This is a genomic window from Aureimonas sp. Leaf324 (assembly GCF_001423245.1).
Lineage (GTDB): Bacteria > Pseudomonadota > Alphaproteobacteria > Rhizobiales > Rhizobiaceae > Aureimonas.
This window is the reverse complement of record NZ_LMOH01000023.1, coordinates 1-112227: the sequence shown is the minus strand read 5'-3', so window position 1 is coordinate 112227 and position 112227 is coordinate 1. Positions and strand designations below refer to the sequence as shown.

The following is a 112227-nucleotide window of genomic DNA, read 5'->3' as shown; positions in this document are numbered from 1 at the left end:
ACGCGATCTCGGTCTGGAACGCGCCGGACGGCGAGACCTACGACGTCCTCGTGCGCCTGCCGGAAGCGGGACGCGAGCGCGCGGGGCAACTCGGCGAGTTGCGCGTCGCTTCCAGCCGGCAGGACGCGAACGGCCGGCCGATCCTCGTCTCGCTCGATCAGGTGGCCGATGTCGTCGACAGCGTGGCGCCCTCGTCGATCAACCGGCGCGACCTGTCGCGCGAAGTGCGTATCTCGGCCAATGTCGAGGGACGCGCGCTCGGCGAGGTGGTGGCTGACCTCCAGCGCGAGATCGCGGGCCTGACGCTGGCGCCGGGATACCGCGTCACCTTCGGCGGCGAGGCCGAGAACATGGCCGAGAGCTTCGGATACGCCATCCAGGCTTTGGGGCTCGCGGTGATCTTCATCTACCTGATCCTCGCCTCGCAGTTCGGCTCCTTCCTCCAGCCGCTGGCGATCATGACCTCGCTGCCCCTGTCTCTGATCGGCGTCCTTCTCGGTCTGCTCGCGACGGGGTCGACCCTCAACATGTTCTCGATCATCGGCTTCATCATGCTGATGGGCCTCGTGACCAAGAACGCGATTCTCCTGGTCGACTATTCCAATCAGGCGCGCGCCCGCGGTCTGTCGCTGCGCGACAGCCTCGCCGAGGCGGGGCAGGTGCGCCTGCGCCCGATCGTGATGACGACGCTCGCCATGATCTTCGGCATGATGCCGCTCGCGCTCGGGCTCGGCGAGGGCGGCGAGCAGCGCGCGCCGATGGCCCATGCGGTGATCGGCGGGCTCCTGTCGTCCACCGTCCTCACGCTGATCTTCGTACCGGTGGCGCTGACCTATCTCGACGGGTTGGCGCGGCGCCTGCGACCGTTCCTGCCGCGCTCGGCCGACGATGCCCATCGGAAAGAAGCGCCCCATCCTGCCGAATAGGCGGGGCGGGGCCGGACGTTCCGCGCAAAGGGGCGATCGCGCAACGGAATGATCTTGTGCTTTCCGGTCTCTGCCGTTGAGATGGCGGGATCGGGAGCGGCGCTCCCATCGCGGTCCGCCGGGGCGGACGACAGGAGACGCGCATGATCCGCAACGCATCGATCGCCATCGCCGCCCTCTCGCTGGGCCTCGGCGCCGCCGGGGTGGCACAGGCCGCCGATCCCGCCTCCTGCAAGACCGTGCGCATGTCCGATCCCGGCTGGAGCGACATCACGTCGACCAACGCGCTCGCAGGCGTCGTCCTGAAGGGCCTCGGCTACGACCAGAAGGTCGAGACGCTGGGCGTGCCGGTCGGCTATCAGGCGCTCGCCAACAAGCAGACCGACGTCTTTCTCGGCAACTGGATGCCCGCCCAGACGAAGTTCCGCCAGCAGCTGGAGGTGGACGGCACCGCCGAGGAGCTGACGCGCAACCTAACCGGCGCCAAGTTCACCCTCGCCGTGCCGAACTACGTCGCCGAGGCCGGCGTCAAGGACGTGAAGGATCTGGCGACCAACGCCGACAAGTTCGGCAAGGAAATCTACGGCATCGAGCCGGGCGCGCCGGCCAATATCAACATCCAGTCGATGATCGATGCCCCGAACTACGGGCTCGCGGGCTGGAAGCTGGTGGATTCGAGCGAGCAGGGGATGCTGTCGCAGGTGCAGCGCGCCGAACGGTCCAAGAACTGGGTCGTCTTCCTCGGCTGGGCGCCGCACCCGATGAACAACATGGGCATCACCTACCTGTCGGGCGCCGACGAGTTCTTCGGCCCGAACTTCGGCGGCGCCGAGGTCTTCACGCTGGCCCGCGCCGGCTACAAGACCGAATGCCCGAACGCGGCCAAGCTCTTCGGCCAGATGGTCTTCACGGTCGAGCAGGAGAACCAGATCATGGCAGCGCTCGCCGACGGCACTGATCCGGCCAAGGCCGCCAAGGACTGGCTGAAGGCGAACCCCGGCGTTCTCGACGGCTGGCTCGCGGGCGTCGAGACGCTCGACGGTCAGCCGGGCCTTGCCGCCGTGAAGGCGAGCGTCGAGGGCTGACGCCGCATCCGGCTTGACGGATCGGGGCTGTCGCGGTCAATGCCGCGGCAGCCCCTGCATCCTTCTGGCGAGCGCGACATGCTTCAGAGCCGGCCCAACTTCCTCATCGTCATGGTGGACCAGCTCAACGGCACGCTGTTTCCCGACGGCCCGGCGCGCTTCCTCCATGCGCCCAACCTCAAGGCGCTGGCGGCCCGTTCGGCGCGCTTCGTCAACACCTATACCGCGAGCCCGCTCTGCGCGCCGGCGCGCGCCTCGTTCATGAGCGGGCAGCTGCCCTCGAAGACGCGCGTCTACGACAACGCCGCCGAGTTCGCCTCCGACATTCCGACCTTCGCCCACTACCTGCGGCGCGCCGGCTACCGCACCACGCTGTCGGGCAAGATGCACTTCGTCGGGCCGGACCAGCTCCACGGCTTCGAGGAGCGGCTGACGACCGACGTCTATCCCGCCGACTTCGGCTGGACGCCGGACTATCGCAAGCCCGGCGAGCGCATCGACTGGTGGTACCACAACCTCGGCTCCGTCACGCATGCCGGCGTCGCCGAGATCACCAACCAGCTGGAATACGACGACGAGGTCGCCCACCATGCCGCGGCCCGGCTCTACGACCTGTCGCGGCGCAACGACGACCGGCCCTTCTGCCTCACGGTCTCCTTCACCCATCCGCACGACCCCTACGTCGCGCGCCGCCGGTTCTTCGATCTCTACCGCAACTCGCCGGCGCTCCTCCCGGCGGTCGAGCGGATCGAGTTCGCCGACCAGGATCCGCATTCGCAGCGCCTGATGATGGCCTGCAACGACCACGAGTACCGCATCGCGGACGACATGATCGCCCGCTCGCGGCAGGCCTATTTCGCCAATATCAGCTATATTGACGAGAAGGTCGGCGAGCTCGTCGACATCCTCGAGCGCACGCGCATGCTGGAGGACACGATCATCCTCTTCGTGTCCGACCACGGCGACATGCTCGGCGAGCGCGGGCTCTGGTTCAAGATGAACTTCTTCGAGGGCTCGGCCCGCGTGCCGCTGATGATCTCGGCGCCCGGCCTGCCGCCCGGCCCCTACACGCAGCCGGTCTCGACCCTCGACGTCCTGCCGACGCTGGCGGAGCTTGCCGGGATCGACCTGTCGGACGGCGCGGAATGGCTCGACGGCATCTCGCTGATGGACACGGCGCGGCGGGGGGAACGGGCCCGATCGGTGCCGATGGAGTACGCCGCCGAAGGCTCGATCGCGCCGATGGTGGCGATCCGGCGCGGCCGGTGGAAGTTCACGCGCTCGGCGGCCGATCCCGACCAGCTCTTCGACCTCGCGGACGATCCGTCCGAGCTTCGCGACCTCGCCGCGGACCCCGACCATGCTGAGATGCTCGCTGCCTTCGACGCCGAGGCGACTCGCCTTTGGAACCTGCGCGCCTTCGACCGCGACGTGCGCCAGAGCCAGGCCCGGCGCCTCGTCACCTACGAGGCGCTGCGCAACGGCGCCTACTACCCGTGGGACTTCCAGCCGCTCCAGAAAGCGTCCGAGCGCTACATGCGCAACCACATGGACCTCAACATTCTGGAGGACTCGCAGCGCTTTCCGCGGGGCGAGTGAGCGCACGAGGTGCGTGTGGAAGACGGAAAACGAAGGCGTGATAAGGCTTTGCACTGTCATGGAACCATCGTAAGTTCGACATGCGACTGTTGGTTCGCGCCGCTAGGAGGGCGGTGACGGACCGTGGCCATCAAGGCCCGGCGCTGGGAGCCTATCGCGATGACCAAGACGACCGCCGCCGCTGCGACCCTCGTGGCCGCCCTTTTCGCCTCGACCGCCACCATGGCGCAGACCGAGATCCAGTGGTGGCACGCCATGTCGGGCGCCAACAACGACGTGGTCGAGCAGCTCGCCAAGGAGTTCAACGAGAAGCAGTCGGACTACAAGATCACGCCGGTCTTCAAGGGCACGTACCCGGAGACGCTGAACGCCGGCATCGCCGCGTTCCGCGCCCGCCAGGCCCCCGCCATCATCCAGATCTTCGACGCCGGCACCGGCGTCATGATGGGTGCCGAGGGCGCGATCAAGCCTGTGGCCGAGGTGCTCGGCCAGAGTTTCGACAAGTCGAAGTACCTGCCGGGCATCGTGTCCTACTATTCCAAGCCCGACGGGACGATGCTGAGCTTCCCGTACAACTCGTCCTCGCCGATCATGTATTACAACAAGGACGCCTTCCAGAAGGCGGGCCTCGACGTCGACAACCCGCCCAAGACCTGGCCGGAGGTGTTCGACGCCGCGAAGAAGATCAAGGCGTCGGGCGCCGCCCCATGCGGCTTCACCTCGACCTGGCTGACCTGGATCCAGACCGAGAACTTCGCCGCCTGGAACAACGTGCCCTACGGCACCAACGAGAACGGTCTCGCCGCCCTCGACGTGAAGCTTGAGGTGGATGCCCCGATCTTCGTCGAGCATTTCCAGGCGATCGCCGACCTCGCAAAGGACGGCACGTTCCGCTACGGCGGCCGCACGTCGGAGGCCAAGCAACTGTTCCTGTCGGGCGAGTGCGCGATGCTGACCGAATCGTCCGGCGGCCTCGGCGACGTCGTGAAGTCCGGCATGAACTACGGCACCGGACAGCTTCCCTACGACCCGAAGGGCAACGGCGCGCCGCAGAACACGATTCCGGGCGGCGCCAGCCTCTGGGTCTTCGGCGGCAAGTCCGACGAGGAATACAAGGGTGTCGCCGCCTTCTTCGAGTTCCTGTCGCAGACCGACATCCAGTCGCGCCTGCATCAGGTCTCCGGTTACCTCCCGGTGACGCTTGCCGCCTACGAGGCAACGAAGGCGTCCGGCTTCTACGAGAAGAACCCGGCCCGCGAGATTCCGATCCAGCAGATGATGGGCAAGACCCCGACCGAGAACTCCAAGGGCGTGCGTCTGCCGAACCTGCCGCAGGTGCGCGACATCATGAACGAGGAGTTCGAGGCGATGCTCAACGGCAGCCAGGACGCCAAGACGGCGCTCGGCAAGATTGTCGAGCGCGGCAACGCGGCGATCGCGCAGGCCGCCGGCCAGTAAGCGGCCGCATCGCCGACCCTCACCCTCAAGGCGCCTCGCCGTTCGCGGCGGGGCGCGCTCATGTCATGCTCGGGGCGGCCGTTTGAACACCCGCGTCACCTTTCCCAACAAGCTTCTGCCCTACCTGCTGCTCGCGCCGCAGGTTCTGGTGACGCTCGTCTTCTTCTACTGGCCGGGGGCGCAGGCGCTCTACCAGTCCGTCCTGCGCGAGGACGCGTTCGGCCTGAAGACCGAGTTCGTCGGCCTTGCCAACTTCCGGCAGGTGCTGAGCGATCCCGGCTATCTCCACGCGCTGAAGACGACCGTGTTCTTCAGCCTGTCGACCGCGGTGCTGGCGATGGGTCTCGCGCTGCTGCTCGCGACGTCGGCCGAGAAGGTGCTGCGCGGCAAGGCGTTCTACCGCACGCTTCTGATCTGGCCCTATGCGGTCGCGCCCGCGATCGCCGGCATGCTCTGGCTCTTCATGTTCAACCCGACGATGGGCACCTTCGCCTACATGCTGCGCGCGGCGGGCTACGGCTGGGACCCGCTCCTGAAGGGCGAGCAGGCGATGGGACTGGTGATCGTCGCCGCGGCCTGGAAGCAGATCTCCTACAACTTCCTGTTCTTCGTCGCCGCCCTCCAATCGATCCCGCGCTCGCTCATCGAGGCGGCGGCGATCGACGGGGCGAGGGGGCCGAAGCGCTTCTGGACCATCGTCTTCCCGCTGATCGCGCCGACGACCTTCTTCCTCCTCGTCGTCAACACCGTCTACGCCTTCTTCGACACGTTCGGCATCATCGATTCGGTGACGGGGGGCGGTCCGGCCAAGGCGACGGAGACGCTCGTCTACAAGGTCTACACGGACGGCTTCGTGAACCTCAATCTCGGCGCCTCGGCCGCGCAGTCGGTGATCCTGATGGCGATCGTCGTGGCGCTCACCGCCTTCCAGTTCCGCTTCGTTGAGCGGCGCGTGCATTACGGGTAAGGCGATGATCGAGAACCGCCCCTTCGCCACCGCGCTCGCGCACTGCGTCCTGATCGTCGGCGTCCTGATCGTCGCCTTCCCGATCTATTATACGTTCGTCGCCTCGACGCTGTCGGTGCCCGAGATCCTGCGCCCGCCGCTGCCGCTTTTGCCGGGAGACCGGTTCGCCGAGAACTACGGCGAGGCGCTCTTCGGCGGCGTCGGGCGGATCGGCGGCGTCGGCGTGTGGACGCTGCTCTTCAATACGTTCGTGATGGCCATGGGCATCGCGCTCGGCAAGATCGTGATCTCGCTCCTGTCGGCCTTCGCGATCGTGTTCTTCCGCTTTCCCTTCCGGATGGCCTTCTTCTGGCTGATCTTCATGACGCTGATGCTGCCCGTCGAGGTGCGCATCCTGCCGACCTACAAGGTGATGGTGGATCTCGGTCTGATCGACACCTATGCCGGCCTCATCCTGCCGCTGGTCGCTTCCGCGACGGCGACGCTGCTCTTCCGCCAGTTCTTCCTGACCATTCCGGGGGAACTGGTCGAGGCGGCGCGCGTCGACGCGGCGGGGCCGATGCGTTTCTTCAAGGACATCCTCCTGCCCCTGTCGAAGACCAACATCGCGGCGCTCTTCGTCATCCTCTTCATCTACGGCTGGACGCAGTATCTCTGGCCGCTCCTCGTCACCAACGACAACTCCATGAACACGATCGTCATCGGCCTGAGGAAGATGATCTCCTTCGCCGACGCCGACACGCCCTGGAATCTCGTCATGGTGACGGCGATCCTCGCCATCGTGCCGCCCGTCCTCGTGGTGGTGCTGATGCAGCGCTGGTTCGTCAAAGGTCTCGTGGAATCGGAAAAGTAATGGCCTCGATTACGCTCCAAGACGTCCGCAAGACCTATCCGAACGGGCAGGAGGCGGTGAAGGGCATCTCGCTCGACATCGCCGACGGCGAGTTCGTGGTCCTGGTCGGCCCGTCCGGCTGCGGCAAGTCCACGCTCCTGCGCATGGTGGCGGGGCTGGAGACGATCACCGGCGGCGAGGTGCGGATCGGCGACCGGCGGGTCAACGATCTCGAACCGGCCGATCGCGACATCGCGATGGTCTTCCAGAACTACGCGCTCTACCCGCATATGAGCGTGCGCCAGAACCTTGCCTACGGCCTGAAGAACCGGAAGATGCCGGCCACCGAGATCGAGCGGCGCATCGGCGATGCGGCGCGCGCGCTGGAGATCGAGACCTATCTCGACCGCAAGCCAGGCCAACTGTCTGGCGGCCAGCGCCAGCGTGTCGCCATGGGGCGTGCGATCGTGCGCGAGCCCGCCGCCTTCCTCTTCGACGAGCCGCTGTCCAACCTCGACGCCAAGCTGCGCGTCTCCATGCGCGCCGAGATCCGACGCCTGCAGAAGCGGCTGCGCACGACCAGCCTCTACGTCACCCACGACCAGCTCGAGGCGATGACGCTGGCGGACCGGCTGGTGGTGCTGAACGGGGGTCAGGTCGAGCAGGTCGGCACGCCGATCGAGGTCTACGAGCGGCCGGCCTCCTTGTTCGTCGCAAGCTTCATCGGCTCGCCGGCCATGAACCTCGTGCCGCTCGCCGAGGCGCTGAAGATCGAGGGCATGGACCGGGCGTTGGGGGCCGCGCCGGGCAGGACCGAAGTGCTCGGCATCCGGCCAGAGCATGTCGCGATCGTGGAGGGTCCGGGCGACGGTCGCCCCTTCGCCGACGTCACGCTCAGCGCCATCGAGCGGGTCGGGGCGGAAACCTACCTCTACGGCGCATTGCCGGCGGGCGGTCCCGACATCGCGCTGCGCACCGCCGGGCATGTGCGCAAGGATCTCGGCGAGACGGTGCGGATCGGCTTCGATCCGGCGGCCCTCCACCGCTTCTCCGCCGAGACGGGACGACGCGTTGCCTAACATCTGGGCAGCGGCTGCGGATTCTTTGAACTTGCCGCATTCGTCCTATTCCCATATGTAAGGGCCATCGCCGCTTGCGGGAGAGACCGGCCGAAAGGCCGGCGCCGAAGGAGCAACCGCCCCGGAAACTCTCAGGCAAAAGGACCGCGCGGCGCAAACCATATCCGGAGAGTGACGGCCGATTTCGGTCGTCCGCCGAAGGAGAAAGCGGACGTGGGAATGCTTCCCCGCCGTGAAACTCTCAGGCCAGTGACGGAGGGGCACGAAGGCAACCCGCAACAGTGCGGGGAAAGGACCTGTCGTGACCTCAGTGGCCGTCATCGGCGCCGGCATCACCGGCATCACCACCGCATACAAGCTCCTCTCGCAGGGCCTCGACGTGACGGTCTTCGACCGGAACGCCTACTCGGCCATGGAGACCTCGTTCGCCAACGGCGGCCAGCTCTCGGCCTCGAACGCCGAGGTCTGGAACTCGCCGTCGACCTTCATCAAGGGCATCAAGTGGATGCTCAAGAAGGACGCGCCGCTTCTCGTCCATCCTGCGCCGACCTGGCACAAGCTGTCCTGGATGGCCGAGTTCGTGCTGGCCGCGCGCTCCTACGAGGAGAACACCGTCGCGACCGTGAAGCTCGCGATCGCCGCCCGGCAGCATCTCATCGAGATGGCCGAGCGTGAGGGCTTCGAGTTCGACCTCGTCAAGCGCGGCATCCTGCATGTCTATGAATCGAAGTCCGAGTTCGAGCACGCCGCGCGCGTCAGCCAGCTCTACGCCAAGGGCGGTCTCGAGCGGCGGACCCTGACCGACGCCGAGATCCATGCGATCGAGCCGGCGCTCGCCGGCACGTTCCACGGCGGCTTCTTCACCGAGTCGGACTTCACGGGCGACATCCACAAGTACACGCGCGGCCTTGCCGACGCCGTGGTGCGTCGTGGCGGCAAGATCCGCTACGAGGCGGACGTGACGCGGCTTTCGACGCGCACGGAGGGCGGCGCTGCCGTCTTCTCGCGCACCGTCGGCCACGAGGGCGAGCCGGTCCGCGAGGACTTCGACGCCGTGGTCGTGTGCGCCGGCGTCGCCAGCCGCCGCTTCGCCAGCCAGCTCGGCGACCGCGTGAACGTCTACCCGGTCAAGGGCTACTCGATCACCGTGAACCTCACCGACGAGGCGAGCCGCGAGGGAGCGCCCTACGTGTCGCTCCTCGACGACAAGGCGAAGATCGTGACGAGCCGGCTCGGCGCGGACCGGCTGCGCATCGCGGGCACGGCGGAGTTCGCGGGCGAGAACCGCGACATCCGTATGGACCGCATCAAGCCGCTGGTCGACTGGTGCCGCCATCGCTTCCCCGGCGTCTCGACCGCCTCGGTCGTGCCCTGGGCGGGCCTGCGTCCGATGATGCCGGACATGATGCCCCGCGTCGGCCGCGGTAAGGCGAAGGGCGTCTACTACAACACCGGCCACGGCCATCTCGGCTGGACGCTGTCGGCGATCACCGCCGACACGATCGCGGCCGAAGTCGCGGGCGACTACGCGGCCGCCGGCGTCTCCGTACGGCCTGAGCTGAAGCCGGTGCCCGCCGTGCGCGCCGAAGCCGAGCGCCTGACCGAAGCGGCCTGACGCTGGACGACTGACATAAGGGGCCGGTCTCCCACGGGGGACCGGCCCCTTTTTCGTTTCAGGCGAGAGCCGTCTCGAACCCGCCGCCCGACAGGCTCATTTGGACGATGCGCAGTGCGTCGGCCGGCGCGGTCGCGGGCCACCGAGCCGCGAGGAACTGCGTGCGCGGCAGCCGCTTGATGTTGACCGCATCGCTCTGGTTGCCGCCCAGCACATAAAGACCTGTATCGTCCTCCCCGGCGTAGAAGCCGACATGGCCCTTGCCGCTGGCGCGGCTTTCCCGCCAGAAGACGAGGATGCTCCCGAGCCCCGGCCGACAGTCGGAGCCGAACCGCGCCCAGTTGCGGGCGCCGAGCGGATGGGCCGGCAGCACCTCGTCCGGAAGCGTGGCGCCGATGCAGTGGGCAACGAAGAGACCGCACCAGGGAATGTCGTCGCCTCGGTAGGGAATGCCGAGCCGCGCCGCCCAGTCCTCGATCACCGGGTTGCTGCCGCGTCCGGCGACCTCGCGCGTGCCCATCAGGCGGCGGGCCTCATCCATCCAGGGGAGGTGGCCAGGGGAGAGCGGTGCCTCGGATCCGAACAGCCGCGCTCGTGTCTGCGGTCCGGCGATCCCGTCCACGGCCAGCATCTGGTCCGTCTGGAACGCGCGGATGGCTGCGATCGTGCGCCGACCCCAGATCCCGTCCGCCGGTCCCGGCTCGTAGCCGCGCTCGATCAGTCGAACCTGGATGCGCATTGTGAGGTCGTTCATGCCGCTGGCCCTTCGCCGGAGTTGGCGGACCGCCGTCGTCCGCTCGTCGTCGGGCATTCTCCCTGCAACCATGGCGAGTGGGGGCTCGGCGGGGGAAATGATGGCCGGCTAAGGGCGATCACGGGTGCAGATCACGGGTAGGCATGCCTGTCGTTTCCCCTATCTTGGGGCTCATGAACCTGCCGCCGCCGCTCGATCCTGCTCGCCACGCGCTCTTTCTCGATTTCGACGGGACGCTGGTTGAACTCGTCGACCGTCCGGAGGATGTGCACATTCCGCCTCACGCGGTGGACAGGCTTGCCGCGATCCAAATCGGTTGCGATGGGGCCTTCGCGCTTCTCAGCGGTCGCCGGATCGCCGATCTCGACCATTTCCTGTCGCCCATGCGCTTCGTCGCCGCCGGCGTGCATGGTCTCGAGCGGCGCGAGGATCCACGAGGCGAGGTCGTGCCTCTGGCGGGCCCGGCGGGTCTCGATGCGATCCGCCTCGTCCTGTCGATCGGCGTCACCGAGGAGCCGCGCCTGCGGCTGGAGGACAAGGGAACCGGGCTGGTGATCCACTACCGCGGCTTTCCCGATCTGGCGCCGGCGGCGCGCGAATTGGTCACCCGCGCCGTACAGGACGAGCCGGGCTTCTCCGTCATGGAGGGCGACAATATCGTCGAGGTGCACCTCGCCGGCATGGACAAGGGCAAGGCGCTCGCCGCCTTCATGACCCACGAGCCGTTCGTCGGGCGCGTGCCGATTTATATCGGCGACGACACAACGGACGAATTCGGCTTTGCGGCCGTGAAGGCGCTGGACGGCATTTCCATCAAGGTGGGTGACGGCCCGAGCGAGGCGGATTTCCGGCTTGCCTGCGTCGATTCCGTCCATCGCTGGCTCGGGGTGGAGCCGGTGTCGGGCGAAGGCAGCATGAAAGAGGCATCGTAGGGATGGCAGGGGACAATCATCGTCTGGTGGTCGTATCCAACCGGGTCGGCCCGCTCAGCGACGAGGGCAAGGCCGGGGGGCTCGCGGTGGGGCTGGCCGATGCGCTCCAACGCCGGGGCGGCCTCTGGTTCGGCTGGAGCGGCGAGATCACGGAAGCAGGCTCGCACAGCGAGCTTCGCGTCGAGGAGCACGGCCACACGGCGCTGAAGACGATCGACCTGTCGGAGGAGGAGATCGAGGGGTTCTACTTCGGCTATGCCAATCGCTCGCTCTGGCCGCTGCTGCACTACCGGCTCGACATCGCCGCCTTCGATCGCGAGTCGGAGCGTGTCTATCGCGCGGTCAACCAGCGGTTCGCCGAGCGGCTGAAGCCGCTGCTCGAAACCGACGATCTCGTCTGGGTCCACGACTACCACTTCTTCTTCCTCGGCCAGGACCTGCGCAAGGCCGGCTACGACGGCCGCCTCGGCTTCTTTCTCCACATTCCCTTCTGCCCGCCGGACATGATGACCGCGCTTCCCGCAAGCCAGGACCTCGTGCGCGCGATGCTCGCCTACGACGTGATCGGCTTCCAGACCGACAACGACCGGCGCAACTTCGTCGACTTCTGCGTTCAGGAGTTCGGCGCCGAGGACCTCGACGGCGATCGCGTGCGCACCTCGGACGGGCGCATCGTGCGCGCCTCCGCGTTTCCGATCGGCATCGACGCCGAGGGCTTTGCCGAGTTCGCCGTCTCCGACGAGGCGCGCGAGCATCAGGCGATGGTCGAGAGCATTTCCCACGGTCGTCACCAGATCGTCGGTGTCGACCGGATGGATTATTCGAAAGGCATTGTGGAGCGCTTCCGCGGCTTCGAGTTGCTTCTGGAGGACAATCCCGATCTGCGCGGCCAGACCCAGTTCCTGCAGGTCGCGCCCGTCTCGCGCGGCGAGGTCGAGGCCTATGCCGACCTGCGGGTCGAACTGGAAGGGCTCGCCGGCAACATCAACGGCCGCTTCGCGACGCTCGACTGGAACCCGATCCAGATCCTCGTCAACGGCTTCACGCGCCGGGCGCTCGCGGGCATCTATCGCGCCGCGCAGATCTGCATGGTGACGCCGCTGCGCGACGGCATGAACCTTGTCGCCAAGGAGTTCGTGGCGGCGCAGGACCGGGCCAATCCCGGCGTGCTCATCCTGTCGCGCTTCGCCGGGGCCCGGGCCGAACTGCCCGAGGCGCTGATCGTCAATCCCTATTCGCCCGACGATCTCGTGCGGGCCCTGAAGCAGGCGCTGACCATGCCGCTCGAGGAGCGCCAGCGCCGGCACGAGGCGATGCGGGCGCGGGTCTTCTCTAACACCGCCCACAACTGGTGCGAGACGTTCCTCGCCGTCCTCGATGCCCCGGCCGAGCGCAACCTTCAACCGCCGTCCTGGTGGGAACGCTTCCGTGCGGGAATGGCTGGGAACTGGTAGCAAATCGATTGAATGGCGGGTTCCGGGCGGCGGGCGCATCGGCTAAACCACCTTCAGCCTCACTCGTCGACGCAAGGACCGGACCGCTCATGACCCAGAAGACCCATGTCCTGATGGACATTCTGACGCGCCAGCCGGTGATGCCGGTGGTCGCGGTCGACAGCGCGGCCGACGGCGTCAAGCTCGCTCGCGCCCTGGCCGCCGGCGGCCTGCCCGGTATCGAGGTGACCCTGCGCACGCCCGCGGCCCTCGACGCCATCAAGGTGATCTCGGCCGAGGTGCCCGAAGCGCTGTGCGGTGCCGGCACGATCCTGACGCCGCGCCAATTCGATCAGGCGGTGGAAGCGGGCGCCCGCTTCATCGTCTCGCCGGGCACGACGCACGAGGTGCTGGATGTCGCGAAGACCTCCGACGTCCCGCTTCTTCCAGGCGCCGCGACGCCGAGCGAGCTGATGGCGATGATCGAGGAGGGCTACGAGATCCTGAAGTTCTTCCCGGCCGAGCAGCTTGGCGGTATCCCCTATCTCAAGGCGCTGGCGCCGGTGTTCCAGGGCATCCGCTTCTGCCCGACGGGCGGCGTCAGCCCGAAGAACGTCGGCGAGTACCTCGCGCTGCCGAACGTCGTCTGCGTCGGCGGCTCGTGGGTCGCGCCGAAGGACTTCGTGTCGGCCGGTCGCTTCGACGAGATCACCGCGCTCGCCCGCGAGGCGGCCGGCCTCGCCCGCTCCTGAGACGATCGGCGCGGCGGCGGGCGTCTGGCCGCCGCGCCCCGCTGTTCCATCTTCCGCAGGACCTTTGACCCCCGGTCCTGCGATTGTTCTTGCCCTCCCTTCCCAGACTGCTTCTCATCCTGTCGCTGGCCGTCGTCCTGTCGGGCTGCTCGGGCGCCGCGTTTCTCAACTCCGTCACCAGCCGCGCCGGCTACGAGACCGTCCGCAACCTTCGCTACATGCCGGGTGATCGCGGGACGTTCGACCTCTACGTCCCGAACGGGGCGGGGCCGGAGACGCCGATCGTCGTGTTCGTCTACGGCGGAAGCTGGGACTCCGGCTCCAAGGCGATCTACCCCTTCGTCGGCCAGTCGCTGGCGTCCGCCGGCTATATCGTCGCGATCCCCGACTATCGCGTCTATCCCGACGTCGTCTTTCCCGGTTTCGTGGAGGATGGCGCGCGCGCCGTCGCGGCGGTCCGGAAGCTCGGCGAGACCGGCGGCGCGGGCGTGGCGGCGGGGCCGCATCCCCTGTTCCTGATGGGCCATTCCGCCGGCGCGCAGATCGCGGCGCTTCTCGCCTACGACAAACGAGATCTTGCCCGCACTGGGGGCGGTCCGATCGCGGGGTTCATCGGGCTGTCCGGCCCTTACGACTTCCTCCCCCTGAAGGAAGAGCGATACAAGCGCATCTTCCCGCCGGCGCTGCGCGAGGCGAGCCAGCCCGTCAACTTTGCCGCGCGCGGCGACCCGCCGACCTTTCTCGCGCACGGCGGCAAGGATACGACCGTCGAGCCCGAGAACATGCGCTCGCTCGCGCGCAAGCTGCGGGGGGGCGGCGTGCCGGTGTCGGAAAATCTCTACCCCGATCTCGACCACATCGGGACCGTCAGCTCGTTCGCCACAGCGCTGCCGCTCGGCGACCGCCAGCTGCGGACGGATGTCCTCCAGTTCCTGAAGGAGCACGCGCGATGAGCACGCACGACCTGTCGCACTGGGAGCCGCGCGAACTGCCCGGACAGTCCGCCATGGCCGGGGAGCACGTCCGGGTCGAGCCGATGCACGACGCGCGCCGCTTCGCCGAGCTTCACGAGGTGTTCGAGGGGCACGACAGGCTGTGGGACTACCTCGCCTACGGACCGTTCGAGACGGCCGAGGCCTTCGGGCGCTTTGCCAACGCCAACTATCTCGGCAGCGATCCGATGTTCCACGCGATCGTGCCCGCGTCGTCCAACCGGGCGGAAGGGGTCGCCGCGCTGATGCGCATCGATCCGGCCAACGGCGTCATCGAGATCGGGCACATCTGCCTGTCGCCCGGCCTGCAGCAGACGCGCGCGGCAACGCAGGCCTTTGCGCTCCTGTTCTCGCGCGTGTTCGACGAGCTCGGCTACCGCCGGCTGGAATGGAAATGCAACGACCAGAACATGCCCTCGAAGCGCGCGGCGGCCCGGCTCGGGTTCACGTTCGAGGGTGTCTTCCGCCAGCACATGGTCACCAAAGGCCGGAACCGGGACACGGCGTGGTTCTCGATCGTCGATGCCGAGTGGCCGAAGGTGAAGGCCGGCTTCGACGCGTGGCTTCAGCCGGAGAACTTCGATGCGAGGGGCCGGCAACGCCGCTCGCTGTCCCAGCTTCGGCCGTAAGGCGAGGCGCCCGTCAGCTGCGGGCGGGAACGATCGTGATCAGCGCGTTGGACGGGTAGATCGACTCGTAGAGCACGCCGTCGCCGGGAATGAATTCCAGCACGGTCTCGCCGCCGCCGTCCGCCATGATCAGTGAGCCGTCGCCGGTAGTCTTCCAGTAGGCGACACGGGCCAGTTCGGGCGAGGCGGCGCAGTCCGGGCCGATCGGGGCGCGGCGGAAGCCGGCAGCGGCGTCGGCCGGGCCGGCGATCTTGCAGGTCGCCCCGTTGCGCAGGTCGATGAGGCGCACGGCCGCCGCCGGCTGCGGGCCGGCCGGTGCGATCGATCCGGTGATCTCGGTGGAGGGGCGCATCAGCGACACCAGGCTCTCGGCGTTCGCATCCGAGCGAGCGGGAAGGTTGGCGAGGATCGTACCGACGAAGCCGACGCCAAGCGCCACGGCTGCAAATCTCATGACCAATCTCCGAATGCGCCGCGTTGCCGAGCGGCACCGAACCCTTGAACGGCCTGCGGCTCCCGGAAAACGAAGGCTTCCGAATGGGCGGAGGGGCAGGCTGACAGAGGGCGAGTATCGCATCGTTAGCCTTACCCGAAGGTTAACGACCGCCAGGGCCTCAGAACGTCGTCTCCAGCCGGATCTGCAGCGAGCGCGTGTCGCCGTCGCCGCCGAAACGGGAGCGGTGTTCGAGGCGCGCGGTCCAGTGCGGCGCGAGTTCGGCCTCGATCTCGGGCGCGATCGTCAGCTCCTGGCTGACGCGGCGACCGAGCGGTCGCGCGCGGGCGATGTCCTGACGCATCTCCAGCCGAAGGGCCGGCGCGATCGTCGCGCCTTGGCGGCGGATGACGCGGCTGGTCTTGACCCCCGTGACGGCCGAGGTGCGGCTCGCCAGGAGCGCACCCGACCAGGCGCCGTCCCTCGGCAGGGCCCGCACGACCGCGCTCTCCATGCGGGCGTAGGGCGACAGGGTCAGCGGACCCACCGCGAAGCGCGAGCCGTAGGTCGCGGTCGCGAACCCCGCCTCGCCCGATGCGATCGGTTGGCCGGCGCCGGTCGCCGAGGTCCGGAGCGGCCCGGCGCCCGCCGTCAGGTCGAGATAGCTGTCCGGCGTCGGCGCGAAGGTGCCGTAGGTCGATAGCGTCGGAAGGTCGAGACTGCCGGCGCCGTCGATGGAGGCGCGGTTGAGGCCGAGCGCCGCGCCGGCCGTCGCGCGGACGGAGAGCGACACGTCGAGGCCCGTCGCGATGTCGGCCCGCGAGCGGCGCGCCGCGATCATGCCGTCCGCTTCGCGACCGAACTCGACGACGCCGCTGCCCCAGACGTCGCCGCTGCCGTCGCTGGTCAGCCGCCGGCTGACCTCGAGTTCGCTGGACGGCGTGGGACGTCCGTCGAAGTCGTTGTCCCAGAACAGCGTCGGCAGGTCGGGCTGCGGAGCATCGAGAAACGGGTCGAGCGTCCGGTCGACCTGGGTCCGGTCGATGCGAAAATCGAGATCGAGTCCCGACATGGCCGTGATGCCGGGATCGCGCACGGCTTCCACCCGCGCGTTGAGGCGTGCGGCTGCGGCAAGCGCGAGGTCGCTGGCGCTGCGAAGGCTGTCTTCGAGCGTCGCGGCCCGAGTCTCGGGCACGGCGACAAGAAAAAGGGCGGCGAGCGCTGCGAGCGTAAGCCCGCGACGCTTTCGTGGCCGGAGAACGGGCATGAACCGTATCCCCCAAGATGATGCTGATGCGAATGATCGCAGTGCAGCATAGTCCGGGGCTGGATCATGCGAAAGGGAGATAAGCCTCCCTTGCGATCACGAAGTCTTGGCGCGCGTCAGTCCGGCCTCGACGCTCTCGGGAACCGGCGTCGGCAGCGGCTCGCCTGCAAACCAGGCGGATAGGTTGTCGGCCACGAGATCGCCCATGGCGCGCCGGGTGTCACGCGAGGCCGAGGCGACGTGCGGCAGGACGACCGCGTTGGGAAGGGCCAGAAGCTCGGCCGGGATGCGCGGCTCGTCGGCGAAGACATCGAGCCCGGCACGCGCGATCGTGCCGTCCTTCAGTGCGGCGATCAGCGCCGGTTCGTCGACGGTAGAGCCGCGTCCGATGTTGATGAAGATGCCGTCGGGCCCGAGCGCGCACAGGACCTCGGCATTGACGGCCTTGTCGGTCGAGGCGCCGCCGGGTGCGGCGACGATCAGGATGTCGACGGCCTTGGCCAGACCCGTGAGCGTGTCGTGATAGGCGTAGGAGACATCGCTCCGCTTCGAGCGGTTATGGTAGGCGACCGAGAGGCCGAAGGCTTCGAGGCGCCGGGCGATGGCAAGCCCGATGCGACCGAGGCCCATGATGCCGACCGTCTTGCCGCGCAGGCTGAAGCGCGTCAGCGGATAGGGGCCCTTGGCCTCCCAGTGGCCGGCACGCGCATGGGCTTCGGCCTGTCCGAGCTCGCGCACCGTCATCAGGAGGAGACCGAGCGTCGTGTCGGCCACCTCCTCCGTCAGGACATCGGGCGTGTTGGTGACGGCGATGCCCTTCGAAGCCGCATAGGCGGCGTCGACGCCATCGTAGCCGACCCCGAAATGGCCGATGATCTCGAGGTTGGGCAGGCCGTCGATCGCCTCGTTCGGGATATGCCCGGCGACCGCCACCGCCCGGATCGCGCCGCGCTCGGCCTCGGGCAGTTCGGCGAGGTCGCGCTTCTCGAGTTTGCGAACGGTGAAGCGGCGCTCCAGTTCGGCGACGCCGTCGGCGTTGAAGGGGCCGAACACGAGGACGGTGGCGTCGTTGGGCTGGGGCACGCGGGCGCTCGCTTTTTGTCAGACGATGGGAAGAGGGGAGTCGGAGCGCACGAGGCTGGATCGGCGCACGCGCAACTCCGGACGGATGAGTTCGAGGCGCTCCTCGGCCGGCGCGCCGTTGAGGCGCGCGAGCAGTGCGCCGGCCGCGCGGTGGCCGACCTCGGCTTGGCCGTTGGCGACCGTGGTCAGCGGCGGCATGGCGATCGCCGCCTCGTCGATGTCGTCGTAGCCGCAGACGGCGATGTCGATGCCCGGCCGCACCCCGGCGCGCGACAGGCCGTACATCAGCCCGAGCGCCACGAGGTCGGAGAAGCAGACCACGGCGCGCGGCGAGCCCGGCAGGGCGAGAAATTCGGCGGCCGCGTCGAAGCCCTGGTGGCGCGAACGGGGCCCCTTGATCCACCAGTCCGGCCGGTACGCGATGCCGGCCTCTTCCAGCGCGTCGCGGTAGCCTTGCGCGCGGTCGCGGCCCGTCGAGGTTTGGTCCGTGCCGCCGACGAGCGCGATGCTGCGGTGGCCTTCCTCGATCAGGTGACGCACGACGAGCGACATGCCGTAGGCGTCGTCGCCGCGGAACGAGGCGACGCCCGACCCCTCGACGGTTCGCGCGATGAGCGCGACCGGCAGGTCGTTGTCCTCGGCAAGGCGGATGTCGGAAGCGGGCGTCCCGATGGCGGGCGACATGATCAGCCCGTCGGCGCCGAGCTGCAGCATCGTGTCGAGGAACGAGCGCTGCTTCGACAGGTCGTCGTAGTGGTTGCACAGAACGAAGGTCTGGCGCTGGCGGTCGAGTTCGTCCTCCACCGCCTTCAGGATTTCACCGTAGAACGGGTTCATGATGTCGTGGACGCAGACGCCGACGATCCCGGACTTCGACGTGCGCAGGCTCGCGGCGCGGCGGTTGTAGATGTAGCCGGAGGTGCGGGCCTCTTCCTTGATGCGCTCGCGTGTGACCTCGGCGACGAGCGGACTGTCGCGCAGCGCGAGCGAGACGGTCGCCGTGGACAGGCCGAGCCGCTCCGCGATCGTCGACAGTTTGACCTTCTGCGCCACCTAGTCCCGTTCCATTCCCACGCGAGAACACCAATCGTTCGGGTGTAAGGACTGGCCTTGTCCGACGCAACCGGAGGCGGTCAATCCTCGGCCTCTTCCAGAGGATTGGCGGCGCCGTCCGCGGTGAAATTGCGCTCGATGCGCTTCAGCATCTTGCGCAGGCGCCGTGCGTCCTTCGCCTTCACGCCCTTCAGCGCGCGCTTCTCGACCGCCGCGCGAGCCGCCTTCACCTCGGCGACGAGCCCCAGCCCCTTGTCGGTGAGGTGGACGAAGCTCTGCCGCGCATCGAGCCGCGAGGGTCGGCGCTCGACGATCCCTTGCGCGGACAGGCGCGTCATCGTCTTGGTCACGGTCGGCGGGCGCACCTGAAGCCGGTCGGCCAGGTCGCGCAAGGAAATGCCGTCCTTCTCCTCGGCGATCGCGATCAGCACCGCGTCCTGACCGGGGTAGAGCCCGCGCTCGCTCAAAGAGTGAGACAGCGCGTTGCGCACGGCGCGCGCCGTCAGCGTCAACTGGACGCTCACCACCGCCTGCCTGTTCTTCTTGCGCTCGCCCATGCCTCACCGTCGAAATTGTCGATGCGAAGGATGACCGGGCGACCCCGACTTGTCCACGCCGCGCCCTTTCGTCGTTTCCCTCCGGGCTCTACAAGCCTCTCACCCCCGAGAGAGGCCATAATGACACCGCTGGCGCACCGATTCGAAGAGCTGACGAGCGCTGAGCTTCGCGCGGCGAGGGATCGGCTCGGGCGGGCGGTCGCTGTCCTGCCGGTGGCCGCCGTCGAGCAGCACGGGGCACACCTGCCGCTCGGCACCGATTCGATCATCGCCGACGCGATGGTCGCGAAAGCCATTGGGACGCTGCCGGGCGATCTCGAGGCCGTGTTCCTGCCGGTGCTGCGGGTCGGCGCCTCGGACGAGCACCTTGCCTTTCCCGGCACCCTGTCGCTCGGATGGCGCACGGCGACCGAGACCATCGTCCGCCTCGGCGAGGGTGTGGCGAACGCGGGCTTCCGGCGCCTTGCCATCGTTTCCTCGCACGGCGGCAACACGCAGGCTGTGGAGGCGGCAGCCCTCGACCTCCGGCAGCGACGAGGGCTCCTCGTCGCCAGCGCCTCGTGGAACCGCTTCGGCCTGCCGACGGGGCTTCTCGCCGACGAGGAGATCGCGATCGGCATTCACGGCGGGGCGGTGGAGACCGCACTGATGCTGGCGATTCGCCCCGATCTCGTTCGCACCGCCGACATCGCCGACCAGCCCTCGCTGCAGACCCGCCTCCTGGCAGAGCGCCGGCACCTTCGCGCCCACGGCCGCCTCGGCTTCGCCTGGGCGGCGGAAGACCTCAATCCCGTCGGCACGGTTGGGAACGCGACGCTCGGGACCGCCGCGATGGGCCAGGCGATCCTCGACCACCAGTCCGCGCGCTTCGTCGAGTTCCTGGCCGACATCGCCGCCGTGGATTGGCCGCCAGCCCCCGTGCAAAACGGATAGGACGGGCCTATATCGGGCGCTCCAGACAAGGAGGCATCCCGATGTCCGACACGTCCCGCCCGACCGAGGGCCAGATTCCCGTCACCGTTCTCACCGGCTATCTCGGCTCCGGCAAGACGACGCTCCTGAACCGTATCCTCACCGAGGACCACGGCAAGCGCTACGCCGTGATCGTCAACGAGTTTGGCGAGATCGGCATCGACAACGACCTCATCGTCGAGACCGACGAAGAGATCTACGAGATGAACAACGGCTGCATCTGCTGCACCGTGCGCGGCGATCTCGTGCGCGTCGTCGAGAACCTGACGAAGCGCACCGGCCGCTTCGACGCGATCATCGTCGAGACGACGGGCCTTGCCGACCCGGTGCCCGTCGCGCAGACCTTCTTCATGGATGACGACGTGCGCTCGAAGACGCGCCTCGACGCCGTGGTGGCGCTGGTGGACGCCAAGCATATCGGCCTGCGCCTGAAGGACTCTCGCGAGGCGGAAGACCAGATCGCCTTCGCCGACGTCGTGCTTCTCAACAAGACCGACCTCGTGTCGGCCGAGGAACTCGCCCGCGTCGAGGCGACGGTGCGCGCGATCAATCCGTCGGCCGTGATCCATCGCACCGAGCGCTCCGCGATCCGGCTCGACCGGGTGCTCGGGCAGGGCGCCTTCGACCTCAGCCGCGTGCTCGACCAGGACCCGCACTTCCTCGAGGAAGCCGCGCACGCCCACGACGACCACGTCTGCGGCCCGGATTGCGACCACGATCATCATGGTCACGATCATCACGCCCATGACCATGACCATCACGGGCACGACCACCACGGGCACGATCACGGGCATCATCACCACGGCGAGGTCGCACCGATCCACGACGTGACGGTGACGTCGATTTCGCTCCGCGGCGGCGAGCTCGACCAGAACCGCTTTTTCCCCTGGATCCAGAACCTGACGCAGACCGAAGGGCCGAACATCCTTCGCCTCAAGGGCATCATCGCCTTCAAGGGCGACCCGGACCGTTACGTCATCCAGGGCGTCCACATGATCATCGAGGGCGACCACCAGCGTCCGTGGCGCGAGGGCGAGGCACGCGAGAGCCGCCTTGTCTTCATCGGCCGCGAGCTCGACGCCCGGCGGCTGGAGGAGGAGTTCCGCTCCTGCGCGGCCAAGACCCGCGAGGCCACGCCCGCCTGATGCCGCAGATTGCCCCTTACGCGTTCGACGGCCACGTCGAGGCGGCCGCCTTCCTGAAGGACGAGCCGGTCTTCGCCCTGTCGGACGGCACGATCCGCTTTCCCGCCGGCGGCGAGACCGCAATCGAGGCGCACAAGGGCGGGCTCCTGGCCGCCCGCCTCGACCCGTTCGCGCCGCGGCTCCTGTCGGGCGGCGAGGACGGGCGCGTCGTCGAGACGACGCCCGATCGCCGGTCCGCCGAGATCGCCTCGGCGGGCCGCAAGTGGATCTCATCGGTGGCCGGCGGCCCGGGCGGCGTGGTGGGTTATGCGGTCGGGCGAACGGCCTACGTGAAGGGCACCAAGGGCGACGTGCGCGAGTTCGCGCACGCGCGCACGGTCGAGGACGTGGCCTTCGCGCCCAAGGGTCTGCGGCTCGCGACGGCGCGTTACGACGGCGCGTCGCTGTTCTTCGCCGGCACCGACGCCAAGGCGCAGGAACTCGACTGGAAGGGCGCCCATACCGGCGTCACCTTCTCGCCGGACGGGCGCTTCCTCGTCACCATCATGCAGGAAAACGCCCTGCACGGCTGGCGCCTCGACGACGGCAAGCACATGCGCATGACCGGCTATCCCGGCAAGGTGAAGAGCCTGTCCTGGTCGGCCAAGGGCAAGTTCCTCGCGACCTCGGGCGCACCGGCCGCGATCCTCTGGCCGTTCACCGGCAAGGACGGGCCGATGGGCAAGGCACCGCTCGAGCTCGGCACGCGCGGCGACACCACGGTGGTCGCCGTCGCCTGCCATCCGTCCGACGACGTCGTCGCGATCGGCTACGCCGACGGCATGATCCTCGCGGTGCGATTCTCCGACGCCAAGGAGGCGCTTCTGCGCCGGGGCGGCTCGGGCGCCGCCCGCACGCTCGCCTGGGACGCGAAGGGACGCTTTCTCGCCTTCGGGACCGAGAACGGCGAGGCCGGCGTGATCGACATCGCCGGCTGACGCCGCTCAGGCGTCGCTGAGCGTCGAGGGAAGCACGCTGTCGTCGAGGTCGATCTGGAGATCGGCCTCGATCAGGCAGACGAGGCCCGTCGGATGGTAGGTCATCGTGACCTCGCCGGCGAACTCGGCCGCCAGCGACTGCTCGATCAGGCGGGAGCCGAACCCCTTGCGATCGGGCGCCGTCACAGGCGGCCCGTCGACCTCCCGCCATTCCAGCCTCAGGCTCCGGCAGCCTTCGCCCGGGCCGACGCGCCACGCGATGCGAACCCGCCCCGTGTCGTTGGAGAGCGCGCCGTATTTCGCCGCGTTGGTCGCGAGTTCGTGGAGGGCCAGCGCGAGGGCGAGGCTCTGGCGTGCGGTCAACCGGATGTCCGGTCCGTCCCAGGAAATGCGCTCGTCCTCGCCGCCATGCGTCGCCAGCGCCTGCGAGACGATCGCCTCGATCGGCGCGCTGGTCCAGCTCGTCTGGGTCAGGATGTCGTGCGCGTGGCTGAGTGCGAGCAGGCGGGCGGAAAAGGCCGTCAGCCCTTCCTGCGCGCTCGAAGCACGTCGCAGCGTCTGGTTGGCGAGCGCGTTGACCATGGCGAGCGTGTTCTTCACGCGGTGTTGCAGTTCGCGCGTCAGGAGCGTCTGGCGTTCCTCGGCTTCCTTGGCCTCGGTGACGTCGCGCACCGCGCAGACGATGCGCACGGCCTTGCCGTCCTCGTGAACGCAGCGGCCGCTCGCATGAACGATCCGCGTGGCCCCGTGGTCGTGACCGATCGTGCGCAGGAGACAGTCGAATCTCGGATCGCCGTCCGAGGTCATCGTCTGCCGGACGGTCGCCTCCACCCGGTCCCGGTCGTCCGGATGGATGCGGGGACGGAACGTGCCGGAATAGCTCACCGGCTCGTCGGGCCCGATCCCGAACACGATCCGGCAGCGGGCGTCGCAGACCATCGTTCCGGTCTCGAGATCGTAGTCGAAGGTGCCCATCTCGGCCGCTTCGTGCGCCAGCCGGAGACGTGCCTCGGTTTCGATCAGCGAGCGTTCGGCCTGCCGGCGGCGCGCGAAGGTCCAGGCCCGGTTCAGCACCTCGCGGATGAAGCCGATCTCGTCGCCGGTCCACCGACGCGGTGCAGAGTGGTGGAGATACAGGATGACCTGCAGCCGGTCGCCTTCGCGCACCGTGAGGTTGATCATCGACAGCGAGCCGATCGCCTCCCAGGAGGCGGCTCCATCGGCCGTGATCGGATCGAGGCTGACGTCCTCGACCACCGTCATGCCCTGTCGAAGCGCGTCGACGAGCCGGCTGCCGAAGTCGGCGATCCGCTTGCGGCCGGCCAGCGGAACGACGCCTGGGAGCGTCCATTCGCCGACGATCGTGGCAAAGGTCTCGGTGGGGTCCACCGTGGCGTAGCCGACGCGCGTGATCTCCAGGGTTTCACCCAGAAGCTGGAGCGCCTTCAGCGTGTAGTCGATCGCCTCGCCGAACCCGCCCTCGTCGCCGAGCCGAAGCAGCGCGTCCTGGCGGCGCTCGCGCATCTTGTCGTGGGTGATGTCGACGACGGCGCCGGGGAAGCGGACGGGGCGGCCGGCGTCGCTGAGGAAACAGCGACCGCGCGCGTGGACCCAGCGGACTGCGCCGTCTCGTCGGACCGTCCGGTATTCGGACTCGAACACGCCGCCCGTGGCCACGGTGTCGCGGATCAGCTCTCCGACGCGCGTCCGATCGTCGGCATGGATGCCGTGAAGATAGGCCGAAAGGGGCAGGCCCGATGCCGCCGCTGCCTCGTCCACCCCGTAGAGCGAGGCGAAGCGGGCGTCGGCGTAGATGATGTCCTCGGGGATCATCCAGTCCCAGGTGCCGATCAGGGCGGAGGCGTCGAGCGCGAACTGGAGCCGCTCGCGACTGGCCGCAAGTTCGAGGCGCGAGCGCTCCTCCTCGGTCCGGTCGCGCAGGATCTTCAGGAAACCGGTCGGCACACCGTCGGCACCGCGCATCGGCACCAGTTCGCCGCGCGCGAAGAACTTCGTGCCGTCGGCGCGCTGCAGCCAGCGGTCGTCCTTGGCGCGACCGTCGCGGATGGCCGTCGCCATCTCCCGTGCGAGCGCATCGCTCGCCTGGTCCTGCGGCAGGAAGATATGGTTGGCAGACTGGCCGGCGACCTCTTCCCCCGTCCAGCCGAAGATCATGGTCGCCGCCGCATTCCAGGCGACGATCCGCCCGGCCGTGTCCGTGGCGATCAGGGCGGAGTCGGAAACCCCGCCGAGCAGCGTTTCGTAGACGGCTATGGATAAGGGTGTTTTACGGTCCGCGCTGTCAGCGAGCGCTCCGCAGGACCGGAGGCGCTCGTTCTCGCGCGTCAGTTCCGCAATTCTGTCTTGGGCAGCGGCCAGTCGGCTCGCTGCATCCCCCGTCATTACCAGTTCCAAGCCATGCCATCGTGGAAGGCCGCCGGGCGCGTCGGCTCGGCGGCGGTGTGGTCCCCCGCATCACGTGAAGCATGTTCGCGCGTCGGGGGCAAAGCCAAAGGTTGGTCAGGGAACAAGAACCGGGAGCCTTACGACTCCCGGCTTGTCAGGCAGCCGCCGCGCACGAAACGAGGCGGCCGGTCGGCACGATCGCACCGCGAGCGCCCGACAGCGCCCCGTCGCGCAGCTCCAGCCCGAGCAGGCGGTGGCGCTCGAAGGGGCCGGGCATGGCGAGTTCGGCCGCCCGGTCGGCCGCAAAGCCGAAGCGCTCGTAGAAGGGGGCGTCGCCGACGAGCACGATCGCGCCGTGCCCACGCCAGCGGCTTTCGGCGATCGCACGACGCATCAGCGCGGAGCCGATGCCGAGACCTTCGCAGCGGGCGGACACCGCCAGCGGTCCGAGAAGCAGCGCGGCCACGTCCGCGCCGTTGCGCGACCCGGCCGAGACGTTCCACAGACGCACGGTGCCGAGCAGTTCGCCATCGTCCGATTCAGCGACCAGCGACAGGCCTTCGGCGGGCAGGCGGTCGCGACGGATCGCCTCCGACGACTTGCGGCGGCGGTTCGCGCCCATGGCGGCATCGAGAAGCGCCTCGCGCGCGGTCTCGTCGGCGGCGGTCTCGGCGCGCAGGGAGAAAGCGGGCTGCAGGAAGGGCAGGTCGGCGAAGATTTGAGAGCGCGCGAACATCGGCGTTCATCCTCCGGGGCAGGGGACGAGCGAAAGCGCGACGCCCGTCCGGGCGCCGGCGACGAAGCCTTCCGGCGCTCGCGCGCCGGCAGGGATGTTCAGAAGGAGGCGGGCGGGCGGCCCGTCAGATGACGTAGGAGCGAAGCGGCTCGAACCCGTTGAACGCGACGGCCGAGTAGGTCGTCGTGTACGCGCCGGTGCCCTCGATCAGGACCTCGTCACCCACCGTCAGCGAGATCGGCAGCGGGTAGGGGGTCTTCTCATAGAGCACGTCGGCCGAGTCGCAGGTGGGCCCGGCAATGACGCAGGGCTCCATGCGGTCGTCGTCGCGCGCCGTCACGATCGGGTAGCGGATCGCCTCGTCCATCGTCTCGGCGAGGCCGCCGAACTTGCCGATGTCGAGGTAGACCCAGCGGTTCTTGTCCTCGACAGACTTCTTCGAGACCAGCACGACCTCGGCCTTGATGACGCCCGCGTCGCCGACCATGCCGCGGCCCGGCTCGATGATCGTCTCCGGGATCTGGTTGCCGAAGTGACGTCGGAGCGCGGCGAAGATCGAGCGGCCGTAGGCCTGCGCCGACGGCACGTCCTTGAGGTAGCGCGTCGGGAAGCCGCCGCCCATGTTGACGAGCGTCAGCACGATGCCCCGTTCGGCTAGCTGGCCGAACACCATCGCCGCGTCGGCCAGCGCCTTGTCCCAGGCTTCGGTATCGCACTGCTGCGAGCCGACGTGGAACGAGACGCCGGTCGCGACGAGGCCGAGGTCGCGGGCATGGGTCAGGACGTCGATCGCCATCGCCGGGACGCAGCCGAACTTGCGCGACAGCGGCCACTCGGCACCTTCGCCGTCGGTGAGGACGCGGCAGAAGACGCGCGCGCCGGGCGCCGCGCGGGCGACCTTCTCGACCTCTTCGACGCAATCGACCGCAAAGAGCGAGACGCCGAGCGCATGGGCGGCCGCGACGTCGCGCTCCTTCTTGATGGTGTTGCCGAAGGAGATGCGGTTCGGCGTGGCACCGGCGTCGAGCGCCATCTCGATCTCGGCGACCGAGGCGCAATCGAAGGACGAGCCGAGCGACGCCAGGAGACGCAGGATCTCCGGCGCGGGATTGGCCTTCACGGCATAGAAGATGGAGCTGTCCGGCAGCGCCTTGCGGAACGCGCGGAAATTGTCCTCGACGATGTCGAGGTCGACGACGAGGCAGGGGCCGGCGGGGCGGCGGGTGGCGATGAAGTCGAGAATGCGCTGCGTAGCCATCGGAAGCTCCGGTTAACCATGAGGTTGACGAGGAGCGCACACATTCGTTCCCACATGCAGCCGGTGGAGACCCCGCACGTGAAGCGAACGCGAAACGCGACATATGCAGACCCGACGACGGGGTAAGCCGCCAAAGGATCCGGTAAAGTCTGCCGTGGATTGGAGAGCTACGCTCGCCGCACTTCAGGCAAGGATGGTGTGCCTCTGCAGTATTCCTGGCTATGGAGACCAGGAGAGACCAGAAAGGCCCTCACCGTCGTTGCTTCAAGGCGTCCACGATTTCGCCAGCAGCGAAACCGACCTGGAGACGAACTCCAGTGACCGACCCGGTGATCTTCGCATTCGAAGGTCCGGGGGACGCCCACAGGCACGTGCGACATTGGGCAAGGCGGGATATAGAAACGGCAGTTGTCATACGCAACAGAAAAAACGACCCTGACCGCGCATTTTGGAATCGGACTGGACTCGGCGCCATGATGTCGTCAGACGGCAACACCGGTCAGCTTCGCACACGAGAGATATGCCGATGGACACCCTGACCCGAATGCGCGCCTTCCTGGCCGTCGTCGAGAACGAAGGCTTCTCGGCCGCCGCGCGCAAGACCGGTCGCTCCAAGGCACTCCTGTCGAAATACGTGCGCGAGCTGGAGGACGAGCTCGGCGTTCTCCTGATCAACCGCACGACGCGGCAGGTGGCGCTGACGGCGGCCGGCGAGGTCTACGTGTCGCGCGCCTCGGCGATCCTCGCCGACCTCGAAACCCTGAACGACGAGGCGCGCGAGGCGACCGGCGAGGCCAAGGGCACCCTGCGCGTCACCGCCGCGCGTACCTTCGGCGACGCCGAGCTCGGCCTCAGCCTCGTCGAGTTCTCGGCGGCCCATCCCGACATCTCGCTCGACCTTCATCTCAACGACAGCTTCGTCAATCTTCTGGAGGAGAACTTCGACGTCGCGATCCGTATGACGCGCCTGACCGATTCGGCGATGATCGCGCGCCGGCTCGGCTCGCTCGACTTCACCATCTGCGCGACGCCCGAATTCCTCGCCCAGCACGGCACGCCGACCCATCCGAGCCAGATCTCGCGCATGCCGGCCGTGATCGATTCCAACGCCAAGATCCTCTACAACTGGACCTTCCGCGATCCCGCGACGGGTGACCCGATCCCGATCAGCGTGTCGGGGCGCTTCTCGGCCAATTCTCCCTATACGGTGCGCGCGGCGACGCTCGCCGGGCTCGGCATCGCGATGTTGCCGGAGTTCGTGGCGCGGCCCGAGATCGAGGTCGGCCGCCTCGTCAGCGTTCTCGACGAGTACGTTCCGAAAGACGCCGGCATCTATGCCGTGTTCCCGCATCGCCGCCACCTTCCGGCGAGAACGCGCGTCTTCGTTGACTTCTTGGCAACCTGGTTCCGCAAGAATAATCCGGGCCGGGACATGAGCGCCGCCGCCTGAGGCGCCGGGGCCCGGCATCCCATTGAAATGCCGAGGTTCCGCATGCGCCCGATCACCAAGCTCCTCGCCGCCGTCCTCATCCTCGGTGCCGGCTCGGCCGCCCATGCCGGCGTGAAGGCGCGCGAGACCGTGTTCCTTGGCGACTACGAACCCGGCACGATCGTGGTGATGACCGGCGCGCGCCAGCTCTTCCTGGTGACCGGCGAGGATACGGCACTGCAATACGACATCGCCGTCGGCAAGCCGAGCGAGCAGTGGTTCGGCACGAGCTGGGTCTCGAAGAAGCGCCTCGATCCGACCTGGGTGCCGACGCCCTCGATGCGCGAGAAGAAGCCGACCCTGCCGGCCTCGATGGGGCCGGGGCCGAGCAACCCGCTTGGCAAGCGCGCCATGAACCTCGGCTGGGGCACCTATCGCATCCACGGCACCAACTCGCCGAACTCGATCGGATCAGCCGCCTCGGCCGGCTGCTTCCGCATGCGCAACGACGACGTGATGGACCTCTTCGAGCGTGTGCATGTCGGGGCGCAGGTCGTCGTCCTGCGCTGAAGGGGCATCGGCGCCTTCCCCACTTTCGCCTTGAATTCGTCGTCCCTCCGCCGGGGCATCGAAGCGGGGACGAACATGCGTCGACCAATCATCCTGGCCGGGACGGGCGCCGCCCTCCTGGCCGCGACCTGCGGCGCGGCCTCGGCCCATCCGCATGTCTTCGCCGACTCGCGCATGGAGATCGTCGGAACCAGCGACGGGATGCTCTCCTCGGTGCGCAACATCTGGCGCTTCGACGAGCTGTTCTCCTCCAGCGTCGTCGTCGACTTCGACAAGAACGGCAACGGCACGCTGGACGACGACGAGGTGCAGGCCGTCGCCGAGACCGTGCGCCAGTCGATCGCCGAATGGGACTTCTACACCTTCGTCAGCATCGGCAACCGCGACCTCAAGCTGAAGCCGCCGGAAAGCATCCGCGGGCTGTTCGAGAAGGGGCAGCTGCTTCTATTCTTCGAGATGAAGCCGGAGGAGGCTGTCGACCTGAAGGCGCAGCCGGTCACCTTCTCGGTCTACGACGAATCCTATTTCGTCGCATTCGACTTCGCCAACGAGACCGCCTTCCAGCTTCTCGACCTGCCCAAGACCTGCACCAAGAGCTACACGCGCCCCGATCCGGACGAGGACGCCAGCGACTGGATGAACTCGGTGTCGATGCTGAAACCCGGCCAGTCGATCCCGGAGGACGGCGTCAACTTCTCCCAGCTTCTCGCGACCCGCGTGGACGTCTCATGCAAGGCCGGCTGACGCGCACGTCGCTGGCGCTGGCGGTGGTTTTGGTCGCCGCCGCGACGGCCCACGCCCAGTCCTCGCTCGGCATCGGCAATGCCGAGGTCACCGCCGCACCGAGCGGACCCTTCGCCGGCGTCTTCCTGGAGATCCTCGCCGTCCAGCGGCAGTTCTTCGTCGATCTGCGACAGGCGCTGGTGGCGCTGCGAGACGGGCAGGGGGGCTTCCTCTGGCTGGCGGGCCTGTCCTTCGCCTACGGCGTCTTCCATGCGGCAGGACCGGGGCACGGCAAGGCGGTGCTGTCGTCCTACATGCTCGCCAACGAGGTGGCGCTGCGACGCGGCGTCGTCCTGTCCTTCGCCGCCGCGCTGGTGCAGGCGCTGTCGGCCTGCGTCGTGGTCGCGCTCGGCTGGTTCGTGCTGCGCGGCAGCGGCCTGTCGATGACCGATCTCGCCTTCGGGCTCGAGCTTGGCTCGTATGCGATGATCGCGCTCGTCGGCGCCTGGCTCTTCGCGCGCAAAGGCTGGCCGCTTCTGCGGCGGGCAATGGGCGCAGTGCGGGTCGTCAGCCCGCAGCCGTCCGGCGCACTCGCCTTCGCCGGCCGCGGCACCTTCACCGGCACGGGCGGTTCCTCTCCCGGCCTCGCGCTTCGCGCATCCGGCGGCTACGGCGCCGATATCTGCGACGACCCGGCCGGCGACGCCTGCGACTGCGGACGGCCGCATATCCTCGACCCGAAGCTTCTCGACGGTCCGGCGTTCTCCTGGCGCACGGCGCTCGCCACCGTCGTCGCGATCGGCCTGCGCCCTTGTTCGGGCGCGATCGTCGTCCTGACCTTCGCCCTGATGAACGGGCTCTACGGCGCCGGTGGGCTTTCGGTCCTTGCGATGGCGCTCGGCACGGCGATCACCGTATCGCTGATCGCCGCGCTCGCCGTCTCGGGCAAGGGGCTGGCGCTGCTTGCGGGCCGCACGGGCGGCTGGGGGCGAAGCCTCCGCACGGTGCTGGAACTCGGCGGTGCCGGCCTCCTCGTCGCCGTCGGCCTCGGGCTGCTCGTCGCCTCGCTGCCGGGCTAGCGCGTCCGACGGTACTGACGGGCGGCCTCGCCGAACGCCTGGAAGATCGCGCGCGAGGCGGGATCGCTCGCGGCCCAGTATTCCGGGTGCCACTGCAGCCCGAGCGCGAAGCCGCCCGCACCCGTCACCGACACGGCCTCGACCGTGCCGTCCGGCGCGCGCGCCTCGACCGTCAGCCCGTCGGCGAGACGGTCGATCGCCTGCCGGTGGAGCGAGTTGACCTCGACGGTGTCGGTCCCCACGATCGCGGCAAGACGGCCGCCGGGCTCGACCGCGACCGGATGGCGCAGCGCGAAGCGCGCGTCCTGTTCCGGGTGGGTCGGCGCGCGATGATCCATCCGCCCTTCGGTTTCCTGGATTTCCGTCGCGAGCGATCCGCCCAGCGCGACGTTGAGTTCCTGATGGCCGCGGCAGATCGCCAGGAGCGGGATCTCGCGGGCGATCGCGCGGCGGATCATCGTCTCGGTGAGGCGGTCGCGAGCGGGATCGAAGGGCTCATGTGCAGGCGTCGGCTCGACGCCGTAGCGGCTCGGATGGACGTTCGACGCCGACCCGGTGACGAGAACGCCGTCGACGCGGTCGAGCACGACATCCACCGCCGCCTCGTCGGCGAGCGCCGGCACGATGACGGGAACGCCGCCGGCCGTCGCCATGATGGCGGCGAGATAGGTCGAGGGCGCGGCATGCCACTCGTAGTTCTCGAAGCGCCTGGTATCGGCGGGCACGGCGATCAGGGTGGCGCTGTCTGGCACGGCGGGAGGTCCCTTGCGACTCGCGTTCGTTCGAATCGCGCCTCCATCCGATCGCGCGACCGCAAGGCCCGGTCAAGCACGGAGGCGTTTAACAATGGTTATCGCCTAACGCCCGCCAGTCCGGGTGCGTGGGTCGGGCTCCGTCCGGGGCCGGGCCCGTTGCTTCCAGAAGGAATTTCCATGACGCCCGTCCTGTCGATCGGCTCGCTCAAGACCTCCGGTTCCACCACCGTTGCCCTGACGCTCGCAGGCGTCGCCGCCGCCGCCGACATTCCGGTCGTGCTGGTGGATGCGGGCCGCGACAAGGACCTCGTGGACTGGGCCGCCAAGTTCGGCCGCCCATCGCTCTGCACCGTCGAGGTGGCCGACGACGAGATCACGCTGGAGCGCATCGTGCGCGCCGCCCGCCGCCGCGGCGACCTCGCCCTGATCGACGCGGGCGACAACGCCGAGATGATCCGTGCCGGCGCCCGCCTGTCGGATCGTGCGCTGATCCCCGTCCGCTTCTCGCCGCTTTCGGCCTACGCGGCGCTCGCCACCGACCGTCTGCTCGCCACGGAGGCTGACAAGGGTCGGCGCGGGCGAGACTGGGCCTTCGTGGCCAGCGCCGTCACCACCATTCCGAGCCGCGTCGCGCGCACCATCGAGGGTATGATCGAGCGCTCGCCGACGGCCCGCCTCGAGGTCGGCCTCGTCCAGCGCGCGGCCTACGAGGCGCCGTTCCTGCATGGCGGCACGCTCTTCACGCTCGGCGAGGACGTCGCGCCGGGTATCGAGCGCGCCCGCGCGGAAGCCGCGACCATCGCCTACGAGATCGGCATCCTCGGCCACGACGTCGACGCGACGACCGTGATCCGCGAGCGCGGCTCGTTCGAAGTCGCCGCCGCGGCAGCCTGATCCCACGCGCATTCCTCTTCGAGACGGCCTCGGCGATCGTCGTCCGGGGCCGTTTCGCGTCCGGCCCGGTGACGAGGCGGGCGGCCGGAGCTACATCGTTCGGCATGAGCGAACCAGCGACGAAAGCAGCGAGGCCGACCCGGCCGGTGACCCGGGAATGGCTGTTCCGCGCGGCCAGCCATTATCTGGAGCGCTACGCCTCGACGGAGGCCAACCTTCGGCGCGTCCTCCAGCGCAAGGTGATGCGTCGCGCCCAGGCGTGCGGCGAAGAACCGTCGGCGTTCGAGGCGCTGGTCGACGAGACCGTGACAAAGTTCGTGGAACTGAAGCTCCTCGACGACCGGAGCTATGCGGAGGCGAAGCTCGCCTCCCTGCGCCGACGCGGCACGTCGCTTCGCCAGAGTGCGGCCAAGCTCGCGATCAAGGGCGTCGACCGCGAGACGGTCGCGAGCGTCATGGCGGGCGACGAGACCGACGAGGCGGACGCGGCCCGGCGGCTGGCCCAGCGTCGCCGCCTCGGTCCCCACCGGCTGCGCGAGCGCGCCGAGCGGCGCGACCGGGACGTCGCCGCGCTGATGCGTGCCGGCTTTTCCTATTCCCATGCGGCGGCGGCCATCGACGGCGAAGCCGATAGCCACGACTGAACCAGGAACCCCGGCCTCCGTCGCCCGTTGGTGGACCGAACACCAACAGGGCGGACAGCACTTTTCGGAGCCTCGAGGCTTCGACGAAGGCCTGTCCGCATTCGGAAGAGGTCATTCCTTCATGCCCAGCATTCGCGACGCCAAGATCGCCATTCTCGCCACCGACGGCTTCGAGCAGTCCGAACTCATGCAACCGCTGGAGAAGCTCCGCGCAGCCGGCGCCACTGTCCACGTCGTCTCGCTGAAGGACGGCGAGATCAAGGGCTGGGACGAGACCGACTGGGGCCAGAGCGTGCCGGTCGACAAGGTTCTCAGCCAGGTTTCCGTCAACGACTACGACGCGCTCGTGCTGCCGGGCGGCCAGATCAACCCGGACAAGCTGCGCGCCGAGGAGAGTGTCGTCTCGTTCGTGCGCGACTTCTACAACTCCAAGAAGACGCTCGCCGCCATCTGCCACGCGCCGTGGCTGCTGATCGAGGCCGGCATCGTCAAGGATCGCGACGTCACCTCGTTCAAGTCGATCAAGACCGACGTCGTGAATGCCGGCGGCCGCTGGCACGACGAAGAGGTCGTGACCGATCAGGCGCTCATCACCTCGCGCAACCCGAACGATCTTCCGGCTTTCATCGCCAAGATCATCGAGGAGGTCGAGGAAGGCCGTCACGAGAAGCGCCAGGCCGCCTGAGCGGCCGGTCGACCAAGAAAACGCGAGACGGGGCGCCGATGCGCCCCGTTTTCGTATCCGGCGTTGCGCGGCGGCGATTGTCAGCCCGCCGGCTTCCCGTATAACAGCCAGGAAAACGCCGTGGCGGAGAGGAAAGAGCGTATGGCCGAGGATCATGGCTACGAGTGGAAGGGCACCACGATGGACTACGCCGAGCATGATCGGACCTACATGGGGTTCCTCGGGCTGGTGAAGTACGGCTCGATCGCGATCGTCGCGATCCTGCTCGCCATGCTGGTCGGCCTCATCATGAATGCCGGCGTCATCATGAGCGTGCTCGCGGGCGGGGTCTTCTTCTTCCTTGCCAGCTTCCTCCTGGGCGGCTCGACCGAGGTCAAGCACGACCGGCCCGACCTGAAGACGCATCACTGACCAGCACCCGACTGAAACGAAAAAGGCCCGCACACGGTGCGGGCCTTTTTCGTTGGGGAAACCGTCAGGGCTTGTAGATGACGGCCACCGGCTGCGCCTCGTCGAGCGTCAGCCGTGCGACACCGACGGTCGCGTTGACGCCCTCCTGGATCTGCAGGCTGGTCGGCTGCAGCGTGAAGCCGCGGTCGGGGCCGCCGATCAGCGACTTAGCCCCGACGCCGACCGCGAACGAGGCGTCGATGCTGGTACCATAGTAGCGGCCGGCCAGCGACTCCGGCTGTCCGCGCTCGAAGCTCGCCGCGAGCACCGACCACATCATCAGCGTGCGCCCGGTGATACCGAGGTCGACGCCGTAGGTGTCGAGCGTCCCGACATAGGTCTCGGTGGCGCGCGTGCGGCCGAAGGGGGTGTAGTTGCACAGGACCGTCTCGCTGGACGAGACGATCTGGTTCAAGGTGCCGTTGCTCTTGCACACGAGGGTTCCGACCTTGACGCCCGCCTCTGCGGCGGACGGAAGGGCAGCGGCGGACGCGAGGGCAAGGGCGGCAAGGATGGTCTTCTTCATGGCATGTCACTCGGCTCGAAACTCTGTTCGGGCCGTTAACCTTTTGCCAAGCCGTTGGTTTCGCGGCGCTCCCGCCCGACCGCTTCACGAAACGTGACGCGCTGAAACCTCAGGCGCCGGCCGAGCCCCGCGTGCGCGCCACGCCGTCCTTGGCTGGCTGGTAATTCGGGTCGAGCGACGCGGCATGGGCGAACGAGCGGTAGGCCTTGGCCTTGTCGCCGCGCGCCTCGAGGACGAGGCCCTGCGTCGCCCAGAACTCGGCACGCTTGCCGTCGAGCTGGATCGCGCGGTTGATGTCGTCCGCGGCGTCTTCGACATTGTTGAGCGCGAGATACGACACGGCGCGGCCGGAATAGGGCTCGGGCGCGTTGGCGTCCATCGAGATCGCCGTCGCGAAATCCTCGATCGCCTGCCGGTGCTGTCCGTCGAGCTGATAGAGAAGGCCGCGGTTGTGATAGGCGCGCGGGTCCGTGGTGTTCAGGTCGATGGCGCGCTGGAAGTCGCCGAGCGCCTCGCGGTTGCGGCCGGCCTGCCGGTAGATGTTGCCCCGGCCGATATAGGCGGAATCGTAGTTTGGGTTGATCTTGAGCGCCTGGTTGTAGTCGGCGACGGCTTCCGCGTTCTGGTTCGTCTGCCGCAGCACCAGCGCCCGATTGGCGTAGGCCTGATAGAAATTCGGATCGAGCTGGATCGCGGTGGTGAAGTCCTCGATCGCGCGCTTGTTGTCGCCCGAGCGCCCGTAGGCGATGCCGCGCACGTTGTAAGCTTCCGGATTGCGCGGATTGGCGTTCACGGCGGCCGTCAGCGACGACAGGTTCTCGGCGGAGCCCTGCGCCTGATCGAGGCTGATGGCCTGCAGCGTCGGGCCGCTCTGGCAGCCGGCGAGCGCCAGCAGCACGGCTCCGCCGAGAAGCGGGAGGAGGCGGCTGCGACGCTGGTCGAGGTGGAGCGAGGTCACGCGGCGAAGGTCCTTCACAAATGTCGGTTCGGCAGGGCGGATGCCCACGACGCAGCCGTCAAAAAGAGGGCGGAACGACGACGACGCCAGCCAAACGGGCCGGCGCGGCAGGATAAGTCTTCCGGTGATGCGGCAATGCCACGGCGACGGGCGGTTTGTGAAGCGCTTTCAGGCGCTTCCCGTGCTTTCGGCCAGCTTGGCGCCAGCGTCGGGCGGCTCGCTCGTGAGAAGCTGCGCCAGCGTATGGGCGATGGCGCGCGCGGCAAGGATCGGGTCGAGCTCGTCACGCGCGGCGGCGTTGTCGCCTTGATCGGGGACGGAGCGCGGCAGCGAGGCGTTCCGCTCGAAGAAGGCCGGCACCGAGACTTCGGCGACGGCCGCCCTGCAGCGCAGGAGCTCGCGGCGAAGGCCCTCCGCATTCGCGACCGGCCCGATCGAGGCGGCGGCGAGGCGGTGGGCCCAGTGGGCGATCACCGCAAAGCGCAGGCGCCCGATGCGCACCGAACGCTGGCGCGCGCCCGATGGCCAAGTCCGACCGAGCGGCCGGCTGGCGACGAGGATGGCGGCGTGCCGGCGGTCGAGCGCGCGCGAGACGGCGTAGATCCGCCATTCCGAACCGTGGCCGTCGAGCCGCTCCTCGATCGCCTGCAGCAGCCGGTCGAGATCGGTGAGAAAGGCGGTGACGGCGCGCCCGGCCGCGTCGCTCGTGCGCTGCGGGAAAATCAGGAACGAGACGAGGATGCCCGACGCCGTGCCGATCAGGGTCTCCTCCAGTCTGAGGACCAGGAGTTCCGGCGAGAAATTGCCGAGAAGGCCGTAGACCAGCGACAGTGTCACGGTCAGGAAGAAGGTCATCGTCCCGTAGGAGACCTGCAGGAAGAAGAACGCGAGGAAGGTAAAGAGGACGCATAGGGCCAGGCTTGGGCCGAACTGCCCGTGCATCAGAGTGGCCAGCACCATGCCCGCGGCGATCCCCACCGCGGTTCCGCCCGCGCGGTTCAAGCCCCGCAGCGCCGTGTCGCCGCGCGACTGGACGTTGGTGAAGACGAGAAACGCCGTCAGCACCGCCCAGAACCAGCGATCGACCGAGAGCCACATGCCGCCCGCCATGGCGAGGGCACAGGCGAGCGTCACTTGGATCGCAAGCCGCGTCGGCTCGTCCTGCCAGATCGACGCGGCCGTCGTGGGGGTCGAGGCCGCCGGTGAAGCCGCAGCGGACGTGAGATCCGCTTCGGTGAGGGCAGCCGATGCCTTGCGAAGCCGGCGGCGAAGCCCCGCCAGCCGGCGAAGACTGATTGAGAGATGCTGCCGGGCTTTGTCACTGTTGCCGGCCGGCTCCAGCGCTTGCCCCAGAACGCTCTCCAGCGCGAGATTGAGGTCGAAGAGTTCGATCGCCAGGGGCGCGGCGCCGGGCAGGGACGTGCCGCGCTGCGGCTCGTCCGGCAGAAGGGTCTCCACGACGCCCAAGGCGTCGCGAACGCCGCGATGGGCGGCGCGCACCCGCCGCTCCCGCCGCGCCGTCCAGCCGAGGCGGGCGGCTTCGCCGACGAGGGCCGCGACGCGGCCGACGCGATGGTCGACCCCGGCGAGCGCCCGCCGGAGGTCGGCGAGCGGGCGATCCGGGACTAGGATCTCGCGCACCAGATGCGCCGCCGCGCCGGTGACGAGGATCGCCAGGAGGATGCCCGGCAGGTCGGTCGGCGACGGGCGGAAGTAGGCGCCCCCGAAGCTCGCCATGAAGGCGAACATACCGACGGCGGTCCAGCGCTGGCCCCAGCGGCGCATGAAGACGGCGGTGAAGGCGGCGACCAGGAACAGGCCGTCGACGACGCGCGGGTGCGGCTGAAGCAGCGCGCACAGCGCCAGCATGGCAAAACCCGCGGCGCCGGCGAGAAGGCGCGTGTGCAGGCGACCCGACGCCGACGTCTCGCGGATCGCGACGACGCCCTGGATGGCGAAAAGAAGGCCGGCGGAAAAGGCGGCGGGTGGAAGAGCGACGCCGAGGGCATAAATCAGCATCAAGGCACCCAGAACCAGAAGTCCTGTCAGCGTCACGCGGGAGGCCAGACGGAGCCGGACGAAACCTGGGTCGGACGCCATCAATCGACCGGCGAGATCGCCGAGCGCGAGCCCGGCGGCGCGGGGCGTTGAGGATAATCGATCGCGCGAGACGTGAATCACGCCATCCTCACTGGAAAACCAATCCGCCGCTCCATTTTAGGTTCTGACCACCGGTCTTGAGCCGGAAGGGACATCACACCGCCGCAATCGAAGCGGTCGAGTCATAGGTGGAGTAATCAACATGGTCGATGTCGTCGATCGCAGTGCATATGCAGCGGCGCCCCTGAAGCGCATCTCGTGGGGCGCCATCGTCGCCGGCACGATCCTCGCGCTGGTGTTTCAGGTGATGCTGGCCCTTCTGGGGCTGGGCATCGGCCTGGCGACCATCGATCCGCAGAGCGGTGATACCCCGGCTCTCACGACCTTCGGTTCGGCCAGCGGCATCTGGGCGGTACTGACCGTTCTCATCGCCACCTTCCTCGGCGCGTTCGCCGCGGCCCGCTTCGCCGGCAGCGCCTCCAAGCGCGACGCGGCGCTGCACGGCGTCACCACCTGGGCGACCGCGACCCTCGTCGCCGTCTACCTCCTGACCAGCGGCGCTTCGGCGCTCGTGACCAGTGCCTTCGGCGCGCTCGGCTCGACCGTCTCCTCGCTCGGCTCGGCCGTCTCGTCGGTGATCCCGAACTCGATCGACTCGCTCCCGCCGGAGCTCCAGCAGCAGGCTCGCCAGCTTCTGCAGCGCGGCGAGAACCAGGCCCAGCAGGCCGCCGGCCAGGCGCAGGACCAGGCCCAGCAGGCCGCCGACCAGGCTCGCCAGGCGACCGGCCAGCAGGATCTGACGGCCGCTGCCGCGGAGATCTTCAAGGGTCTCGGCCAGGACGCGACGCCGCAGCAGCGCAGCGCCGCCGTGCAGGTCATTTCGCAGCAGGCCGGCATCAGCCAGGCCGAGGCCGAGCAGCGCCTGAACCAGTTCCAGCAGCAGTACGACCAGGCCGTCGCCCAGGCGCGCCAGGCCGCCGGCGAGGCTGCCAAGGCCGCTTCGGGCGCCGCGTTCGGTGCCTTCGTCGGCCTGCTCCTTGGCCTGATCGCCGGTGCGGTCGGCGGCATCGTGGGCCGCGCCAAGCGCACGGTCGGCTACTACCGCGACTGATCCGGGACGCATTCCCGATAGAAGGAGGGAGGGGCTTGCCCCTCCCTTTTTTCGTTGATCGACCATTGAGGACTTAAATCGTTTCGCACCTGCAAGAAATGCCGCGTCCTGTTGGATCCCGCCGTTAAGCAACTTCGGATCGTTCGCGGCGCGTGATCTCATTTGAACCGATTTTAATGTGCCGACGACTTGCTCGGCCACTTTACGTCGGCGTTCGTGATCCGCAGAAGAGCATCGACACCGGCCTCGTCGGTGGTTCGTGATCCGATAAAGGGCAGGCAAGCCGATGCTGAGAACCGATACCGTCCGCAAGATCCTCTCGTGGTACGAAGGCGAGACGCCGGGGCTGAAGACCAACTTGTCGCGCCTCCTGATGCACGGACGCCTCGCTGGCACCGGACGGCTGGTGATCCTACCGGTCGACCAGGGTTTCGAGCACGGTCCGGCGCGCAGCTTCGCCCCGAACCCGATCGCCTACGATCCGCACTACCTCTACAATCTCGCGATCGAGTCGGGTGTGTCGGGCTACGCTGCGCCGCTCGGCCTTCTCGAGCAGGGCGCGGACACGTTCGCCGGCGAGGTGCCGCTGATCCTCAAGCTCAACAGCGGCAACTCGCTCGTCAACAAGCAGGACCAGGCGCTGACCGGAACCGTCGAGGACGCGTTGCGCCTCGGCTGCGTCGGCGTCGGCTTCACGATCTATCCGGGCGCCGACGACTCGTACGACATGATGGAGGAACTGCGCGAGATCACGCTGCAGGCGAAATCGCGCGGCCTCATGACGGTGGTCTGGTCCTATCCGCGCGGCGGCAAGGTCACCAAGGAGGGCGAGACCGGCCTCGACATCATCGCCTACGCCGCCCACATGGCCGCACTCCTCGGCGCCACGATCATCAAGGTCAAGCTGCCGACGGATCACGTCGATCTTGCCGACGCCAAGAGCACCTACGAGAAGAACGACATCGCCCGCTCGACGGGCGCGGACCGCGTGCGCCACATCATGCAGGCGTCCTTCGCCGGCAAGCGCATCGTGGTCTTCTCCGGCGGCGCGGCCAAGAACACGAGCGAGCTTCTCGACGAGGTGCGGGCCATCCGCGAGGGCGGCGGCAACGGGTCGATCATCGGCCGCAACTCGTTCCAGCGGTCGAAGGAAGACGCGCTGAAGCTGCTCGGCGAGGTCATGGATCTCTACGCCTGAATCGGCCTGTCCGGACCGCCCCGTTCGCCGGGGCGCGTCCGGGAGGGGCGGCACGATGTCGTCAAAGACCGGCACCTGCAAGTGGCCTAGCGTCGATTCGACCAAAGGTTGAGTCGACGCCGGCGATTCGCGGCATCCGCGCGATTCGCCGGAAAGGCAAGGAAACGTCAGGACTTGTGGCGGCTTTGCGGCTTCGGAATGGCGACGACAAGGCTCGCTCGGGTGCCCTGACGGACGCTTCGACGTGCCGGGTTTTCCAAGCCGGATTTTTCGACCGGATCACTTGTCGACGCCGATTGAGACGGGCCGTGATGCAGTGCGGCAACACCGTTGCAAAGCGTTGTTTTCATTGCGCTTTCTGAGGCGCCTCCGAGGGGGGCGATTAAGCTTGCCTTAACGTTGCCGACCTATTCCTCGCGGCGAACGTCATCGGCACCGGTCGGGCTCTGTTGCCCACCTGCCACATGGCGGTCGGGAACGCCCCCGGTGCCATTGCCTCGGCAGGGGTACGGACCCTAAATCGGCTCAAGCCCGGAAAAAACCGGGTCCCGCCTTCCGGATCAAAAGTCCGTTGCAAACAACGTCGCCACGGCGACACTGGAGTATCACCATGAAGCGTTTCGCCCTTCTCCTGGTCTCGACCGCCTTCGTCACCCCGGCTCTCGCTGCCGACGTCGTCTATGAGGAGCCCGCTGCTCCGGCCGTCGTCGAAGTGGCCCCGGCCTATTCCTGGACCGGCTTCTACGTCGGTGGCCAGGCTGGCGTGGCTTTCAACACCGAGGCCGACGAGGTCCGCTACAACCCGAACACCGGCGTCGTCCAGACGACGGCCTTCTCGGGCGGCTCGAACGACAGCGACGAGGCTGCGTTCATCGGCGGCGTGCACGTCGGCTACGATTACCAGATCAACAACTTCATCATCGGTGCGGTCGCCGACATCAACTACATCGACGCGACGGCTGACTCGACCTACACGCTCGGCACCGACGTGTTCGGCATCTCGTCGGACATCAACTTCGTCGGCACCGTCCGCGCGAAGGCCGGTATCGCGGCTGACCGCTTCGCCGTCTACGCCACGGGCGGTCTCGCCTACGCCGACACCGAGACGAAGTTCTTCGCTCCGGGCACGCTGACGGGCAACCTCGCCGGCTTCACGCCGACGGTCGACTCGAACTCGGATGACGTCGGCTACGCCGTCGGCGCCGGCGTCGACTACCTCGTCACGCCGAACCTCTCGCTCGGCCTCGAGTACCTCTACACCGACCTTGGCACGACCGACACGACGGTCACCTACGTCAACGCTGCTGGCGTCCAGGCTCCGTTCACGGCGACCTCGAACGACGACCTCGACTTCCACACCGTGTGGGCCAAGGCTTCGTTCCGCTTCAACTAAGAAGCGGACATCCGGGGAGCGGAAATGCTCCTCGGTCGGTCTGAACGGAAAACCCGTCGTCCTCGCGGACGGCGGGTTTTTCTTTGACCTCGACTGCCGTAGCTGCAGATAAACTCCGGCGGCCACATCCGGCCTACGCGATCTTTGAGATCGGGCGGACTTGGATGCGGCCATGAAAAAAGGCGACGGTCCGGAACCATCGCCTTGGCTTGCGTCGAAAAGGTGAGGATCAGGCCAGCGGCGGCAGGCCGAGATCGGCCCGGCGCGGCAAGTCGGCGCCGCGCCGCGAGCAGGTGAGGGCGGCCGCGCGCACCGAGAAGGTGAGGAGTTCGGAGAGGTCGTCCTGCGAGAGGTTGGCGACACCCTCTGCAGAAAGCCTTCCGCTCTCGAAGAGCCGGGCCAGCAGCGTCGCCTGGAACGTGTCGCCGGCCCCCACCGTGTCAGCGACGGTGACGGACAGGCCGGGCGCCGTGCAACGGACACCTCCCCGCGTCATCGCCATCGCGCCCTTGTCGCCGAGCGTGACGATCGCAAGCGACGCACCGGCCTCCAGCCAGCCGGCGAGGACATCCTCCGGTTTGCGGCCGGGATAGACCTGCTCCAGATCCTCCTCGCTCGCCTTCACCATCGTGGCGAAGGGGATCGTCGCGCCGATGCGCGAGCGCCAGACGTCGAGGTCGGGCACCACCGAGGCGCGGATATTCGGATCGTAGGAGATGAACCGGCGCCCGTGTTCCTGCGCGGCGAGCTTGGCCAGAGCGCTCGCGGTCGGTTCGGCGACCGTCGAGTAGGAGCCGGCCAGATGGATCGCCACGAGATCATCGGGCAGCGACGTCGGGATCTCGCCTGGATCGATCGAACGGTCGGCGGTGCCCTCGATGTAGAAATCGTAACGCGGCGTGCCGCCCTGCGACAGCGAGACCATCGCGAGCGTCGTGTTGCGGTCCGTGTCGATCAGAAGACGCCGGTCGATGGCTTCGCGGTCCATGAACGCCTTGATCCGCTGTCCGAAGAGATCGCTGGAGACCTTCGAGAAGAAAGCCGAGCGGTGGCCGAGACGAGCGAGGCCCAGCGCGACGTTCAGCGCCGAGCCGCCGATGCGCCCGTTCAGCGCGATGTGGGAGACGTCGGCCGCCTCGCTGTCGGCGAAGAGGTCGAACAGGTTATCGCCGCAACTCAGGAACATGGCCGTCTCTCCCAAACGGGGCGATCGCTTCCGCCCTTCCATCCTCGGCTAGCAAAAAACGGGAGGGCAGGGAATGCGCTGCCCCTGCTCCTCAGCCGGTGATCGACAGGCTGCCGAAGCCCGGCACCTTCAGGAGCCCGCGGAACGGATCGATCCCGGCCACGAGGCCGAGGAACTGGAGTTCGAAGCCGCTCCTCGTGCCGATCGCGAACCCGGCATAGCCGAAGAGCGAAGCCCGCAATTCATGTGCCCCCGCATCCAGGGATACGAGGCGTCCGTCGACCGGATAGTCGCGCCCGACGGCCGCGGGCGGCAGGACGGCGCCGAGGTCGGGCACCGAGCGCATGACGTGCGCCACGAAGCTGTTGGAGTTGGGGCCCGGAAAGATGCGGTAGCCGCCGCTCGCGGCGAAGGGATAGGCGTCGATGGCGGCGCGGATCTTCGGGATGGCGCGCTCGGCGGCCGCGCCCTCCAATTGCGCCACGATGCGCGGCACGTTGGAATACCAGCGCCCGTCGGCCGGATAGCCGTTGCGGCGGATCGGCGATCCCCATCCGACCTTGTCGAACCGCTCGTAGCGCGCAGCCCCCTGAGGCTTCAGGACGATCCAGGAGTGTTCGGACAAGGCGCCTTTCAGCCCGCCCGTTCGCGCCGCCATGATGTAGACGGCCGCCGTCTCGCCGGCGCCCGCCGCGGGCAGCACGGCGGCCGACGTCCAGTTGGCCTCACGCCACGAGGCGGGATGCTCGCCGAGCTTCCAGACGAGCAGCGATAGCGCCGCCGGCAGGAGAAAGACGAGAACGAGGCCGAGGAAGGCGGCGCGCAGCAAGGCCATCGAGGTTCCTGTGACGGCAGGGAGGGGGCGTGGTAGGGCTCCCACCCACGGATGAGGACGTGGCGAGGAGCCTTGCAGCCATGACGACGGATATCGTGATCGAGACGACGCGCGGCAATGCCGTGGAAAGCCGGCACAGGGTGCGGGGGGTCGTATGCGACGCCTCGGGCACGCCCGTCCTCGCCTTCGGCGACATCGACCAGCCCGTCTTTCCGCGATCGGCGATCAAGGTCTTCCAGGCCATTCCGCTGATCGAGACGGGCGCGGCCGATGCGCTCGGGCTCGACACGGGCGACCTGTCGCTCGCCTGCGCCTCGCATTCCGGCGAACCGGGCCATGTGGCGCGTGCGGCCTCGGTCCTCGCCAAGGCGGGCCTCTCCGAGCACCATCTCGAATGCGGCTGCCATTGGCCGTTCGACCAGCCGGTGGCGCTGGCGCTCGCCCGCGCCGGCGGGGAGCCCGGGCAGCTCCACAACAACTGCTCTGGCAAGCACGCGGGCTTCCTCTGCACCGCCATCCACGAGCGCGAGGACCCCGCGGGCTATGTGGGCGCCGACCACGCGGTCCAGCGCCGTGTGCGCGAGGTGCTGGCTGATCTCACCGAGACGCGCCCCGGCGAAGACCAGCCGGCCGGCATCGACGGCTGCGCGATCCCGACCTATGCCGCGCCGCTCCGCGGGTTCGCCAGGGGCTTCGCCCGTCTCACGGCCGGGCATGGTGTCGACGGGGCCCGCGCGGCGGCGGGGCAGCGGCTGATGGCGGCCTGCATGGCGGAGCCGTGGTTCATGGCCGGCACGCGGCGCGCCTGCGTGGCGCTGATGGAAGCCGCGCCCGGCCGGGTCTTTGCCAAGACGGGTGCCGAGGGCGTGTTCTGCGGCGCCGTGCCGGAGTTGGGGCTCGGCTTCGCGTTGAAGGTCGACGACGGGGCGACGCGCGCGTCGGAAGCGGCCGTCGCGGCCGTGCTGGCGCGGGTGTTCCGCACCCAAGACGGCGCGCTGGCCGAGCGCTACGCCGCGCTGTCGCACACGACCTTGCGCAACTGGCAGGGAACCAAGGTCGGCGAGGTCCGGGCCGTCGACGCCTAGACCGGCGTCGCGGGCTGGTGCCGCGAACGGCGCTTCGGCGCGGGTGCGGAGGGAGCGCTTGCCGTCGCCGGAGAGGTCGGGCGCAGGCGCAGGCGCAGCATACCGCCCGGTGTCTTTTCGAGATCGAAGAGGCCGGATTCGCGCACGAGATCGCTCAGCTTCTTGTGGCCGTAGGTGCGCGGGTCGAAGTCGGAGAAGCGGTTGAGGAGCCGCTGCCCGAACTGGCCGAGCGCCACCCAGCCGTCGTCGGTCTCGATCTGGTCCATCACCTGCCGCAGCATCGGCTCGACGCTGGCCGCCCGCTCGATCGCGGGCGCGGCCGCCGCCGCGTCGGCGCGCAGGTTCTCGGTGTAGACGAAGCGCCGGCAGGCCTGGCGGAAGCTTTCCGGCGTCTTCTGCTCGCCGAACCCGTAGACGTCGATGCCGTGCTCGCGGATGCGCGCGGCCAGCCGCGTGAAGTCGCTGTCCGACGAGACGAGGCAGAACCCGTCGAAGCGCCCGGAATGCAGGAGATCCATCGCGTCGATGACGAGCGCGATGTCGGAGGCGTTCTTGCCCGTCACGTAGGCGAACTGCTGGTGCGGAATGATCGCGTGCTTCGACAGGACCTCGGTCCAGCCGCGCGAGCGCGAGGAGGAGAAGTCGCCGTAGATGCGGCGCACGCTCGCCTCGCCGATGGTTGCGATCTCCTCGAACAGGCCGTCGGCGATCTGCGCCGAGGCGTTGTCCGCGTCGATCAGGACGGCGAGCCGGGCCGGACGGTCCTCACGCATGGGCGAAACCTCCCTCAGAGCCACTTCTTGTAGCGGAAGAACAGGAGCGGGAAGACGGCGGTCAGCACCATCAGGACGATGGCGAGCGGATAGCCGAAGGTCCAGTTAAGCTCCGGCATGTGGACGAAGTTCATGCCGTAGATCGAGGCGACCAGCGTCGGCGGCATGAAGCCGACGGCGGCGACCGAGAAAATCTTGATGATGGCGTTCTGCTCGATCGAGATCATGCCGACCGTGGTGTCGAGGAGGAACGTCGTCTTGTTCGACAGGAAGGACACGAAGTCGTTCAGCGAATGGATGTCTCGCGCCATCGCCTTCACGCGCATCTTCAGTTCCTTCTGCGGCTTGCGCCGATCGAGCACGAACTGAAGGAAGGGCAGGAGGCGGTCGAGGGTAGCCAAACTTTCCCGCGTGCGCGAGGCGAGGTCTCCCGCCGCGCCGAGCCGCTGCAGAAGCTCCTTGAAGTCCGAGGTCGCGGTCGGCGTGTTGTCGCTCGACGAGCGGAAGATGTCCGTGCCGATGCGGTCGAGATCGGCGGCGATCGATTCCAGAAGGTCGGCCATGCGGTCGATGACCGTCTCGAGAAGGCCGATCGCGATCGAATCGGCGGTCGGTCCCCGCATGCGCGAGGGCTTGGGCGGAGCGGGCGGCGGTCCGTAGAGCAGCGTCGGGGGGAAGGACGCGTTGCCGCCGTCGCTGCTCTCGCCGCGGCACAGCTTGTTCGAATAGATCTGGAACGAGCGCGGATCGGTGTAGCGCAGCGTGATGACTCGCTGCCCGACGAGGATGAAGGTGACGGGCCCGAAGTCGGGGCGCCCCTCGTCCAGCCCGTAGACCAGCGAGGCGGTCATGAAATCCCCGCCGTCCTCGGAATACAGGCGGCTCGACACCTCGATCTCGCGCATCTCCTCGCGCGTCGGAACCTCGATCCCGCACAGGCTCTCGATCGCGTCCTCTTCCTCGCGCGTTGGATTGCGCAGGTCGATCCACACGGCCTCCGGCGGGAGTTCGTCGGGGGTGATGCGCGCGTGGCGTCGAACCTGCGAACCAAAGACCGTGTAGGCGTCGATCATGGGCCGATGTCCTCACTCGAACGAACGCGCAGCGACCGGCGGGCCAGGCTGCATCGCTTGGCCGGGAGCCAAAGCCCGGTCCGTGCCGAAAGGCAAGTCCGGGCTTCAAGACATTTTGCCGGAGGCCGGTCTTTCAGGGCCCGACCGATCGTCTCAGACGAAGGGCGCGAGCGCCGGGACTGACTGGATGGCCTGGTTCACCGTGTCCTCGCCCGCCGTCGACTTCGAATAGGCGACGAGTTCTTCGGCGGCGGAGCGGATCTGGCCCATGTCGAGGCCGAGGCCCATCAGCTTGGCGCCGAGCGCCATGATGCCGCCCGAGTAGTCCGTCTCGCCGACGGCGGCCATGGCGTCGGCGGCGCCCGGCGTTTCGGAAATCATCTTCGCCACCGCCGGATCCGAGCTTTCGGACTGCATGTAGGACAGGATGTGGCCGACCGCCGTCTTGGCGGTGTCGGCATCCGTTTCGGCCGAGGCAGCGATGCGGTCCCAGAGTTCGGTCATGTCGGTTCCATTTCCCGTTCGTCCGCCGCTGGCCGGCGAAGCGGGCGGAAGATGGCAAGTCTGCCGTCCCGGCGCAATCGGCCGCGAGCGACCTCGTGGAATCGACGGGGGGCGGGGCAAAGCGGTATCGTGGCGCCGTTGGGATGGCTTGGGAGCCGAATCATGCTCGAAGACGGCCGCATTCTCCTCGGCGGGATCAGCACGGGCGCCGAGCCGAAGCCGGAATATCTGGAACTGCGCTATGCCAATCGCCACGGCCTCGTGACGGGGGCGACGGGCACCGGCAAGACGGTGACGCTGCAGGTCCTGGCGGAAGGGTTTTCCGAGGCCGGCGTGCCGGTCTTCTGCGCCGACATCAAGGGCGACCTGTCGGGCCTGTCGGAGCGCGGCGAGCCGAAGGAGGTCTTCGCCAAGCGGGCGGCCGAGATCGGTCTCGATCCCTGGTACAACGACTTCTATCCGGCGATCTTTTGGGACCTCTTCGGGCGCAAGGGTCATCCGGTGCGCACCACGGTGTCGGAGATGGGCCCGCTCCTCCTGTCGCGCCTGATGGACCTGTCGGAAGCGCAGGAGGGAGCCCTTAACATCGCCTTCCGCATCGCGGACGAGGACGGCCTGCTGCTTCTCGACCTGAAGGATCTTCAGGCGATGCTGGCGCATATCCTCGACCGCGCCGACGAGATCACGCGGCTCTACGGCAACGTGTCGAAGAGCACGATCGGCGCGATCCAGCGCCAGCTTCTGGTTCTGGAGACGCAAGGGGGCGACCGCTTCTTCGGCGAGCCGGCGCTTTCGATCGACGACATCATGCGGTGCGACCGGGAAGGGCGCGGCGTCGTCAGCGTGCTGGCCGCGGACGAGCTGATGCGCAGCCCGCGCCTCTACGCGACGTTCCTCCTGTGGCTCTTGTCGGAGCTCTTCGAGGAGTTGCCGGAGGCGGGCGACCTCGACAAGCCGAAGCTCGTGTTCTTCTTCGACGAGGCGCATCTTCTCTTCGACGACGCGCCGAAGGCGCTGGTCGATCGCATCGAGCAGGTGGTGCGCCTCATCCGCTCCAAGGGCGTCGGCGTCTTCTTCGTCACCCAGAACCCGCTCGACCTGCCGGAGAAGGTGCTCGCCCAGCTCGGCAACCGCATCCAGCATGCGCTGCGCGCCTACAGCCCGCGAGAGCAGAAGGCGGTGCGCACCGCGGCCGAGACGTTCCGGGCGAACCCGGCCTTCGACAGCGCCACCGCCATCACCGAACTCGGCACCGGCGAGGCGCTGGTCTCCGTGCTGGGGGAGGGCGGCGCGCCGAGCATGGTCGAACGGGTGAAGATCCGCCCGCCCGCCGGCCGTGTTGGCCCGATTACCGACGCCGAGCGGGCCGAGCTCATGCGCATGAGCCCGGTCGCGGGACGCTACGACACGGCCGTCGATCGCGAATCCGCCTACGAACTCCTGACGGGACGCGCCGAGGCCGAACTCCAGCGGCAGGAGACCGCGCGCGCAGAAGCCGAAGCCGCCGTCCAGCGCCAGCGCGACACCGGCCGGGCTCGGGCGGAGGCGGCGGCGCGGCGCTCGACCGAGCCCCGCGCGCCGTGGGGAGAGCCGAGCGAAGACGTCTACGAGGACGAGCCCGTGCCGCGGGAGCGTCCGGCCTCGCGCGCGGCTCCTCGTGCAGCGGCTCCGCGGGCCGGCTATCAGCGCCAGACCGTCGCCGAGACGGTGATGAAGCAGGTGGGCCGCACAGTGGCGTCCACCGTCACCACCGCGATCGTGCGCGGCATCCTCGGCTCCTTCAAGCGGGGGCGCTGACCACCGGCCTCGCAACTCCGCCTGCCGATCTCCATGTCAGGGGAAACGCGAACAGGAGTTGCGACGCATGAAATCCGGCCCGGCCGCCTTCGTCCTCTGGCTCTGCTGCCTCATCGGCATCTGCGGGTTGCACCGCTTCTATCTCGGGCGTCCGTTGACGGGCCTTCTCTGGCTGTTCACCTTCGGGCTTCTCGGCATCGGCCAGCTGATCGACCTGTTCCTCCTGCCCTCGATGGTGCGGCAGGAGAATCTGGAGCGGCGGCTGGACCGGATGGAAGCCCGCCCGGTCCTTCGCTGACCGCGGCCGGTCAGGCCTTCACGGCCGCCGGATCCCATCCGGCGGCTTCGAGCCGCGCGCGTTCGGGCGCGGGATCGCTGAGCATGAGAGCATGGAGGGCCGGCGTCCGGTCTCCCTTGCCGAGCCCCAGCGCCGCCAGCACTTTGCCTTCTTTGATGTAGAAGGCGGTGTAGGAGTTTTCAGCGAGCGAGCCTTCGACGTGCACCTCGTCGAAATCCTCGGCGTGGCCGAGATAGCTGAGACGCCCGTGCTGGGCCGACCAGAAATAGGGAATGCCCCGGAACGGCGAGGCATCGCCGAGCATCGCCCCGGCGGCGTGGCGTCCATGCTGCTCGGCGACCCGCCAGTGTTCGATCCGCGCCGTGTCGCCCGTCGCCGCCAGCGGGAAGGCCGCGATGTCGCCCCCGGCGTGCAGGCCGTCTGCGGCTTTCAGCGTCGCGTCCACCTTGATGCCCTTGCCGTCGCGATCCACGCCCGACACGAGCTCGGAGCGGGGCGCTGCGCCGAGGGCGGCGATCACGAGATCCGCCTCGACGGTCGAGCCGTCCTTCAACTTCACCGCCGACACCTTGCCGTCTTGCGTCTCCAGCGCCGCAAGCTCGGCCCCCGCGCGCACGTCGATGCCCTTGGCGCGGTGCGTCGCCAGAAGCTGGCGCGCGACCGCGTCGCCGAACTGCTTGGCGAAAGGCAGTTCGCTGCGCGAGATCACCGTCACCGATCGCTCGTCGCCAACGAGACTGGCGGCCGCCTCCATGCCGATGAAGCCGGAGCCGACGATCACGATGCGCTTGGCACCGGCCAGTTTCTCCTTGAGCGTCCTTGCGTCGTCGTGGCTGCGCAGCGACACGACGTTGGCGGCCTCGGCGCCTTCGAGCTTCAGCGGCACGGCGTCGCTGCCGGGCGCGGCGAAGCACTGGTCGTAGTCCAGCGTCTCGCCTCCGGTGAGGTGCAGGCGCTTGGCGCCAGCGTCGATCCGCTCGACTGCCGTCTCCACCAGCTCGACGCCGAGAGCCTTCAGCTTGTCGGCCGGGTAGAGCGCCAGCGCCTCGTCGGTCTTCTTGCCCTGCAGATAGGTCTTCGACAGGTCGGTGCGGTCGTAGGGCGGCTCTCGCTCCGGCACGAACATCACGATCCGGCCGTCGAATCCGCGATGGACGAGTTCCTCGGCGCAGGCAAGGCCCGCCGCGCCGCCGCCGACGATCGCGAAGACCCGATCGCTTCCGGCCTTGCGGTCGCCCGGCTCCACTTCGGGACGATGGGGCTTGGCACCGTCCGGCACCTCGACCATCACGCGCCCATTCTCGACGCTGGCCGAAAAGCGCGACAGGCATCCCTTGCCCGGCGGCTCGTGATGATCGCCGGTTTCGAGGTCGAAGATCGCATGATGCCAGGGGCAGATTACGCGATTGCCGACGCGCTTGCCGTTCTTCAGCGGCGCGCCCTTGTGCGTGCAGGTGGCGCCGGTCGCCAGAACCCGGTCCCCGTCGCGCGCCAGGAGGATCTTGAGATCGCCGACGCTGACTTCCGTCAGCCCGTCGGACGGCAGGTCGGCGAGGGCGAGAACGTCGTGGCGCATGAGGCGGCTCCCGTCTGGAATGGTTCCACCTAACAAGATGCCGGCCCGCGCGTTCCCGGCCTTGGACAGTTTGGCACCCCGCACGCGCTGTTCGGTCGCGCCGCCGGTCTATATGAACGGCAGGCATCCCCGATGCGCGAAAGGCATTCCCGACATGACCGATCAACCGCGCGCGCCGCGTCTCGAACCCTGGAAAGTCGGCCTGCGCGGCCGCTGCCCGCGCTGCGGCGAGGGCCATCTGTTCGACGGCTTCCTGACGCTCGCCAAGGGCTGCGAGCGTTGCGGCCTCGATTATTCCTTCGCCGATCCGGCCGATGGTCCGGCCTTCTTCGTCGTCTGCTTCGGCTGCGTGCCGGCGGTGCTCTTCGCTGTGTGGCTGGAGATCGCGTTCGAGCCGTCGGTCTGGGTCCACATCTTCGTGTCCCTGCCGTTCCTGCTCCTCACCTGCATCCTGCCGCTGCGGCCGCTGAAGGGCTGGTTGGTGGCGAGCCAGTACTACCACAAGGCGGAGGAGGGACGCCTCGTCGTACCGCCCACACGGACGGGCGGCGACGTCTGACCCAAACGAGGCTGCCAGGCCCTTGGGTTTTCGTGAGTTCCAGCCTTCAACGCGGCCCCCGGCCTTTGTAGGCTGCCGTCCGATGCTCCGGCGTGGGTCGCGCCGTCGAGGGGGAGACGACGCATGAAGAAGCTGATCAACGAGCCACTGGCGGTGGTCGACGAGATGCTGGAGGGGCTCTGCCTCGCCCATCCCGGTCTTGCTCTCCTCGAAGGCGAGCGCGTGCTCGTCCGCGCCGACCTCGCCGCCTTTCGCGATTGTGGGCATGTCGCGCTCGTCTCGGGCGGCGGGTCCGGACACGAGCCGGCCCATGCCGGCTATGTCGGCGAGGGACTTCTCACCGCGGCCGTGTGCGGCGACGTCTTCACCTCGCCCTCGACCGACGCGGTGCTGGCCGCGATCCGCGCGGTGGGCGGGGCGGCGGGTGTCCTCCTGATCGTCAAGAACTACACGGGCGACCGGCTCAACTTCGGCCTTGCGGCGGAGATCGCGCGCGGCGAGGGCATTCCGGTCGAAATGGTCGTCGTCGCCGACGACGTGGCGCTCGCGGCCAGCACGGAGACCGCCGGGCGGCGCGGCATCGCGGGCACCGTGCTCGTCCACAAGGTTGCCGGCGCGCGGGCCGCCGAGGGCGCGACGCTTGCCGAGGTGACGGCGGCGGCCGAGAAGGCGATCGCCGGGCTCGGCAGCATGGGCGTCGCCCTGTCGGCCTGCACCGTGCCGGCCGCCGGCAAGCCGGGCTTCGAACTCGGCGAGCGCGAGGTCGAGCTCGGGCTCGGCATTCACGGGGAAGCCGGCGTGCGGCGCGAACTGCTGCGCCCTTCGCGCGAGCTCACCGCGACCCTGGTGGAGCGGATCGTCGCCGAACTCTCGCTCGGCCGCGACACGCCGGTCGCGCTTCTCGTCAACAATCTCGGCGCGACGCCGGTGATGGAAATGCAGATCGTCGCGCGCGATGCCGTCGCGGCGGCGCGGTCCCACGGTCTCGTCATCGAGCGGCTGTGGACCGGGACGTTCCTGACCGCGCTCGACATGGCGGGCTGTTCCGTCTCGCTCCTGCGGGCCGACCCCGACACGCTGCGGCTCCTCGATGCGCCGGCCGCGGCGCCCGCATGGCCGGGACGCGGGGCGGGACCGCTGGGTCGGGAGGGACCGATTGTGGTCGCCTCGCCCCGGCGCGAGGGGCAAGACCTGCGGCCGGGCGACGGCGCTCGGACGGTCGCGATCCTCACGCGCGCGGCGGAGCGGCTGATCGCCGAAGAGGGGCGGCTGACGGCCCTCGATCAGACGGTCGGCGACGGCGACCTCGGCCTCAACCTGGCGCGCGGCGCCGAGGTCGCGATGGCCGAGGCGACCGGCTGGACCGGCGCGGACGCCGCCTCCATCCTGCGCGCCCTGTCCGGCAGCCTTCGCCGCTCGGTCGGCGGCACGTCCGGTGCGCTCTACGCGGCGGGCTTGTTGCGCGCCGCGCGCGCCCTCGACGGCATTGCCGCGCCGACGTCGACGGATTGGGCCGAGGCCTTTCGCGAGGGCACCGATGCGGTCGCGACGCTCGGCGACGCGAAGCCCGGCGACCGGACGATGCTCGATGCGCTGCTGCCCGCGGCCGACGCGCTCTCCCGCGGCGGACTGGCGGCCGCGGTAGAGGCGGCCCGGGCCGGCGCGGCGGCGACCGCGGCCATGGCGCCGCGGCGCGGCCGGTCGAGCTATCTCGGCGACCGGGCAGTGGGCGTGCCGGACCCCGGCGCGGAGGCCGTCGTCGTCTGGCTCGCGGCCATCCGCCACGAAATGGCGGCTGATTAAAATCAGCGCCTGAACCGTCATGCTTCCGTTATGGGGCGTCGGCTATAGGAGCCCTGCAACACTGCACAGGCAGGGCGGCGCCCGACGTCCCATCCGTCCCGCGCCGCGCCTGCCGCCCAGTGTCCGCCGCGCCTGCGTGGTCTGCTAGTGAAGCTGCGATGGCTTCAGGCCGATGATGTCGAGCGCGACGGAGCAGGCTTCCAGGAACGCGGCGCGATCGAGGTCTGGGTGGTTCTCGAAGAAGCGGCGCGCGATCGCGCTGCCGTCGTCTTCCTCCTCGACCAGCCGCAGGATCGTGATGATGGGATCGACCTCTTCCATCGCCGCCGTTTCTTGTAAGGTTTTGGGCCAACGAGCCCGATGGCCCATCCTCCATGGCGAAATACGGAAGGAGGGCGCGTTCGGGAAGGGTTTTGCGTCAATCCGCGCGTCGCTCCCTCACATTCGTGCGAAAATCGGCCCAGGCATCCGCCGCTTCCAGCACCGTCCGGCGCGCGGCGTCGATGTAGCGGCCAGCCGAGGCGAAGCCGTGGATCTGGTCGCTGAGGCGGCGCACGGCGAGCGGCACGCCCGCCCTGCGCAGCCGCTCGGCATAGGCCGCCCCCTCGTCGTGGAGGATGTCCTGTCCCGCAAGCGCCACGAAGGCCGGGGGCGCGCCGTCGAGGCGATCGGCGCGCAGGGGCGAGACGCGCCAGTCGGCGATGTCTGCTTCGCTGCGTACATACTGGTCGCGGAACCAGCGCATCGTCCGGCGTGTCAGGCCGTAGCCTTCGGCGAACCGACGATAGCTGTCGGCCGTCTGGCCGGCGTCCGTGTTGGGATAGAGAAGGAGTTGCGCCTCCAGCGGCGGCACGGTGCCGTTTCGTGACTGGATCGCCAGCACCGCCGCGAGGTTGCCGCCGGCGCTGTCCCCGGCAACGGCGATATGTGCGGCATTGATGCCGAGCGCCGGGGCCTCCGCGACCATGTGGGACAGGACGGCACCGGCATCCTCGATCGCGGCGGGAAAGCGGTGTTCGGGCGCCAGCCGGTAATCCGGGCAGACGACGACGCAGCGGGCGGCATTGGCGAACCAGCGGCAGATGTCGTCGTGGGAGTCGAGGTCGCCGATCACCCAGCCGCCGCCGTGGAGGTAGAGAAGCGCCGGTGCTCCCTCCGCCGGCGCGCCGATGCCGCGGTGGATGCAGACCGGGATCGGGCCACCCGCGCCCTCGATCGCGGCGTCGCGGGTCTCGGCAACGGGTTCGAGATCGCCCCGCAGCGCGAGGTAGGACTTGCGGTAGGCGCGTCGCGCGGCCTCGGGCGTGCCATCCTCGAACGGGGGAGACGGGGACCGGGCTCCGAGCGCCAGAACCTCGGCGGCCTGCGGATCGAGCGTCATGCCGGGTCGCCCGAGAGGAGGGCTGTGGCCTCGGCGTCGCCGAGCGCCGCGGGCCGCTCGAGCCTCCCTTCGATGCCGATCGGCTGGCCGGTGTCGGCCGCGGTGAGGATCGCCTCCATGACCTCGAGGACGTGGAGGGCGAGGCGACCGGAGGCGCGCGCGGGGCGTCCCTCCGTGATGGAACGCACGAGATCGGCGACGCCCAGCATGCGGTAGTTGGCGATGCGCGGTTCGTCGAACGGCCAGTTGATTGCGCCGAAGGGCTCCGGCTCGCTCGGGTGCTCCCGCCACGGTTCGCCGCGCGCCGAGAGCGACACGTCGCCCCCGAACGTATCGGGGTCGGGCAGGCGGATCGAACCCTCCGTGCCGTGCAGTTCGATCGGATGGTTGGAGTGGCGGAAGACGTCCCACGAGGCGCCGAAGGTGACCGCCGCGCCGCTCCGGAATTCCAGGAGCGACAGGAGGCTCGTCGGCGTGGCGACGGGAAAGCGCGTGCCGTGGAAGGGCCCTTCGGCGGTGATCTCGCGCATCTCCTGACCCGTGCGCGCGACGGCGGAGACGCGCGCCACGGGCCCAAGGAGATTGACCAGCATCGTTAGGTAGTAGGGGCCCATGTCGAGCACCGGGCCGCCGCCCGGCTGGTAGTAGAACTGCGGATTGGGATGCCAGTGCTCCATGCCGCGCCCCATCATGAAGGCGGTGCCGATCACCGGCTTGCCGATGGCACCGGCGTCGATCAGCGCGCGCGCCCGGCGGCCCGCCGCGCCGAGGAACGTGTCGGGCGCCGAGCCGAGCGAGAGGCCCCGCCGCTCGGCCTCTTCGACCAGCGCGCGGCCCTCGCGCAGCGTCACGCCGAGCGGCTTTTCGGTGAAGACGTGCTTGCCGGCCCCGAGCGCCGCCTCCGTCACCTCGCGATGGGCGGCGGGAATGGTGAGGTTCAGCACGAGCTGGACATCGGGCTCGGCGAGGAGCGCCTCGACGCTCATCGCCCGCATGCCGTAATCGGCCGCGCGGCGCTCCGCCATCTCGGGCACACGGTCGGCGCAGGCGACAAGCGCCACATCGCCGAAGAGCCGCGCGTTGCGCAGGTAGGTCGCGGCGATGTTGCCGCAGCCGATGATGCCGATCCCCATGCGGGCCATGATGCTGCTCTTCGAAATCAGTGCGTGGCGCGGTCGTAGCGGTCGAGCACCGCCTCGATGCCGGTGAGGAGAAGGGCCCGAGGTTCAGGCGTGACCCGTCCCGCCGCAACGCTCTCGGCCAGGCGTCCGAGATGTTGGCCGACGAGCGGAAGGGGGATCGCGCAACCGTCGAGCCGCGTCATCAGGCGATCGACAGCCCCTTGCGCGGCGGCGTCCGGCCAATAGTAGCGGATGCGGTCGCTGAGCGAGAAATGGCGCTGGACCGCCACCTCCGCCTCCGAGCCGTGGCAGTATTTCCGCCAGTTGTCGGGCTTCTCCAGCATCAGGGCCTCCATCGCATCGCGCAGCGACGGCTCATCCGGCGCGGGTGCCAGGATGTCGGCGATGTGCGAAAGGCCGTAGAGCGTCTCGCGCAGCGCGAAGGTAAGCCACGGGCCCACTTTCAGGATCGAGAAGCCGTCTCCCACCAGTCGGCGCAACGCGTCGTCCGGCTGGTAGTCGGTGGAATGGGCCTCGAACACGAGACGCGGCTCCTCCGCGAGGAAGCCCTTGAGGTCGGCGGCTGCTTCCGGCCGGTAGACCACGATGTCCTCGTGGCCGAACTCGACCCCCGGCTGCACGACCACCGCGATGACACGGGCGAAGGCGTCGTCGAGCGCGAGCGCGGCAAAGGCCTTCGCGTGGACGTCGACCGTATGGCGGACGGCCTCCCGGCCGGTGACGGCGAGGTGGTCGAGCGCTTCGGTCGCCCCGCCGGGAACAGGAACCTCGGTGCCGATCACATAGACCGGCGGGACGAGGCCGCCTCTGGCGACGGCGCCCTCCGCCCGTGCCGCGAGCCGGGCGGCGCGTTCGGCGACCGTCTCGTCGTCGAGGGCGGCCGGCTCGCCAGCGCATCCCATCGAGGCGTCGAGATGGAGCTTGGCGAAGCCTGCGGCGGCGAACCCTTCGATCATCGTCTCGGCCTTGGCCATCGCTTCATGCGGATCCAAATGCTTCCAGGGATTGGGGCCGAGATGGTCGCCGCCGAGCACCAGTCGCTCGAGCGGAAAGCCGACCATCGCGGCGATCCGTTCCACGAAGCGGCGGAAGTCGGCCGGCGTCATGCCGGTGTAGCCGCCGTCCTGGTTCACCTGATTGCAGGTCGCCTCGATCAGGACGTCGCGGTCACGGGCGAGACCATGTCGCAGCGCCGCTTCGATCACCAGCGGGTGGGCGGAACAGACCGAGGTGACGCCGGCGTGTTCGCCCGCTTGAAACCGTCGCGGCAGGGCGCGCAGCCGGTCGATGGCGCTCATGCCGCCACTCCCGTCTGCGAGGCGATGAACGCGTCGATCTCGGAGCGGAAGCGCGTGCCTTCCATCGGCCCCTTGCGTGTGACGGCGAGGGCGCCGCAGGCGTTGGCGAGGCGAAGGGCCTCCGCCGGGCTCTCGCTGCGCAGCCAGGCGCAGACGAATCCGGCGCCGAAGCAGTCGCCGGCGCCCGTCGGATCGACCTCCTCGACGCGGAAGGCCGGCACCGCGGTGCGCCCGCGTGCGTCGTAGAGGACGGCCCCGTCGCCGCCCTTCTTGAGGACGACGGCGGACCGGCCGGCGGCCAGGAGTTCCGCGACCGCGCCCTCCTCGTCCTGTGCCGAAGTGAAAAGGAAGAGCTCGGTGCCGCTCGGCAGGAAGACGTCGCACCGCTCGGCCACCCATTCGAGGGCCTCGCGCATGGCGCCGACCAGAAGCTCGGGCCGGATGTTGGGATCGAAGGAGACCGTGCCGCCCCGCGCCTTGATGCACTCGACGGCTGCCTTGGTGACGGTGATCGCGCCGTCCGAGAACAGCGAGGAGCCCATGACGTGGATGTGGTCGGCGCGGCCGACCAGCGCCTCGGCCGCCCCGGTCATCGCCATCAGGCCGCAGGCGCTGTCCTTGATGTTGAACACGAAGGCGCGGCTCCCGTCCGCCGCGTAGCGCACGAAGGCGCTGCCGGTGGCGGCGCCGGGATGCACCGCGACGGCGGAGACGTCGACGCCACTGGCTGCCAGGCGTTCAAGATTGAGAGTGCCGAAATCGTCGGCGCCGAGCGAGGAGATCATGCCGCAGGGCTGGCCGAGCCGGCCGACCTGATCGATGAAAATCGCAGGCGCGCCGGACGGGAAGGGGCCGATGAGCGGGCCGGGCTCCAGAAACGTCTGCCCGATCCGCGTCGCCATGATCTCGACGACGATTTCCCCGGCGGTCACCACCGTCTTCATGCCAAGCCCTCCCCAAGGCGGACGCGGGATCAGTGCTCCCATCGCGCCCATCATCAAGCTGCGCTCGGCGGGAAGGGCGGTCAATCGAAAACTTTACGCGCGTAAAGTTTCGTGGTCACGATGCGCTTGTATCGGCCCGACACGGAGACACGCCATTCCCCTTCCGCCCCGCCACCGCACGATGGAGGACTTCGCGAAAGCCTGCGGCCTGTCGCGGCCGACGCTGGCGAAGTTCTTCGACGACCCGGCGAGCGTGCGTCCCGCGACGCGCCGGCGCATCGAGGCGGCGCTGGCCCAGTCGGACTACCGGCCGAACCCCTTCGCGCGCAATCTGAACCGTCGGCGAGCCCGCACTATCGGGATCGTGGTGCCGACCGTCGCCGACCCGTTCTACGCGGCGCTCGTCGCGCTTCTGGAAGAGCACTGCCGATCGGCGGGCTTCTGGCCGCTCGTCCTGTCGTCGCGCGGCGAGGCGGAGGGCGAGGCGCTGGCACTCCAAACGCTTCTCGACCAGCGGGTCTCAGGCGCCTTGATCGCGTCCTGCGGAGCGGACGCGCTGACAGAGCCGGCGCGGGCGCTCGGCGAGCGGATGCCTCTCGTCTTCCTCGACAGCGCGGCGGGATCGGTGGGCGGCTTCGTCGGCAACGACAACGGGCAGAGCGTCGCCGCGCTGGTGGATTATCTGGCGCGGGGCGGCGAGGCGCCCGCCTATCTCGACATGCCGGACGTGAACGCGAGCGCCCGCGAGCGCCGGACCCGCTATCTCTCGCGCATGGCCGAACTCGGCCTCGTGCCGCAACGGATCACGCCGCCCGGCAACGGCTGGGACTTCGAGCGCCTCGGTTTCGAGGCGATGGAGCGAATCCTCGAGGCAGGGCCGCCGCCCTTTCGCAGCCTCCTGTGCGCCAACGACCGGCTGGCGCTGGGAGCCCTGGCCTCAGCCTTCGCGCGCGGCGTGGCGATCGGCCGAGCACCCGGTGCGCTGCGGATCGCCGGGCACGACGACCATCCGCTCAGCCGCTACGCCTGCCCGGCGCTGACCACGATGGCGCAGGACGTAGAGGCCCACGCCGAACTCGCGACCCGGATGCTGCTGGATGCCCTGCGCGACGGCTCCGAGGTGGCGACGCGCACACTTCTGCCGGCGCGGCTGACGGTGCGCGCGTCGGCCTGACGGTCAGTCGCCCGTCAGGGGGACGACGGTGAGCTCCGTGCCGCTGGCGCGCAGGCTGGAGGCGATGTCGGCGTCGACGCCTTGGTCGGTGATGACCTCCGAGATCTGCGACAGCTGGGCGAAGGTGCAGAAGGCGGGCGCCTGGAACTTGGTGCTGTCGACGAGCAGGATCGTGCGCCGCGCCGAGCGGATCATCGCCCGCTTGATCGAGGCGATCTCCATCGAGGCGTCGGTGAGGATCTGCCCGGTCACGGCATAGGCACCGGTAAAGCAGACGTCGGCATGGATCGTCTCGAAGAACGGCTCGCCCGGCTGGCCGGTCAGAAGGTCTCCGCCGGGCCGCAGCGTGCCGCCGGTAACGATCACCCGCCATTCCGGCACGCTGGAGCCGATCCGCGCGATCTCGATGTTGTTGGTGACGACGGTGAGGGGCAAGCGGCGGAGGGCCGTCGCCCGCACCACCTCGATCACGGTGGAGCTGGAATCGAAGATCACGCTCTCGCCGCCCTTGAGGCGCGTCGCCGCCTCCTGGCCGATCGCCGCCTTCTGCCGGTGCTGGTAGTGGGCGTTCAGCGCCGGCTCGCGCTCAAACGTAGCGCGCAAGGGCGGGACGAGCAGCGCCCCGCCATGCGTGCGTTCGAGATAGCCGCCCTCGGTCAGCTGTTCGAGGTCGCGGCGGATCGTGGACTGCGAGCCACCGATCGCCTCGGTGAGTTCGCCGATCGAGGCCGTCCCGTTGACCTTCAGGTAGTCGAGGATCATCGCGCGCCGCTTGGCGGGAATGATCTCGACGCGTTTGGTGGGGGCGTCCATGGGGGATCCTATGAGGGTCTTCGCGATGCGCCCCCGCCGTGCTGCAGTGCGAGGTGGATTGTGGTTACCAAATGGTATAGCCGCAATCCACCGTCACGATCGATCCCGTCATCGCGCTCGACGCGTCCGTGGCGAGGAACAGGATCGCGGAGGCGATCTCGTCGGCCCGGGCCGGGCGGTTCATCGGGGTCGACGCCATCCAGGTCGGCATCAGCGCGTCGTCGGTGAAGCCGCCGCGCGACATGGCGGTATCGACATAGGTCGGCGCCACCGAATTGACGCGAACGCCGCGCGGCGCCCATTCGCCCGCGAGCGAGCGCGTCATATGGTGCACGCCGGCCTTCGCGGCGTTATAATGCACCTGCCGCTGCGGCTTGTTGGAGATGAGGCCCGACATCGAGCCGACCGTGACGATCGAACCCCGCCCGCGCTCCAGCATGGCGCGGCCGAACTCGCGGCACGACCAGTAGCAGCCGTTGAGGTCGACATCGACGACCTTGTGCCAGACCTCGTCGGTCATGCTTTCGCCCGGCGTGTCCGGCCAGGCGATGCCGGCGTTGGCGATGAGGATGTCGATGCCGCCGTGCCGTTCGTTGGCCTCTGCCGCGGCGCGGGCGACGGCCTTGGAATCGGTCACGTCGAGCGTGACGACATCGACCTCCCAGCCCTTCTCCGCGAGGTCCGCGCGCCCCGCCTCCAGCACCGCCGGGTCCCGGTCGGAGATGACGACGCGGGCGCCGTGTTCCAGAAGCGCCTCGGCGGTGCACAGGCCGATGCCGCGCCCGCCGCCGGTGATGAAGGCGGCGCGGCCGGAGAGGTCGGATTTTTCGCGGTACATGGTACTGTCCTGATGTCGCGCGGTCAGGCGCGTTGGCGGATCCGCTGGCGCCCGGCGCTGCCGGCCGAGCCGAGAACGAGGAGGCAACCGGCGGTGAACGTGTCGCCGAGCCCGAGGGTCGTCGCGGGCGCGGCATGATAGGGGCTCGGCGCGGCGACCAAGGTCCACCCGTCGCCGAGCGCCCCGTCGTCGACGGGTGGGCGATGGAACGTGGCGCCGTCCGCGACGCTCATGGGCACGGCGGGCTGTCCGGCCATCGACCGCGTGCTCGCGACGAGGCAACCGGCCATCAGCGCCTCGCGCTCGACATCGGCGTCGCGCCGCGTGACGGTCAGCGCCCAATGATCGGCGTGGACGCAGACACGGTCCAGGTCCAGGCGCTCACCGAGCGCCCGCATGGTCTCAGCCAGGTCGGCGTCGGCGACGCCAGGCGCGAGGTCGCGCATTTCCGAGTGGCTCATGCCGAGCGAGGTCACGGCACCCCGCGCGCCGTCCAACACGCGATCGCGCAAGGCGGCGTCCTCAAAGGTGCTCATCTCGAGATGCACGGTGGAGAGACCCGCGTCGAGCCAGCGCCGTGTCAGCGAAAACACGCGGGCGAGTTCGTCGTCGAGTTCGGCCGGTGGCACGCAGTTGAAGCCCGCGACGAGGCCGGTTCCGGCCTCCGGTGCCAGATGCGGCGTCAGGCCCTCGAAGGCCGCGTCCTTCTCAAGGCCCGGATCGCCGAAGCGCACGATGATGCGCGACGAGCGGTTGGGCACGCAGTCGCCGACGGCGCGCCCCGCCGTGTATTCGAAGATGTAGATGTCGGGCCGCCGGGCGCCGCGCGGCTGGACGGACCGCGCCCGCACCGTGCGCTCGCCCTCGGCCAGCAGCAGGTTCCCGGGCAGGCGCGCGAGCATGTGGGCGCTGCGGTCCGACAGGTTGACGATCGCGGGGGCGCCGAGCGTCGTCAGCACCCATCCGGCCTGCGGGCCGACGCCGCCGAGAGCGTAGCGGGCCGGCACGTGGTCGGCGAGCCATGCCGGTCCGGCGGTCCACTCGACGCGCACCTCGCCGCCGACGCCGCGCGCAACGCGATCCTTCAGCATGGAAGCGAAGGCGGCGGCTCCCGGATCGTCGGCGGTCCAGAGGGCCGCCGCATCAGACAGATCGATCCGGGCATCGACGCAGGCGCTCATGCCGCAGAGCGTCAGCGGGGCGCTGCGCGCCATGGCCGGCAGGCGGCGCACCAGACCGTCATAGGCCGCGTGCCAGTGCGCTTCGCCGTCGTCCATGAGCTTCCTCCGCGAGATCACGTCAATTCGCGTCAGGAACATGCGGAACCGAGGCTGGGTCAACCATAAAACGTCATTGTCGTGCAGCATCCCGTGCTGCGGTTGCGAGCGCGCGACGTACCGATCGGGATTGAAGACGTCGCGGAGAGGCCGGGTATGCTAATGCCGAGACCGTGAGTGCCGACGTCGTCTATGGCAGGGAGCGTTTGGAAGAAAAAGATTTCCGATGAAACAGTTTGGAGTTATACCTGGCTGTGTCGCTCGCTCGGTCCGGGAACCGGGCGCGCATTCCATCAACGATCCGAGGATGACCGCCGTGCTCCGGTTGGACCAGAAGCTTCAGAACATTCGCGCCGGGCGCTACAGCCGGTCGGATTTCATCATCGCCGACGCCAAGGACAGCGACATGGGATCGGGTGTCGGCGGCACCGGCTTCCTGCGCAATCCGGACGGAACGCAGGGTCGCCGCCGCACGCGCCAGGAATTTCTCGATGCGATCGAGGCGATCGTCCGCCAGGATGTCGTCGACATCATGCTGGTGTCGGTCTCCAACCTCGACGAACTGCATGAGCGGGGGGCGTTCGACGGCAGTGCCGTGAAGCCCGCGATCCGCGCGAACGAGACGACTGATTGCTGGGGCGGCATGCGCCACCAGCGCTACACGCAGGCCCCGTCGCTGCCGTTCCGCACGGCCGAACTGTCGCGCGTGCGCTACGGTTCGGCGTTCCCGCAGCCGGGCGCGCCGGTGAAGGGCACCGATCTTGGGCTCTACTCGGTGACCTTCAACAACGATCTCGCCGCCGACATCGAGTCGCTGGAGGCGTTCGCCGAGTTCCGGCGCGAGGCCGCGGCCAACGAGTTCAAGTACTTCTATGAGGTCTTCAACCCGAACGTGCCGCTCGACCTCGATCGCGACGCGCTCGGCGAATACATGAACGACTGCATCCTGCGGTCTCTGGCGGGCGTCTCGAAGGCCGACCGACCGGAGTTCCTGAAGATCGTCTACAACGGTCCGAAGGCGCTCGAGGAACTCGCGAGCTTCGATTCGACGCTGGTCGTCGGCGTGCTCGGCGGCGGTGCCGGCACCGCGCGCGATACGTTCGAACTCGTCGCGCAGGCCGAGAAGTACGGCGCGCGCGTCGCCCTGTTCGGCCGCAAGATCAATCTCGCCGAAGATCCGCTGGCGATGGTGTCGATGATGCGTCAGGTCGCCGACGGTGCGCTGACGCCGGACGAGGCCGTGCGCGCCTATCACGGTGAACTCCAGAAGGGCGGCCTTCAGGCGGCCCGCTCGCTCGAGGACGACCGCACCGTCACCGAGGCGAACCTCAAGCCGGCCGCGACGCTTCGCGCCGCCTGACGTTCGCCTTCGCGCGCCGCCGATCTCCCCGGCGGCGCGCGTCCTGTCGCAGAGCCCGTCCGAAACGTTCGAAACGTCCGCCGGGTCGGCTCGACGGCGCTTTCCGCTCCCCCTTTCGTTGCCGATCCTCACTGACGCCGCCGGCATCGGCTGCGTTCGGCGCCGCATGGGCGACGAAAATCCCTCGACCATCCTCCGCAGGTGACGTTCCGGACGGTCTTAGACCGCGGCACGGTTCCAGTTCTGCCGGTCATGGAGGGCGACGACCGACGCGTCGGTGAAGTCGGCGACCGCGAAGTCCGCCCCGGCGGCGGTGAGGTCCTCGACCGATCGGCTGGTCGCGATCCCGACGCAGACGAGACCGGCCCCCTTGGCCGCGGCGAGACCCGGCAGCGAATCCTCGAAGGCGATCGCCTGGCTCGGCCCTAATCCGAACGCCTCCAGCGCAAGCCGGTAGGGCAGAGGGTCGGGTTTGCCGCGCTCCAGTTCGTCGCCATAGATCCTGATCTCGAACCGGTCGGCGATCCCGAGCGTCTCCAGCATGAAGGCGACGTTCTTGCGAGACGCGTTGGTGACGAGCGCGATGCGCAATCCATCGACGCGCGCCCGGTCGATGAACGCAACGACGCCCGCCAGCGGTGTCAAGTCGCCCGCCATGGCTCGAAAGCGCGCTTCCTTGCGGTCGATGAAGTCGCGGTGCTCTTCGGCCGTCCGGTCGGGGAAGAGGTAGCGGCCGACCGCATCGTTCGGCTGGCCGGAGACGCGGGTGACAAAAGTCTCCTCGTCGATCGCCAACCCCTCGTCCTCCAGAAGCGCGCGCATCGCCACGAGATGTAGGGGATCGGTGTGCGCCAGCGTGTCGTCGAGGTCGAAGAGAAGCGCCTCGATCTGTGTCGAGGTCGAGGCGGTCGTCTCGGTCATCGTTGGCCATCCCGGTTGCGTCGCGCCGCGGTGGGCGCCCGGCTCCATACCGCGGACGCGCCGTGCCGTCACTTGATCGGGCGCTTCTCGAGCTTTCGCGCCAGCGTGCGGCGGTGCATGCCGAGGCGCCGCGCGGCTTCGGATATGTTGAAGTCCGTTTCCACGAGAACTTCGTGGATGCGCTCCCATTCGAGCGTCTTGATCGAGGTCGGGCGGTTGGTCAGCGGTACGTTCGCATCGCCGGCGCCGCGCCCGAAGGCGGCCTCGATGTCGTCGGTGTTGGCGGGTTTGGCGAGATAGTGGCTGGCGCCGAGCTTGATCGCCTCGACCGCCGTCGCGATGCTGGCAAAGCCCGTCAGGACGACGATCAGGATGTCGGGGTCGTGCTCGTGCAGCATCTCGACGCAGGCGAGGCCGGAGCTTCCGGCAAGCTTCAGGTCGACGACCGCAAAGCCGGGCGTACGCTCCATCAGGAGCGCCCGCAGCGCCTCGGCATCGGGCGCCACCACGACCTCGTATTCGCGCCGCTCGAACGATCGCTTCAGCGTCTTGGCGAAGGCCTCATCGTCATCGACCACCACCAGCAGGCGTTCGCTCATGTCGCGTCCTCCTCGATCGACAGGGCGTCGAGCGGCAGGGTCAGTTCGACCAACGCCCCGCCGTTCGCCAGGTTTTCGGCATGAACGTTGCCGCCGAGCTTGCGAAGGACGTTGAAGACGAGGAACAGGCCGAGCCCGCCGCCGAGGCGCCCTTTGGTGGACTGATAGGGCTTGCCGAGCGAGGCGAGGATCGCCGAGTCGAAGCCGGGGCCGCGATCTTCCACACGTAACCGAAGCTGGTCGCCGACGCGGGCGGCGTGGAACAGAATGCGGTCCGGCGAGACTTCGTAGGCGTTGTCGAGGACGTTGAAGACGACCTGCCGCAGCGTCGACTCCGATACGATCGGCATGTTCCGGTCGAAGCTGTTCTCGTAGCGCAGGTTGGCGCCCGGTCGCGTCGCGCGCCAGTCGGCCGCCAGCCCGTCGAGGAACTGGTGCATCGTCGTCATGCCCGCCTCAAGGCCGCGCGCCTCGCCGGCCGACATCAGGATATGGGTGACGATCGACTTGCAGCGCCGCACCTCGGCCTGCATCGCCTCGATCTCGTCGACGAGTTCCGGGTTGGCGGTGAGCGAGGGCATCCTGCGCCAGTCGCCGAGAATAATCGATAGGGTCGAAAGCGGCGTGCCGAGTTCGTGTGCCGCGCCCGACGCCAGAAGGCCCATGCGCACGATGTGGTCCTCTTCCGCCGCGTGCTGGCGGAGATCGGCGAGGCGTGCGTCGCGCTCGCGGATGTTGTTGCCGATCCGAGTGACGAAGACGACCAGCAGCGCCGCGTTCAGAGCGAAGCAGATCAGCATGCCGATGATGTGTAGGCTCATCAGCCCGAGCCCCTCCTGCTCGACAAATTCGAGCGGGCGGTAGTTCGTCGTCAGGCCGGCGAAGCAGAGCACCGTCACGAGGACGAGGGCGATCGACGACCAGGGCTTCAGAAGCACCGCGCCGAGCGTCACCTGCAGGAGGTAGAGCGAGGTGAACGGGTTGGCGGCGCCGCCGCTGAGGTAGAGCTGCGCGGTCAGTCCCGCGACGTCGAAGAGGAGCGCGGCGAAGAGTTCGACGTTCGTCACCCCGCGCTTCAGGCGAAGGCGCAGGAGACTTCCGAGGTTGAGAAGGACGAGCCCGAGGATCACGCCCAGCATCGGCGCGATGGGGACGGTGACGCCGAGAAACAGCGTGACGAAGGCGATGCTGGCGATCTGCCCGGCCGCCGCGATCCAGCGCAGCTGGATCAGAAGCAGGAGGTTCTTGCGCCCGGCCGAGTCCTCGAGCGGCACACCGTGCAGGAGACGGGTGCGCATCTCGGCAAGACGCGTCGCAGGCGGGACCGGTGCGGCGTCGTCGAGGGGCGCGCTCATCGGCCGGCCTCCGCCATACGCCACGCCGCCCGGCGGCGGCGCTCGTCACGCGCGATCCAGATGCCGGCGCCGGCCAGCATGGCGGCGAGCGCGAACCAGGTCAGCGCATAGACGAGGTGGTGGTTGCGGAAGGCGACGACAGTCAAACCTCCGACGGGAACGCCGCCCGGCGTCTCGCCGGCCGACTGGTCGACGAAGAAGGGCGCGACGGGCCCGAGCCCGCGCATTTGCGCGATCGCCGCGACGTCGCGCGAAAACCAGCGGTCCCCGGCGGGATCGTTCGATCGCAGGAAGCCGCCGCCCGGCTCGTCGAGGCGCAGGAGACCGGTGATGGTCACGGGGCCCGGTAACTGCCCAGCGGCGCGGGTCGACGGATCGCGGCGCTCGGGCAGCACGAAGCCGCGGTTGATGAGGATCGTCGATCCGTCCGCCGTCACGAAGGGCGTCATCACCCAGAAGCCCGATCCGAGTTCCGTGAGGGCCTGGACGAACGTCTCGCGGTCGTTGCGAAAGGAGCCTTCGAGCCGCACCCGGCGGTACTCCTCGCCCGGACCGTCGAACCGAGCCCACTGCGCGGGGGAGGGGGGAGCAGCGGGCGGCGCATTGACGCGGGCTTCCACGCGCTGGATGAGATCGAGCTTCCACGACAGGCGCTGGACCTGCCAGACGCCGAGGCCGACGAGCGCCACAAACACGAAAAGCCCGGCGGCGCCGAGAAGAAGGAGGGAGAGGCGGCTTCGAGGCCGCCCCGCCGCATTCGAGGCGTCCGGCCCCGGCGCCAGGCGCCGGGTCTCGGTCACGGCATCTGGCTCATGTCGTGCTGCATGGCCGGCATCATGTTCGTGTTGAGGTGGTACATGACCCACAGCGAACCTGCGATCGTGATGATCAGGATCACGACGGTGAAGATCAGGGCCAGCATGTTCCAGCCACCTTCCGACTTCGTGTTCATGTGCAGGAAGTAGACCATGTGGACCACGATCTGCACCGCCGCGAAGGCCATGACCACGAAGGCCGTGACGCGGGTCGAGTCGAAGACGTCGCCCATCACCAGCCAGAACGGGATCGTCGTCAGGACGACCGATAGGAGGAAGCCGGTGAGATACCCCTTGAAGCTGCCGTGGCCGGCCTCGTGGTGGTCGTGGAGAACCTCGACCTGAGCCCCGTGATGCTTCTCGCTCATGCTAGCGACCCCATGAGGTAGACGAAGGAGAAGACGCCGATCCAGACGACGTCGAGGAAGTGCCAGAACATCGACAGGCACATCAATCGGCGGCGGTTTTCCGGGATCAGGCCCTTCCAGACGACCTGCACCATCAGCACGACCAGCCACAGCGCGCCGAAGGCGACGTGGAGCGCATGGGTGCCGACGAGCGCGAAGAACGAGGACAGGAAGGCCGAACGCTGCGGACCGGCGCCGATCTCGATCAGGTGGTGGAACTCGTAGGCGGTGGCGCCGAGGAACCCGAGACCGAAGACGCCGGTCACGGCGAGCCAGGCGAGCGTCAGCCCCTTAGAGCCCTTCTCCATCGCGAGCATCGCCATGCCGTAGGTGATCGACGATACGAGGAGGAGGCCCGTGGACAGGGCCACGAGTTCGAGATCGAAGAGGTCGGCCCCCGAGGGGCCGGCCGCATAGGAGCGCCCGTAGACGCCGTAGCAGGCGAAGAGCACCGCGAAGATGAGGCAATCGCTCATCAGGTAGAGCCAGAAGCCGAGAAGGGTGCCGCCCTCGGCGTGGCCCTCCTCTTCGGCGACATAGAACTTCAGCTCGTTGCTGTCGATGCCGGCAGCGGACACCGCGTTTGCGTGGGCCATCGATCAGACTCCCAATGTCGCCAGGAGCTGCGTGCGCTCCTGCTCGGCCCGGGCCACTTCATCGGCCGGGATGTAGAAATCGCGCTTGTAGTTGAAGCTGTGCACGATCGTCGTCCCGATGATGGCGACGAAGGACAGGGCGGCCAGCCACCAGATGTACCACACGAGGGCGAAGCCGCAGGCCACCGACAGGCCGGCCAGGATCACGCCCGCACCCGTGTTCGCAGGCATGTGGACAGGACGGAAGCCGGTGAGCGGACGGACGTAGCCGCGCCGCTTCATGTCCCACCACGCATCGCCGTCGTGGATCATCGGGGTGAAGGCGAAGTTGTAGGCCGGCGGCGGCGAGGAGGTCGCCCACTCCAGCGTGCGCCCGCCCCAAGGGTCGCCCGTCACGTCGCGCAGCTTGTCGCGGTTCTTGATGCTCACGTAGATCTGGATCAGGAACGAGGCGATGCCGAGCGCCACTAGGAAGGCGCCGAAGGCCGCGATGACGAACCAGATCTGCAGCGACGGATCCTCGAAGTGGTTCATGCGGCGCGTCACGCCCATAAGGCCGAGCACGTAGAGCGGCGCGAAGGCGAACCAGAAGCCGGTCAGCCAGAACCAGAAGCTCATCTTGCCCCAGAACTCGTCGAGCTTGAAGCCGAAGGCCTTCGGGAACCAGTAGTTCACGCCGGCGAAGAGGCCGAACAGCACGCCGCCGATGATGACGTTGTGGAAGTGCGCCACGAGGAACAGCGAGTTGTGCAGCACGAAGTCCGCCGGGGGAACGGCGAGGAGCACGCCGGTCATGCCGCCGATCACGAAGGTGACCATGAAGCCGAGGCTCCACAGCATCGGCACGTCGAACCGGATGCGCCCGCGATACATCGTGAACAGCCAGTTGAAGATCTTCGCGCCCGTCGGGATCGAGATGATCATCGTCGTGATGCCGAAGAACGAGTTCACGCTGGCGCCCGAGCCCATCGTGAAGAAGTGGTGCAGCCAGACGAGGTAGGAGAGGATCGTGATGACGACCGTCGCGTAGACCATCGACGCGTAGCCGAAGAGACGCTTCGAGGAATAGGTCGAGACGACCTCGGAGAAGATGCCGAAGGCCGGCAGGATCAGGATGTAGACCTCCGGGTGACCCCAGATCCAGATGAGGTTCACGTACATCATCGGATTGCCGCCGAGATCGTTCGAGAAGAAGTTCGTCCCGACGTAGCGATCCAGCGAGAGGAGGGTCATCACCGCCGTCAGCACCGGGAAGGCGGCGACGATGAGGACGTTGGTGCAGAGCGAGGTCCATGTGAAGATCGGCATCTTCATCATGGTCATGCCGGGCGCGCGCATCTTCACGATCGTGACGATCAGGTTGATGCCCGACAGCAAGGTTCCGACGCCCGCGATCTGCAGGGCCCAGATGTAGTAGTCGACGCCGACGCCCGGACTATAGGCCGGTCCCGACAGCGGCGGCATCGCCAGCCAGCCGGTGCGCGCGAACTCGCCCACGAACAGCGAGAACATCACCATCACCGCGCCGCCGACCGTCATCCAGAACGAGAAGTTGTTGAGGAACGGGAACGCCACGTCGCGTGCGCCGATCTGCAGCGGCACGACGTAGTTCATCAGACCGGTGATGAACGGCATCGCCACGAAGAAGATCATGATCACGCCGTGGGCGGTGAAGATCTGGTCGTAGTGGTGCGGGGGAAGGTATCCCTCGTTCGCGCCGAAGGCGATGGCCTGCTGCGTGCGCATCAGGATCGCGTCGGAGAAGCCGCGCAGCAACATCACGATCGCCAGGATGCAGTACATGATGCCGATCTTCTTGTGATCGACGGTGGTGAACCACTCCGTCCAGAGGTAGCCCCACAGTTTGTAATAGGTCAGCGCGGCGACCAGCGCGGTGCCGCCGATGGCGACCACGGCGAACGTCACGAGGAGGATGGGATCGTGGAGGGGAATGGCATCGAGCGTCAGGCGCCCGAACACCAGTTGCTGTAGATCCATATTGGAAAACATTGGTCGGATCCGCTGGTTCGCGCTGTTTCGAGCCGAGGCTGGGAGGACCCCGGCCGTCGGTCAGTTCGTCTGGTTCAGTTGGTTCGGTGCGATCTCGCCGCCGGATGGGGCGCCGTGACCTTCGTGTCCGTTCATGCCACTCATGCCTTCGTGCCCGGCGTCGCCGGAGGAGCCCATGGGTGCGACGCCTTCCGGGGTCTCCTCAGATCGGGACTCGCGCCCGGAGGCCGGGAACGTCGCGCCCTGCGCTTCGCTTCCGCCGGACGCCCCGGCATAGCCTTCGGGACCATGCCCGGCGCCGTCGTGGTTGCGGTGGCCGTCGTAGATCAGGCGGTCGCGATTCTCTGTGCTTTCGATGCCGGCACCGCCCTGCATGTCGATGTGCATCATCTCATCCATGCACATCTTTCCGGGTGCCGTGCACATGTTGAGAACCGCCTTGTAGAGGCCATCCTCGACGCTGGAGTAGTAGTGGACGGGCTCAGCCTCGCTCGGCTTCTCGACCTCGAGATAGCGCGCGCGGTCGAGCGGCTGCCCCTCGGTGCGCACCTTCTGCACCCAGGCATCGAAGTCGCCCTGGGCGAAGCCGTGGAACTTGAAGTGCATGTTCGAGAAGCCGGCGCCCGAATAGTTGGCCGACATGCCCTCGTAGACGCCGGGCTTGTTGATCACAGCGTGGAGCTTCGTCTCCATGCCGGGCATGGCGTAGATCATGCCGGCGAGGGCCGGCACGTAGAACGTGTTCATGATCGCGCTGGAGGTGATCTTGAAGTTGATCGGCCGATCCACCGGCGCGGCCAGCTCGTTGACCGTCGCGATGCCGTATTCCGGGTAGAAGAACATCCACTTCCAGTCGAGCGCGACGACCTCCACGGTGATCGGCGGGGTGTCCGCAGTCACGGGGCGGACGGCGTCGATGCGGTCGAGCGGCCGGTAGGGGTCGAGCAGGTGCGTCGAGATCCAGGTGACGGCGCCGAGCGCGATGATGATCATCAGCGGCGCGGTCCAGATCAACACCTCAAGGCGCGTCGAATGATGCCAGTCGCCGTCGTATTTGGCGTCCGCGTTGCTGGCGCGATAGCGCCACGCGAACCAGAAGGTCGCGATGATCACCGGCACGATGATGAGCAGCATCAGGCCGGTTGAGATAAGGATGAGGTTGGCCTGCTGGTTGGCGATGAAGCCGGAGGGATTCATCACCACAAGGTTACACCCGCCGAGGATCAGCAGGAGCGGCAGCACGGCCAGGGCGCGCAAGGATCTCTGGAGCAAAACGACCATCTCAGTCCCGATGTCTTGTTCCGCGATGTATGTTTTGCGGTGCGGAATGGGGATTGGACGTTTTGTCCAACCGCGCTTCGTTTGACGAATATGCAGCGGGCGACCTATTCGGCATCGGAGCACGCCATAAATTTAGGGGGCGGGCATCACGCCCCCATTCTCAGGAGCTGCGGCATGTCGACGCCGAACCAGTCAGTGGCCTCGTCCACGGAAATGGAACGCGACGCCCGTCTCGTCTCGACCGACGGCCATGTGTCGCCCGGCGAACTGGCGATCGGCGTCGTGATCGGGCGCGCCTCGGAGGCGTTCGACTTCTTCGTCTACGGCATCGCATCGGTGATCGTCTTCCCGGCCCTGATGTTCCCGTTCACCGACAAGCTGACCGGCACGCTCTATGCGTTCGCCATCTTCGGCCTCGCCTTCATCGCCCGTCCGTTCGGCTCGATCCTGTTCATGGAAGTGGATCGCCGGCACGGACGAGGGGTCAAGCTGACGATCGCGCTCTTCCTCCTCGGCGGCTCGACAGCGGCCATCGCCTTTCTGCCGGGATACCAGTCCGCAGGCATATGGGCGATCGTCGCGCTCATCGTGTTCCGCCTCGGGCAGGGGTTCGCGCTCGGCGGCGCCTGGGACGGTCTGGCGTCGCTCCTTGCCATGCACGCGCCGGAGAAGCACCGCGCCTGGTACGCGATGCTGCCGCAGCTCGGCACGCCGATCGGCTTCATTCTCGCAAGCTCGCTCTTCGCCTTCTTCTACCTCAACCTCGCGGCCGAGGACTTCCTCGGCTGGGGCTGGCGCTATCCGTTCTTCGTGGCCTTCACGATCAACGTCGTGGCGCTCTTCGCCCGCCTTCGCCTGATCGCGACGGAAGAATATGCCGAGCTCTACGAGAGCCGCGACCTGACGCCGGTCAGCGTCAAGGAACTCGTGGCCAAGCAGGGCAATGCGGTGCTCGTGGGCGCCTTCGTCCCGCTGGCGAGCTTCGCGCTCTTCCATCTCGTCACGATCTTCCCGATCTCCTACGTCGACATCTTCTCGAACCGCTCGCCCGGCGAGTTCCTGCTGATGCAGCTCGGCGGCGCAGCGATCTGTCTCGTGTGCATCCTCCTGTCCGGCTCGATCGCCGATCGCGTCGGTCGGCGCACGCACCTGGGCGCCTGCGCTATCGCCATCGCGGCCTTCAGCGTCGCGACGCCGTTCCTTCTGGGCGGTGGCTCGACGGCGCAGACCGCTTTCATCATGATCGGTTTCGCGCTTCTCGGCCTGTCGCACGGCCAGTCCGCCGGCGCCGTCGCGTCGAACTTCGCGGGGCGCGATCGCTACACGGGTTCCGCGCTGACCACCGACCTCGCGTGGCTGATCGGCGCCGGCTTCGCGCCGCTGGTCGCGCTCGGGGCGACCAGCAGGTTCGGCCTCATCGCCGTCGGCATCTATCTCCTGTCCGGCGCGGTGTGCACGTTGATCGCCCTTCGCGTGAACCGGCAGATGCGGCTGCGAGCGGTCTGACCGCCGAGGCGGGCGGTCCGATCGAGCGTCAGCGCGTGGCGAAGGCGAAAGATCAGACCGCCGACGAGGACGTAGGCGGCGAGAAAGACCATCAACCGGGTCATTCCGACGCCTTCGCTTCCGCCAAAAAGAACGCGCCAGACGCGCAGAAGCGCTCCGGAACCTTTGGGCATGCTGTCCATGGGGATCGTTCTCCGGTTCGGCGTTGGCACCCGCAGGTGCCAACGCACTCATTTCCAGCGGAATGGATCAGGGGCCGGCGGTCGCAGAGCCCGGTTGGGCGCCATGCTCGTCGGTCTCGTCCGGTGCGCTGCCGACGGCTTCGACGCCCCATTCGTCGCGCGCCTGCGCGGTCGTCCGGTTCAGGATCACCGCGCCCGCTTCCACGCGATCCACGCTGTCGAGATGGATGAAGTGGTGTTCGCCGCCCGCAGCCGGGTCGGTCTTCGTCAGCTTGATCCGGTCGCCGTCGAGGTGGTCGACGGTGCCGACATGGCCGCCGTCCGACCCCCTCACGTCCTGATGCTCTTCGATCCTCGTGCGGTCCACCATGGGCCCATCTCTTTCATGCCAGCCGGGCAGGCGCGCCCGTCCGTCGATGGTTCGGCAATGGGGTTTCGCGAGGCGCGGTTCCGGCAGCCCACGGCGGACTGCTTGGCTGGCCAAGCGAACGCTTGCGGTGGAGCGTGATCGAAGAGGGCGCGTTGTGGTCCCATCGGGAATGTTGGGAAGGGCCGACGTCATGGGAGAGGAGCCTCGCTTCGACCGACCGGAGGCGTTTGCCGAGCGGCTGCGAACTTTCGGCCCCGAACCGCTCCTCATCTGTCACAACGATGCCGACGGCCTGTCGGCCGGCGTCATCCTCAAGGCTGCGATGACGCGAGCCGGTCGACCACCGTCGGTGCGCATCGTCGGCAAGGGCGAGAACGCCTATTCGGATGCGTTTCGGCAGGAACTCGCCGGGCTGCAGATCGGCGGACTGGTGATCGCGGACCTCGGCACGGCCGCGCGTCTGCCGCGCGAGGACGTTCCGGCCATCGTCGTCGATCATCACGTTCCCACCGGGCGACCGGTCAACGCGCTGACGATCAGCGGCATCGCGGACGATCCGGTCCCGACGTCCAGCCTTCTGGCCTACCGATGCGCCCAGTCGGTCGGCGATGCCGGCGACCTCCTGTGGCTCGCCGCGATCGGGTTGATCGGCGACCTCGCCGACGAGGCGGGGTTCCACGAAATGGCCGAAGCCAGGGCGCGCTACGGCATCACCGCACTTCGCAAGGCCACGTCGCTCGTCAACGCGCCCCGTCGCACCGCGAGCGGCGATGCGTCGGCGGCCTTCGACCTTCTCGAAAAGGCGGACGGGCCGAAGGCGGTTCTCTCCGGTGCTTATCCCGAGACGGGCTCGCTTCTCGCGGCCAAGGCCGAGGTCGCGGTGGCGCTCGACGAGGCGCGGAAGGTCGCTCCGAAGGTGGTCGGCGATGTCGCGATCATCCGCTTCTCCTCGCCCTGCCAGATCCATCCGCTGGTGGCGCAGGCCTGGCGCGGACGTCTCAAGGATCGGCTCGTGATCGCCGCCAACACCGGCTATCGCGAGGGCTGGGTGCATTTTGCCGCACGCACGGCGACGGACCGTGACATCCTCCGATTTCTCGCCGAGGTCCGTCCGGCAGGCGCCGACGAGCAGTACGGCAACGGTCACCGGGCCGCGTCCGGTGGCGCCTTGCGGGCGAAGGACTGGAACGAGTTCGTTCACGCTCTCGGCTTCGGGCCCGAGATGACGGTGCCGGCCGGCGCCCCTTGAAGGACGAACGCCTTCCGGCGCAAGAAGGGCGCCACGCGAAGACGCCTTCTGCGTCGGCGCGGCCATGCGACTGGAGCCCATGTCCCCGATCGATCCCTTCCGCGCCACCCGCGCGCTGTTCGACCTTCCCGACGGCCTCGTCTATCTCGACGGCAATTCGCTCGGCGCGCTGCCGAAAAGCGTCGGGCCGCGCGTCGCCGAGGTGATCGCGAGCGAATGGGGCGGGCAGCTCATCGGCGCCTGGAACAGCGCTGGCTGGGTCGATCTGCCGCGCCGCGTCGGCGACCGCGTCGGCCGCCTGATCGGAGCACCGGCGGGGACGGTCGTCATGGGCGACACCCTGTCGATCAAGGTCTTTCAGGCGCTCGCCTCTGCTCTGGAACTCCGGCCCGATCGACGCGTAATCCTGTCGGACACCGGCAACTTCCCGACCGACCTCTACATGGCGCAAGGGCTGATCGCCTCGCTCGACCGCGGCCACAAACTTCGCGTCGTCGAGCCGGAAGCCGTCGAGGCTGCGATCGACGAAAGCGTCGCCGTCGTCATGCTGACGCAGGTCGACTATCGGACCGGCCGTCTGCATGACATGGCCGGATTGACGCGCAAGGCGCACGAGGCGGGAGCCCTCGTGATCTGGGATCTCGCCCATTCCGCCGGGGCCCTGCCGATCGACCTTGCGGCAGCCGGGGCGGACTTTGCCGTGGGCTGTACCTACAAATACCTGAACGGCGGGCCCGGCGCGCCGGCCTTCATCTATGTCGCGCCGCGGCTCTCCGATGCCGTTCGGCCCGCCCTGTCCGGCTGGTTCGGCCACGACGCGCCCTTCGCCTTCGAGCCGACCTACCGGCCGGCGGCGGGTGTCGAGCGGATGCGGGTCGGAACGCCGCCGATCCTGGCGCTGTCCGCGCTCGATGCGGCGCTCGACGCCTGGGAGGGGATCGACATGGAGGCTCTGCGCGCCCGCTCGATCGAACTGGGGGAACTCTTCATCGCCGAGGTCCGACGCTCCCGTCCGGAGCTCGAACTGGCATCGCCCGAGGACCCCGCGCGGCGGGGATCGCAGGTCTCGTTCCGTCATGCCGAGGGTTATGCGGTGATGCAGGCGCTGATCGCGGAGGGCGTGATCGGGGACTATCGCGCCCCCGACATCATGCGCTTCGGTTTTACGCCGCTCTATCTCGGCGAGGACGACGTGCGGCGCGGTGCGGCCGTCCTCCTCGAGATCCTGGCGAGCGGTCGCTGGGACCGCCCGGACTATCGCCGCCGAAACAAGGTGACCTGACCGGCGGCGATAAGGGAGGGGCGGCGGATCAGACCGTCGCGCCGCCCGCCTGATTGACGATCACGTTCGCGCCGGCGCTGGCGCGGTCGTAGAGGTCGATGATGTCGTGGTTCATGAACCGCACGCAGCCCGACGATACGGCCTTGCCGATGGTCCACCACTCCGGCGTTCCATGCAGGCGATAGAGCGTGTCCTGTCCGTTCTGGAAGAGGTAGAGCGCGCGGGCGCCGAGCGGGTTCTTCAGCCCCGGCTCCATCCCTTCGCGATAGATCTCGAGTTCCGGCTGGCGCGCGATCATCTCGGCCGGCGGCGTCCAGCGCGGCCACTCGCGCTTGAACTGGACCTTCGCTCGGCCCTCCCAGGCGAACCCGTCGCGGCCGATGCCGACGCCGTAGCGCATCGCGGTGCCGCCCGGCTGAATGAGGTAGGCGTAGCGCGTCGGGGTGTCGATGATGATGGTGCCCGGCTCTTCCGGACCGGCGTAGGCGACCTCGCGGCGTAGGTAGCGCAGGTCCATCCGGCGGAAGTCGATGCCCGGAATCGTGTACCCGCCGTCCTGGATCGGGCCGTAGGCGGTCAGGTATTCCGGGCTGACGCCGGACGGGCCGGTGCCGCCGTTGAACGGGGTCAGATTGGCGATGCGCGCGCGGTTGTCGGTGGTGCACCCGGACAGGGCGAGGGCGGCGGCCCCGAGGCCGAGCCCCTGAAGCAGGGAACGGCGCGAGAGGGCGCGCGGGGAACGATCTTCGGTCATGATCCAGCCAGAACTTGGCGACCGCACCTGCCCCCTTTTTGCTGAAGGCTTGCGATCCGGTCGAGTCAACACATGCGCTGAGAACGCGCGGGTTCGATCTTCGTTCCCAAGCCTTAAGGTCTCCTGACGCCGGCGGCGCGGCGGTTCGGCCGGGGAAGGATATTCCCCGCTCAGCTGGTCTTTCGCAACGCGCGAGGCTGACAAACAAGCGGGGAGGCTCTAGCTAAGGGCCCGGTTTCAGCGCCCGCCGGCGAGACCGAATCGCCACGCCGGGGGCTCGCGAAGAAGGAGACGACCGATGGCCTTCACCCTGCCCGAACTCCCCTACGCCTACGATGCCCTCCAGCCGTACATGTCCAAGGAGACGCTGGAGTATCATCACGACAAGCATCACCAGGCCTATGTCGACATGGGCAACAAGCTTGCCGCCGACGCCGGTCTCGCCGACGCGTCGCTGGAAGAGGTGGTGAAGCAGTCCTTCGGCAAGAACCAGCCGCTCTTCAACAACGCGGGCCAGCACTACAACCACATCCACTTCTGGAAGTGGATGAAGCCGAACGGCGGCGGCAAGAGCCTGCCCGGCAAGCTGCAGACGGCGTTCGATTCCGATCTCGGCGGCTACGACAAGTTCCGCAACGATTTCGTGGAAGCCGGCAAGACGCAGTTCGGTTCGGGCTGGGCGTGGGTCGCCGTGAAGGACGGCAAGCTGCAGATCGTCAAGACGCCGAACGGCGAGAACCCCCTGGTGCACGGCGCGACCCCGATCCTCGGCGTCGACGTGTGGGAGCATTCCTACTACATCGACTACCGTAACGCCCGCCCGAAGTACCTCGAGGCGTTCGTCGACAACCTGATCAACTGGGATTACGTCCTGGAGCGCTACGAGGCCGCCGGCGCCTGATCGCCGACGCGCTCCGATCCATTCGAGAGGCCCTGCCGCACCCGCTGCGGCGGGGCCTTTTCCATTCCGGCATCGGTGCGTCATCGAAGATGGATGGACAGGGCGACCATTCCCCTGTTGTCTCTCTGGAGACGTTCCAAATCTGGCTCCTGGAGAATCGGACATGTCGACTTGGAAGATGGGTTTCGCGGGTCTCGTGGTCTCCGCAGCGCTTCTGGCGCCCCTCCTGCCGGCAACGGCACAGAACACCGACGTCATCGCCGAGCGCCAGCAGCTGATGAAGAACAACGCCAAGGCGGCACGTTCGGCCAACGCGCTGATCAAGGGTGAGGAGCCCTACGACGCCGCCAAGGCGAACGCGATCTTCACGATGCTGAACGCCGACGCGAAGACGTTCGGCACGCTGTTCCCGGAGGACTCCAAGACCGGTGGGAAGACCGAAGCCTCGCCGGCGATCTGGGAGAAGCCGGCCGAGTTCGAGGCGGCAAACGCCAAGTTCGTCGCCGATACACAGGCCGCGCTTGATGCCAAGCCGGCCGACGTGGAGGCCTTCAAGACGGCGTTCGCGAGCGTCGCCGCCAACTGCCAGAGCTGCCACCAGCAGTTCCGCGCGAAGTAGCCCGATCCGGTGGCCGCGCGCCGGATCCTCGTGGCGCTGGGCGCCGTGGTGGTCGTCGCCAGCGGCGCCTATGCCCTGACGACGCCCCGTCGCCTGCCATTGGAAGCGATCGCCGCCGAGGGAAGCGGCGACGCGGCGCGCGGCGAACGCCTGTTCCACGCCGGCGGATGCGCGTCCTGCCACGCGCCGTCCGAGCCTGCGGGCGACGGTCCGGTGGTGTTGGCCGGAGGGCCGCCGCTGGTGACGAAGTTCGGAACGTTCCACGCGCCCAACATCACGCCGGACCCGCAGGCCGGGATCGGTGCCTGGTCGCTGGCCGACTTCGCCAACGCGATGCAGCGCGGCGTCGATCCGAACGGCCAGCCGCTCTATCCCGCCTTTCCCTACACGTCCTATGCGCGCATGACCGCCGGCGACATCGCCGACCTCCATGCCTATCTGATGACGCTGCCGACTTCGGGGACCATCTCGCCGCCCAACGATCTCGCATTCCCCTACAGCATTCGCCGAGGCGTCGGGCTGTGGCAGCGCGTCTTCCTCGATCCGGCGCCGGTCGTCGTGCTGCCGACCGACGCGTCCGAGGCGGTCAAACGCGGGCAGTATCTCGTCGAGGGGCCGGGCCATTGCGGCGAATGCCACACGCCGCGGACCTTCGGCGGGCTCGGCGGTCTCGATCATTCTCGCTGGCTGGCCGGTGGTCCGGCGCCCGAGGGCGACGGCAACATTCCCGACATCACGCCGGGCGGCGAGACGGCCGACTGGTCGGAGGCCGATCTCGCGACCTATTTCGAGACCGGCTTCACGCCGGACTTCGACAGCGTCGGCGGCTCGATGGTCGCAGTCCAGAACAACCTGGCGAAGCTTTTGCCGGAAGACCGCGCGGCGATCGCAGCCTATCTGAAGGCGATCCCCGCTATCGCACCAAGCGGCGAGGGGAACTGACGCTCCCCCCGCTTGCGAGGATTCGTCAGGCGGCCGGCCGCTTGGCCGGCAGACCCATAAGCTTCAGCGCGAAGGCGTAGATCATCGCGACCTCCTCGAGCTTGGCGAAGCGGCCCGACGCGCCGCCGTGGCCGGCCCCCATGTTGGTGTGCAGCACGACGGGATTGCCGTCGGTCTTCACCGCCCGCAGGCGCGCCACCCACTTGGCCGGCTCCCAGTAGGTCACCCGCGGGTCGGTGAGGCCCGCGAGCGCCAGGATCGGCGGATAGGCCTGGGGCTTCACGTTGTCGTAGGGGCTGTAGCCCGCGATCGTCGCATAGTCGGCGGGCGAGACGATGGGATTGCCCCATTCCGGCCATTCCGGCGGCGTCAGCGGCAGCGTGTCGTCCAGCATCGTGTTGAGGACGTCGACGAACGGGACCACCGCGACGATGCCGCCGAACTTCTCCGGCGCCATGTTGGCGACCGCGCCCATCAGCATGCCGCCGGCCGACCCGCCATTGGCGACGATCCGGTCGTGACGCGTGTAGTTCTTGGCAACCAGATGATCGGCCGCCGCGATGAAGTCGGTGAACGTGTTGCGCTTGTGCTCGCGCCGCCCCGCCTCGTACCAGCGGAACCCCTTGTCCTTGCCGCCCCGGATATGGGCGATCGCGTAGACGAAGCCGCGGTCGACGAGCGACAGGCAATTGGTGTTGAACGAGGCGGGAATGGTCATCCCGTAGGAGCCGTAGCCGTAGAGGAGGCACGGGGCCGAGCCGTCGAGCGGCGTGTCGCGGCGATAGACGAGCGAGATCGGCACCGTCTCGCCGTCGGCCGCCGGGGCATGGATGCGGCGCGTGACGTAGGCCGCAGGGTCGTGGCCGGACGGCACTTCCTGCGTCTTCAGGAGCCGGCGCTCGCGGGTTTCCAGATCGTACTCGAAGGTCTGGTTCGGCGTCGTCATCGACGAATACGAAAAGCGGATCGTGTCGGTGTCGAACTCGTAGGTGCCGCCGAGGCCGAGCGAGTAGGCCTCCTCCTCGAAGGCCACGACATGCTCGGCGCCATCGGCAAGACGCTTCACGACGATGCGCGGCAGGCCGTCCCGGCGCTCCAGCCAGACGAGGTGGCGCTTCAGGATCAGATGGCTGAGGATCAGGCGCCCGTCCTCATGGGGAACGAGGTCGCGCCAGTTCTCCTTGCCGGGCAGGTCGGCCGGCGCGGTCACGATCTTGAAGTCGCGCGCGCCGTCGGCGTTGGTCAGGATGTAAAGGGTGCCGTCGCCCTCGTCGATGTCGTACTCGACGCCGGTCTGGCGGCGCACCACGAGGCGCGGCTCGGCGGCCGGGTTCATCGCCGGGATCAGCCAGGCTTCCGAAGTTTCGTGATCGTGGATGTCGATGATGACGAAGCCGTTCCCCTGTGTGCCGCCGACGCCCATGAAGAAGCCGGTGTCGGTCTCCTCGTAGATCAGCGGGTCGTCGGCCGGGGCGGTGCCCAGCGCATGGTAGAAGACGCGGCTCGGCCGGTGGTTGGCGTCGAGGCGGGTGTAGAAGAAACCGTGCGAGCGGGCGTCCCACGCGACGCCGCCGCTCGTATCGGCGATGAGTTCGGCCGTGTCATCGCCCGTCTCGAGATCGCGCACGGACAGATCGTAGAACTCCGACCCCTTGTCGTCGCGCGACCAGGCGAGCCATCGGTGGTCCGGCGAGTGGTCGACGCCGCCCAGCGAGAAGTAGTCGGTTCCTTCGGCCTCGATCTCGCCGTCGAGCATCACGCGCTCGTCGCCGCCCTCGCGCGCACAACGGACGAAGCGGGGGTACTCGGCTCCGTGCCGATAGGACACGCCGTAGGCATAGGGACCGTCGGGCGCCGGAACGGACGAGTCGTCCTCCTTGATGCGCGCGCGCATCTCGGCGATCAGCTCCGCCTTCAGCGCGTCGAGGTCGCCGAGCACCGCTTTCGAATAGACGTTCTCCGCATCGATATGCGAGCGGATCGCCGGGTCGAGCAGGCTCGTGTCCTTGAACATCTCCTGCCAGTTCGGGGCGCGCAGCCAAGCGTAGTCGTCGGTTCGCGTCTGGCCATGGCGCTCGTCCGAGACGGGACGGCGCACGGCAGGCGGGGGAGGGGGAAGGTCGTCGCGAAAGGCGGAGGGCATGGCGTGTCCGTTCAGGGCCGCAAGGGCAGGATACGGGACGCCGGAGGCGCCCCGCCTTCGGGGAACCTCGTCGCTCAATCGCGCTGGAAGTTCAACGCATATCCGTTCATGCAGTAGCGCAGGCCCGTCGGGCGCGGGCCGTCGTCGAAGACATGGCCGAGATGGGCGTCGCAGTCGTGGCAGCGGACCTCCGTGCGAACCATGCCGTGCGACCGGTCCGTCACCTCGTCCACCGAGGCCGGATCGACCGGCTGGTAGAAGCTCGGCCAGCCGGTGCCGGAGTCGAACTTCGTCTCCGAGCGGAACAGCGGACGATCGCAGCACACGCAGGTGTAGAGGCCGTCCGCCTTCTGGTCCCAGTTGGGTCCCGTGAAGGGACGCTCCGTCCCGTGGCCACGGGCCACCTGGTACTGCTCGGGCGTGAGCTGCTCGCGCCATTCCGCGTCGCTCTTGTTCACCTTCTGATGCTCGGCCATCGTCCTCTCCTTCACGGCATTCCTCGATTGGTGCCTAGCTAGGATTGCCGGGCCTCTCCCACAAGCGCAGAGGCTCGCGGACCCCGCGCACATGCACCGTTCACGCGCTGTTTAACCTTGAAAATTGGGGTCCCGGCTCTAGCCTTTGCTGCGTAGCGGCATGAGGAATGCCGCGCAGCGCGCGAGGCATCACGGGGACTGGATGGACCACCTTTCGGACGGACTGTTGTTTCTCGCTCTGGCGCTTCCGTTCCTAGGAGCCCTCGTCGCTCCCCTCAGCATCATTCTCCTCGACCGGCTCGGTTCGGTCTTCCTCGCGCTGTTTCCGATCGGCGGTCTCGCCATCCTCTTCCAGCAGAGCGCGCAGGTTCAGGCCCGCGTGCCGATCCTGTTCGGCTTCGACTGGGTTCCCTCGTTCGGCGTGCGTTTCGCCTTCCGGCTCGACGGCCTGTCCTTCGGCTTCGCCTTCCTGATCCTGTTCATCGGTGCGCTCGTCGTCCTCTACTCCGGCGGCTACATGCCGCGCGGCTCCAAGCGCGGCCGCTTCCACGCGTTCATCCTTCTTTTCATGGGCTCGATGCTGGGCCTCGTCCTGGCCGACGATCTCATCACGCTCTTCATCTTCTGGGAGCTGACGTCGATCACCAGCTTCCTGCTTATCGGCTTCGACCACGAGCGCGAGGCGGCGCGGCGCGGCGCCGTGCAGGCGCTGGTCGTCACCGGCGGCGGCGGGCTGGCGCTCCTGGCCGGCCTCCTGATGATCCGCGAGGGGACGGGGCTGTCGTCGCTGAGCCTCCTTCTCGACGCGCCCGACGCATTCCGCACCAGCGGCATCTTCGTTCCGGCCCTGCTTCTGGTCCTCCTCGGGGCCTTCACGAAGTCGGCGCAGATGCCCTTCCACGTCTGGCTGCCCAACGCGATGGAGGCGCCGACGCCGGTGTCCGCCTACCTTCATTCCGCGACGATGGTGAAGGCCGGCATCTATCTCCTGATGCGCATGTTCCCGATGGTCGGCGACAGCGTCATCTGGGCGACGGTCCTGCCGCTCTTCGGCGGCGTCACCCTGGTGGTCGGCGCCGTGCTGGCGCTCCGCCAGAGCGACATCAAGCTCATGCTCGCCTACACCACGGTCGCCTCGCTCGGCCTTCTCGTCATGCTGCTCGGCATCGGGTCGGAGCTCGCGATCGAGGCGGCGGTGCTCTACCTCTTCGCCCATTCGCTGGCCAAGGCGTGCCTCTTCATGGTCGCGGGTTCGATCGACCACGGCGCGGGAACGCGCGACATCCGCGCGCTCGGCGGCCTTCGCCTGAAAATGCCCGTCACCTTCGCCGCGGCGATCCTCGGGGCGGCGGCGATGGGCGGCCTGCCGCCGCTCTTCGGCTTCCTCGCCAAGGAAGAGGTCTACGCGGCGACCGCAACGGCCGACCTTCGCGGCGTCCTGACGACGATCGCGGCCGTGGCCGGCAATGCCCTGATGTTCGCAGTCGCGCTTCTGGTGGCCCTGAAGCCGTTCCTCGGGCCGTTGCCGAGCGGCATGCGGCGCGCGCACGAGACCAGCCCGATGATCTGGTTCGGACCGCTCCTTCTCGGGGTGATCGGCCTTCTCGCGGCGATCTTCTCGCAGACGACGCACAAGTTCATCTCCAATCCGATGTCGCCGCCCGCCCTCGACGGGGCGCTGGCGGTGGACATCGCGCTCGGCTTCCACTGGGGGCCGGCGCTGATCCTCTCGATCCTGACGGTCGCGCTCGGCGTCGTGCTGTTCCTACGCGCCCAGCGGATGCGCTCCGGCATCGCCGCGCTTCTCGCACGGATCGGATGGGGACCGGACAAGGGTTTCGATCAGGCGCTGCGCGGGCTCGTCGCCATCGCTTGGCACATCACCAACCGCCTCCAGCCCGGTCGTCTCGACATCTACATGCGCGTGACCTTCGGCGTCATCGTCGCGACCGTCTGGATCACGCTGGTCTGGACGCGGTCGCTGCCGGCCGTGCCCGAGTTCCCGCGCCTCTTCTTCTACGAATGGGCGATCATCGGCATCGTCATCCTCGGTATTCTCGTCGTCGCGTTCTCGGCGAGCCGTCTCACGGCGATCGTCTCGCTCGGCATCCAGGGGCTGGCGGTCGCGCTCCTCTTCATGCTCCTCGGGGCGCCGGACCTGTCGTTCACGCAGTTCATGGTCGAGATCCTGTCGGTCTCGATCCTCGCCCTCGTGATGACGCGGCTTCGCCTGATGCCTGCCGACCGGCGTCCGTGGAGTAAGATCGTGCCGGAGGCGGGGCTGGCTGCCGCCGGCGGGATCGGGTTCGGCCTTCTGCTCCTCGCCGTCACGCAGCGCCCGTTCGACACGAAGCTCGCCGAATTCTACGAGACCTACAGCTATACGATCGCGCATGGGCGCAACGTCGTGAACGTGATCCTCGTCGACTTCCGCGGCGTCGACACCTGGGGCGAGATCGCCGTGGTCCTGACGACGGGCGCCGCGATCCTCGCGCTCGTGCGCATCCGGGCGACGAAGCCGGACGGACGCCATTCGCGCAAACGGCGGCGCCGGTCCGGGGAGCTGCACCCATGAGGACCGTCATCTTCCGCGTGACTGCGCCCTACATCACGGCCCTCATGCTCCTGTTCTCGCTGTTCGTGCTCCTGCGCGGTCACAACGAGCCGGGCGGCGGCTTCATCGGCGGCCTCATCGCCTCGTCCGCCATCGCGGTCTACGGCATGGCCTGCGGCGTCGATGCGGTGCGCCGGGCGCTTCACTTCCATCCGATCGCCTATGCCGGGTTCGGCCTTATCGTCGCGGTGATCGCGGGTCTGATGCCGCTCTTCGGCGGCGCGCAGTTCATGACGGGACTTTGGGCCTTCGTGTCCGTGGCGGGCGCGGAACTCGCATTGTCGACGACGCTGATCTTCGATCTCGGCGTCTTCCTCGTCATCGTCGGCGCGATCTCCTCGATCGCGCTGTCGCTCGAAGAACGCTACTCGGGATGAGGGAGGCCGTCTGACATGGAAATCGCCCTGGCCGGCCTCGTCGCCGTGATGTTCTCCGTCACCATCTACCTGCTGCTGTCGCGCTACATCATCCGCATGCTGCTGGGCGTGGTGCTGCTCGGGAATTCGGTCAACCTGTCGCTCTTCGTCGCCGGCCGGATCAGCCCGATCGCCCCGCCGCTCATTCCGGCGGGTCTCAAGGTCCCGCCGCAGGACATCGCCAACCCTGTGCCGCAGGCGCTGGTGCTGACCGCGATCGTGATCTCCTTCTCGTTCTTCGTGTTCCTCCTCGTCCTCGCCTACCGCGCCTACCAGGACCTCGAGACCGACGACACGATGGAGATGCGCGTGGCCGAGCCCGAGGACGAGGGGCTGCCGCCCCTCGGCTACTGAGGAAGACGATGGACGAAACCGCCACCCTAATTTCGCAGGCCATGGTGCTCGACCGGTTCACGCCGGATCAGGCGCTCCTCGTGCTGCCGGTCGTGATCTGCTTCGTCTTCGGCGCCATCCTCCTGATGATGCGCCGGCGCATGGATCTTCATCCGGTGATCGCGGTGATCGGGCTGGCGCTCCTTCTGGCCACCGACCTCGCCCTCCTCTGGCGCATCGCCGAGGGCGGGCCGATGTCCATGGCGATGGGCGGCTGGCGGCCGCCGTTCGGCATCTCGTTCACGGCCGATCTCCTCAGCGCCCTGTTCCTCTCAGTTGCGGGCTTTGCCGGGCTCGCCTGCGGCATCTACGCGATCGCCTCGATCGACGAGGAAGGGCGCCGCTACGGGTTCTATCCGTTCCTGTTCATGGTGATGGGCGGCGTGTCCGGCGCGTTCCTGACCGGCGACATCTTCAACCTCTATGTCTGGTTCGAGGTGATGCTGATCGGGTCCTTCGGGCTCCTGATCCTCGGCTCCGAGCGCGAGCAGCTCGACGGCGCGACCAAATACTGCTTCCTGAACCTCATCGGCGCGACGCTCTTCCTCCTGACGATCGGCTACCTCTACGGCCTCTTCGGCACGCTCAACATGGCCGATATCGCGGTCAAGTCGGCGCAGATGGAAGGGAACGGCATCCTTCTCACCATCGCCTCGCTGTTCGTCGTGGCCTTTGCGATGAAGGCGGCGGCGTTTCCGCTGAACTTCTGGCTGCCCGCATCCTACCACACGCCCCGCTTCGTGGTGTCGGCCCTGTTCGCCGGCCTTCTGACGAAGGTCGGTATCTACGCCCTGATCCGCGTCGTCCTCATGCTGTTTCCGCCGGAGCGCGGCGGGCTCGGGTTCGTCATCGCCTGGATGGCGGCGCTCACCATGCTGTTCGGCGCGCTCGGCGCACTGGCGCAGTCGGATCTGAGGCGCATGCTGAACTACGCCGTGATCACCGGCATCGGCACCATCCTCGCGGGTATCGCGATCCCGCCCGTCCTCGAAAGCGCGTCGAGCGCCATCACCACCGGTGCGGCCAGCGTTCTGCGGAGCGGCATGGAGGGGGGAGGGGTCGCAAGCGGCGTCTCCGCGGATGGGCCGCTGGCGACGGGTCTGGCCGGTGCGATCTTCTACGCCGTCCACTCCATCGTGGTGATGACCGCGCTGTACCTCGCCGCGGGTGTCGCGGCTTTCCGCAACGGCTCGTCGTCGCTCCACGAGATGGGCGGGTTGTGGCGGCGGCACCCGCTCTTTTCGGCGCTGATGCTGGTGCTGCTTCTCGCCGTCTCCGGCCTGCCTCCCTTCTCGGGCTTCTGGCCGAAGATGCTGCTGGTGCGGGCATCGATCTCGGCCGACCTGCCGTGGCTCGCCTTCGCCGTGCTCGTGTCGGGTTTCCTGCTGACCATCGCCTGCGCCCGCGTGTTCGCGCTGGCCTTCTGGCGGCCGCTGCCGGCGCTGGCCGACCCGGAACCACACGCTGGCGAAGACGCCTTCCGGGCGCCGCCGCCCGGACGCCCGCTGGCGACGATCCCGCTCGTCGCGCTTTGCGTCTTCGTGATCGCGATCGGCATCTGGCCAGAGCCACTGGCCGGCCTGTCGATGCAGGCCGCCCATCAGGTGCTTCACCCCTCGCAATACCTCTCGGCTGTCCTCGGAGCCGTGCCATGAGCCCCTTCGTCGCCAACCTCCTCCTCGCGCTCGTCTGGCTGGTCATCACCGGCGGGTTCAGCCTGGCGAACCTGATCTTCGGCTTCTTCCTCGGCGGCGCATCGCTCTATCTCATCCGCGAGCAGGTGGGCGCGGGGAGCTATTTCCAGAACGGCCGCAAGGTCGCCTCGCTGATCCTCTTCCTGATCTACGATCTCGCCGTGTCGGCATGGCGCGTCGCGGTCGTCGTCATGCGGCCGAAGCTCGAGCTGAAGCCCGGCGTCTTCCTTTATCGCCACAAGGTCCGCAGCGAGTTCCAGATCGCGCTTCTCTCCAATCTCGTCGGGCTAACGCCGGGCACGCTGATCTTCGACATCTCGGACGACGAGCGTACTCTCTACGTCCACGCCTTCGATTGTTCCGATCCCGACGCGCGCCGCCGGGAAATTTCGGAGGGCTTCGAGCGCCGCATCTTGGAGCTGTCGGAATGAGCTTCCTGCAGTTTTCCGAGATCGTCCTCGACTGGGCGCTGTCGATCGCGCTCGTGCTTCTCTGCCTCTCGCTGACGCTGACGATCGTGCGCATCTGGAAGGGACCGACGCTGCCGGACCGCGTTCTGGGGCTCGACGTCCTGACGAGCTCCTCGATCGGGCTGATCGCGGTGATCGGCATCGACACAGGGTTCACGCTCTACGTCGATATCGCCATCGCGCTCGGTCTCGTCGGCTTTCTGGCCACGATCTCGTTCGCGCGCTTCATCATGGCGCGCGGCGACACGGAGCGTTCGCCCGTCGCGATCGCATTGAGCGACGAACCGGACGAGGTCGTCCTGTCGGAGGAGCCGCAGCCATGACCGCGATGGGCAATCTTCTGGCCGCCCTGTTCGTCATCCTCGGCGCGCTGTTCGCGCTGGTCGCCTCCGTCGGCATCCTGCGCCTGCCGGACTTCTACACCCGCGTCCATGCCGCCTCGAAGGCCGGCACGGTGGGATCGGCTCTCGCCCTCGTCGCGCTCGCCATCGTCTCGGTCCAGACCGCCGAGGTGCTGCGCGCCATCGCGGCCATCGTGTTCTTCTTCCTGACCGCGCCGATCGCGGCCCATCTTCTCGGGAAGGCGGCCTATTCGGCGGGGTATCGCATGTGGTCCGGCTCGGTCCTCGACGAAATGCAGGCGCGCAAACCCGCGACGGAAGAGGGCGACGGCGGCGCGTCGCAGAGGCCGATCCTGTGAGCTCTCGTGCGCTGATCGCAATGGCGGGATTGTTCGGCGCGGCCGGCACGGCCGGTGCGGCCTTCGCGGCCCATGGGGGCGCGCAAGCCAACCTCGTCGCCATCGCGGCCGCGATCGCCTTCGTGCATGCGCCGGCACTCTTGGCGCTTGGGCTGGCGCCGATCGGGATCCTACGTGCTCCCGTGTTGCCCGGATCCCTGATGATCCTCGGCACGCTCCTGTTTTCCGGCGACGTGGCCCTGCGGGCCGTGACGGGCGAGCGCCTCTTCGCCAACGCCGCGCCGATCGGCGGCACGATCCTCATCCTCGCCTGGCTGATGCTCGCGATCCTTGCCGTCCTTCCGCGCCGCTCGGCTTGACGCCGCGTCGGCGCGATGGCTCCCATGCGGGCCGGCATGGGAGACAAGTATGACGGGATTCGACGAGAAGCTGTTCGCGAACCGCACGGTGGTGGTCACGGGAGCGGGGCGAGGCATTGGGGCGGCCGTCGCGACGGCGTTCCTGCGTTGCGGCGCGCAGGTCATCGCCCATGCCGGGCGCGACCTGTCGCATGTCGAGGGCGACCTTCTGGCGCGCCTGCCGTCCGGCGCGCGGGCGAACCTGAAGCTCCTCACCGGCGATCTCGCCGCACCGGATGGCGGCGCGGAGCTCGCGCGGGAGATCCTGTCCCATGCGAGCGCGATCGACGTCCTCGTCAACAATGCCGGCACGATGGGCGGACGCATTCCGACGGGCCAGGAGACGCGCGAGGACTACGACCACGTCCTCGATCTCAACATCCGTTCCGTCGTGGCGCTCACCGGCACCCTCCTGCCGGCGCTGCGCCGGGCGGAACGAGCCTCGATCGTCAACACCGTCTCGATCTCGGGCCGGCAGGGCGGGAGCGCCGGCTCGGCGCTCTATTCCGGTGCCAAGGCTTTCGTCTCGGCCTGGACGAAGACGCTCGCCAAGGAACTGGCACCGGACGGCATCCGGGTGAACGCCGTCTCGCCCGGCACGATCATGACCGACTTCCATCGCCGCTATTCGACGAAGGACAAGCTCGACGCGACCGCCGCGGCGATCCCGATGAAGCGGCTCGGCACCGCCGAGGACTGCGCGCCCGCCTACCTCTTCCTCGCCGCCAACACCCTGTCCGGCTACGTCACCGGACAGATTCTCGAGGTGAACGGTGGTCAGCTGATGCCCTGACCGCCGGGCGCGGTCAGTTGGCGGATGGCGGCGCCGGGGGGCCGGCCGGGGCGGGCGGTGTCGCGAGCGCTGCCTGCGGCCCGCCGCGCAGGGCCGCGAGGAGCCGTGCGGCGAGCGCGTCGTAGTTGCCGTCGAAATGGTGGCCGCCCTCGATCGGCAGCTTGGTGAACGCGGCGAGCTTCGGCTCGATGCAGGCGGTGTCGTCCTCCTCCGAGCCGTACACACAAAGGACGCGCTCGGCCGGAAGATGCGATGCGGCCTCCACCACGTCGTTGTCGCCGGTCGACATGCCGAGCCAGCCGCCGACGGAAATCTGGAAGCCGGTCTGCGTCGAAGGCGCGAGAAGGCCGATCAACGAGACGCGCTGCGCCCACCTCTGATCGAGCTTGGCGATCGCGAAGGGCAGGGTGTCGGCCCCGAACGAGTAGCCAAAGAGGCCGATCGGCACGTTGGCGGCCGGCTTCACGTTCGTCAGCATGGCGCCGATATCGTCGGCCATCTGCTGCGCCGTCTTTTCCGACCAGAAATAGCGGAGCGAGTCGACGCCGACGACCTCGATCCCCTCGGCCGTCAGCCAGTCGCCGATCGTCTTGTCGAGGTCGCGCCAGCCGCCGTCGCCGGAGAAGAAGACGACGACGCCCTTGGGATGTCCCTTCGGCTTGCCCACCACGATCGGCAGTTCGGTCCTGTCCGCATCGGCGATCGCGAGAGCCCCCTGCACGACCGCGGTCGCCCGTGCGTCGGGCGTGGCGATCGCACTCTGGCCGGCGCGCATCGGCGCGGTCATCGCGGTCGCGATCTCCGTGCCCTCGGAGGCGACGAAGGTGAACGGCGCCGGCAGGTCGGCGCTGCGGTCGTAGGAAAAGGCGCCGGGACCGGCGGGCGTCGCCGCAGCGCCTTCGCAGACGGGGATGCGCGTGTGGGCGAGGGGCGGCGCATCCAGCGCGACGCCGCCGGCGAGCGTCGCGGCCGGCGCGTCGGCGACGGCGGCATAGGCCAGCGTCCCGCCTTCGCCCCGGCCGACGACGACCGGATGGAAGTAGGTGTCGAGTTCGAGTGCCCGCAGCGCTTCCTTGGCGATGCCCTCGAGATCGGAGCCGAGATAGAGGCACTCCCCGTCGGGCCCGGCGTCGGTTTCCAGCGCCGCGCGCCAGCGATCGAGATCGACCGGAATGACGATCAGGCCGGACGACACGAGCTCCGCCGCAAGGTCACGGTCGGCGCGGGTGATGCCGCCGCGATCGGACACGAGGACGACGAGCCCGCGCGCGTCGTCGTCGGGCGCCAGGACGTCGACGTTCTGCAGGTTCTCGGACGAGATGCGGGCGGCCGCGAGACTTCCCGCCGCCTGGTCGAGGGCGTGCGAGGCGAGATAGGCGGAACTTGCGCCGCCCAGAAGCATGAGAGCGAGCGATGCGGACAGTACGGAAAGAGTGCGCGTCATGGATCCTGCTTCGGGCGTCCGGAGATGAGGGCGGTCACGTCGACGAGGCACTTGGCGGTGTCGAACCCGCCCGGGCAGATCAGGTAATGAGGTGTCCACACGGGATTGAACTTCTGCTTGAAGCCCTTGAGCCCGTCGAAATGGTAGAAATTGCCGCCTCGGCGATAGAGGAACGAGCCGAAGCGGTTCCAGCGCGAAGCGCCGCGCCGGTCGACGAGACCCGACAGGGGCGCGGCGCCGAGATTGAACCAGCGGTAGCCCTCCTCCTTGCCGTGGAGGAGGAGCCGGGCGAACAGGGCATCCATGAGGACGCGCGAGACGTCCGGCAGGAACCGCATCAGGTCGATCGACAGCTCTTCCTTGTCGGCGCCGCGCCAGAGGTTGGCGAAGGCGACGATGGCGCCGTCCTTTCGCATCACCGCCATGTCGAAGTGCGAGAGATAGGCCTCGTCGAAGTAGCCGAGCGAGAAGCCCTTCTCCGAGCCTGCCTTGTTCTCCAGCCACGCGTCGGAGACGGCGCGAAGTTCGGCCATCTCGGCGACGACCGCCTCCGGCCCGATGATCTCGAACGACAAGCCCTCGCGCTCGGCGCGCCGCATGGCGGTGCGCAGGTTCTGCATCTTCTGGCCCTCGAGCTTGAAGTTCGGCAGGTCGACGCGCGCGACCTCCCCGAGCTTCAGGGCGCTGAGGCCCATGTCGAGGAACAGCGGCAGGCTCTGCGGTCCGACCTGATAGAAGACCGGTCGCTCAGCCTGCCGGTCGGCGAGATCGCGGAAGCTCCAGGCGAGTTCGGACACGACGTCGGGCGGGCCGACCGGCTCGCCGAGCGCGATCAGGCTGCCGCCCGAGCGCGCGTACATGACGAAGCCGCGGCGGTCGGGCGAGAACAGGAAGCGCTTGTCGCCGAGAAGGGCGAGCCAGGCGTCGGTCGAGGGTGAGGCGGCGACGATGGGCGCGACCTCCGGCGGGATCGCGCTGGCCCGATGCAGTTTCTCCGTGCGCCGATGAATGGCGACATCGAGGCCGACCGCGGCGACGATCGCGACCGCCACGACGCTGGCACGCAGGAAGCGCGGCGCATCGGCGTCGAGCGCGAAGTCCCACCACATCGTGTTGGCGTATTCGACATGGCGATAGGCGAAGAAGCCTAGCCAGATCGAGGCCATGACGGTGGCGAGCACCGCGGCGAGCCAGCTCCAGGTGAGCGCGAAGGGGTTGAGCACCGACCGGCGATAAAAGGCGCGGCGGAAGCCGAGGAGGAGCGTCGCCTGGATCACCAGGAGGACGGCCTCCTCCCAGTCGAGACCGCGGAACAGCGCGAAGACCGCGCCGGCCAGGAGCAGGCCGAGCGACACGACCCAGGCGCGCCACAGCCGCTTGGCAAGCCCGCGCGCGACGATCAGGAGCGCGACGCCGACGAAGCTCGCGGCCAGTTGCGACATCTCGATGAAGGGGAGGGGCACCATGTCGCCGAGGACGCCGATGCGCGAGGCGACGCTCGGCAGCGAGCCGGAGGCGAGGAGGACGAGCCCGCCGCCGAAGGTGAGCGCGGCGACGGCCGGCGGCACGATCGGCTCGACCGCCCGGAAGAGTTCCTTGGCCGGGCCGGCCACGACGCCCCGACGCCGGACGGCTTCGATCACGGCGAGCGCCACGACGGTCACGACGAGCGGCAGGACCGTGTAGATCAGGCGGTAGAGAACGAGGGCCGCGACGACGTCCGCCCGGTCCGACAATCCGAGCGTGACGAGAAGGGTGGCCTCGAACGCGCCGAGGCCGCCGGGCGCCGATGAGGCGACGCCGACGACGGTCGCCACCGCGAAGACGAGCGAGAACAGGAGAAAGCTGCCGACCGTGCCGGGCGGCATGAGCACATAAAGCACGGCGGCCGCGGCGCCAACGTCAACGATGCCGGCGACGAGCTGCACCAGCGCGCCCTTGTGGGACGGCAGTGCCATGTGGAAGCGGCCGATCCTGACCTCGCGCGCGCCGCGCGACAGCCAGAGCACGAAGAGGCCGACCAGCGCGACGACGCCGATGCCGAGCACGAGATCGACGCGATGGTCGAGATCCTTCAGGAGCGGAATGCCGCTCGGGTCGACCATCAGCGCGACGCCGAGCATGATGGCGAGCGCGAACCACAGCGCGAACCAGGACGTTCCGACGATGCGCCCGATGTCGGCAAGCTCGATGCCGCCGGACTTGTAGGCGTGGTAGCGCAGCGCGCCGCCGGTCAGGAGCGGAAAGCCGAGGGCGTTGGAGATGGCGTAGCCCGCGGCACCGACGACCGCGGCCACGGGCCGCGACACCCGGCCGGGCGCGATCGTCTCGACGGCCACGACGTCGTAGAGCGAAACGGCCGCGAAGCTGACGACGGTGAAGACGATCGCCAGCACCAGCGCGCCGGTGGGAACGCCCGCCACGGCGGCGTGGATCTCGCCGACCGACAGGCTCGACATCATCGTATGCAGGGTCGCGAAGGCGACGCCCGAGATCGCAAGGCCGATGCCGACCGGAACCCAGGTCTTCCAGCCCCGACCGGACCGCGGCCCGCTCGAGGCTTCCGTGACGTCCGCTTCCACGCTCATCGGCACCCGCACATTCTGCCCATGATCTCAAGTCTCGCCCGGCTCGAGGCGTTGGGGGCTTCGCGCAAATCGCGGCGCACCACAAGACCGGGCCGCCCACCTTGCGGAAAATTTAGCCCGGCAAGCTTCCGCTGCGTCGGTTTGCCCGGAAAAGCGCGTGTGCCTCAAATGAGGCGAAAAATGCGCACCTGTTCGTAGAAGTAACGGAACCATAACGTTGACGCTTGCATGGTCGACATTGGCAGTCAGCCATGGAGTGTGGCCTGCTGCGGGTTCCCCGAGTGGATGAGACGCGGTCGTTCATGTCCATCAATGCCAAGCTTCTCGCAAGCGGTCTGGTACTGGCTCTCCTCGGCGCCGGCTTCGCGCTGACGATCGACCGCAGCGGCGTGGCGCTGGTCGATGCGTCGGACCGCGTGCTGCGCGACGGCACCGTGCCGCTGTCGCGGATTGAGGCGGCCGCGATCCGCGCGGACGAACTCGCAGAACGCTTCGAGCGCGAGCACCGCGGCGACGTGAACCGGATCGTCACGCGCGAGGAGGCGACGCAGATCGCCGAGGGCCTGTCCAAGGTCATGAGCGAGCTGCGCACCGTCTCCGTGAATTCCGGGCCGATCGCCGCCCGGCTCGACGAACTCGACTACGGCATCAACCGGCTGCGCATGGCCGACGGCGAGATCACCCGCCGCCTCGTTCGCCGTGAGTTGACCCAGATCGTCGCCAGCCTGAACGGCGTCGCGCAGAACCTGCGCAAGGGCGTCGACGAGATGCAGCAAACGACGAAGGACCGCTCGGGCGACCTGAAGCGGATCATCGTCATCGGCGCCGTGGCAAGCCTTCTCGCCGGCCTTCTGATCCTCCTCTACCTCTCGCGCAGCATCGCTGGCTCGATCCGGCAGGCGACCTCGAACCTCCTTCGCGTCAGCGGCGAAGAAAATCCGACCGCCGGCGGCGGGGACGCCATCGCCGAGCTGGAGGCCGCGATCGAGTTCGTCGAGGTCGCGCTCGACGGACGGATCCAGGAAATCACGGCCGGCCGCCGCGAGACCGCGCGCCGCTACGAGGGCGAGCTTCAGCGCCAGCAGAAGCGCTTCGAGGCCGCCTTGAACAACGTGCCGCAGGCCTTCTGCGTCCTCGACGACGCCGGCCGGCTCATGAGCGTCAACGCCGCGTTCTCGCAGCTTTTCCCGTCGATGAAGGTCGGCATGTCGACCACGGGACCGGACAGCGATCCGCTTCTCGCCTCGCTCCTGGCGCAGCCCGTCCTCGAATTCGAGACGCGCGACGCGCCCGACGGCCGCACCTTCGAGCTGCGCCGCCACGTCAGCCCGCATGTCGGCGGGACGATCGTGATCTTCGAGGATGTGACGCGGATCCAGGCCGTCAGCCGCGAGATGGAGCGGTTGTCGGGGCAGGACGCGCTGACGGGCCTCGCGAACCGCGCCCGCTTCTACGCCAGCCTCGATACGATGCTGCAGGACAAGGCGATCGAGGGTGAAATCGCGGTTCTGTCGATCGACGTCGAGGACTTCAACACGGTCAACGCGACGCTCGGGCAGGCGTCCGGCGACGACCTCCTTCGCCAGCTCGGCGAGCGCTTCCGCTCGCTGGTGCCGGAGGATGCGCTGGTCGCGCGTCTCGACGGCGACGAGTTCGGGATCCTGCTGGCTCTGTCGAGCGAACCCGGCGCCAAGCAGAAGATCGCGCGCGGCGTCATGGAATCGGTCGAGGGCCGGCCGATCCGCGTCGCGGGTCGCCCGCTGGCGGTGTCGGTCGCCGTCGGCATGGTAGTCATCGGCCGCGACGACCGGCTGGCCGGGCTGGACGCCGCCCGCGCGATGCAGAACTGCGAACTGGCGCTCCAGCAGGCGAAGGCGCAGCCGGGCCGCAAGTTCAAGGCCTACCGGCCCGAGCTTCGCGAGGAGCTGCAGGCCAAGCAGCTGATGATCGCCGACCTTCGCGCGGCATTGGAGCGCAACGAGTTCGAACTGCATTTCCAGCCCTTCGTCGACCTGCGCCGACAGGCCGTCTCAGGCTTCGAGGCCCTCGTCCGCTGGCGCCACCCGACGCGCGGGCTGGTCGGTCCCGCGACCTTCATTCCGCTGATGGAGGAGATGGGCCTCATCGTGCCGCTCGGCCGGTTCGTCTTGATCGAGGCGTGCCGCCATGCGGCCGCCTGGCCGGGCAACCTGACGCTCTCGGTGAACCTCTCGCCGGTGCAGGTGAAGAACCAGGATCTCGTGACCGTGGTGCAGGGCGCGCTGCGCTCCAGCGGGCTCGCGGCGGAGCGGCTTCAGCTGGAGGTGACGGAGTCGCTCTTCCTCGATGATGCCGAGGGCGTTCTCGGAACGCTGCAGCGCCTTCGCGCGCTCGGGCTCGTCATCTCGATGGACGACTTCGGCACCGGCTATTCCTCGCTCGGCTATCTCAGCCGCTTCCCCTTCGACAAGATCAAGATCGACCAGTCCTTCGTCCGCGACATGAATCGGGACGAAAACATCGCCATCGTGCGTGCGGTCATGGGGCTCGGTGCCGCCATGAAGATGAGCGTGATCGCGGAGGGCGTCGAGACCGTCGATCAGCTCATGCGACTGGAGCAGGAGGGCTGCTCCGAGGTCCAGGGCTACCTGTTCTCCAAGCCGCGCCCGGCCTCGGACCTGCCGAAGATCCTGATGGAGGTGCGCGAAGGCTTCCGGACGGGGCGCTTCCGCCGTCCCGCCGACGCGGACCTCGCTCGCGCCGGATAAGCTTCGGGTCGGATCAACCGCCCGACAGGCCCGCCTTGAGGCGCTGCGACAGTTCCTCGAACGGCATGGTCGAGGGTTCGTCGCCCGGATGCTGCATCATGCAGCCGAAGACGTGGGGCACGAGGTCGACGGCCTGGTCGAGCGTCGGATCGGCGCCGCGCTGGTATCCGCCGAGAAGCCGAAGGTCGCGCGTGTCCTCGAAGCGTGCGATCATCGCCTTCAGCCGCGACACGAGCTCGCGCTCCTCCGGCTTCCAGGCGAGATCGGCCATGCGGGAGATCGACTTGAGCAGGTCGATGGCGGGGAAGCGGCCTTCTTCCGCGATCGTCCGGTCAAGGACGATGTGCCCGTCGAGCGTTCCGCGGATCGCGTCCGCGACCGGTTCGTTGTGGTCGTCGCCGTCGACGAGGACGGCGAAGAGGCCGGTGATCGTGCCGCTGCCTTCCGCACCAGGCCCGGCCCGCTCCAGAAGGCGCGGCAGTTCGGAGAAGACGCTCGGCGGATAGCCGCGCGCGACCGGCGGCTCGCCGGCGGCGAGCGCGACGTCCCGCGCCGCATGGGCAAGGCGCGTGACGGAATCGACGATCAGGAGCACGTGCTCGCCACGATCGCGGAAATACTCGGCCACCGTCATCGCGGTCTTCGGCGCGAGGCGGCGCATCATGGCGCTCTCGTCGCCCGTCGCCACCACCGTGACGACGCGCGACAGCTCGCCCTGCATGGTCTCCTCGAGGAACTCGCGCACTTCGCGCCCGCGCTCGCCTACGAGCGCGACCACCACCGTGTCGAAGCCCGGCGCGCGCGCGAGCATGCCCATGAGTGTCGACTTGCCGACGCCCGAGCCCGCGAAGATACCCATGCGCTGGCCGCGGATCAGCGGCGTGAAGATGTCGATCGCCCGGACCCGCGTCGGCACCGGCTGGCGGATGCGCGCCCGGCGCATCGCGGCGTCGGGAAGGCTGTCGGTGACGAACTCGGTGTCGCCGTTCTCGAGCGGGCCGAGGTCGTCGCAGGGGCGCCCGAACGCGTCCACCGTGCGGCCCTTCCAGGCCGGGGAGGGGGCGACGGTGACGGGGCCGGTGCGATAGGCGAGCGTGCGCACGCCGCTCTGGAAGCGCACGGCGAACGGCTTGACCGTGGCGGCCGCCTCCTCGACGCGCACGACCTCACCGAGCTCGGGACCCTGCGGCCCCTCGCAGACGATGCAGTCGCCGAGCCGGACATAGGGGCTGAGGCCGGCGACACGGAAGGACTGGGGCGTGACGTCGACCACATGCCCGCTGATGCGCACGAGCGGTTCATCGAGGCCGGACAGATCCCTCTTCCGGCTGGCTTCCGTCACTTGGGCGCTCCGAGCTGCGTGACGGCTTCATTCAGCGAGTTCTCGGAGGTCTGGATCATGTTGGCGGCCTGCTCGAAAATGCGCTGCACCTCGATCAGGCGGGTCATTTCCAGGATCGGATTGACGTTCGATCCCTCGACGAACCCTTGTGCGATCCGGTTCTCGTCGAAGTCGACGATCGGCTGGGCCTTGGCGTCGGGGACAACGCCGGACGTGCCGGCGCGCGAGAGGTTGGCGCCGGCCGGCATCTTGAAGAGGCCCACCGCCCCGATCTGGCCGGCGCCCTGCGTGATCATGCCGTCGTGGGCGATGTGGATTGGACCGCCGTTCGGGTCGATCTGCAGCGGTGCGCCGCCGACATCGAGGAAGGGCTCGCCGTTGACCGTGCGGAGCTCGCCGGCGTCCGACATCTGCATTCGCCCGTCGCGCGTGTAGACTGTGCCCTTCGGCGTCTGGATGGCGAAGAAGGCCTCGCCGGCGACCGCCATGTCGAGCGGGTTGCCGGTCTCGGTGAGGGCGCCGGCCCGCGTCGAGAGATACTGCTGGCCCTGCGAGGCGAAGGCGACGGAGCGCGAGGACGCCCGCGACAGGACGCTCTCGAACTTCACCTCCTCGGCGCGGAAGCCCGCCGTGCCGACGTTCGCCAGGTTGTTGGCCAGCGTATCGAGACGCTTCTCCATGGCAAGCTGCGCGGAGAGGGCGACGGGGAGCGAGGTTTGCATGATGCGATCCGGGACTGGGCAGCTGGGCGAGCGCCGGCGCCGCCCGAAGGACGGGCCGGAATCGCAGCGATACTGCCCGGTGCGAATGGATCGAGGCTGACCGGGGCGCGTCGGGAACGCACAGTCTCGCGCAAGTCCGCCTCGTTAATCCTTCTTACGAATTCCTTTATCGTTCAAGGGTTAGCCCGATGGGTATCATTCTCGGCCTTATCGTGACGGTCGGCTGCGTTCTGGGCGGCTACGTTGCGTCTGGCGGACATCTCTATGTTCTCTGGCAGCCCTACGAGCTTCTGATCATTCTGGGCGCGGCGCTCGGCACGTTCCTGATCGCCAACAACATGAAGGTCGTGAAGGACACGGGCAAGGCGATCGGCGAGGCGTTCAAGAACGCGGTTCCGAAGCAGCGCGACTATCTCGACCTCCTGAGCCTTCTGCACTCCCTGATGCGGGAGATGAAGTCGAAGTCGCGCTCGGAGTTCGAGTCGCATGTCGACAACCCATCCGAGTCGGTCATCTTCAGCGCCTTTCCGAGCATCCTGAAGAACAAGCCGATGACCGACTTCATCTGCGACTACTGCCGTCTCATCATCGTCGGCAACGCCCGTCCGCACGAGATCGAGGCGCTGATGGAGGAGGAGATCCAGACGGTCGCCCGCGACCAGCTGAAGCCCAAGCACGCGATCCAGGACATCGCCGACGGCCTGCCCGCGCTCGGCATCGTCGCCGCGGTTCTGGGTATCGTGCACGCCATGGGCGCGCTCGATCAGTCGCCGGAAGTGCTCGGACATCTCGTCGGCGCGGCGCTCGTCGGTACCTTCGCAGGCATCTTCTTCTCCTACGGCGTGTTCGCTCCGCTCGCCACCAAGGTGAAGGGCGTGCGCGAGAAGAAGATGCGCATGTACGTCATCATCAAGCAGACGCTCATCGCCTACATGAACGGCGCCCTGCCGCAGGTCGCTCTCGAATACGGCCGCAAGGCGATCTCCGCCTACGACCGTCCGACCATCGATCAGGTGGAAGCCGAGACGATCGGCGGCGCCCCCTCGGCCGCATAAGGAGGGACCATGGACACGGTCACCGAACGCAACATCGGCGAGCGCCTGCGCTCCGCCGCCCGGATCGAGCCCGAGCGCTTCCCGCGCCTCAAGCAGATCGGAACCAAGTGGGCCGAGGCCGTGTCCGCCAAGCTGGCGGCAGGTCATGCCTCGCCGCTCGCCGTCGAGTTCATCGCATCCTCGCCCTTCGTCCTGTCGCCCTCGGCCCTGTCGGACACCGACACGCAGCTGGTGCTGACGGTGCGTTCCTCGAAGTGGCGCGAGATGGCGCTCGTCGCGGCCGACGGACGCTTCGCCGACACGGTGACGGAAGCGGGCTTCGGAGGCGACGGCCGCGACGCGCCGGCACCCGGTCGCCCGCTGACCAGCGTCGGCCGCTTCTTCGCCGACGCGGCGCTGCGCGGCTTCGTCGAGACCGGCAACGCCGTCTTCGCCGACGTCGTCACGCTCGGCATGTCGGCCGACCGGCTGCTGGCCGAAACGATCGGCGAGAAGCTCGACGAGTGGATCGCACCCGACGCGCGCACCTTCATCGAGTTCCGCTTCCGCCTGTCGATCGGTCGCTGCGAGGCGGCGCTGCGGGTGGCGATCCCGGAATCCGTCCTGTCGCCGCATCGGCGCAAGTTCGCCGCCGTCCCCGACGAGGGCCCGTCGATCGTCGACGAGACCTGGGCGCGCGACCTCGAGGCCGGGTTCCAGAAGACCGACATGCACGTTCGCGCCATCCTGTGCGAGCAGCAGACCTCGCTGGGCGAGATCTCGACCTTCCATGTCGGCCAGACACTCGCGCTGGACGCTACGATGCAGAGCCTCGTGCTCCTGGAATGCGAGGGGCAGCGCCTCTTCCGCGGCTCGATGGGCCGCTCGCGCGACACCTACGTCATCAAGGTGTCCGAACCCGTGGATCCGACCGAGGAGTTCATCGATGACATCCTGGCTCATTGACGCCGTTCTCGTCGCGGCCTTGCTGGTCACGAGCTGGCGGACGGGCTCCATGTACAAGGAGCTGAAGCGACTGCGCTCCGAGGAGACCGGCTTTCGCCAGGCGCTTGAGGATGCCGATGCCTCGATCAACCGCGCGGCCAACGCCGTGGTGCTCCTGAAGAGCGAAGGCGTTCGCACCCTGCGCGCCCTCGAGGAGCGCGCGGCCGAGGCACAGGACCTGGTCGAGCGTCTCGACATCCTGCTCGACTCCTACGAGCAGAAGCGTGGCGCCCCGGTCACCGCCGCCGCGATCCCCCACGACAACGACGCGATCTCCCGCTTCGCGTCAGTTCCGAGCGCTATTCGTTAATTTGCGGATCGCCCGGCGATCCAGACCTTCCCGAGGACGACCCCGATGCAGAACGAGACGATGGAACTCGAGACCGAGACCCAGTTCGGCGGCCAGTTCGGCGCCATGGACAACGGTTTCGAGATGGACGAGGCGGTCGAGGATGCCGAAGACGCCCATCACATGGGCCACGGCATGAGCTTTGCCGACGTCGAGGAGGAGACGGTCGCCGAAGTGACCCCCAATCTCGACGTCATCATGAACATCCCGGTCACGATGCAGGTCGTGCTCGGCTCCACCGTGATGCCGGTTGCCAACCTGATGAAGCTCGGACGCGGCGCCGTCGTGAAGCTCGACACCAACATCTCCGATCCGGTCGACCTGATCGTGAACGGGCGCATCGTGGCGCGCGGCGAGGTCGTCGTGCTCGAGAACGAGGAATCGCGCTTCGGCATCACGCTGACCGAGATCGTCGCTCCCACCGCACGCCAGCCCCGCGCCAAGGGCGCCTAAGACACGATGCTCTCGGAAGCCTATCAGAGCCGCGAACTGGGAGCGCCGACGCTGAGCGGCGCCTCGCGCGCCGCCGTCCTGCTTCTGACGCTGGGCGGCGAGGGCGCGACCAAGCTCCTGAAGCATTTCAGCGCCGAGGAGATCCGGGCGCTGCGCCAGAGCGCGGCGCTGCCGAGCTCGGTCACCCCGATGGAGCTCGACGAGATCGTCGCCGACTTCCAGGACGCGTTCCGCGCCGGGGCGGCGATCACCGGCCTCAACGACGAGATGACCAAGCTCTTGCGCTCGAGCCTGTCGAACGAGGATCTGGCGATCGTCTTCGAGGGCGAGGCGATGCCGATGGACGAGAGCGGCGTCCCGGTCTGGCAGGAGATCGAGCAGCTCGGCGCCGAGGCGCTCGCCAAGATCCTCGACCGCGAGCATCCGCAGGTCGCGGCCTACATCCTGCAGCGCCTGAAGTCGGATGTGGCGGCGGTCGTCGTCGCCGGCATGGCGCCCGCGCGCCGCAACGACATCATGCGCCGCATGCTCTCCTCGGCGCCGCCGCCCGAGGCGATCGCGCGGCTGATCGAGCGGCGCTGCCGCGAGGCGTTCGTCTCAAGCTCGAACGGCGCCGAGCGCCGCGAGCGCTACGCGACGATGGCCGAGATCGTGAACCGGATGGACAAGGCGCAGACCGAGGAACTCCTCGCCTCGCTGGAGACCACCGAGCCGGAAGAGGCCGCCGCGCTCCGCAAGCTGCTCTTCGCCTTCGAGGACGTCGCCGAGCTGTCGAAGAAGGGCCGCCTCGTCCTCTTCGACGCGATCCAGGTCGAACAGGTCACGATCGCGCTGAGCGGCGCGCCGCAGGACCTGCGCGAGGCGGTGCTCTCGGCGCTCGGCGCCCGCGCCCGCCGCATGGTGGAGGCCGAACTCGGACGCAACGAGCCGGCCGCCGCCGACGCCATCCAAGCCGCCCGGCGCGCCATCGCCGGAGCCGCCCTGCGGCTCGCCGCCGAAGGGCGCATCGACCTTGCCGAGAAGGTCGAGGGCTGACCACCATCGCGGTCCCGGCGCTAGAGGGCGCACGGGGCCGCTCTTTGTTTCGTGAGAGGGCGGGCGCGGCATGTCGGAGGGTGCGGACAAGGAGTCCCAAACCGAGGAACCGACGGAGAAGAAGATCCGCGATACCGTCGAGAAGGGAAATCTTCCCGTCTCGCGCGAAGCGCCGATCCTCGCCTCGCTTCTTGCCGCCATCGCCGTCGTCGTCTTCCAGGCGCGCAACAACGCGGCGCAACTCGCCAGCGACCTCAAGGTCACCTTCGAGAACCCGACGCAGTGGTCGATCGGGAACGGAATCGACGCTCTACAGTTTCTCCACGCGATGGCGCTGCAGAGCGCCCGGTTCGTGCTGCCGGCGACCGGCCTCTTCATGCTCGCCGGCATTCTCGCCTCGCTCCTGCAAAACCCGCCGCAGATCAACCTCGAGCGCATCCGGCCGAAGTATTCCAACCTGTCGCTGTCGAGCGGCTGGGGGCGTCTGTTCGGGCGGCGCGGATTCACCGAGTTCGGTAAAGCCTTATTCAAGTTCTCCGCCGTTACGATCATCGTCGGTTGGATCTTGTCCGACGAACTTCCCCTGCTGTTGAAGACGATGTTCTCGGACCCACTCCTGCTTCCCGAAACGATCCTCGGCCTTGCGATGCGGCTTCTGGCGGCCGTGTCGGTCGCCACGATCGTGCTGGTCGCCGCCGATCTTCTCTTCTCTCGCATCCTGTGGCGGCGCGACCTGCGCATGTCCAAGCAGGAGATCAAGGACGAGATGAAGCAGGCGGAGGGCGACCCGATGGTCAAGGCCCGCCAGCGCCAGATCGCCCGCGAGCGCACCAAGCGGCGCATGATGGCGGCGGTGCCGCGTGCGACCGTCGTGATCGCCAACCCGACGCACTACGCCATCGCCCTGCGCTACGTGCGCGAGGAGGGCGGCGCGCCGGTGGTCGTCGCCAAGGGTGTCGACGTCCTGGCACTGAAGATCCGCGAGATCGCCGAGACCAACGACATCCCGGTGATCGAAGACAAGCTCTTGGCAAGGTCGATGTACGACCATGTAGAAATCGACCAGATGATTCCGCCGCAGTTCTTCAAGGCGGTCGCGGAACTCATCTACTTCCTCCAGTCACGGCCGCAGGCCCGACTGGAGACCGGGGCAGCCTGACCCGGCCGACCTGTCGACGCCTGCCTTCCCCTCGGGAAGCCGTTCCGGTTCATTTCGCGTAAAGGTCCTCCATGGGTTCCCACGTCATGCTCAACGTTCGCAACAAGTACGCAGCCGACCGCGAGAAGGCGCTGGCGAACGGGATCAAGGAAGTGGTGGCCGAGCTGCGCCTCGTCGACGTCGTCGACTACGTCGCGTTCCTGCGGATGGACCAGTTCGGCAACATCGCCGACATCGTGGAGTCCTCCGCGCAGCTCTACCTCGCGCCCGGCTCGCTGCGGTTCGCCGGCGGCGGCGACGTGCACCTCAACTGGGGCAGCGCGCCGACGATCGACCTCGACATGGAGTTCCACGGCGGCGAGGTGACGGTGCACTTCAAGCTGTCGCTGACCGCGACCAAGGCGGCCGTCCACATCAACTACATCGCCTTCTCCGATCCGGATGCCGACCCTGCGGCCAATACCGAACGCCTCAAGGCGGCGATCGCCGCGGCACGCCTCGTGACGGCGCGCAACGCCTGAAACCAACGCGCGCTTTGCAAGCGACACGGCCCCGCCATCGGCGGGGCCTTTTCGTATCTGCGTTATGCTTTCGTTAATACTGATTAACGACCTGTTAATACTAAGAAATCTGTAAGATCGTCAGCTTCGGACAAGTGCCTGTTCCTATGTATGGGGCACCGATCAAATGTCCGAGGACGCGACCCTTGAGCGAGTTCTACCTTTTCGGGCTGAGTTCCCGCCGTGCCGAGTGGCTGTCCGCGCGTCAGGCCGTGGTCGCCGAGAACGTGGCCAACGCGAACACGCCGACCTACCGGGCCAAGGACGTCACGCCGTTTTCCGAGGTTCTGGAAAACACGGCGCTTCAGATGTCCGGCTCGAACCCGAGCCATCTCGTGGCGTCGGCCGGCCGCGACTTCGGCACCGACGCAGCCACGCAGAAGCCGTGGGACGTCACCCATTCCGGCAACTCCGTCAGCCTCGAGCAGGAAATGCTCAAGGCTGGCGAGGTCTCGCGCGACTTCGCCCTCTCGACCTCGGTCGCGAAGTCGTTCCACCGCATGTTCATGACGACGCTGAAGGGCTAACGCCTTGACCGACTCGATCACCTCCGCCCTCAAGATCGCGGCGAGCGGCCTCGAAGCGCAGTCCGAACGGATGCGCATCGTGTCCGAGAACGTCGCCAACGCGCGCTCGACGGGCGAGACGCCGGGCAGCGATCCCTACCGGCGCAAGACCGTCGCCTTCACCAGCGAGATGGACCGGCTGCTCGGCGCCGACCTCGTGCGCATCAAGTCGGTGGGCACCGACCGCTCGGACTTCCGCATGGAGCACGATCCCGGGAACCCGGCCGCCGACCAGGACGGCTACGTGAAGATGCCGAACGTCAACATGCTGGTCGAGATGACCGACATGCGCGAGGCGAACCGCTCCTACGAGGCGAACCTGCAGGTCATCAAGCAGGCACGCGAGCTCATCAATCTCACCATCGATCTCATGAGAGGCTGACGCCCATGATCCCCGCCATCGGCAGTGCCATGCCGCGCGTCGACGCGCTGCGCCTCGACGGTCTTTCCCCGGCCGGCGCCACCGGCGCGGCCGCCACCCAAGAAGCCGGCCAGAGCTTTGCCGCAGCCATGAGCGAGATCGCTCGCGAGGCGACGCAGTCCATGAAGGGCGCCGAGACCGTCTCGATCCAGGGCGTCAACGGCAAGGCTTCCACCCAGGCCGTGGTCGACGCCGTGATGGGCGCCGAGCGCACGCTCCAGACGGCCGTCGCGCTGCGCGACAAGGTCGTCTCCGCCTATCTCGAACTTTCCCGCATGTCTATCTAACGAAAGTCCCAGCCCATGCGCGCCCTTGCGATCGCCGCGACCGGCATGAACGCCCAGCAGACCAATGTCGAAGTGATCGCGAACAACATCGCGAACATCAACACCACCGGCTTCAAGCGCGCCCGCGCCGAGTTCACCGACCTTCTCTACCAGGTGGAGCGGATGCAGGGGGTGCCGGCGCGCGGCGGCGAGAACGTCGTGCCCGAGGGCGCGCGCATCGGCCTCGGCGTGCGCACGGCCGCCGTTCGCTCCGTCCATATCCAGGGTGCGCTCGAGCAGACCGGCAACAACCTCGACATCGCGATTAACGGCCAGGGCTGGCTGCAGATCCAGGGCCCCGGCGGCCAGACGCTCTACACCCGCGACGGCGCGCTCAACAAGAACGACACTGGCCAGATCGTGACGCTCGACGGCTTCACGGTGGATCCCGGCATCACCGTTCCGCAGAACACGACCGACATCTCGATCAACGATTCGGGCGAAGTGTTCGCCACGGTCGACGGCGCGGCGCAGCAGATCGGCCAGCTGACCCTCGTCAATTTCGCCAACGAGCCGGGTCTCGCGGCCGAGGGCGGCAACCTGTTCCGCGAGACGGCTGCCTCCGGCGCCCCGATCGCCGGCGTGCCGGGCGATCCGGGCTACGGCGTGATCAAGCAGGGGTACCTCGAAAACTCCAACGTCGATCCGGTGAAGGAAATCTCCGAGCTGATCTCGGCGCAGCGCGCCTACGAGATGAACTCCAAGGTCATCCAGGCCGCCGACGAGATGTCGGGCGTCGTCTCCAAGGGCATCCGCTAAGCATCATGACCCGTATCGTCCGCCTTGCGAAACACGTCCTGGCCGCCGCCGCGCTCGGCCTCGTCCCGGCCGCTGGCTCCTCGGCGGGCGCCGCGGATCTCAATCTGCCGGTCCCGACGGTCGTGGTTTATCCCGGCCAGAGCGTCCTCGACCGCGGCGTCATCTCGGCGCGGTTCACCGTGCCGGGGAACCAGCTCTCGGCCTACGTCGTCGAGGAGGGCATGCTGAAGGACCGGCTCGCGCGCCGCACGCTTCTTCCGAACCAGCCGATCCTCCTCAGCGACCTCAAGTCGCCCGATGCCGTCACGGCCGGCCAGGTCGCGACGCTCATCTACCGCGAGGAGGGGCTCCTCATCACAGGCAAGGGCATGCCGCTCCAGTCCGCGCAGGCGGGCCAGTCGGTGCGCGTGCGCAACGTCGACAGCGGCATCCTGATCAGTGGCATCGCATCCGAGGACGGATCGATCGAGGTGTCGGCGCAATGAGAGCTTCGCTCCGCACCCTCGTTCTCGGCGCCAGCCTCGCAGCCGTCCTCGTTCCGGCGAACGCCGCCGACTACGGCGTCGCGGACTACGGTTATGCGCAGGCCGGCATCGGCGCGCACGAGAACTTCCAGACCATCGTCCCGCGCGCCCGCCAGTCCGGCGGCGTGCGGATCAAGGACGTCACCACGATCAAGGGTGTGCGTGACAACCAGCTCGTCGGCTACGGTCTCGTGATCGGCCTACAGGGCTCGGGCGACTCCTTGCGCAACTCGCCCTTCACCGAGCAGTCGCTCCAGTCGATGCTCGACCGCATGGGCGTCAACGTGCGGGGCGCCAATCCGCGCACGCGCAACGTCGCCGCTGTCATCGTGACCGCCGACCTGCCGGCCTTCGCCGGCATCGGCTCGCGCATCGACGTGTCGGTGTCCTCGCTCGGCGACGCCTCGTCGCTGATGGGCGGCACGCTCGTCATGACGCCGCTCTACGGGCCGGACGGCGAGATCTATGCGGTGGGGCAGGGGGCTCTTGCGGTCAGCGGCTTCTCGTCCGAGGGCACCAACGAGAGCCTGACGCAGGGCACGCCCACGACCGGGCGCATCGCCGGCGGCGCGCTGATCGAGCGCGAAGTTCCCCGCGCGACGGTCGACACGCCCAACATCACGATGGAACTGCGCAATCCGGACTATCGCACGGCGATCCGCGTCGTCGACGCGATCAACTCGTTTGCCGCGCGCACCTACGGCAAGCCGGTGGCGCGCGAGCAGGACTTCCGCACGATCTCGCTGACCCGCCCCGCCAAGATGTCGTCCACCCGCTTCATCGCGGATGTCGGCGACCTGATGATCGAGCCGGACACCGCCGCCCGCGTCGTGATCGACGAGCGTACCGGCACGGTCGTCATCGGCAAGGACGTCCAGATCTCGACGGTCGCGGTCACGCACGGCAGCCTGACCGTACGCATCACCGACATCCCCAACGTCTCGCAGCCGGGACCGCTCAGCAACGGCGAGACGGTGGTCACTGCGGACACGACGGTCAATGCCCAGCAGGGTGGTGGGAACCTCGCCATCGTGCAGGGCGCCAATCTCGACAGCGTGGTGCGCGGGTTGAACCGCCTCGGCCTCAAGCCGACCGGCATCATCGCCATCCTTCAGGCTATCAAGACGGCCGGCGCCATGCAGGCCGAGATCGTGGTGCAGTGATGACCTCGTCCCGTTCCCATCGTGCAGCCCTCGGGCTCGGCCTGATGCTCTCGGTCATGACGGCAGACGCGGCCTTTGCCGAAGGCGCCTCGACGCCGCCGCCGGCCGCGCCGACGACGCCGGCCAAGGTGCGCATCATCGGCGCCGACGGCAAGGAAGTCGTGACGCCGGAAGCGCCGATGACCGACACGGACCGCTTCTGCTCCAACATCGCCAATCCCGCGCTCGACGCGCGCAACGCCATGCAGCTGGCCGAGATCCGCCAGGCGGAAGGCGAGATCTCCTCCAAGATCGACGAGCTGGAGGCCAAGCGCGCCGAGGTCGAGAAGTGGCTCGGCGAGCGGCGGGATTTCATCGATTCCACCTCCGGCATCGTGATCGACATCTATTCCGGCATGAAGCCGGATGCGGCCGCCGCCCAGATGGCCGCGCTCGACCGCCCGATCGCCGCCTCGCTCCTGACACGCCTCAAGCCGCGGCAGGCGAGCGCGATCCTCGCCGAGATGCCCGCGCCGATCGCGTCCGAACTCGCGGCTCTGATCGTCAAGAAGACCGACCGCGCCTCCGCCGAGGCCGGTGCGAAGGACCAGTCCCTGTGAGAGCCATTGCCCCCCTCCTGGCCGTCGGCCTCCTTGCCGGTTGTTCCACCACGCGCGAGGATGCGTTCCGCGAGCCGCTGCTGACGCCGGTCGGCAGCGGGCTCTACCAGAACGCCCCGATCGTCCAGCCGGCGCCCGGCCCCGGGCCGAACGAGCTGCCGCGCAACGTCAACTCGCTGTGGACCGGCCGCAACGCCGATCTCTTCCGCGACACGCGCGCGCTCAACGTCGGTGACATCGTGACGGTGAAGATCCAGATCGACGACAAGGCGACGCTCGACAACAACACCAAGCGCTCGCGCGATTCCGGCGTCAGCGTCGGGGCCGACCTCAAGGGCTCGATCGGGTCCTACGGGCTGCCGACCGTCGGCACCACGCTCGGCCTGAAGAACGGCACCAAGGCGACCGGCAAGGGAACCGTGGACCGCAAGGAAGAGATCGACGTGTCGGTCGCGGCCGTGGTGACGCAGGTCCTGCCGAACGGCAACCTCTACATTGCCGGCCAGCAGGAGGTGCGCGTCAACTTCGAGGTGCGCGTCCTGTCGATCGCCGGCATCATCCGGCCGGGCGACATCCTGCCCAACAACACGATCCATTACGAGAAGATCGCGGAAGCCCGCATCTCCTACGGCGGCCGCGGCCGCCTGACGGAAGTGCAGCAGCCAGGGTGGGGCCAGCAGGTCCTCGACAACGTCCTGCCCTACTGACGAGAGACGTCTTCGCCACGTTCCGATGCCGCCCACGACCGCAGCCCCGCTGCGGTCGTGGGCTTTCGTTGTCTCGTGCGGTGCGGCAAGGCTCGCGACAGACCGATTTATTAACACTTCCTTGCCGGGCGGCGGTGCCCGGCGGGACGATCCCGCCCACACCGCGCCCGGCCGTCCCATTCCATGCCGCCGGAGCGCCGAATGACCGAGCTCAGCCCTGAAGCCCTAGGCATGTTGCCCGACGGCTTCGCGCCGCCCAAGAAGAGCAACAAGGCGCAGACGATCGGCGCGCTTCTCGGCCTGACGGTGATCGCGCTGGCCGGGGGCGGGGCCCTCGGCTTCCTCCTCAAGAAGGACCCGCCGGTGGCCGAAGCGCCGCCGGTCGAGGCTCCGGCCGCGGCGGCCGGCGCTCCCTCGCTCGCCGCCGTTCCGGCCGGCACGAAGGAAATCGTCCAGCCGCTCGAGCCGATCCTCACCGATCTCGCCTCGCCGCCGGGCACGCAGGTGCGGCTCGAGGCCGGGCTGCTCCTGTCGCTGTCGGAGGACGAAAGCGTGGATCAGACGGTGCTGGCCTCGCAGATCCAGGCCGACACGCTGGTCTTCATGCGCACGCTGGAACTGGCCCAGATCGAGGGCGCTCGCGGCCTCCTGCACCTCAAGGAAGACCTCCTCGAGCGCGCCAGGCTGCGCTCGACCGCCGTCAAGGACGTCGTCGTCCGTTCGTTGATCGTCAAGTGAAGCGGCTTCTCCTCCTTCTTGCGCTCCTCGTCGCCAGCGCCGCCCCGGCCCTGGCGCAGGATGCGGTCGCGGAAGCGGCAAGCGGGCTCGCCTCGCTGATCCCCGCAGGCGACACCGCCGTCTCCGGCCGGATCGTCCAGCTGTTCGGCATCGTCACCGTCCTGTCGGTGGCGCCGGGCCTCCTCGTGATGGTCACGGCCTTCACCCGCGTCGTGATCGCGCTCTCGATCCTGCGCACGGGTCTCGGCCTCCAGACGACGCCGGCCAACCTGATCCTCATTTCGCTGTCGCTCTTCATCACCTTCTTCGTGATGATGCCGACCTTCGACCAGTCCTGGCGCGACGGCCTGCAGCCCTTGATGAAGGGACAGATCACGGAAGAAGAGGCATTGCCGCGCATCGCCGAGCCCTTCCGCGAGTTCATGCTGGATCAGGTGCGGGAGGAAGACCTCGCCCTCTTCAACAACATCAACGAGGCCTCGATCCGCGACCGTCTGCCGGTGGTGGAGCAGGGCTCGGGCGAGGGGCAGGTCGTCGACTTCCGCATCCTCGTCCCGGCCTTCATGATCTCGGAACTGCGCCGCGGCTTCGAGATCGGCTTCCTGATCGTCCTGCCGTTCCTGGTGATCGACCTGATCGTCGCGACACTGACCATGTCGATGGGCATGATGATGCTACCTCCAACGATCATCTCGCTGCCCTTCAAGATCCTGTTCTTCGTCCTGATCGACGGCTGGAACATGCTGACGGGCAGCCTCGTGCGCTCCTTCATGTAGCGACGCTCGCACGCAAGGCCCCTTCCAAAGGCCCTCGGACTTACCGGTCCGGGGGCTTTCTGCGTTGGACGCTGGACGCCTGGCGGCATTTCAGAAGCTTAGCCGAAAATGTCACCAATTTGAATCGAAACCGCGCCGACACGGAAGTCAACTGTCATCTATACTGTAGCGTCAGAAGTCCAAATCCCCAATATGATTCAATTTTAGCGATCCAATACAGCAGGTATTCCGAGTTCCCCGGTATTTTTGTCTTCGAAGCAGAGAGCAAAGTCTCAAAGAAAAGCTTCAAGATAAACGGGGAAAAGACAATGGTTGCTATCAGCACGACGAACAACGGTGTCGCCATGGCCGCTCTGCGCCGCGTGAACGCCGATCTCACCACGACCCAGAACCGCATCGCGACGGGCCTGCGTGTCGGCTCTGCGAAGGATGATGCCGGGATCTGGGCGACCGCCACGAAGATCCGCTCCGACATCTCGGCCTCCGAGTCGGTCAAGTCGAACCTCAGCNAGCTTCAAGATAAACGGGGAAAAGACAATGGTTGCTATCAGCACGACGAACAACGGTGTCGCCATGGCCGCTCTGCGCCGCGTGAACGCCGATCTCACCACGACCCAGAACCGCATCGCGACGGGYCTGCGCGTCGGCTCTGCGAAGGATGATGCCGGGATCTGGGCGACCGCCACGAAGATCCGCTCCGACATCTCGGCCTCCGAGTCGGTCAAGTCGAACCTCAGCACCGCCAAGGCCCAGGTCGATGCCGCGACGGCGGCGCTCGACGAGATCGGCTCGCTGGTCGACGAGGTGGCCAAGATCACCGCCTCTGTCGCAGCCGCTGGGGGTACTGCCACGACCAGCCAAGCCAATCAGGTCGTTGCCTTCAAGTCGAACCTCAGCACCGCCAAGGCCCAGGTCGATGCCGCGACGGCGGCGCTCGACGAGATCGGCTCGCTGGTCGACGAGGTGGCCAAGATCACCTCCGCAGTCGCCGCCGGCGGAGGCACCGCCACGACCAGCCAGGTCAATCAGGTCGTCGCCTACACCACGCAGATCACGGCTCTGATGGGCAGCTCGGCGGTCAACGGCAAGAACCTTCTCGGCGCCGCGGGCGCGACGAACAACCTCTCCGTCGCGACCGGCGTTTCGGACGGCGCGCTGGTCGGAACCGTCGCCTATACGGCTGGTCTCCCGACCGCCGGCACCGCGATGACCGAGCTCATCCGTCGCGACCGGCGTTTCGGACGGCGCGCTGGTCGGAACCGTCGCCTATACGGCTGGTCTCCCGACCGCCGGCACCGCGATGACCGAGCTCATGGCTGTCGTGGATGTGGGCACGCTTGGCTCCTTCTCGGTCTCGGACGCTGCGACGGCCCAAGGTGAGATTGCAGCGATCGCCACCAAGCTTGGCGCCGTGTCGAAGGGTCTCGATAGCGCGGCAAGCTTCAACGACCGGATGGCCGACGTCCGCAACAACGCGCTCGGTGGTCTGGTGGACGCCGATCTCGAACGCGAGACCGCGAAGATGCAGGCCCTCCAGGTTCGCCAGCAGCTTGCCTACCAGGCGATCTCGATGAGCAACAACTCGGCTCAGAACATCCTCATGCTCTTCCGCTAAGCCCCGGCGACGCATCGCGTCTCCCCGTCGCGCCACTTGCCGACGGCTTAGCAAGCGACCCTCCGGCGCTCCCCGTGCCGGAGGGTTTTCGATTCCAGGTTTTCGGCTTTCATCTACCTTGGATAGTTTCGCTGGCCTTCGAGTAAGGCAGCTGCTGAAGGGTTTGCACGCCCTATAGATCTATAGGTCGGCAAGGCGGCGTCGTGGCTGTCCCGGTTTTGGCATTAGTGATGCTTGCGGAGAACCGCACCGACAGAAGGCACCGACGCCCAGCAAATCGATTCAAAATTGATGAGATTTTGGTTCGCTTCGTAATCTATGTTCTGCGTCGACATCCGTTCCCGCCATGATGTATTGAATTTTAGCGATCCAATACAGCAGGTATTCCGAGTTCCCCGGTAGTTTTGTCTTCGAAGCAGAGAGCAACGGCTCACAGAAGAGCTTCAAGATAAACGGGGAAAAGACAATGGTTGCTATCAGCACGACGAACAACGGTGTCGCCATGGCCGCTCTGCGCCGCGTGAACGCCGATCTCACC

113 protein-coding genes and 1 riboswitch (1 of these 114 only partly in view) are annotated in these 112227 nt (G+C 68.1%); of the genes, 69 read left to right on the top strand and 44 right to left on the bottom strand.

Annotated elements, in window-relative coordinates:
- The 8 genes from ASF65_RS12765 to ASF65_RS12730 all read left to right on the top strand — a co-directional run.
- Positions 1-926: the end of an efflux RND transporter permease subunit gene (locus ASF65_RS12765; protein ID WP_055889809.1), read on the top strand. Its footprint begins 2227 nt before the window's first position; the window shows 926 of its 3153 coding nt (coding positions 2228-3153); the start codon falls outside the window, past its left edge; the stop codon is at positions 924-926.
- 143 nt (positions 927-1069) lie between these two features.
- On the top strand, positions 1070-2011 hold the full coding sequence (choX, locus tag ASF65_RS12760) for a choline ABC transporter substrate-binding protein (RefSeq protein ID WP_055889807.1): 942 nt from the start codon (positions 1070-1072) through the stop codon (positions 2009-2011).
- 78 nt (positions 2012-2089) lie between these two features.
- On the top strand, positions 2090-3610 hold the full coding sequence (gene betC / locus ASF65_RS12755; protein ID WP_055889804.1) for a choline-sulfatase: 1521 nt from the start codon (positions 2090-2092) through the stop codon (positions 3608-3610).
- A 159-nt stretch (positions 3611-3769) separates the two neighbouring features.
- Positions 3770-5068, top strand: coding sequence for a sn-glycerol-3-phosphate ABC transporter substrate-binding protein UgpB (gene ugpB, locus ASF65_RS12750; protein WP_055890285.1), 1299 nt, complete (start codon positions 3770-3772; stop codon positions 5066-5068).
- An 82-nt stretch (positions 5069-5150) separates the two neighbouring features.
- Positions 5151-6035 (top strand): sn-glycerol-3-phosphate ABC transporter permease UgpA, encoded by an 885-nt coding sequence (gene ugpA, locus ASF65_RS12745; protein WP_055889801.1) that lies wholly within the window; start codon positions 5151-5153, stop codon positions 6033-6035.
- Between the two features lie 4 nt (positions 6036-6039).
- Complete coding sequence (ugpE, locus tag ASF65_RS12740) at positions 6040-6888, top strand: sn-glycerol-3-phosphate ABC transporter permease UgpE (protein WP_055889799.1); 849 nt, start codon at positions 6040-6042, stop codon at positions 6886-6888.
- On the top strand, positions 6888-7946 hold the full coding sequence (locus tag ASF65_RS12735; RefSeq protein WP_055889796.1) for a sn-glycerol-3-phosphate import ATP-binding protein UgpC: 1059 nt from the start codon (positions 6888-6890) through the stop codon (positions 7944-7946). The genes ugpE and ASF65_RS12735 overlap by 1 nt, the downstream gene beginning before the upstream one ends.
- 67 nt (positions 7947-8013) lie before the next feature.
- Positions 8014-8103, top strand: a riboswitch (glycine riboswitch).
- A gap of 144 nt (positions 8104-8247) precedes the next feature.
- Positions 8248-9561, top strand: coding sequence for a D-amino acid dehydrogenase (locus ASF65_RS12730; RefSeq protein WP_055889793.1), 1314 nt, complete (start codon positions 8248-8250; stop codon positions 9559-9561).
- A 58-nt stretch (positions 9562-9619) separates the two neighbouring features.
- On the opposite strand, the gene ASF65_RS12725 is transcribed toward ASF65_RS12730, so the two are convergent.
- Complete coding sequence (locus ASF65_RS12725) at positions 9620-10315, bottom strand: TIGR02594 family protein (protein ID WP_055889791.1); 696 nt, start codon at positions 10313-10315, stop codon at positions 9620-9622.
- Positions 10316-10488: 173 nt separating this feature from the next.
- Between ASF65_RS12725 and otsB the strand changes: the two genes are divergently transcribed.
- The 5 genes from otsB (at position 10489) to ASF65_RS12700 (ending at position 15053) form a co-directional block, all read left to right on the top strand.
- Complete coding sequence (gene otsB / locus ASF65_RS12720; RefSeq protein WP_055889789.1) at positions 10489-11247, top strand: trehalose-phosphatase; 759 nt, start codon at positions 10489-10491, stop codon at positions 11245-11247.
- A gap of 2 nt (positions 11248-11249) precedes the next feature.
- Positions 11250-12701, top strand: a complete 1452-nt coding sequence (locus ASF65_RS12715) for a trehalose-6-phosphate synthase (RefSeq protein WP_055889787.1) — start codon at positions 11250-11252, stop codon at positions 12699-12701.
- A gap of 89 nt (positions 12702-12790) precedes the next feature.
- Complete coding sequence (locus tag ASF65_RS12710; protein WP_055889785.1) at positions 12791-13432, top strand: 2-dehydro-3-deoxy-phosphogluconate aldolase; 642 nt, start codon at positions 12791-12793, stop codon at positions 13430-13432.
- 89 nt (positions 13433-13521) lie between these two features.
- Complete coding sequence (locus tag ASF65_RS12705; RefSeq protein ID WP_244486649.1) at positions 13522-14385, top strand: alpha/beta hydrolase; 864 nt, start codon at positions 13522-13524, stop codon at positions 14383-14385.
- Positions 14382-15053 (top strand): GNAT family protein, encoded by a 672-nt coding sequence (locus ASF65_RS12700; protein WP_055889781.1) that lies wholly within the window; start codon positions 14382-14384, stop codon positions 15051-15053. Before ASF65_RS12705 ends, ASF65_RS12700 begins: the two co-directional genes overlap by 4 nt.
- A 13-nt stretch (positions 15054-15066) precedes the next feature.
- On the opposite strand, the gene ASF65_RS12695 is transcribed toward ASF65_RS12700, so the two are convergent.
- The 5 genes from ASF65_RS12695 to ASF65_RS12675 form a co-directional block, all read right to left on the bottom strand.
- Positions 15067-15507 (bottom strand): hypothetical protein, encoded by a 441-nt coding sequence (locus ASF65_RS12695; RefSeq protein WP_055889779.1) that lies wholly within the window; start codon positions 15505-15507, stop codon positions 15067-15069.
- A 160-nt stretch (positions 15508-15667) separates the two neighbouring features.
- Positions 15668-16753, bottom strand: coding sequence for an autotransporter outer membrane beta-barrel domain-containing protein (locus ASF65_RS12690; RefSeq protein ID WP_055889777.1), 1086 nt, complete (start codon positions 16751-16753; stop codon positions 15668-15670).
- Between the two features lie 96 nt (positions 16754-16849).
- Complete coding sequence (locus ASF65_RS12685; RefSeq protein ID WP_055889773.1) at positions 16850-17836, bottom strand: 2-hydroxyacid dehydrogenase; 987 nt, start codon at positions 17834-17836, stop codon at positions 16850-16852.
- Positions 17837-17854: 18 nt separating this feature from the next.
- Complete coding sequence (locus ASF65_RS12680) at positions 17855-18889, bottom strand: LacI family DNA-binding transcriptional regulator (protein ID WP_055889770.1); 1035 nt, start codon at positions 18887-18889, stop codon at positions 17855-17857.
- A gap of 80 nt (positions 18890-18969) precedes the next feature.
- Entirely contained in the window at positions 18970-19446 is a 477-nt protein-coding gene (locus ASF65_RS12675) for a MarR family transcriptional regulator (RefSeq protein WP_055889767.1), read from the bottom strand.
- 120 nt (positions 19447-19566) lie between these two features.
- Between ASF65_RS12675 and ASF65_RS12670 the strand changes: the two genes are divergently transcribed.
- Genes ASF65_RS12670 through ASF65_RS12660 form a run of 3 tightly spaced genes read left to right on the top strand, consistent with a single transcriptional unit; the run spans position 19567 to position 22540 of the window.
- Positions 19567-20379 (top strand): creatininase family protein, encoded by an 813-nt coding sequence (locus ASF65_RS12670; RefSeq protein ID WP_055889765.1) that lies wholly within the window; start codon positions 19567-19569, stop codon positions 20377-20379.
- Positions 20380-20420: 41 nt separating this feature from the next.
- The gene (locus ASF65_RS12665) at positions 20421-21563 is read left to right on the top strand and encodes a GTP-binding protein (RefSeq protein WP_055889763.1); all 1143 of its coding nucleotides are present in this window, start codon (positions 20421-20423) and stop codon (positions 21561-21563) included.
- Entirely contained in the window at positions 21563-22540 is a 978-nt protein-coding gene (locus ASF65_RS12660; protein ID WP_055889761.1) for a WD40 repeat domain-containing protein, read from the top strand. Before ASF65_RS12665 ends, ASF65_RS12660 begins: the two co-directional genes overlap by 1 nt.
- Positions 22541-22546: 6 nt before the next feature.
- On the opposite strand, the gene ASF65_RS12655 is transcribed toward ASF65_RS12660, so the two are convergent.
- The 3 genes from ASF65_RS12655 to odc2 all read right to left on the bottom strand — a co-directional run bounded on the left by ASF65_RS12655 (position 22547) and on the right by odc2 (position 26940).
- A complete protein-coding gene (locus ASF65_RS12655) occupies positions 22547-24943 on the bottom strand; it encodes a PAS domain S-box protein (protein WP_055889758.1) in 2397 nt (798 codons plus the stop codon).
- Positions 24944-25100: 157 nt separating this feature from the next.
- Positions 25101-25682: an N-acetyltransferase gene (locus tag ASF65_RS12650; RefSeq protein WP_055889756.1), complete on the bottom strand. Its 582-nt coding sequence runs from the start codon at positions 25680-25682 to the stop codon at positions 25101-25103.
- A 124-nt stretch (positions 25683-25806) separates the two neighbouring features.
- On the bottom strand, positions 25807-26940 hold the full coding sequence (odc2, locus tag ASF65_RS12645; RefSeq protein ID WP_055889754.1) for an ornithine/lysine decarboxylase: 1134 nt from the start codon (positions 26938-26940) through the stop codon (positions 25807-25809).
- Positions 26941-27466: 526 nt separating this feature from the next.
- Here odc2 and ASF65_RS12640 point away from each other — a divergent pair.
- The 4 genes from ASF65_RS12640 (at position 27467) to ASF65_RS12625 (ending at position 30741) form a co-directional block, all read left to right on the top strand.
- Complete coding sequence (locus tag ASF65_RS12640) at positions 27467-28390, top strand: LysR family transcriptional regulator (RefSeq protein ID WP_055889751.1); 924 nt, start codon at positions 27467-27469, stop codon at positions 28388-28390.
- A 42-nt stretch (positions 28391-28432) separates the two neighbouring features.
- Positions 28433-28939, top strand: a complete 507-nt coding sequence (locus ASF65_RS12635; RefSeq protein WP_055889750.1) for a L,D-transpeptidase — start codon at positions 28433-28435, stop codon at positions 28937-28939.
- Positions 28940-29014: 75 nt separating this feature from the next.
- Complete coding sequence (locus ASF65_RS12630; RefSeq protein ID WP_055889746.1) at positions 29015-29683, top strand: DUF1007 family protein; 669 nt, start codon at positions 29015-29017, stop codon at positions 29681-29683.
- Complete coding sequence (locus tag ASF65_RS12625) at positions 29668-30741, top strand: nickel/cobalt transporter (protein WP_055889743.1); 1074 nt, start codon at positions 29668-29670, stop codon at positions 30739-30741. The genes ASF65_RS12630 and ASF65_RS12625 overlap by 16 nt, the downstream gene beginning before the upstream one ends.
- On the opposite strand, the gene ASF65_RS12620 is transcribed toward ASF65_RS12625, so the two are convergent.
- Positions 30738-31493: a gamma-glutamyl-gamma-aminobutyrate hydrolase family protein gene (locus ASF65_RS12620; RefSeq protein ID WP_055889740.1), complete on the bottom strand. Its 756-nt coding sequence runs from the start codon at positions 31491-31493 to the stop codon at positions 30738-30740. The two genes, ASF65_RS12625 and ASF65_RS12620, sit on opposite strands and share 4 nt — an antisense overlap.
- 180 nt (positions 31494-31673) lie before the next feature.
- Here ASF65_RS12620 and ASF65_RS12615 point away from each other — a divergent pair, with 180 nt between their 5' ends.
- The 4 genes from ASF65_RS12615 (at position 31674) to ASF65_RS12600 (ending at position 34130) form a co-directional block, all read left to right on the top strand.
- A complete protein-coding gene (locus ASF65_RS12615) occupies positions 31674-32390 on the top strand; it encodes a hypothetical protein (protein ID WP_055889738.1) in 717 nt (238 codons plus the stop codon).
- A 146-nt stretch (positions 32391-32536) separates the two neighbouring features.
- Positions 32537-33034 carry a RecX family transcriptional regulator gene (locus ASF65_RS12610; RefSeq protein ID WP_244486648.1) on the top strand — a complete coding sequence of 166 codons (498 nt, stop codon included), beginning with the start codon at positions 32537-32539 and terminating at the stop codon, positions 33032-33034.
- Between the two features lie 121 nt (positions 33035-33155).
- Positions 33156-33719 (top strand): type 1 glutamine amidotransferase domain-containing protein, encoded by a 564-nt coding sequence (locus tag ASF65_RS12605; protein WP_055889734.1) that lies wholly within the window; start codon positions 33156-33158, stop codon positions 33717-33719.
- Between the two features lie 141 nt (positions 33720-33860).
- On the top strand, positions 33861-34130 hold the full coding sequence (locus tag ASF65_RS12600; RefSeq protein WP_055889731.1) for an aa3-type cytochrome c oxidase subunit IV: 270 nt from the start codon (positions 33861-33863) through the stop codon (positions 34128-34130).
- Positions 34131-34194: 64 nt separating this feature from the next.
- Here the strand turns inward: ASF65_RS12600 and ASF65_RS12595 are convergent, their stop codons facing one another.
- The 3 genes from ASF65_RS12595 to ASF65_RS12585 form a co-directional block, all read right to left on the bottom strand.
- Positions 34195-34695, bottom strand: coding sequence for a DUF992 domain-containing protein (locus ASF65_RS12595; protein WP_055889728.1), 501 nt, complete (start codon positions 34693-34695; stop codon positions 34195-34197).
- A 109-nt stretch (positions 34696-34804) separates the two neighbouring features.
- Positions 34805-35593, bottom strand: coding sequence for a tetratricopeptide repeat protein (locus tag ASF65_RS12590; protein WP_244486688.1), 789 nt, complete (start codon positions 35591-35593; stop codon positions 34805-34807).
- Positions 35594-35821: 228 nt separating this feature from the next.
- Positions 35822-37708 carry an FUSC family protein gene (locus tag ASF65_RS12585; RefSeq protein WP_156369300.1) on the bottom strand — a complete coding sequence of 629 codons (1887 nt, stop codon included), beginning with the start codon at positions 37706-37708 and terminating at the stop codon, positions 35822-35824.
- A 247-nt stretch (positions 37709-37955) separates the two neighbouring features.
- Here ASF65_RS12585 and ASF65_RS12580 point away from each other — a divergent pair, with 247 nt between their 5' ends.
- The 3 genes from ASF65_RS12580 (at position 37956) to ASF65_RS12570 (ending at position 41455) form a co-directional block, all read left to right on the top strand.
- Positions 37956-38864 (top strand): hypothetical protein, encoded by a 909-nt coding sequence (locus tag ASF65_RS12580; protein ID WP_055889721.1) that lies wholly within the window; start codon positions 37956-37958, stop codon positions 38862-38864.
- A 286-nt stretch (positions 38865-39150) separates the two neighbouring features.
- Complete coding sequence (locus tag ASF65_RS12575; protein ID WP_055889720.1) at positions 39151-40062, top strand: class I fructose-bisphosphate aldolase; 912 nt, start codon at positions 39151-39153, stop codon at positions 40060-40062.
- A gap of 610 nt (positions 40063-40672) precedes the next feature.
- Entirely contained in the window at positions 40673-41455 is a 783-nt protein-coding gene (locus ASF65_RS12570; RefSeq protein ID WP_055889718.1) for an outer membrane beta-barrel protein, read from the top strand.
- 229 nt (positions 41456-41684) lie between these two features.
- On the opposite strand, the gene ASF65_RS12565 is transcribed toward ASF65_RS12570, so the two are convergent.
- Entirely contained in the window at positions 41685-42641 is a 957-nt protein-coding gene (locus tag ASF65_RS12565) for a carbohydrate kinase (protein WP_055889715.1), read from the bottom strand.
- Positions 42642-42732: 91 nt separating this feature from the next.
- Positions 42733-43476, bottom strand: coding sequence for a DUF3750 domain-containing protein (locus ASF65_RS12560; RefSeq protein WP_055889713.1), 744 nt, complete (start codon positions 43474-43476; stop codon positions 42733-42735).
- 80 nt (positions 43477-43556) lie between these two features.
- On the opposite strand from ASF65_RS12560, the gene ASF65_RS12555 reads away from it, so the two are divergent.
- Positions 43557-44561 (top strand): asparaginase, encoded by a 1005-nt coding sequence (locus tag ASF65_RS12555; protein WP_055889711.1) that lies wholly within the window; start codon positions 43557-43559, stop codon positions 44559-44561.
- On the opposite strand, the gene ASF65_RS12550 is transcribed toward ASF65_RS12555, so the two are convergent.
- The 3 genes from ASF65_RS12550 to ASF65_RS12540 all read right to left on the bottom strand — a co-directional run bounded on the left by ASF65_RS12550 (position 44558) and on the right by ASF65_RS12540 (position 46911).
- Positions 44558-45334 (bottom strand): NYN domain-containing protein, encoded by a 777-nt coding sequence (locus tag ASF65_RS12550; protein ID WP_055889708.1) that lies wholly within the window; start codon positions 45332-45334, stop codon positions 44558-44560. The two genes, ASF65_RS12555 and ASF65_RS12550, sit on opposite strands and share 4 nt — an antisense overlap.
- A 14-nt stretch (positions 45335-45348) precedes the next feature.
- The gene (locus ASF65_RS12545) at positions 45349-46407 is read right to left on the bottom strand and encodes a magnesium transporter CorA family protein (RefSeq protein WP_055889706.1); all 1059 of its coding nucleotides are present in this window, start codon (positions 46405-46407) and stop codon (positions 45349-45351) included.
- 153 nt (positions 46408-46560) lie between these two features.
- Positions 46561-46911 (bottom strand): hypothetical protein, encoded by a 351-nt coding sequence (locus ASF65_RS12540; RefSeq protein WP_055889703.1) that lies wholly within the window; start codon positions 46909-46911, stop codon positions 46561-46563.
- A gap of 162 nt (positions 46912-47073) precedes the next feature.
- Here ASF65_RS12540 and ASF65_RS12535 point away from each other — a divergent pair, with 162 nt between their 5' ends.
- Complete coding sequence (locus ASF65_RS12535; RefSeq protein ID WP_055889700.1) at positions 47074-48708, top strand: helicase HerA-like domain-containing protein; 1635 nt, start codon at positions 47074-47076, stop codon at positions 48706-48708.
- A 67-nt stretch (positions 48709-48775) separates the two neighbouring features.
- Positions 48776-49006: an NINE protein gene (locus ASF65_RS12530; RefSeq protein ID WP_055889696.1), complete on the top strand. Its 231-nt coding sequence runs from the start codon at positions 48776-48778 to the stop codon at positions 49004-49006.
- A 10-nt stretch (positions 49007-49016) separates the two neighbouring features.
- Here the strand turns inward: ASF65_RS12530 and ASF65_RS12525 are convergent, their stop codons facing one another.
- Positions 49017-50582, bottom strand: coding sequence for an FAD-dependent oxidoreductase (locus tag ASF65_RS12525; protein ID WP_055889694.1), 1566 nt, complete (start codon positions 50580-50582; stop codon positions 49017-49019).
- Positions 50583-50736: 154 nt separating this feature from the next.
- On the opposite strand from ASF65_RS12525, the gene ASF65_RS12520 reads away from it, so the two are divergent.
- Positions 50737-51141, top strand: a complete 405-nt coding sequence (locus tag ASF65_RS12520) for a DUF983 domain-containing protein (protein ID WP_055889692.1) — start codon at positions 50737-50739, stop codon at positions 51139-51141.
- Between the two features lie 123 nt (positions 51142-51264).
- Entirely contained in the window at positions 51265-52944 is a 1680-nt protein-coding gene (gene dhaK / locus ASF65_RS12515; RefSeq protein ID WP_055889689.1) for a dihydroxyacetone kinase subunit DhaK, read from the top strand.
- Positions 52945-53088: 144 nt separating this feature from the next.
- Here dhaK and ASF65_RS21460 read toward each other — a convergent pair whose 3' ends face one another.
- The 5 genes from ASF65_RS21460 to ASF65_RS12495 form a co-directional block, all read right to left on the bottom strand.
- Entirely contained in the window at positions 53089-53265 is a 177-nt protein-coding gene (locus ASF65_RS21460; RefSeq protein WP_156369299.1) for a hypothetical protein, read from the bottom strand.
- Positions 53266-53362: 97 nt separating this feature from the next.
- Positions 53363-54325 (bottom strand): alpha/beta hydrolase, encoded by a 963-nt coding sequence (locus ASF65_RS12510; RefSeq protein WP_055889686.1) that lies wholly within the window; start codon positions 54323-54325, stop codon positions 53363-53365.
- Complete coding sequence (locus ASF65_RS12505; protein WP_055889683.1) at positions 54322-55467, bottom strand: Gfo/Idh/MocA family oxidoreductase; 1146 nt, start codon at positions 55465-55467, stop codon at positions 54322-54324. The genes ASF65_RS12510 and ASF65_RS12505 overlap by 4 nt, the downstream gene beginning before the upstream one ends.
- Positions 55468-55484: 17 nt before the next feature.
- A complete protein-coding gene (locus tag ASF65_RS12500; RefSeq protein WP_055889679.1) occupies positions 55485-56765 on the bottom strand; it encodes a D-tagatose-bisphosphate aldolase, class II, non-catalytic subunit in 1281 nt (426 codons plus the stop codon).
- Positions 56762-57709, bottom strand: a complete 948-nt coding sequence (locus ASF65_RS12495; RefSeq protein WP_055889676.1) for a sugar kinase — start codon at positions 57707-57709, stop codon at positions 56762-56764. The genes ASF65_RS12500 and ASF65_RS12495 overlap by 4 nt, the downstream gene beginning before the upstream one ends.
- Before the next feature lie 181 nt (positions 57710-57890).
- On the opposite strand from ASF65_RS12495, the gene ASF65_RS12490 reads away from it, so the two are divergent.
- The gene (locus ASF65_RS12490) at positions 57891-58883 is read left to right on the top strand and encodes a LacI family DNA-binding transcriptional regulator (RefSeq protein ID WP_055889674.1); all 993 of its coding nucleotides are present in this window, start codon (positions 57891-57893) and stop codon (positions 58881-58883) included.
- 3 nt (positions 58884-58886) lie between these two features.
- Here the strand turns inward: ASF65_RS12490 and ASF65_RS12485 are convergent, their stop codons facing one another.
- The 3 genes from ASF65_RS12485 to ASF65_RS12475 all read right to left on the bottom strand — a co-directional run bounded on the left by ASF65_RS12485 (position 58887) and on the right by ASF65_RS12475 (position 61811).
- Positions 58887-59696: a DeoR/GlpR family DNA-binding transcription regulator gene (locus ASF65_RS12485; RefSeq protein WP_055889671.1), complete on the bottom strand. Its 810-nt coding sequence runs from the start codon at positions 59694-59696 to the stop codon at positions 58887-58889.
- Between the two features lie 64 nt (positions 59697-59760).
- Complete coding sequence (locus tag ASF65_RS12480) at positions 59761-60534, bottom strand: SDR family NAD(P)-dependent oxidoreductase (RefSeq protein ID WP_055889669.1); 774 nt, start codon at positions 60532-60534, stop codon at positions 59761-59763.
- Between the two features lie 23 nt (positions 60535-60557).
- Positions 60558-61811, bottom strand: a complete 1254-nt coding sequence (locus ASF65_RS12475; RefSeq protein WP_055889667.1) for an ADP-dependent glucokinase/phosphofructokinase — start codon at positions 61809-61811, stop codon at positions 60558-60560.
- Positions 61812-62118: 307 nt separating this feature from the next.
- Here ASF65_RS12475 and ASF65_RS12470 point away from each other — a divergent pair, with 307 nt between their 5' ends.
- Positions 62119-63171: a hypothetical protein gene (locus tag ASF65_RS12470; protein WP_055889665.1), complete on the top strand. Its 1053-nt coding sequence runs from the start codon at positions 62119-62121 to the stop codon at positions 63169-63171.
- Positions 63172-63390: 219 nt separating this feature from the next.
- On the opposite strand, the gene ASF65_RS12465 is transcribed toward ASF65_RS12470, so the two are convergent.
- The 8 genes from ASF65_RS12465 to cyoA all read right to left on the bottom strand — a co-directional run bounded on the left by ASF65_RS12465 (position 63391) and on the right by cyoA (position 71155).
- Positions 63391-64092, bottom strand: coding sequence for an HAD-IA family hydrolase (locus tag ASF65_RS12465; protein WP_055889663.1), 702 nt, complete (start codon positions 64090-64092; stop codon positions 63391-63393).
- Positions 64093-64160: 68 nt separating this feature from the next.
- Entirely contained in the window at positions 64161-64691 is a 531-nt protein-coding gene (locus ASF65_RS12460) for a response regulator transcription factor (RefSeq protein ID WP_055889661.1), read from the bottom strand.
- Positions 64688-66046 (bottom strand): ATP-binding protein, encoded by a 1359-nt coding sequence (locus ASF65_RS12455; RefSeq protein WP_055889659.1) that lies wholly within the window; start codon positions 66044-66046, stop codon positions 64688-64690. The genes ASF65_RS12460 and ASF65_RS12455 overlap by 4 nt, the downstream gene beginning before the upstream one ends.
- Positions 66043-66741, bottom strand: coding sequence for an SURF1 family protein (locus ASF65_RS12450; protein WP_244486686.1), 699 nt, complete (start codon positions 66739-66741; stop codon positions 66043-66045). The genes ASF65_RS12455 and ASF65_RS12450 overlap by 4 nt, the downstream gene beginning before the upstream one ends.
- Before the next feature lie 101 nt (positions 66742-66842).
- Complete coding sequence (gene cyoD / locus ASF65_RS12445) at positions 66843-67229, bottom strand: cytochrome o ubiquinol oxidase subunit IV (protein WP_055889657.1); 387 nt, start codon at positions 67227-67229, stop codon at positions 66843-66845.
- Positions 67226-67846: a cytochrome o ubiquinol oxidase subunit III gene (gene cyoC / locus ASF65_RS12440; RefSeq protein ID WP_055890279.1), complete on the bottom strand. Its 621-nt coding sequence runs from the start codon at positions 67844-67846 to the stop codon at positions 67226-67228. The genes cyoD and cyoC overlap by 4 nt, the downstream gene beginning before the upstream one ends.
- A gap of 21 nt (positions 67847-67867) precedes the next feature.
- On the bottom strand, positions 67868-69874 hold the full coding sequence (gene cyoB, locus ASF65_RS12435; RefSeq protein ID WP_055889655.1) for a cytochrome o ubiquinol oxidase subunit I: 2007 nt from the start codon (positions 69872-69874) through the stop codon (positions 67868-67870).
- A 60-nt stretch (positions 69875-69934) separates the two neighbouring features.
- A complete protein-coding gene (gene cyoA, locus ASF65_RS12430; RefSeq protein ID WP_055889652.1) occupies positions 69935-71155 on the bottom strand; it encodes a ubiquinol oxidase subunit II in 1221 nt (406 codons plus the stop codon).
- 174 nt (positions 71156-71329) lie between these two features.
- Here cyoA and ASF65_RS12425 point away from each other — a divergent pair, with 174 nt between their 5' ends.
- A complete protein-coding gene (locus ASF65_RS12425; protein ID WP_055889650.1) occupies positions 71330-72661 on the top strand; it encodes an MFS transporter in 1332 nt (443 codons plus the stop codon).
- A 249-nt stretch (positions 72662-72910) separates the two neighbouring features.
- On the opposite strand, the gene ASF65_RS12415 is transcribed toward ASF65_RS12425, so the two are convergent.
- Positions 72911-73213 (bottom strand): DUF2171 domain-containing protein, encoded by a 303-nt coding sequence (locus tag ASF65_RS12415; protein ID WP_082505529.1) that lies wholly within the window; start codon positions 73211-73213, stop codon positions 72911-72913.
- Between the two features lie 190 nt (positions 73214-73403).
- On the opposite strand from ASF65_RS12415, the gene ASF65_RS12410 reads away from it, so the two are divergent.
- A complete protein-coding gene (locus ASF65_RS12410) occupies positions 73404-74462 on the top strand; it encodes a phosphoesterase (RefSeq protein ID WP_244486647.1) in 1059 nt (352 codons plus the stop codon).
- A 79-nt stretch (positions 74463-74541) separates the two neighbouring features.
- Entirely contained in the window at positions 74542-75744 is a 1203-nt protein-coding gene (gene kynU / locus ASF65_RS12405; protein ID WP_055890278.1) for a kynureninase, read from the top strand.
- Positions 75745-75772: 28 nt separating this feature from the next.
- Here the strand turns inward: kynU and ASF65_RS12400 are convergent, their stop codons facing one another.
- Positions 75773-76498, bottom strand: coding sequence for a L,D-transpeptidase (locus ASF65_RS12400; protein WP_055889646.1), 726 nt, complete (start codon positions 76496-76498; stop codon positions 75773-75775).
- A 298-nt stretch (positions 76499-76796) separates the two neighbouring features.
- On the opposite strand from ASF65_RS12400, the gene ASF65_RS12395 reads away from it, so the two are divergent.
- The 3 genes from ASF65_RS12395 (at position 76797) to ASF65_RS12385 (ending at position 78960) form a co-directional block, all read left to right on the top strand.
- Entirely contained in the window at positions 76797-77399 is a 603-nt protein-coding gene (locus ASF65_RS12395) for a superoxide dismutase (protein ID WP_055889644.1), read from the top strand.
- Positions 77400-77562: 163 nt separating this feature from the next.
- Complete coding sequence (locus ASF65_RS12390; RefSeq protein ID WP_082505527.1) at positions 77563-78018, top strand: cytochrome c; 456 nt, start codon at positions 77563-77565, stop codon at positions 78016-78018.
- A 9-nt stretch (positions 78019-78027) separates the two neighbouring features.
- Complete coding sequence (locus ASF65_RS12385) at positions 78028-78960, top strand: cytochrome c (protein WP_055889642.1); 933 nt, start codon at positions 78028-78030, stop codon at positions 78958-78960.
- A gap of 25 nt (positions 78961-78985) precedes the next feature.
- Here ASF65_RS12385 and ASF65_RS12380 read toward each other — a convergent pair whose 3' ends face one another.
- The gene (locus tag ASF65_RS12380; protein ID WP_055889640.1) at positions 78986-81103 is read right to left on the bottom strand and encodes a S9 family peptidase; all 2118 of its coding nucleotides are present in this window, start codon (positions 81101-81103) and stop codon (positions 78986-78988) included.
- 74 nt (positions 81104-81177) lie between these two features.
- Complete coding sequence (gene msrB / locus ASF65_RS12375) at positions 81178-81579, bottom strand: peptide-methionine (R)-S-oxide reductase MsrB (protein ID WP_055889638.1); 402 nt, start codon at positions 81577-81579, stop codon at positions 81178-81180.
- A 202-nt stretch (positions 81580-81781) separates the two neighbouring features.
- Here msrB and ASF65_RS12370 point away from each other — a divergent pair, with 202 nt between their 5' ends.
- Genes ASF65_RS12370 through ASF65_RS12330 form a run of 9 tightly spaced genes read left to right on the top strand, consistent with a single transcriptional unit; the run spans position 81782 to position 89057 of the window.
- Complete coding sequence (locus ASF65_RS12370; RefSeq protein ID WP_055889635.1) at positions 81782-84154, top strand: putative monovalent cation/H+ antiporter subunit A; 2373 nt, start codon at positions 81782-81784, stop codon at positions 84152-84154.
- Entirely contained in the window at positions 84151-84570 is a 420-nt protein-coding gene (locus tag ASF65_RS12365; protein ID WP_055889622.1) for an MnhB domain-containing protein, read from the top strand. The genes ASF65_RS12370 and ASF65_RS12365 overlap by 4 nt, the downstream gene beginning before the upstream one ends.
- A 15-nt stretch (positions 84571-84585) precedes the next feature.
- Complete coding sequence (locus tag ASF65_RS12360; protein WP_055889619.1) at positions 84586-84963, top strand: Na+/H+ antiporter subunit C; 378 nt, start codon at positions 84586-84588, stop codon at positions 84961-84963.
- A gap of 41 nt (positions 84964-85004) precedes the next feature.
- Positions 85005-86657 carry a proton-conducting transporter membrane subunit gene (locus tag ASF65_RS12355; RefSeq protein ID WP_244486684.1) on the top strand — a complete coding sequence of 551 codons (1653 nt, stop codon included), beginning with the start codon at positions 85005-85007 and terminating at the stop codon, positions 86655-86657.
- Positions 86654-87127 (top strand): Na+/H+ antiporter subunit E, encoded by a 474-nt coding sequence (locus tag ASF65_RS12350; RefSeq protein WP_055889613.1) that lies wholly within the window; start codon positions 86654-86656, stop codon positions 87125-87127. Before ASF65_RS12355 ends, ASF65_RS12350 begins: the two co-directional genes overlap by 4 nt.
- Positions 87124-87489 carry a cation:proton antiporter gene (locus tag ASF65_RS12345; RefSeq protein ID WP_055889610.1) on the top strand — a complete coding sequence of 122 codons (366 nt, stop codon included), beginning with the start codon at positions 87124-87126 and terminating at the stop codon, positions 87487-87489. Before ASF65_RS12350 ends, ASF65_RS12345 begins: the two co-directional genes overlap by 4 nt.
- Complete coding sequence (gene mnhG, locus ASF65_RS12340) at positions 87486-87866, top strand: monovalent cation/H(+) antiporter subunit G (protein WP_055889606.1); 381 nt, start codon at positions 87486-87488, stop codon at positions 87864-87866. Before ASF65_RS12345 ends, mnhG begins: the two co-directional genes overlap by 4 nt.
- 20 nt (positions 87867-87886) lie before the next feature.
- Positions 87887-88225 carry a DUF423 domain-containing protein gene (locus tag ASF65_RS12335; protein ID WP_055889604.1) on the top strand — a complete coding sequence of 113 codons (339 nt, stop codon included), beginning with the start codon at positions 87887-87889 and terminating at the stop codon, positions 88223-88225.
- Positions 88226-88274: 49 nt separating this feature from the next.
- Positions 88275-89057 carry an SDR family oxidoreductase gene (locus ASF65_RS12330; RefSeq protein WP_055889599.1) on the top strand — a complete coding sequence of 261 codons (783 nt, stop codon included), beginning with the start codon at positions 88275-88277 and terminating at the stop codon, positions 89055-89057.
- Between the two features lie 13 nt (positions 89058-89070).
- On the opposite strand, the gene ASF65_RS12325 is transcribed toward ASF65_RS12330, so the two are convergent.
- Together ASF65_RS12325 and mprF are read right to left on the bottom strand one after the other, a co-directional pair.
- Positions 89071-90501: an AcvB/VirJ family lysyl-phosphatidylglycerol hydrolase gene (locus tag ASF65_RS12325; RefSeq protein ID WP_055889597.1), complete on the bottom strand. Its 1431-nt coding sequence runs from the start codon at positions 90499-90501 to the stop codon at positions 89071-89073.
- Positions 90498-93089 (bottom strand): bifunctional lysylphosphatidylglycerol flippase/synthetase MprF, encoded by a 2592-nt coding sequence (gene mprF / locus ASF65_RS12320; RefSeq protein ID WP_055889594.1) that lies wholly within the window; start codon positions 93087-93089, stop codon positions 90498-90500. The genes ASF65_RS12325 and mprF overlap by 4 nt, the downstream gene beginning before the upstream one ends.
- A gap of 302 nt (positions 93090-93391) precedes the next feature.
- Between mprF and ASF65_RS12315 the strand changes: the two genes are divergently transcribed.
- Positions 93392-95836 carry an EAL domain-containing protein gene (locus tag ASF65_RS12315; RefSeq protein WP_055889591.1) on the top strand — a complete coding sequence of 815 codons (2445 nt, stop codon included), beginning with the start codon at positions 93392-93394 and terminating at the stop codon, positions 95834-95836.
- Between the two features lie 13 nt (positions 95837-95849).
- Here ASF65_RS12315 and ASF65_RS12310 read toward each other — a convergent pair whose 3' ends face one another.
- Complete coding sequence (locus ASF65_RS12310) at positions 95850-97178, bottom strand: FliI/YscN family ATPase (RefSeq protein WP_055889590.1); 1329 nt, start codon at positions 97176-97178, stop codon at positions 95850-95852.
- The gene (gene flgF / locus ASF65_RS12305) at positions 97175-97900 is read right to left on the bottom strand and encodes a flagellar basal-body rod protein FlgF (protein ID WP_055889588.1); all 726 of its coding nucleotides are present in this window, start codon (positions 97898-97900) and stop codon (positions 97175-97177) included. Before flgF ends, ASF65_RS12310 begins: the two co-directional genes overlap by 4 nt.
- A gap of 188 nt (positions 97901-98088) precedes the next feature.
- Here flgF and motA point away from each other — a divergent pair, with 188 nt between their 5' ends.
- The 19 genes from motA (at position 98089) to ASF65_RS12205 (ending at position 111689) form a co-directional block, all read left to right on the top strand.
- Entirely contained in the window at positions 98089-98955 is an 867-nt protein-coding gene (motA, locus tag ASF65_RS12300) for a flagellar motor stator protein MotA (RefSeq protein WP_055889585.1), read from the top strand.
- Between the two features lie 9 nt (positions 98956-98964).
- Positions 98965-99900, top strand: coding sequence for a FliM/FliN family flagellar motor switch protein (locus ASF65_RS12295; protein ID WP_055889577.1), 936 nt, complete (start codon positions 98965-98967; stop codon positions 99898-99900).
- A complete protein-coding gene (locus tag ASF65_RS12290; protein WP_055889576.1) occupies positions 99881-100249 on the top strand; it encodes a hypothetical protein in 369 nt (122 codons plus the stop codon). Before ASF65_RS12295 ends, ASF65_RS12290 begins: the two co-directional genes overlap by 20 nt.
- Positions 100250-100423: 174 nt before the next feature.
- On the top strand, positions 100424-100741 hold the full coding sequence (gene fliN, locus ASF65_RS12285; RefSeq protein ID WP_244486678.1) for a flagellar motor switch protein FliN: 318 nt from the start codon (positions 100424-100426) through the stop codon (positions 100739-100741).
- Between the two features lie 6 nt (positions 100742-100747).
- Entirely contained in the window at positions 100748-101776 is a 1029-nt protein-coding gene (locus tag ASF65_RS12280; protein ID WP_055889575.1) for a FliG C-terminal domain-containing protein, read from the top strand.
- A 70-nt stretch (positions 101777-101846) separates the two neighbouring features.
- Positions 101847-102935, top strand: coding sequence for a flagellar biosynthesis protein FlhB (gene flhB, locus ASF65_RS12275; RefSeq protein WP_055889570.1), 1089 nt, complete (start codon positions 101847-101849; stop codon positions 102933-102935).
- A gap of 71 nt (positions 102936-103006) precedes the next feature.
- Positions 103007-103456, top strand: a complete 450-nt coding sequence (locus tag ASF65_RS12270; protein ID WP_055889567.1) for a hypothetical protein — start codon at positions 103007-103009, stop codon at positions 103454-103456.
- Between the two features lie 185 nt (positions 103457-103641).
- On the top strand, positions 103642-104022 hold the full coding sequence (flgB, locus tag ASF65_RS12265; RefSeq protein ID WP_055889564.1) for a flagellar basal body rod protein FlgB: 381 nt from the start codon (positions 103642-103644) through the stop codon (positions 104020-104022).
- Between the two features lie 4 nt (positions 104023-104026).
- Positions 104027-104443, top strand: coding sequence for a flagellar basal body rod protein FlgC (gene flgC, locus ASF65_RS12260; RefSeq protein WP_055889561.1), 417 nt, complete (start codon positions 104027-104029; stop codon positions 104441-104443).
- Positions 104444-104448: 5 nt separating this feature from the next.
- Positions 104449-104769, top strand: coding sequence for a flagellar hook-basal body complex protein FliE (locus ASF65_RS12255; protein WP_055889556.1), 321 nt, complete (start codon positions 104449-104451; stop codon positions 104767-104769).
- Between the two features lie 15 nt (positions 104770-104784).
- Positions 104785-105567, top strand: a complete 783-nt coding sequence (gene flgG / locus ASF65_RS12250) for a flagellar basal-body rod protein FlgG (protein WP_055889553.1) — start codon at positions 104785-104787, stop codon at positions 105565-105567.
- Positions 105568-105572: 5 nt separating this feature from the next.
- Complete coding sequence (flgA, locus tag ASF65_RS12245) at positions 105573-106052, top strand: flagellar basal body P-ring formation chaperone FlgA (RefSeq protein ID WP_055889551.1); 480 nt, start codon at positions 105573-105575, stop codon at positions 106050-106052.
- A complete protein-coding gene (flgI, locus tag ASF65_RS12240; RefSeq protein WP_082505525.1) occupies positions 106049-107254 on the top strand; it encodes a flagellar basal body P-ring protein FlgI in 1206 nt (401 codons plus the stop codon). The genes flgA and flgI overlap by 4 nt, the downstream gene beginning before the upstream one ends.
- Positions 107254-107853: a MotE family protein gene (locus ASF65_RS12235; protein ID WP_055889548.1), complete on the top strand. Its 600-nt coding sequence runs from the start codon at positions 107254-107256 to the stop codon at positions 107851-107853. Before flgI ends, ASF65_RS12235 begins: the two co-directional genes overlap by 1 nt.
- Entirely contained in the window at positions 107850-108560 is a 711-nt protein-coding gene (gene flgH / locus ASF65_RS12230) for a flagellar basal body L-ring protein FlgH (RefSeq protein WP_055889544.1), read from the top strand. The genes ASF65_RS12235 and flgH overlap by 4 nt, the downstream gene beginning before the upstream one ends.
- A 201-nt stretch (positions 108561-108761) precedes the next feature.
- Entirely contained in the window at positions 108762-109298 is a 537-nt protein-coding gene (locus ASF65_RS12225) for a flagellar basal body-associated FliL family protein (RefSeq protein WP_156369296.1), read from the top strand.
- A gap of 50 nt (positions 109299-109348) precedes the next feature.
- Positions 109349-110074 carry a flagellar type III secretion system pore protein FliP gene (fliP, locus tag ASF65_RS12220; RefSeq protein WP_244486674.1) on the top strand — a complete coding sequence of 242 codons (726 nt, stop codon included), beginning with the start codon at positions 109349-109351 and terminating at the stop codon, positions 110072-110074.
- A 537-nt stretch (positions 110075-110611) separates the two neighbouring features.
- On the top strand, positions 110612-111454 hold the full coding sequence (locus tag ASF65_RS12210; protein WP_055889531.1) for a hypothetical protein: 843 nt from the start codon (positions 110612-110614) through the stop codon (positions 111452-111454).
- A 31-nt stretch (positions 111455-111485) separates the two neighbouring features.
- On the top strand, positions 111486-111689 hold the full coding sequence (locus tag ASF65_RS12205; protein WP_244486646.1) for a flagellin: 204 nt from the start codon (positions 111486-111488) through the stop codon (positions 111687-111689).
- 282 nt (positions 111690-111971) lie between these two features.
- On the opposite strand, the gene ASF65_RS21920 is transcribed toward ASF65_RS12205, so the two are convergent.
- A partial coding sequence (locus ASF65_RS21920) for a hypothetical protein (protein ID WP_210166642.1) occupies positions 111972-112227 on the bottom strand: 256 nt, incomplete at its 5' end.

Bases quoted from the DNA above. Each gene is read 5' to 3' on its own strand.
- ASF65_RS12335 (WP_055889604.1), top strand. From the start codon at position 87,887: ATGGCGGGATTGTTCGGCGCGGCCGGCACGGCCGGTGCGGCCTTCGCG.
- ASF65_RS12400 (WP_055889646.1), bottom strand. From the start codon at position 76,498: ATGACCGAAGATCGTTCCCCGCGCGCCCTCTCGCGCCGTTCCCTGCTT.
- ASF65_RS12355 (WP_244486684.1), top strand. From the start codon at position 85,005: ATGGTGCTCGACCGGTTCACGCCGGATCAGGCGCTCCTCGTGCTGCCG.
- ASF65_RS12560 (WP_055889713.1), bottom strand. From the start codon at position 43,476: ATGGCCTTGCTGCGCGCCGCCTTCCTCGGCCTCGTTCTCGTCTTTCTC.
- flgA (WP_055889551.1), top strand. From the start codon at position 105,573: ATGACCCGTATCGTCCGCCTTGCGAAACACGTCCTGGCCGCCGCCGCG.
- ASF65_RS21460 (WP_156369299.1), bottom strand. From the start codon at position 53,265: ATGGAAGAGGTCGATCCCATCATCACGATCCTGCGGCTGGTCGAGGAG.
- ASF65_RS12475 (WP_055889667.1), bottom strand. From the start codon at position 61,811: ATGGACGACGGCGAAGCGCACTGGCACGCGGCCTATGACGGTCTGGTG.
- ASF65_RS12465 (WP_055889663.1), bottom strand. From the start codon at position 64,092: ATGACCGAGACGACCGCCTCGACCTCGACACAGATCGAGGCGCTTCTC.
- ASF65_RS12565 (WP_055889715.1), bottom strand. From the start codon at position 42,641: ATGTTCCTGAGTTGCGGCGATAACCTGTTCGACCTCTTCGCCGACAGC.
- ASF65_RS12500 (WP_055889679.1), bottom strand. From the start codon at position 56,765: ATGAGCGCCATCGACCGGCTGCGCGCCCTGCCGCGACGGTTTCAAGCG.
- fliN (WP_244486678.1), top strand. From the start codon at position 100,424: ATGAGCTTTGCCGACGTCGAGGAGGAGACGGTCGCCGAAGTGACCCCC.
- ASF65_RS12615 (WP_055889738.1), top strand. From the start codon at position 31,674: ATGACGCCCGTCCTGTCGATCGGCTCGCTCAAGACCTCCGGTTCCACC.
- ASF65_RS12580 (WP_055889721.1), top strand. From the start codon at position 37,956: ATGGTCGATGTCGTCGATCGCAGTGCATATGCAGCGGCGCCCCTGAAG.
- ASF65_RS12605 (WP_055889734.1), top strand. From the start codon at position 33,156: ATGCCCAGCATTCGCGACGCCAAGATCGCCATTCTCGCCACCGACGGC.
- ASF65_RS12410 (WP_244486647.1), top strand. From the start codon at position 73,404: ATGGGAGAGGAGCCTCGCTTCGACCGACCGGAGGCGTTTGCCGAGCGG.
- ASF65_RS12635 (WP_055889750.1), top strand. From the start codon at position 28,433: ATGCGCCCGATCACCAAGCTCCTCGCCGCCGTCCTCATCCTCGGTGCC.
- ASF65_RS12490 (WP_055889674.1), top strand. From the start codon at position 57,891: ATGGAGGACTTCGCGAAAGCCTGCGGCCTGTCGCGGCCGACGCTGGCG.
- ASF65_RS12395 (WP_055889644.1), top strand. From the start codon at position 76,797: ATGGCCTTCACCCTGCCCGAACTCCCCTACGCCTACGATGCCCTCCAG.
- ASF65_RS12595 (WP_055889728.1), bottom strand. From the start codon at position 34,695: ATGAAGAAGACCATCCTTGCCGCCCTTGCCCTCGCGTCCGCCGCTGCC.
- flgI (WP_082505525.1), top strand. From the start codon at position 106,049: ATGAGAGCTTCGCTCCGCACCCTCGTTCTCGGCGCCAGCCTCGCAGCC.
- ASF65_RS12295 (WP_055889577.1), top strand. From the start codon at position 98,965: ATGGACACGGTCACCGAACGCAACATCGGCGAGCGCCTGCGCTCCGCC.
- ASF65_RS12425 (WP_055889650.1), top strand. From the start codon at position 71,330: ATGTCGACGCCGAACCAGTCAGTGGCCTCGTCCACGGAAATGGAACGC.
- ASF65_RS12675 (WP_055889767.1), bottom strand. From the start codon at position 19,446: ATGGGCGAGCGCAAGAAGAACAGGCAGGCGGTGGTGAGCGTCCAGTTG.
- ASF65_RS12650 (WP_055889756.1), bottom strand. From the start codon at position 25,682: ATGTTCGCGCGCTCTCAAATCTTCGCCGACCTGCCCTTCCTGCAGCCC.
- ASF65_RS12530 (WP_055889696.1), top strand. From the start codon at position 48,776: ATGAAATCCGGCCCGGCCGCCTTCGTCCTCTGGCTCTGCTGCCTCATC.
- ASF65_RS12670 (WP_055889765.1), top strand. From the start codon at position 19,567: ATGACACCGCTGGCGCACCGATTCGAAGAGCTGACGAGCGCTGAGCTT.
- ASF65_RS12365 (WP_055889622.1), top strand. From the start codon at position 84,151: ATGAGGACCGTCATCTTCCGCGTGACTGCGCCCTACATCACGGCCCTC.
- ASF65_RS12345 (WP_055889610.1), top strand. From the start codon at position 87,124: ATGAGCTTCCTGCAGTTTTCCGAGATCGTCCTCGACTGGGCGCTGTCG.
- ASF65_RS12540 (WP_055889703.1), bottom strand. From the start codon at position 46,911: ATGACCGAACTCTGGGACCGCATCGCTGCCTCGGCCGAAACGGATGCC.
- ASF65_RS12655 (WP_055889758.1), bottom strand. From the start codon at position 24,943: ATGACGGGGGATGCAGCGAGCCGACTGGCCGCTGCCCAAGACAGAATT.
- ASF65_RS12325 (WP_055889597.1), bottom strand. From the start codon at position 90,501: ATGACGCGCACTCTTTCCGTACTGTCCGCATCGCTCGCTCTCATGCTT.
- ASF65_RS12225 (WP_156369296.1), top strand. From the start codon at position 108,762: ATGACCGAGCTCAGCCCTGAAGCCCTAGGCATGTTGCCCGACGGCTTC.
- ASF65_RS12545 (WP_055889706.1), bottom strand. From the start codon at position 46,407: ATGATCGACGCCTACACGGTCTTTGGTTCGCAGGTTCGACGCCACGCG.
- ASF65_RS12360 (WP_055889619.1), top strand. From the start codon at position 84,586: ATGGAAATCGCCCTGGCCGGCCTCGTCGCCGTGATGTTCTCCGTCACC.
- ASF65_RS12505 (WP_055889683.1), bottom strand. From the start codon at position 55,467: ATGGCCCGCATGGGGATCGGCATCATCGGCTGCGGCAACATCGCCGCG.
- ASF65_RS12555 (WP_055889711.1), top strand. From the start codon at position 43,557: ATGACGACGGATATCGTGATCGAGACGACGCGCGGCAATGCCGTGGAA.
- ASF65_RS12665 (WP_055889763.1), top strand. From the start codon at position 20,421: ATGTCCGACACGTCCCGCCCGACCGAGGGCCAGATTCCCGTCACCGTT.
- ASF65_RS12455 (WP_055889659.1), bottom strand. From the start codon at position 66,046: ATGAGCGCGCCCCTCGACGACGCCGCACCGGTCCCGCCTGCGACGCGT.
- ASF65_RS12255 (WP_055889556.1), top strand. From the start codon at position 104,449: ATGATCCCCGCCATCGGCAGTGCCATGCCGCGCGTCGACGCGCTGCGC.
- ugpB (WP_055890285.1), top strand. From the start codon at position 3,770: ATGACCAAGACGACCGCCGCCGCTGCGACCCTCGTGGCCGCCCTTTTC.
- mprF (WP_055889594.1), bottom strand. From the start codon at position 93,089: ATGAGCGTGGAAGCGGACGTCACGGAAGCCTCGAGCGGGCCGCGGTCC.
- ASF65_RS12690 (WP_055889777.1), bottom strand. From the start codon at position 16,753: ATGCCCGTTCTCCGGCCACGAAAGCGTCGCGGGCTTACGCTCGCAGCG.
- mnhG (WP_055889606.1), top strand. From the start codon at position 87,486: ATGACCGCGATGGGCAATCTTCTGGCCGCCCTGTTCGTCATCCTCGGC.
- cyoA (WP_055889652.1), bottom strand. From the start codon at position 71,155: ATGGTCGTTTTGCTCCAGAGATCCTTGCGCGCCCTGGCCGTGCTGCCG.
- dhaK (WP_055889689.1), top strand. From the start codon at position 51,265: ATGAAGAAGCTGATCAACGAGCCACTGGCGGTGGTCGACGAGATGCTG.
- ASF65_RS12525 (WP_055889694.1), bottom strand. From the start codon at position 50,582: ATGCGCCACGACGTTCTCGCCCTCGCCGACCTGCCGTCCGACGGGCTG.
- ASF65_RS12415 (WP_082505529.1), bottom strand. From the start codon at position 73,213: ATGGTGGACCGCACGAGGATCGAAGAGCATCAGGACGTGAGGGGGTCG.
- ASF65_RS12350 (WP_055889613.1), top strand. From the start codon at position 86,654: ATGAGCCCCTTCGTCGCCAACCTCCTCCTCGCGCTCGTCTGGCTGGTC.
- flhB (WP_055889570.1), top strand. From the start codon at position 101,847: ATGTCGGAGGGTGCGGACAAGGAGTCCCAAACCGAGGAACCGACGGAG.
- ASF65_RS12235 (WP_055889548.1), top strand. From the start codon at position 107,254: ATGACCTCGTCCCGTTCCCATCGTGCAGCCCTCGGGCTCGGCCTGATG.
- ASF65_RS12550 (WP_055889708.1), bottom strand. From the start codon at position 45,334: ATGCGTGAGGACCGTCCGGCCCGGCTCGCCGTCCTGATCGACGCGGAC.
- ASF65_RS12695 (WP_055889779.1), bottom strand. From the start codon at position 15,507: ATGAGATTTGCAGCCGTGGCGCTTGGCGTCGGCTTCGTCGGTACGATC.
- ASF65_RS12330 (WP_055889599.1), top strand. From the start codon at position 88,275: ATGACGGGATTCGACGAGAAGCTGTTCGCGAACCGCACGGTGGTGGTC.
- ASF65_RS12535 (WP_055889700.1), top strand. From the start codon at position 47,074: ATGCTCGAAGACGGCCGCATTCTCCTCGGCGGGATCAGCACGGGCGCC.
- ASF65_RS12700 (WP_055889781.1), top strand. From the start codon at position 14,382: ATGAGCACGCACGACCTGTCGCACTGGGAGCCGCGCGAACTGCCCGGA.
- ASF65_RS12315 (WP_055889591.1), top strand. From the start codon at position 93,392: ATGTCCATCAATGCCAAGCTTCTCGCAAGCGGTCTGGTACTGGCTCTC.
- ASF65_RS12715 (WP_055889787.1), top strand. From the start codon at position 11,250: ATGGCAGGGGACAATCATCGTCTGGTGGTCGTATCCAACCGGGTCGGC.
- ASF65_RS12290 (WP_055889576.1), top strand. From the start codon at position 99,881: ATGACATCCTGGCTCATTGACGCCGTTCTCGTCGCGGCCTTGCTGGTC.
- ASF65_RS12485 (WP_055889671.1), bottom strand. From the start codon at position 59,696: ATGGACGCCCCCACCAAACGCGTCGAGATCATTCCCGCCAAGCGGCGC.
- ASF65_RS12370 (WP_055889635.1), top strand. From the start codon at position 81,782: ATGGACCACCTTTCGGACGGACTGTTGTTTCTCGCTCTGGCGCTTCCG.
- msrB (WP_055889638.1), bottom strand. From the start codon at position 81,579: ATGGCCGAGCATCAGAAGGTGAACAAGAGCGACGCGGAATGGCGCGAG.
- choX (WP_055889807.1), top strand. From the start codon at position 1,070: ATGATCCGCAACGCATCGATCGCCATCGCCGCCCTCTCGCTGGGCCTC.
- ASF65_RS12380 (WP_055889640.1), bottom strand. From the start codon at position 81,103: ATGCCCTCCGCCTTTCGCGACGACCTTCCCCCTCCCCCGCCTGCCGTG.
- cyoB (WP_055889655.1), bottom strand. From the start codon at position 69,874: ATGTTTTCCAATATGGATCTACAGCAACTGGTGTTCGGGCGCCTGACG.
- otsB (WP_055889789.1), top strand. From the start codon at position 10,489: ATGAACCTGCCGCCGCCGCTCGATCCTGCTCGCCACGCGCTCTTTCTC.
- kynU (WP_055890278.1), top strand. From the start codon at position 74,542: ATGTCCCCGATCGATCCCTTCCGCGCCACCCGCGCGCTGTTCGACCTT.
- motA (WP_055889585.1), top strand. From the start codon at position 98,089: ATGGGTATCATTCTCGGCCTTATCGTGACGGTCGGCTGCGTTCTGGGC.
- cyoD (WP_055889657.1), bottom strand. From the start codon at position 67,229: ATGAGCGAGAAGCATCACGGGGCTCAGGTCGAGGTTCTCCACGACCAC.
- ASF65_RS12280 (WP_055889575.1), top strand. From the start codon at position 100,748: ATGCTCTCGGAAGCCTATCAGAGCCGCGAACTGGGAGCGCCGACGCTG.
- ASF65_RS12520 (WP_055889692.1), top strand. From the start codon at position 50,737: ATGACCGATCAACCGCGCGCGCCGCGTCTCGAACCCTGGAAAGTCGGC.
- flgF (WP_055889588.1), bottom strand. From the start codon at position 97,900: ATGCAAACCTCGCTCCCCGTCGCCCTCTCCGCGCAGCTTGCCATGGAG.
- ASF65_RS12270 (WP_055889567.1), top strand. From the start codon at position 103,007: ATGGGTTCCCACGTCATGCTCAACGTTCGCAACAAGTACGCAGCCGAC.
- odc2 (WP_055889754.1), bottom strand. From the start codon at position 26,940: ATGGCTACGCAGCGCATTCTCGACTTCATCGCCACCCGCCGCCCCGCC.
- flgG (WP_055889553.1), top strand. From the start codon at position 104,785: ATGCGCGCCCTTGCGATCGCCGCGACCGGCATGAACGCCCAGCAGACC.
- ASF65_RS12575 (WP_055889720.1), top strand. From the start codon at position 39,151: ATGCTGAGAACCGATACCGTCCGCAAGATCCTCTCGTGGTACGAAGGC.
- ASF65_RS12710 (WP_055889785.1), top strand. From the start codon at position 12,791: ATGACCCAGAAGACCCATGTCCTGATGGACATTCTGACGCGCCAGCCG.
- ugpE (WP_055889799.1), top strand. From the start codon at position 6,040: ATGATCGAGAACCGCCCCTTCGCCACCGCGCTCGCGCACTGCGTCCTG.
- ASF65_RS12460 (WP_055889661.1), bottom strand. From the start codon at position 64,691: ATGAGCGAACGCCTGCTGGTGGTGGTCGATGACGATGAGGCCTTCGCC.
- ASF65_RS12470 (WP_055889665.1), top strand. From the start codon at position 62,119: ATGACCGCCGTGCTCCGGTTGGACCAGAAGCTTCAGAACATTCGCGCC.
- ASF65_RS12390 (WP_082505527.1), top strand. From the start codon at position 77,563: ATGTCGACTTGGAAGATGGGTTTCGCGGGTCTCGTGGTCTCCGCAGCG.
- ASF65_RS12735 (WP_055889796.1), top strand. From the start codon at position 6,888: ATGGCCTCGATTACGCTCCAAGACGTCCGCAAGACCTATCCGAACGGG.
- ASF65_RS12660 (WP_055889761.1), top strand. From the start codon at position 21,563: ATGCCGCAGATTGCCCCTTACGCGTTCGACGGCCACGTCGAGGCGGCC.
- ASF65_RS12510 (WP_055889686.1), bottom strand. From the start codon at position 54,325: ATGACGCTCGATCCGCAGGCCGCCGAGGTTCTGGCGCTCGGAGCCCGG.
- ASF65_RS12630 (WP_055889746.1), top strand. From the start codon at position 29,015: ATGCGTCGACCAATCATCCTGGCCGGGACGGGCGCCGCCCTCCTGGCC.
- ASF65_RS12725 (WP_055889791.1), bottom strand. From the start codon at position 10,315: ATGAACGACCTCACAATGCGCATCCAGGTTCGACTGATCGAGCGCGGC.
- ASF65_RS12495 (WP_055889676.1), bottom strand. From the start codon at position 57,709: ATGAAGACGGTGGTGACCGCCGGGGAAATCGTCGTCGAGATCATGGCG.
- ASF65_RS12640 (WP_055889751.1), top strand. From the start codon at position 27,467: ATGGACACCCTGACCCGAATGCGCGCCTTCCTGGCCGTCGTCGAGAAC.
- betC (WP_055889804.1), top strand. From the start codon at position 2,090: ATGCTTCAGAGCCGGCCCAACTTCCTCATCGTCATGGTGGACCAGCTC.
- ASF65_RS12625 (WP_055889743.1), top strand. From the start codon at position 29,668: ATGCAAGGCCGGCTGACGCGCACGTCGCTGGCGCTGGCGGTGGTTTTG.
- ASF65_RS12600 (WP_055889731.1), top strand. From the start codon at position 33,861: ATGGCCGAGGATCATGGCTACGAGTGGAAGGGCACCACGATGGACTAC.
- ASF65_RS12570 (WP_055889718.1), top strand. From the start codon at position 40,673: ATGAAGCGTTTCGCCCTTCTCCTGGTCTCGACCGCCTTCGTCACCCCG.
- ASF65_RS12480 (WP_055889669.1), bottom strand. From the start codon at position 60,534: ATGTACCGCGAAAAATCCGACCTCTCCGGCCGCGCCGCCTTCATCACC.